This is a genomic window from Cupriavidus sp. 05T313, assembly GCF_056396665.1.
This window is the reverse complement of record NZ_JBFTLX010000003.1, coordinates 1-114,874: the sequence shown is the minus strand read 5'-3', so window position 1 is coordinate 114,874 and position 114,874 is coordinate 1. Positions and strand designations below refer to the sequence as shown.

The window sequence follows — 114,874 nt, the reverse complement described above, 5'->3', positions numbered from 1 at the left end:
AGCAGGATCTGGTCGTCGCCGGATTCGTAACCCACCAGCAGCAGGCGCAGCCCGTTTTCCTTCATGATCTTGAGCGTGCTGTACGGCACGTTGGCCTTGGCGTTGCACGACCACGTCACGTCGAGCTTGCCCAGGCCGCGCGCGATTTCTTCCACACGCGGCTTGAAGTCGGTGAAGGTGTCGTCGTCGAACATGATCTCCTTCACCTCAGGCATGTTCTCCTTGATCCACTTCACCTCGGCGATCACGCTCTCCGGCGAGCGGGTGCGGTAGCGGTGCCCGCCCACGGTCTGCGGCCACAGGCAGAAGGTGCACTTCGAGCGGCAGCCCCGGCCGGTGTAGATCGACACGTAGGGGTGCTTCAGGTAGCCGATGAAGTAGTTGTCGATCTTCAGGTCACGCTTGTACACGGGCGCCACAAAGGGCAGTGCGTCCATGTTTTCTATCATCGGGCGCGGGCCGTTGTGCTCCAGCGAGCCGTCCGGCAGGCGGTAGCTCAGGCCCGGCACGTCCTTGAGCGGCTTGCCCGCCGCCACATCCTGGCAGGTGTAGTCGAATTCCTCGCGGCACACGAAATCGATGGCGGTGCTGGCGCCCAGCGTGCCACCCGGGTCTACCGCCGGCTTGGCGCCCACCATGCCGATCAGCACGCCAGGCTTGCGCTTCTTCAGTTCCTCGGCGAACTTCGCGTCGGTCGGGAAGGACGGCGTGCTGGTGTGGATGATGACCAGGTCGAAGCCGGCGGCGATATCTAGCGTGGCCTGTGCGTCCAGGCCGTCGGCCGGCGCATCCAGCACGCGGCTGTCGGGCACCAGCGCGGCGGGCTGGGCCAGCCAGGTGGGATACCAGAACGATTTGATCTCGCGCTTGGCCTGGTAGCGCGAACCGGCGCCGCCGTCGAAACCATCGAAGGAAGGGGCCTGCAGGAAGAGCGTTCTCATAGCGGTCTCTGTGGAAACATGCCGTTTGCAGACGGGGCGGGAGAGCGGTCGCGCTCGTCATTGTCCGCGCCATCGGCCTGCAGGGAAAGGGGCAGCGCCATCATGCCGGCGGCAAAGCCAGTGACCGCTTGCGTGCCGGTGCCTTGTTGCGGAACAGGGCCGGAGTGCGGGCTCGCGAACTCCGGGCGGGGCGCGGCGGCAGCGGCGGGGTAATCGCGTACCGACATGACCTGGTCACGCCAGCGCACCTTCTCGCCGAACAGCGCGGCCGCCCATTCGACGAGCAGCAGCGCGTCGCGCAGCGGCGCGCGCAAGGCCGCGGCGGCGCTGCCCGCCAGCACGCTGCGCGCCAAGATACCGGCCAGCGCCACGGCCAGCACCAGAGGCTGCGGCGATAGCCAGGCGGCCAGCGCCAGCACGGGCCAGGTAAAGGTGATGAAGGTAAAGGCAAAGCCGGGAGGGTTGATGGAACGGATGGTGCGCAGCCAGCGCAGTTCGTGCGCCCACAGCGCGGGCAGATGCGTTTCCGTCACGTCCGTGCTCACCACGACGTCCGATAGCACGGTACGCAAGCCGCTGCGGCGGGTCAGCTCGCCAAGCCAGAAATCGTCGGCGAGCCGGTTGGCCAGGGGCGCGAATCCACCGATGGCGTCGAGTACCTCTCGCCGCAGGGCAATCGTCGCGCCGAAGGAGAAGCGGCGCGAGCCGCCGCCGTGGGCGATGCGCACGGAGGGCGCGAACCAGTCGTCGATAAACTGCGCGCCGACCCGTGACCATAGTCCGCCTGCGGCCCTGCCGCGGTACAGGCAGGTCACCACGCCAACCGCGGCGTCGGCCAGCGGCGCGGTGACGCGGGCCAGGTAATCCGGGGGCGCCGCAATGTCACTGTCGGCAATCAACAGCCAGGGATGGCGCGCTTGTGGCAGCAGGTTGATCAGGTTGCTGACCTTGAGGTTGCTGCCGTGCACCCGGGAGTCGGTCACCAGGGCAATGTCGCATGCCGGAAATTCCGCGCGCAGCCGCGCCACCACCGCGATGGCGGGATCGTCCGCCGCATGGACGCCGAACACCAGCTGGAACGCCGGATGCCGTTGCCGGCACAGGCCTGCAAGGTTCTCATAAAGCTGGGGGGCGGCACCGCACAGCGGCTTGAGCACGCTGACCGGGTGCAGGCCGGCGTCTTCCGGGGCGGCGCAAGGGATGGCGGCCTGCGCCGGCGCGCGCCGGCTGGCCAGTACCGCGGCGATGGCATAGCCTGCCGCCACGCACGCCAGCGCGACGTCCGGCAGTGTGCCCCAGTTCATCTTGGGCAGCCGCTGGCACGAACGGCGTTGCTCCCCCTGGCATCACCGCCAGGCACTTCCATCCGAAGGGCCGCGGGAAGATCAATGCGAGGATCAACAGGCAGTTCGAGCCGGATGCAACCGCGCTGGAAAAAAGTCACCTGCATCGAAGGCTCCCGGTCCAATCACCGCATTCATTGTGCGTGGATTTTCTGCCGGTTAATCATAGGGCAATCGATATAAGAAATTCCATGAATTCCTTAAAAATAATATTTGTTTTGAAATGAGTTTGTAAGGTTATGCCGATTAATTTTCGCTTATGCTATTGGTAATCATTTTCAAATGAAATGTGCTGACAGAAAGTGATTATCGTTTCATGACAATGCGTGGCATGGCTGCCGCCCCCGGGTGCCTGCTAACCCTGTTTGGCGCAAATGACGTCATTGATCATATTGCTCGCCATCGCGGCCGGCCTCGCACAGCGCTTTGTTGTCTGGGAAGAAGCAGAACGGGCACGCGGCTGGATTCCACGAGCATGTACGCCGGATCGGCCGCTCCGCGCCGGACCCGTTCGGTAATCCATTCCCGATCCTGTACATGGCGCTGCCGTCCTGAAGCGCGCCAGGACGGCAGCCGTCCGACAGGCAGCGGGTTACGGAGCGCTGCCGACCGGCTCGGGCAGATCCTTTTCAGTGCCCGGCGCGGGCACTGAAAGCCGGCAAGCGCGGCATGCCGCGCCGCGGGTCATTACCCAGCCAGCCCCTTGTTCGGATTAATCAGATACTTCTCGCCGGTCGCGCGCTTGTTGTAGACCGCGATCACGTCCAGGTCCAGTACCTCGGCCAGCGAGATCTCCTTCGAGTAGTGGCTGGCAAAGGTCGTCTTCAGTTCCGCCACCACGCGCTGCTTGAGCGCGCCCGCCGCATGCGGTCCGATCTTCTGCAGGAAGGGAAACAGCAGCCAGCCTCCCATTCCCCAGGCCATGCCGAAGTTGCGGGTGAACTCGGTCGGCGAGGTGTCCAGGCCGCCGTAGAGGTAGACCTGCTTGTGCGTCGTCGAGCCATAGCGGCTGTACTCGCCGGCTTTCCTGCTCAAGGCCGCCTCCATGCAGCTCAGGATCTGTCCCGCAAGCTTGCCGCCGCCGGTGGCGTCGAAGGCGAGCGTCGCGCCCGTGGCCGCGATCGCTTCGGTGAGGTCTTGCAGGAAGGTGGGCGAGGCCGCGTTGCAGACGTGAACCGCACCCTGCGCCTTGAGCAGATCCGCCTGCTCTTGCTTGCGCACGATGTTCACCAGGCCGACGCCATCCTTGAGGCAGATCTGGTTAAGCATCTGCCCCAGATTGGAGGCGGCAGCGGTGTGCACCAGCGCGGTATGTCCCTCGCGCCGCATGGTTTCGACCATGCCGAGCGCCGTGAGCGGGTTGACGAACGACGAGGCGCCTTCGGCCGGTGTCGCCCCTTCCGGCAGGACCAGGCACTGGTCCGCCGGGATACAGCGGTACTGCGAGYACATCGCGCCGCCAATGGCCGCCACCGTCTTGCCCAGCAGCGCCTGCGCCGCGGCCGATGAGCCCGCCTCGACGACCACCCCCGCGCCWTCATTGCCGACCGGCATGGACACATCCACCCGGCCCGCCATGCTCCTCATCGCCGCCTCAGGGACGCGGGCGGTGACGACGGGCTGGCCGGCCGTGCCGCTGGCCTTTGCCGTGCTCATGTCGGCGGCGCCGAACAGCAGGCCGAGGTCGGACGGGTTCAGGGGCGAGGCTTCGACACGGATCAGCACTTCGTCCGGGCCGGGCTGGGGGATGTCGACGCTGGCAAGCGACAACTCCAGTTCGCCGCCGCGCTTGATCAGCGAGCGGAGTTGAAGGGCGGTGCGGGTGCTCTCGATGGGCATTCGGTATCTCCTTGGATCGGTCGTCTGAAGCTGGCCGRGGCTGCGTTGGCCGCAGGGAGCAATGTAGCAAGTTCTGGCAAAACCGGCTGGCGGCGCCTCGCGCCGCCGGTCCGGGGCAGGCCAGGCAGCGCCCGATTACTCCCTTGACACTCGGAAACTTTCAACCTAAAGTGCGCCTGCAGATCTAGATAAGAGACCATCTGTAAGATGGTCTCTCCCTGCGTGCAGATTGCTGCGGCCTCTTACAGAAATAAAACAAGGAGACCGCTGTGCAATCCACGATCAAGATCCGTGGCATCGATGATGTCATCTCGTTTATTGATTCCTGCCCAGGCATAAAAGGCAGAGCCGGCCTCATCTGGTGGCTCGCGCTGGGGGGATTATTCCTTGACGCATTCTCCAATTCCGCATTGAGCGCGGGCCTTGGGCCCATGACGCGGGATTTGCATCTTGCCGCGTCGCAGGTCGCGCTGCTGACCTCGTTCGCTTCGTGGGTGGCCATTGCCTTCAACCCGATCGGCGGCTGGATGGCCGACCGCTGGGGCCGGGTTCGTCCGCTGGTGCTGGCGAAATTCCTGGCGGTGACCGGTGCGCTGCTGGTGGTCTTCGCGCCGGGCTTTGAAGTCATCCTGGTCGGGCGCTTCTTCGTGGGCGCCGCCTACGGCATCGATTTCGCCATTGCCATGGCGGTGCTGGCGGAGTTCACGCCAGTCAAGTTGAAGAGCCGGCTCAATACCTGGCAGGGCATGTGGTACACCGCCGTCTGCAGCAACCTGCTGCTGGCCTTGCTGTTCCACTCGTGGCAGGTGGGCGATTCCATCTGGCGCTATTCGGTGGCCGCTACGGCCATCTTCGGGGTCGGCATTCTCATCCTGCAGCTTGCCTTCCTGGTCGAAAGCCCGATCTGGCTGGCGCGCAAGGAGCGGCTGGACGACGCTGCCGGGGCGATGACCCGGATCTATGGCCGGCCCTTCGTGGCCGCGCCGGTGGACGAGCGCCTGCCTGTCCTCAACCAGGCAAAACGCGGCCTGGCCAATGTGTTGCTTATCTTCCGCGGCGTGTACCTGCCGCGCACCATCCTTGCGGCGACCGTGCAGATCGGCCAGTCCATCCAGTATTTCGCGGTCGGCTGGTATTTGCCGCTGATCAGCGCGGCCTTGTTCGGCAAGGACTTCATCTACGCCACCGTGGGCGCGCTGGTCTTCAATGTCTTCGGCATCTTCGGGGGCTTCATGTCGCCGCTGATCGGCAGAAAGCTTGGCTTGCGGCGCGCTTCCGCCTTCGGATTCGCCGCCGTCTTCGTCATGCTGCTGATCCTCGGCCTGTTCAACGGCAAGATGCCGGTCTGGGTGGCGGTGATCGTGCCGTCGCTGTTTATCCTTTTCCACTCGGGCGGCCCCGGCGCCAATGGCAAGAGCCTTTCGTCGCTGTCGTTCCGCAGTGAACTGCGCGCGGGGGCGAACGGCATCATCGGTGCCCTGGGCTCGACCGGCGCGGCGCTGGGCCTGCTGATTTTCCCGATCTTCCGGGAGAACTATGGCCTGGAAAAAACCTTCCTTATCCTGTCGATCGTGCCGCTGACGGCCAGCATCATCTGCTTTGTGATCCGCTGGGACCCGACGCGCACCACGATCAATCCAGACAACGAAGCCGATGCCCCGCAATTCAGCGGCGATGAACAGCCGGCCCCGGCGTTCCTCAACCCGGCGATAGAGAAAACCCAGCGATGAAGCACAACAGGCACGTCATACTCGCCATCGACGAAGGCACCTCCGGAACGCGCGCGGCTGTCGTCGCCGCCGACGGCCATGTCTCCTGCCTGGAGTACATGGCGCTCCAGGTGGACGCGCCGCGGCCCGGCGTGGTGGAACAGGATGCGAACGCGATCCTGGAGAAGACCATCGCCGTGTGCCGCGCGACGATTGCGCGCGCGCAGCAGGAGCAGTTGCAAATCGTGGCGCTGGGCCTGGCCACGCAGCGGGCCACGGCGGTGCTTTGGGATACCCGCACCGGCCGCGCGCTCGTGCCCGCCATGGTCTGGCAGGACACGCGCTACGTCAGCGAACTCAACGCGCTGGCGCCGGCCTGGGACAAGACGTTGATCGAGCAGGTCGGCCGCCCGGCGGGCGTGCGGTCCCCCTACCTCTGGGCGGCCCGCCATCTCCACGACACCCCGGCCGTGGCCGAGGCGTTCCGGGAGAACCGTCTTGCGTTCGGCACGATCGATACCTGGCTGCTGTGGCACCTGTCCAGCGAACGCACCTGCGTAACCACGCCCACCAACGTGACATCCGCCAGTGCCTACGTGCTGGCGGAGCACCGCTACCACCTCGGCTGGCTGGACGCGCTGGGCTTTCCTGCTGCGCTCTTGCCGGCGCTGCGCCAGGACGCGGACGACTTCGGCCGCACCCGGCCGGAGCAACTGGGCATCGACGTGCCGATCCTCGCCTGCGCCGGCGACCAGCTCGCGGGCGCGGCGGGGCTCGGGTGCCTGGACCGGGGGCAATCGATGTGCGTGCACGGCACCGGCAGCTTCGTCGACCTGATGACCGGGCCGGAGCTGCCGGCCAGGGCGGGGCTGTACGACGGCACCCTGACCATGACCGCGCGCCGGCAGCATCATGTCTCGCACCTCTCGGTCGAAACCTTCGTGGCCACTACCGGTTCGGCGCTCAACTGGGTCTGCGAGAAGTTGCGCTGGTTCGAGAGCGCGAAGCAGATCAGCGCGCTGGCGGCCACGGTCGATTCGGCGCGCGGCGTGACGTTCCTGCCCGCGCTGACGGGGCTGCGGGTACCGCAGATGCAGCCCGAGGCGCGGGCCTCGCTGACGGGCGTTTCCATCGCCAGCTCCCAGGCCGAGGTGGCCTACGCCATCCTCGAAGGCATTGCCCACGCGGTTGCTTCGTGCATCGAGGCCAACGAGGAAGTCGCTGGCGTGAAGGTGTCCGAACTCATCGTGGGCGGCGGCTTGTCCGGCAGCGACGCCTTGCTGCAGATCCAGGCGGACCTGACCGGCATGCCGATCCGGCGCATGCGCGAAACCGACCGGGCCAGCTTGCGCGGCATTGCCTTCTTCGCGGGATCGTCGGGATTGCTGTGGGAGTCGCTGCAGCAAGCCCGCGCCACCAATGAAACCGATGCCGTCTTCGAGCCCCGGCTCGGCGCCAGCGAGCGCGGCGAACGCCGCGCGCTGTGGCATGCGCGGGTGGCGTCCGAGCTGCGTCACGCGCAGACCTTCCACAATCAATAAGCAGTCAGGAGATCTCTACGACATGATGGTTTTTCCATCCAGAAATCCGGGCAAGGACCGCGCCGCGATGACCTCCACCGAGCCGCTGCGCCTGGTCCGCCAGGAGCAGCTGGACCGCCTTGCCAGCGAACAGTTTGACATCCTCATCGTCGGCGGTGGCGTGACCGGCGCCTACGCGGCGCTGGACGCGAGCTTGCGCGGCTACCGCGTGGCCCTGGTGGAGAAGAACGACTTCGCCTCCGGCACCTCGTCCAAATCCTCCAAGATGGTGCACGGTGGCCTGCGCTATATCGAACAGGGCAACCTCGGGCTGGTGCGCCATTCCCTGCTGGAGCGCCAGCGCCTGCGCAGGAATGCCAGGCACCTGGTGCAGCGCCTGCCGTTCCTGTTCCCCGTGCTCGAAAAGGATGGCGTGTTCGACAAGCGCCTGTCCAAAGCGTTTGAAAGCCTGCTCTGGACCTACGACATCGCCGGCGGCTGGCGCGAAGGCATCCTCCACCAGAAACTCACCAAGGCCGAGGTGCTGTCGCATTGCCCGACCTTCAACGAAGAGAACCTGCTCGGCGGCTTCCTGTATTTCGATGCGCGGGTGGACGATGCCAGGCTGACCCTGAACATCGCCCGTACCGCGGCCTTCCATGGCGCGGCGGTGGTCAACCATGCGAAGGCGGTCGAGATCACCCGCAACGATCACGGCAAGGTCGATGGCGTGATCGTCCATGCCGGCGAGCGCGAGATCCGGGCCAGAGCCGGCGTCGTCATCATGGCGACCGGCGTCTGGCTGCGCGACTGGACCGGCCGCAAGAAGGGCGAGGAAAAGACGATGCACATCCGGCCGGCCAAGGGCGTGCATATCGCCATTCCCTGGCTGAAGGTCCGCAACGACTGCACCGTGACCATCCCAGTGCCGGGGCGCAACCGCCGCGCCACCATCACCCGCTGGGGCAACGTCTCCTACCTCGGCACCACCGATGAAGACTACGAGGGCGACCTCGACGATGTCTGCTGCACCCGGCAGGAGCTGGACTTCCTGCTCGACGGCGCGCGCTGGGCCTTGAAGACGGACCTGCAGGCCGAGGACGTGCTCGGCAGCATCGCGGGCTGCCGGCCGCTGGTCGCGCCGCCGGGCGGCAAGACGCTGGAGATCAAGCGCAACCATGAAATCCATACGGCGGCGGATGGCCTGGTCACCATCGTCGGCGGCAAGCTGACCACCTCTCGGCATATGGCCGAGCAGACCATCGACGCCGCGCAGAAAGTCATCGGCCAGCGCAGCAAATGCCGGACCAAATCGGCATACCTGCTGGGCGCGGCGGGTTACGACGCGCAGGCCATCGTGGCATCCGGCGGCCTGTCGGCCCACCTGGGCGAGCGTTACGGCACTGAAGCGCGCTTTGTCAGCGACATCCTGCAGGCCGATGCGCGGCTGCAGAAGCCGATCGTCGAAGGCCTGCCCTACACCGAAGCCGAGATCGTCTACGCCGCGCGCCATGAACTGGCGGGCAGCGTGGACGACATCCTTTCGCGCCGCATCCGTGCCCGCCTGATGGCGCGCGATGCGTCAGCGCGCGCCGCGGCGCGCGTGGGCGAACTGCTGCAGGCCGAACTCGGCCTGTCCGAATCCGTCGTGGCGCAACAGGTCAACACCTACCTGAGCGCCGTCGCACATGAAAAATCCGTTCTTATGGGAGAGAAGGCATGATCAGCAAGGAAGCAATCAAGCGAGGCTACAACCGTGGCAACTACGTCGTCGGCGCGCACACGCCGCCTGCTTACGCGGCCACCGTCAAGGAAACGTCCGACACGCCCGGGCTGCAACGCGACGCCGTGGCCGTCGATGCCGCGCAGATCGACGCGCTGCGCAGCGTGGCGGATGAAGTGCTCACCGATGCCGGCAGCGTAGTGACGTGGACGCGTGACTGGTGGGCCGGGTCGATGATGACCGAGACTGCCRGTAAGCCCGCGACCCCGCGGGCCGTCATCGTGCGGGTTTCAACCATCGGGCAGATCCAGGCAGTCATGCGCATCGCGCACGCGGCGGCGATCCCCGTGACCGTATCGGCCGGGCGCAGCAATGTGACCGGGGCCGCCCTGCCGGTGCGCGGCGGCATCGTGCTGGATGTGTGCGAACTGAACAAGATGCTGGACTTCGACAAGGAAAGCCAGATTGTCGAAGTGGAGGCAGGCGTGTTCGGCGACATCTTCGAGCAGACCATCCAGAGGGAGTACGGCATGACGATGGGCCACTGGCCGTCGTCTTTCGCCATCAGCACCGTGGGCGGCTGGGTGGCGTGCCGCGGCGCCGGCCAGCTCTCCACGCGCTACGGCAAGATCGAGGACATGGTGTTCGGCATGGACGTGGTGCTGGCCGACGGCAGCCTCGTCACGGTGGGCGGATACTCGCGCGCGGCGCTCGGCTCCGACCTGCAGCAACTGTTCATCGGCTCGGAGGGCACCCTTGGTGTCATCGTGCGCGTGCGCCTGAAACTGCATCGGCTGCCCGACTACGGCCGCGCCATCGCCTATGGCTTCAAGACCTTCGCCATCGGTCTGGACGCATGCCGCGAGATCGTGCAGCGCGGCGCGAATCCCGCGGCGCTGCGGCTCTATGACGAACTCGAGAGCGGCGTGCAGTTCAACCTGCCGGACACCAACGTGCTGCTGATCGCCGACGAGGGCGCCCGCGAGATGGTCGATGCGGTGATGGCCATCAGCGAAGGCGTGTGCAAGGAACTTGGCCATGCCCTGGATTCCGGGACCATCTTCGAGCGCTGGCTGGACACCCGCTACCTCACCGGCAAGAGCGCGGAAGGCTTCAAGCGCAGCCCTGGCTTTGTCGCCGACACCCTGGAAATGTCCGGCCCCTGGAGCGACCTGTCCGCCATCTATACCGATGTGGTCAACGCGATCAACGCCGTGCCCGGCACGCTGGCGGGCTCGGCGCACCAGTCGCACGCGTATGTGGACGGCGCCTGCCTGTACTTTTCGCTGCGCGGCGAGGTGGAGGTGGAGAACCGGGCGAAGTGGTACCGCCAGGCCTGGGATGCCGCCAATGCGGTGCTGATCAAATACAATGCCGCGTTGAGCCACCATCACGGCATCGGGCTGTTGCGCGCGCCGTATATGCGTGAATCGCTGGGCAGCGCGTTTCCGGTGCTGGTGGCGGTCAAGCAAGCGCTGGATCCCAAGAACATTCTCAATCCCGGAAAGCTCGGCCTGAGCGACGAGCTGCCCCACCACGCGGATCGGTAAGCATCATGGACAAGTCACTCGGGGCACGCCTGACGCGGCACCCGGTCATCGGGACGCTCTACGGCGTCGAGCAGGTCGACATCTTTATCGAGAGCAATGCCGAAGTCTCCATCGTCGCCAACGTCGAGCTGCGCAAGCTGCAGCCGGTGGTGGCCACGCTGACCAAGGCGGGCAAGTACGTCATCGTCAACATCGACAGCTGCGAAGGGCTGTCGCAAGACAAGGGCGGTGTCGAGTATCTTGCCGATATCGGTGTGACCAGCCTCGTCTCCACCCGGGTGGCAACCATCCAGCGCGCCAACCGGGCGGGGCTGATCACGATGCAGAAGGTATTCGTGACAGACCGCTCGACCTGGCCGCGCAGCGTCAAGGCGCTGGAGCAGAGCGATCCCAATCTCGTGCAGCTGATGCCCGCGCCCATGCTCTCGCATCTTTCCACCAAGGACCGCAAGGCGCTGCCGCCCATCGTGACATCGGGCTTCGTCTGCAACAAGGACGATATCCGCAGCGCGATCAGGGAAGGCGCCGTGGCGGTTTCCACCAGCGACAGCAAGCTGTGGAACCTGGAGCCTTCCGTGTTGAAATCCTGAAACCGACCGAGGCAATCGATGGCTGCTTCCCACCTGCAGGTGATCGCGCACTACTTTGCGTTGCCGGGGAATGGCGACAAGGTATGCGCGCTGCTGGCCGAACTCGCCGCGGCAACGCCAGGTGAGACGATGGCCAGCAGAGCGGCGGTCATGAATCGAGGTATCCATATTTTCGTCCATTCCGTTTTGTGCGCCGCATCGCCGCGACGTTTGCATTGTGGGATGCGCAACGCATGATCACATCACTCAAATTGGTGATCGGCGTCGCGCTGTCGGCGCCAGCCGGGCCGCGCGCGCTGTCCCCGATGTCCAGCCGGTGAGGTGTCAATTTCCCAAGTCGCTGGCGGCATCAGTGGCCTTCACAAGAGCAAGGATTCGGGCACGTTCCGACTCGGCTGGCTATGGCGTTTTTGGTCCGGGCTTGCAGCAAGAGCGTGAGTCCTGCAGCGGGTATTCAAAGCGGCACATGTCAAGTGCGGTCCGTGCGCAAGCGCGCACTAATTCCCGGAAAAAAGAGGCCGCGCCGACTCATCCCAATGGCTAGTTGAAAGGGAATTTTCGCTACTTATACTAAATAAAGAAATCCAATCGCGGGTAATGCTCATGAAGACGTTGGCTACCGCAGATCAACATGCCCCCTTGCCGTCGCCGGCAAGGGTCGCTGTTATCGTGGCCACGAAAGGCCGGCCGCAGGCATCGACGCACGTGCTGCGACTGCTCGAGAAGCAATCCGTGCGACCGGCCATCACGCTGTTTTCCGCCTGCACGGATGCGGATATCGAGCCTGGCCTGGAAACGCCACTGGCGGTTGAGTATATCTTTGGCCCGGCAGGCTTGCCCGCGCAGCGCAACCGCGCGCTGGCCACGGTCCTGTCGCGCGTGGATTTTGTCGTTTTCTTCGACGATGACTTCGTGCCGTCACCCTATTGGATAGAGCGCTGCCTGCAGGCCTTTCTAGCGGAGCCCGATGTCGCGGGGATCTCCGGCGCCTTGCTTCACGATGGCGCGGTCGGTGCCGCCCTGTCATGGGACGACGCATGCAGCCTTGTCCGGCAAGCGGAGGCGGTTGCCAGTACACCGCGCCCGCTCACCACGCTGAGCGGGCTCTATGGATGCAACATGGCCTATCGCGTTTCCGCGATCGGCAATCTGCGCTTTGACGAGCGGCTGGTGCTTTACGGCTGGCTGGAAGACAAGGATTTTTCGCGCGCGATCGGCAGGAAGGGCAGGCTGGTCGAGTCCGACGCGATGTTAGGGGTCCACCTGGGGTTGAGATCGGGCCGAGTCTCCGGAAAACGTTTTGGTTTCTCGCAGATCGTCAATGCCTGGTATTTGCACAAGAAGGGCGTGCTTTCCACGAAGGAAGTCTGGAGTTTCATCGCTAAAGCGCTCACTGCCAATGGTGTCAGGTCGATCCGGCCTGAATCGCACATCGACCGCCGCGGACGTTTCGCCGGCAACCTGGTCGGCGTGACGGATCTTCTGCTTGGCCGGTGCCGGCCGGAGAGGGCCAGTGATTTGTGAGGCGCGTATTGCGATGCCGCTGACTTTCGTCAGCGTTTGATGGATGGACCCCGGGGGCGGGGAAGGTTGTTATCGAAATGACGGCGGGGCCAACGCGGGCCCGTCGCGAAAGCACTCGCCATCAAGGACGCTGCCTGTGCGCAGCGGCACCTCGGCAATTTCCCCCGATAGGCTGGAATGACATTCGGCGGCGCGCTCCCTGAGGGCGCCATTGGGGGAGTCCCTCGTGGAGCGCCAATTGCGATCATGCCGCTACGCGCCATGCCGGCCGGAGTGGCGCGACATATGACTCGGAGACGTACCGGAATGACCACCTGGACCCGGCGCGCATGGCTGCGCGGCATTTCAGCAAGCATCCTGGCTGTCGCATCGCGCGACATGTATGCGCATGTGAGCGCGGGACCTGTCGATGCACCGCTGCCCACGCTAGACGGCTGGGTGGTCGACCAGTTCGGCCGGCGGGTGCGTCTGCAGGACATGTTGCTGGGCGGCGTCACGGCATTGCAAACGATATTCACGGGCTGCAGCTCGGTTTGCCCGTTGCAGGGCGCGCTGTTCAGCGCGGTGCAGGACGGCATGCCGCGCGTGAACGCCCGGTATCCGCTTCGCCTGGTCTCGCTCAGCATCGATCCGCTGTCCGACTCTCCGGAGGCGCTGCGGGCATGGCTGCAACGCATGGGCGCCGGCCCCAACTGGCGCGCGGTGGCGCCAACGGGCGCCGTCGAGCAGATCAGGACGGTACTTGCCGGCAGGGCGCCGGGTCCGAACCTCGATGCGCATTCCACACAAGTCTATTTTTTCAACAAGGCTGCGCAATTGTGCTGGCGCAGCCCTGCATTGCCGCAAGCGAAAGAAGTCCTGTACGTCATGGAGCGCTTGGCCCAGGCTTGACGGATCCGGCACGGGCCAATCAACAACAGCAGAGCAACAGCAGAGCAACAGCAGAGCAACAGCAGAGCAACAGCACCAAACCACCAACCCACCAGCAAACTTCGCCATGACTCCCATCTCACTGCAATCCAACGGATTCACGAGGGCACTGCTTAAGTGGATCGGTACCTGTCTTGTTCTCTTTGCATGGACGTTCTCCGCGCCGGCGGCGGCGCAGACCGGCGCGATGAGCCTGAGCGGTAAGAACTTGTGCGCCGATGTCTCGGGTGCCTCGACCGCGAACGGCGCACCGGTCATCGTCTGGGCGTGCAGCGGCGACCCCAACCAGCGATGGACATTCGCCCAAGACGGTACCGGGTACAAGATCACGGTGGGCCACACCGGCTATTGCCTGGACATTAATGGTGTCAGCCTGGCCAACGGGGCCGCGGCAATTCAATGGCCATGTCAGGTACCAGCCGCCAACAACCAGCGGTTCACGCTGAAGCAGCAAAACGGCGGCTATGCGGTGGTGGCCGTGCACAGTGGCAAGTGCCTTTCCGCGACGGGGAAAGCCAGCGCGCAGCAAGGGCAGGCTGTGGCTCAATACACCTGCGACGGCAGCGTCGGCCAGACCTGGCTGCTCCCCAATCTGAACATTGTCACCCTGCCGTCGAAATGGACGGCGCCCAAGGCACTGTCGCTCGTACCGGTAGCGGCGGCGAGCCTGCCTTCCGGCAAGGTGTTGGTGTGGTCCGCCTACGATCGCTTCACGTTCGGCGGCGACAACGGGCAGACTTACACCGCCCTGTTCGACCCGGTCGCCATGACGTCCACCGAGAAGCTGGTCACCAATACCGCGCATGACATGTTCTGCCCGGGGATCGCGAATCTCCCCGATGGACGCATCTTTGTCAACGGCGGATCCAGCAGTACCAAGACCAGCATCTACGATCCGGCCACGGCCAAGTGGTCCGTGGCACCGGAGATGAACCGCGGCCGCGGGTATGAGGGCAGCGTCACGTTGAGCAATGGCGGCGTCTTCACCGTGGGCGGTTCCTGGAGCGGCGCCATCGGCGACAAGGACGGCGAAACCTGGATGCCGAACAACCCGTGGCGCCTGAACAGCGCCGTGTGGGACGACTACATCCTGACTGGCGACTCTGCGGGCCTGTACCGTTCGGATAACCACGCGTGGCTGTTCGCCTCGGCCAATGGCCGGGTGTTCCATGCGGGGCCGAGCAAGCAGATGAACTGGATCGACACCACCGGTGACGGCAGCGTGACCCCGGTCGGTACGCGGGCGGCGGATGGCGATGCCATGAACGGCAACGCCGTGATGTACGACATCGGCAAGATCCTTACGGTGGGCGGAGCGCCGGACTATGAAAACACGACGTCAACCGCGAACGCACACGTGATCGATATCACGAGCGGCACGCCGGTGGTGCGCAAGCTCGCTTCCATGGCCTATGCCCGCGCCTTCGGCAACAGCGTGGTCTTGCCGAATGGCCAGGTCGTCGTGATCGGTGGCCAGACCGTGCCGGTGCCGTTCTCCGATGACGGGGCGGTGCTCACCCCGGAACTCTGGGATCCGGCTACCGAGAAGTTCCAGAAGCTGGCTGCGATGGCAACCCCGCGGACCTACCACAGCGTGGCCCTGTTGCTGCCCGACGGGCGGGTGCTGAGCGGTGGTGGCGGCCTTTGCGGTGATTGCACGACCAATCATCCCAATGTGGAGATCCTGTCACCGCCCTATCTGCTCAATGCGGATGGAACGGCGGCGACCCGCCCGACGATTTCGTCGGCGCCGGGGGACGCCCTGCTTGGCACCACGATCTCCGTGACCACGAATACCCCGGTGGCCAAGTTCGCGCTGGTCCGCATGTCGTCGGTCACGCATTCCGTGAACAACGAGCAGCGCCGGGTGCCGGTCACCTTCACGGTCGGTACGGCGGGAGAGAATCTGATCAAGATCCCGTCCGACCCGGGCGTCGCCGTGCCCGGCTACTACTATCTGTTCGCCATGAATTCGGCGGGCGTGCCGAGCGTGGCCAAGGTCATTCGCGTCCACTGATGCGCCGCGCGAACAGTAGGGCATGGCGGGCGGTCGTGGGTGTGGCGCTGGCCGCCGCCAGCATGCTGGCGGCGGCCGCGGATGGCAGCGGGGACGTGGAGCGGGGGCGGGCGCTGTTCCACGGCGAGACGGATCTCTCTGCGCACTTGCGGGGGGATCCCGCGCCGCTGCCCGCTTCAGCCGTGCGCTGCATCAATTGTCATACCAAGACCAGCCGGGGGGAGGCATTTGCCCCGCCGCTGACGTCGGATTCCCTTCGTACCTTAAGCCCGCGCCGGGGCGGCCCGCCCACGGCTTACGACCGCGACGCTTTCTGCAGTGCGCTAGCCAACAGTATCGACGTGGCCAACGTGGTATTGGTAAAGGCGATGCCGCAGTACGTCCTGTCGGATAGCGACTGTTCCGCCTTGTGGGCGTACCTGATGACGCAGTAAGCAGGGTGATGGCGTTGCCATGCCTGCGCCGGTCGAAAGCTACACGAGTAACCACACGGAAACGGCATGACTCCATTCAGGCGACAATTCTTTGCACGGCTCGCAGGCACGGTCGCGGGGGCCGGTGCCGCGCTGGCGTCGACCGTTGGCATCGGCAGGGGCGCCATCGCGCGCACCGCGCAAGAGGGCAGGGCGGAAGAGCGCGTGGTATCCGTCAAGGATTTCGCGGGCCTGGACGCGACCGGCTCGAGCCCGTCCGACCAGGCGTTCAGCAGGGCACTGAAAGAAGTCGCCTCGCTCAAACGCAAAGCCCTCGGCGACGAAAACTCCAACAGGATCGGCAACAAGCGCATCGTGCTGCCGCCCGGCACTTACCTGATCACGCAGCCGGGCGCGCTGGTGGACTCCGGCGCATTCGGGGAGCGCACGCAAGGCCTGACGATCGAGGGTGACGGGGCGCCGGGAACGGTGGTCATCATCTACCAGCCGGCCATGCCGGGGCCGCTCATCAAGAACAACGACAAGCTGCTGGTGCTCCGCTTCAGGAACATCCAGTTCCACGGCAAGGCGCCGAACAGCGACCTGATCGACAGCACCAGTACGGGCGGCGCGCAGGACTACGCCTTCGACGACTGCATCTTCACCGGCAACTGGAGATATGGCGCCAACCTCACCGGCGGGAACAACAACAGCGAGTGGCATTTCGGCCGCTGTTCCTGGGCCGGCAAATGGCAGTCGTTTCTCTACGTGGGCACCGCCAATACCTCGGACCAGTTCCTGAACTACTGGTTTGACCACTGCAAATACTGGAGCTCCAGCACCTGGATCGACATGGCCAAGGGCGGCAATATCAAGCTGACCGATTGCGATGTCAGTGGCTATGAACCCGCCGCGCAAACCTACCTGTTCAACCTGCGCGGGCGCTCCCATGCGCGCGGCGTCTGTTCGTTCAAGGCGTCGGGCTTGCGCGTCGAGCAGAAGACCCGGTTCGCGGGCCTGATGTATTGCGAGTGGGAGCAAGGCAACATCGGGTTCAAGGATTGCGATTTCAGTTCGCAGGCTTACCAGCCATTCGCCGCGGGGGTGATGTCGGCCTTGTTCTCGCCGGGTGACAGTTCCGGGGCGCAAGTGGTGTTCGACAATTGCCAGATCATGGGCCGGCACCACTACACGACCGGACAGGCGCCGGCCGGCCAGGGGCGCTCCAGCTACCGGAACTGCGATTTCCTCAACTGCACCTACCCGGACGAGGCGTTTGTCTTCTCCGAGGCAGGAGGTCAGGCCGGGCGCCGCCGCGCAGTGCTGCTCGAAAGCTGCCGGGGCAACGGCACGGGCAGTGTCTACGCCGATGCCGAAGTGGGCTGGGACGTGGCGGCGATTGCGACGGTCAAGCAGAAGATCGTCTCGTTCAAGTCCGCCTTCGGCAACCTGCCGAGCGGCGCCGACGGCCCGCTATCCATCGTGTTGCCGCTGCACGCGATCATCCTGCGCGTCATCGTGGATGTCCCGGCCGGCGCGCTCGGATCCGGCGGCAAGGCAGGCTACACCGTGCAAACGGGCGAGGCCTCCACCACTGCGCTGGCTACCCTGAGCCTGAGTCCGGCGAGCTCGGCAGGCCGGGTGGATAACCACCCGTACTTCCGCTGCAGCACGCGGCAGAAGTGCACGATCAGCCTGGTGCCGGCGGTGAAGGACCAGCCTCCGGGGTTCGGCGCGGTGGTCCTGGTGGAATACATTGGATGAAGGTGGCGGCCGGATAGCGCGCCGGCGCGGAGCCTAAGGGCAGCGCTCAATGCCACCGGAAGCCCAATGCGCAACGCGCGCCGGTTCGTTGGCCGGGTAACGCGTGCCGCACCGCCGCCTGGATTCAGCCGCCGGCCGCGCCGCGCGCCACTCCGGACTCAGGCTTGCGCGCGCGCATCTGCGCGGTGGTATTGCCCTCGCCATCCGGCGTCCAGCCCGGCGGCATGAACAGGTATCCGAAGAAGGCGCGGGCGCTGCGCGCCCCGGCCAGGTCGCGCAACAGGCGGACCCACTGCGTGAACTCGATCCGCAGCGGGTTGGCGCTGTGGATCGGATGCACCAGCCCATACCGGCAGGGCACGTCGTCGCGCTCCTTCACGTAGGTGCCGAACAAGCGGTCGAAGACCAGCAGCACGCCGCCATAGTTCGCATCCAGGTACTCCAGGTTCGACGCATGGTGCACCCGGTGCGCCGACGGCGTATTGAGGATTCCCTCCAGCCAGCCCAGCCGCGGAATCCATACCGCATGAATCCAGAACTGGTAGAGCAGATTGAGCGACAGCACCGCGAACACCACGCCCGGCTCGAAGCCGATCCACGCCAGCGGCACGAAAAACAGCGCCGTGCCGGTCAGCTTACCAAGCACCCCGATGCGAAACGCAGCCGACAGATTGAGATCGTTAGGCGAGTGATGCACCGCGTGGTTGCTCCAGAACCAGCGCACCCGGTGCGCGGCGCGGTGATACCAGTAGTAGCAGAACTCCTGCCCGATAAAGAGCAGCGGCAACGCTACCCAGCCCACGGGGTGGATCGTCAGCAGCCGATGTTCGAACGCCAGCCGCACCAGCGGCGCGGCAATCGACAGCGGCAAGGCGATCCCGATCGCGATGCGCACGACCAGATCCAGTGCCGACACACCAAAAGCCCGCCAGTCATAGCGCTGGCGGCGCGACAGGATGATCGCCTCGATCAGCGCGAATGCCAGGACGCAAGGGACGGCGATGAACAGCTGAAATTTTTCTATTGCGTTCATGACTGCTGGCTGGTGAGTTGTTCGGGCTGGCGCATGTGATTAGCCCGGCATGCCGCAGCGCGGCGCCTGTCGCGTAAGCCGACACGTCACAAGGCCGCGTGCGAGGAAGATACCGCTAACGGTGCCATAGATAAAGCCGGCTGCCAGCGATGTGCTGCTCCGATGCAATAGATCAGGGTTTATCGCTAGTGCGACGCTGACGAAACCTGGCCATGGAAATGTCGGCGAGATAAGACCCATCGGGCAGGCGTATCCGCTTCTCGAAGCGTCCTTCCTTCCTGCGCTCGCCTGCGCAGCATTGGCGCCGTAAGTGGAATTTGCCGGAGTGGGTACGAAAACCCCGAGCCGCCATTACCAGCGTATGGCGGCCACCTGTCGAACTGGCGAAATCCTGGCGACGCTCATGTCCGGCTCGTATGCGCGCCGGCGTGGCCCCCCTCAGAGGGGAGGACAAGCGCCCGCCCTCTCCCCCGACCCCTCCCGCAAGCAGGAGAGGGGAACGCCGAGTGCCCGATCTCTTGATCTCTTGATCGTTCCGCGGGAGACATGAAGGCGAACACCGGGTGGAGTCATACCGCCCGGTGCCTCAAATCAAACCGCCACTGCTTCCAACAAAGAAGGCTGGCTGTCGATCCAGGGCTGCAACGCCGCCTCACTCATCGGCCTGGCGCACCCCCTTCCCACGCAAAACCGGCCCGCCGCGGCCGTCCGGCTAAGCGTCCACGATCATCTCGAAGCCGCCAAAGATCATCCGCTTGCCATCGAACGGCATCGGCTCGTCCATCTTCAGCCGCGGATCGGCCATGGAGGCCTTCATGCCCTCGTCGCGGACCTTGCGCGATGGCCACAGGATCCAGGAGAAGACCACGGTCTCGTCCTTCTCCAGCTTCACGGCCATCGGGAACGAGGTGAGCTTGCCCTCGGGCACATCATCACCCCAGCACTCGACCAGGCCCAGCGCGCCATGGTCCTTGAACACCACCGCGGCGGCCTCGGCGTGCTTGCGATAGGTCTCCCGCTTGGCGGTGGGCACGGCGAGAACAAATCCATCGATGTAATTCATGTCCGATCTCCTTTGGGATTGTCTGCAAACTGGCGCGCAACAAGTGCCGCCATGCAGACGACGAATCAGGGGTGCCAGTCTCGACACGCTGCGGGAAGAATTCTCAATATAGGCGGGGTGGCTGGCCGCGGGCGCCCGCGCTTGCCGTCCGCCGGCGTTCGGTGTGATGAATATGACACCGCGGTGCTGCCGCGCAACCTCTGCCCGCACGGCGCGCCGGTGCGCAAAAACAACCCCGGCGCGAAAGCGGGCCAGCCGCCACGGGCCCGTATCCGCGCCGTCGGTGACGGACCTGGCCACGTGTTGCCCCGGATTTTCCGAAGGCGGTGTCGATTTCCGGTATCCCGGTTCGTCGTAGTGTCAGAGCCGTCCGTCTATCCTGAATCGAGTTCGGGGCGGTGCGGCTCCGGCAATCCGATCAAGGAGAAACGGCGATGCGTGTCATGGTGATGGTGAAGGCCACGAGCCAGTCAGAGGCCGGCAAGATGCCCGGCACGGAGTTGCTTACGGCCATGGGCAACTTCAATGAAGAACTCGTCAAGGCCGGCGTGCTGCTTGCGGGCGAAGGCTTGCACCCGAGCGCGAGGGGAAAACGGGTGCGCTTTTCTGGCAGCCAGCGGACCGTGATCGACGGACCGTTCACGGAAACCAAGGAACTCGTTGCCGGGTTCTGGCTGTGGCAAGTGAAGTCCATGGACGAGGCCGTCGAATGGGTCAGGCGCTGCCCCAACCCCATGGAAGGGGAGTCCGAGATCGAAATTCGCCCGGTCTTCGAGGCCGACGATTTCGGCGCGGAGTTTACCCCCGAGCTGAGGGCCCAGGAGGAACGCCTGCGCGCGCAGGCCGAAGACGCGGCGAACAGGCCGCGGTAAGGCGAGCAGGCGCAAAGGCGCGCAAGCGGCGCCTTGTCGGCCAGGACAGGTGCCGGTCCTGGCTTGCGACTCAGTTTGCGATTCCTGTCGCTCTGGAGGGAAAAGCAATTGCCGCCCTTCCCTGGGCCGGAGTTCCGCACGCATCATCAACTATCGTGCGCCAGCGCACACTACGCCCCGCAGGCAAAAAAGATTTGCTATACGCTTTCACCTTGGAGCTATCGACATTGCATCCATTTATGAAACCCTGGTAAAAAGTGCGAGGTCATACCGTGGCGAAGCGGCTTCGATTTGACAGGGGCGTTGGCCTCAAGGATTTTCGTAGTGTAGTTCCGATGCAGGCGATTGCCGAGATCAACGCGGCCATTGATTCTCTGCCTGGCAATGTGTCGGAACGCCCCCATCCAGACGCCATAGCGGAAATGCTGCGTCGTAGCGACGCATTCCGGCAACTCGAGGAGGCCGTCTGTGCGGATACGCGCGCGATGGCGGCGAAGGCTGTACCGGGAATATTGCGTCCGGAACCCGTGCACGTGATTCGTTGCGCGGACCCGGTAAAGCGGAGGGACAGTCATTGCCGCCATTACGATTCCCATCTGCTGACGATGCTGATTCCGCTACAACTGGCGCCGGATTGTGCCTGCAACGGTGACCTGCTCATGTATCGGCGCCCCCGTCTGGCGGTCTCCACGCTGGGCAATGTGATGTGCAAGGTTACCCATGGCATCCATCGCAAGCTACCGTTCGAGTGGCGGAAATGGCTGACGCTGCACGATCTGCGTCGAGGCCACTGCGCGCGCGTGCCGGTGCAGCTTGGCAGTGTCTACGTATTCAACGGTTTTGCGCTGAAGCACGCCAACCTCGATGTGGAGATGGGGCAGCGGCGCTCGCTGCTGATCCATTACTACGATCCCGGCCACTCGCTCGGCCTGAGCGAGTTGGTGCGGCGTGTGCGCGGGGTCTGAGTTTGTCTCGGGGGCCGCGCACAGGCGCTTCAGTTCGGCCTCTGTGCGCTCGCCACATACGATGCAGGTGAGAGCGGCGCTTCCCGGGGAAGGGTGGCCACCCGCGATCCCGGTGGAAGCAGGTGCCCGTGAGACGGCGACGCTCAAAGTGAGGCTGTCTATTCGACCCGGATCCCGCGTGCCTTGACAAGGGTGTGCCAGCGCAGTGATTCGCCTTGCAGGAAGCTCTTGAACGCCTGTGGAGAGTTACCGACCGGGTCGAGTCCGGCTTGCTGCAGCCTGGAACGCACACCCGGATCCGCGATAGCCTTCTGCACGGCACCTGCGATGGCTTGCACGCGATCCTGCGCGGTGCCCTTCGGCAGGAACACGCCATTCCATTCGAGCACTTCATAGTCCGGCATGCCGCTTTCCGCAAGGGTGGGCGTATTGGGCAATCCCTGTATCCGCTTCCTGGATGTCACCGCAAGCGCCCTGAGCTTGCCGCTGGTGACGTATTGCAGCGTGGACGCCGTGTTCCCGAAATAGATCGCAACCTGTCCTCCCATCACATCGGTGAGCGCTGGCGCACCGCCTTTGTATGGGACATGGAGCAACTCGATCTTCGCCTGCTCGTTGAACATCTCCGCGGCAAGATGCGATCCGGTCCCCGCGCCGGCGGACGCGTAGGCCAGCTTGCCGGGCGTCTTCTTCGCCGAGGCGATCAGGTCAGCGACGGTCTTGTAGGGCGCATTCGCGGCAACCACGAGGATCTGCGGCGCAGTCGCCACCAACGAGACCGGAATGAAATCGCTGGCAGGATCGAATGGCAGCTTGCGCAGTGCACCGTTCACCGCGAATGCCGAGGCGTCATAGAGGACGGTGTAGCCATCGGGCGCGGCTTTAGCCACCGCGTCGGCGCCGATGACACCGCCGGCGCCCGGCTTGTTGTCGATCACGATCGTCTGCCCGAGGATCTCCCCCATCTTCTGCGCGACGACACGCGCCGTATTGTCGGCGCCGCCGCCCGCCGAATAGGGCACCACCATGCGAATCGGCTTGTCGGGGAATGCCATGGCGCAAAGCGGCACCGAAGCAGCCATGATCGCCAGGCCTTTGCAAAGCGCCTGCAGGGTTCTTCTCATCTTGTCTCCTTCAAGTCCGGCCGGCTTACGCGGCCTCGAATCCATACAGCAAGGCAGGGTTGTCCACCAGTATCTTGCGGCGGATTTCCTGGCTACCTGCCCATTGGGCAAGCAAGTCGTACAGCAAGGCATCGTCGGGCTTGTGCCACGCCTCGGTGGGGTGAGGCCAGTCGCTGCCCCAGACGAGCCGTTCCGGGGCCGCTCCCACCCATGCCTTCGCCACCGGATCCATGTCGTCGTAATGGCGGGCTGCGCCGACGAGGGAGTCGAGGTATGCGCCAGACAACTTCAGCCAGGCTTTGCCTCGATCCAGCAGATCAGACACGACCGCGAACGCGGCATGCGCCGTTCCCCCGGGGAGCGGCATGCGGGCCAGGTGGTCGAAGACCAGGGGCGCGCGCAGCCGCGCCAGCAGGTCGCGGTGTCCAACGATCTGGTCGGCGGTCCAGTGCAGTTGCAAATGCCATCCGAACTCGGCGATGCGGTTTGCCAGCGGCTCCACCATGTCGAACCCCACAATGGCATGCATTTCCGTATAAAGGGAGAAGCGTATCCCGCGGATACCTCCCGCGTGGAGGGCATGCAAGGCCTCGTCCGTGACGTCCGGGCGTACCACGGCGATTCCGCGGGTACTGGCCGGGCCCAACCGCTGGATGGCATCGAGCGTACAACTGTTGTCTGTCCAATAGGAGCGTGGCTGTACCACGACGGCGCGGCTGGTCCCGATCAGCGCCTGAACGCAGCGGTAGTCCTCCACCGTCGCATCCGCCACGATCGGCGCAATGGCTGTGAAGCGTGGATCGTAGATATGCAGATGGGAGTCGCAGGCATTTGCGAGTGCCGCGCTGACCGGGACCGTGGTGGCCGAACTGTTCGGCACCTGCACGGCAGCGCCGCCATGCGTGGAATCAGGCATTCCGCCCCAGCCTGTCCGCTGCGTCGCGGACCATTTCTCCGTGTTGATCGAGCACAGGTGCGGCGAATGGCTCCGGGCCGGGCGTGCGGCCGAATTTGACGCCACGCGTGAAGCCGCGATAGCGGCCAACCACCGGATGGTCGAACGTCGTGATCATTTCCTCCGCGGCCACCTGGGGGAAGTCGAACATGTCCTCCACCGACCGCGCCGCCGCGCATGGTACTTCTTCGCCGAACACGGCTTCCCAATCCAGGGCCGTGCGTTGCTGTAACGCGGCATGCAGTTTGGGGACGATCTCATCATGGTGCTCGGCACGCTTGCGCACGCTATCGTAGCGATCGGTCGACAGCAACGCAGTCAGACCGGTCTTCTCGCACAGCGCCTTCCAGAAGTGCGGGGTGTTGGCGGAGATATAGAGATAGCCGTCCCTGGTGGGATGGATGCCGGTGATCCCGCCGGAACGCATGTCGCGTCCCACATCCCTGGGTTCCGAATCGGCCCATACCATCCGGGCGGACTGCATGGTCAGCGCCGCGCGAAGCAGGGACACGCCGACATATTGCCCCTCGCCGCTCTTTTCACGCTCGTAGAGCGCAGAGGCAACGGCGCCGGCCACGAGGGCCGCCGCATAGTAGTCGACCACGGAGCCGTAGAGAATTTCAGGCGGGCCGCCACGCTTGCCTTGCAGCGTGCACATGCCGGTCATCGTCTGCAGCACCTGGTCATAGCCAGCCTTGTCTTTCAGCGGGCCCGTTTCGCCATATCCCGTGACGGCGCAGTAGATGAGGCGCGGATTGACGGCGCGGAGCTGCTCGTAGCCAATGCCGAGCCGGTCCGGGACGCTGGGGCGGAAGTTGTGCACAAGTACATCCGCGTTGTGCACCAGCGCAAGCAGCCGATCCAGGTCGGCGGGATCCTTCAGGTCGAGTACGACGCCGAGCTTGCTTCGGTTGACGCCGAGGAACGCCCGGCTCTCGGCCTCCAGCGTCGAAGGATACTTGCGCAGGTTGTCGCCCACGGGCGGCTCGATCTTGATGACGTCCGCGCCCTGATCCGCGAGCAGCGAGCAGCCGTACGGCCCTGCGATATAAGCGCTCAGGTCAAGCACGCGCACGCCGGTCAGCGGGCCGGACGGCCCCGTTCGGGTTGCGCCGAATGCGCCGAATGCGCAGTCTCCGACAGTCATGTTGGTTTGCATACAGCCTCCGGATTCAATTGGACACTCAGTCCGCGACAATGTTCTGCTGCCTGGCAAGCTGCTTCCACCTGGCAACATCGGCAGCGATCGTCTCTGCGAACTGTTTGGACGTGCCGGGCTTTGCCTCGGCGCCTTCGTTGAGGATCGCTGCCTTGACGGATGGCTTTGCCAGAGCCTTGTTCACGGCCCCATTGAGCCGCGCAATGACTGCCTCCGGCGTTCCTGCGGGCGCGAGAAAGCCCCACCAGAGTTCAAACTCGTAGCCGGGAACGGCGCTCGCCATGGGTACCAGGTCGGGTGCGATGGGGCTTGGTTTCAGGCTGGTAATGCCTACGGCCCGGACCTTGCCGGCCCTGACCATGGGCAGCAGCGACGGTCCGCTTGAGATCAGCACCTGCGTCTGGTTGCCGATCAGGTCAGTGATGGCGGGTCCCATGCCCCGGTAGGGGACATGCGTGATGGCGAGCTTTCCGGCCTTGGCCTTGAGCAACTCGGTGCCGAACTGATTGACGCTCCCTGGCCCGGAAGACGCATAGTTGAATTTGCCCGGATTCGCACGGATCGCGTCCACCAGGTCCTGCGGGCTCCTGGCAGGGAACGCATTGCTGACAGCCACGATGAATGGGCCCTGGGCCAGCATTGCTACCGGGGAGAAGCTCTTGATCGCGTCATAGGGCAGTTTGCCCTGCACCGCCGCGTTGGTCGTCATGCTCGAGGACACCGCGACCAGGGTATAGCCGTCCGGGGCCGCCTTCGCCACGATGCCGGTCCCCGTGTTGCCGCTCGCGCCGGGCCGGTTGTCGATGATCACGGGCTGCTTCAGGTCCTCGCCGATCTCCTTCGCCACGATCCGCGCGAAGGTATCGTTCGAGCCGCCGGGCGGATAGGGAACGACGATGGTGACGGGCCTGGACGGATACGCGCTCTCCGCGCCCGCGTGAGGCGAAGCAGCCAGCGAGCCGACCGTGGCAAGTGCGGCTATCAGCGCGAAGCGTCCTGCGCCCCCGCTTGAAGATGACGTGTTCATGGTTTGTCTCCTGTCAGTCTGATTTTTGTACAGTCCGGTCAGGCAGCGATCAGCCCCAGCCGCTTGCCGATATCGACAATGGCCTGCGCACGCCTGACAAAGGGTGGGTCGATCATCTTTCCATCAACGACGTAGGCCCCGATCCCTTTTGCATGCGCCTCGGCGGCGGCCGCCACGACCCGCATCGAATGCGCGATCTCTTCGTCGGACGGGCGATACACTTCGTTGGCCAGCGCGATCTGGCTCGGGTGGATGCAGCTTTTGCCAAGAAAGCCCATCCGCATGGACATCTCCGCCTCGGCACGGAAGCCTTCGGTATCCCGAATGTTGGCGAACACCGTGTCGTAGGCAAAGACGTTGGCCTCTCCCGCGGCCATGCGCACGGCGAACATGGCCGTTGCGATGGCCGCGGGATTGCGCCGGTGAATGCCGATGGGTTCGAAGAGATCTCCAAGCCCGAGTTGAAGGCCGGCGACGCGTGGATGCGCGCTTGCCAGTTCGGCAGCGCGGCGCAACGCCGCCGGCGATTCGATATTGAGCAGCAACCGGACTTTGGCGTCGGCTTCGGTAAAGCCGTTGGCCCGTTCCGCTTGTTCGACTGCCTCAGCCGCGTGCCGGACGTCGTCGTCGGTCTCCGGCTTGGGCACGTTGACCAGATGCAATCCTGGCACTACGACTGCGGCAAGATCCGCTTCGAAATGCCCCGTGGCAATGCCGTTGACGCGAACGATGAGCGTCTTGCCGGCGCTCCGTGCCTCGTCGGAGCGCAGGAGCCGTGACAGGAGGGATCTGGCTTCGGCTTTCCTGTCTTCGGCAACGGCATCCTCCAGGTCGAAGGACAGCGCGTCCGCATCGCTTGCCAGCGCTTTTGGGAAAAACTCGGGGCGCGAACCGGGGACAAACAGCTTGCTTCTCATGGCCAACACCTAGCTCTGTGGGACGAGATGCAGTGTCGTGCTATCCACAACAAAGATAAACTATGCTTTTCTACGTTCGCTCAATAGAAATTCTATGGAAACCGCCTATCTGAGAGCCTTCGCCCTGGTTGTCGAGACCGGCTCGCTGGCCGAGGCTGCGAGGCGGCTTGACGTCACCCCGGCGGCAATTTCCCAGCAGATTCAGGTGCTTGAACGGGAACTCGGGACCCGGCTCCTGGGACGGGCCGGCAGGACGGTGGCGCCCACGGAGTCCGGGAGCCGGCTCGCAGAACGATGCGGCCCCCTGCTCAGGGAAGTGGACAGCCTGAAAGGCTGGATCAGCCAGGCCGATGAAATTCGCGAGCTTCGTATCGGGACGATCAATACCGCGCTCCACAGCCTCCTGCCAGACGCGTTGGCGCGCTTCACAGCCGAACACCCGCGCGTGTCCGTCTACATACAGTCGGCGATGTCGAGCGAGTTGTATGACGCGGTCAAGCGTTCGGATCTCGATGCCGCCGTTTGCCTGCATCCGCCCTTTTCGATGCCGAAGGCGATTGCATGGGAACTGCTTCGCCAGGAACCGTTGGTCGTGCTCGCTGCGGAGCGTGACAAGAAGGCAGACCCCCACGAGCTTCTGCGAACCAGGCCGCTCATCCGATATGACAGAACCCTCGGCGGCGGGAAGCAGGCAGACGAATACCTGCGCAAGGCCGGCATTGCCCCGTCGCAAGAGCGCTTCGAACTCAGTTCCCTGCTCGCGATCGCGATGATGGTGGATCGCGGCCTGGGCGTGTCGCTGGTCCCGGACGTCGCGTCTCCGCTGACGTCGGCGCTGCACATTGCCAAGATCTCGCTGCCCTCGGAACCGGAACCACGCCGGTTCGGTATGCTATGGCAAAGGACGTCGCCGCGTACCCGTTTGATCGGATCGTTCCTTGAGCAGGCTCGCCTCGCGGCCCGACTATGAACAGGCCTTGCGCCGGATGATGTGTAGGCCGATCAGGGTCATCGGGATACGCTCGCAGCAAGGGGGACAGCTTCGGCCACAAGATGGTCTTGATCGCGTAGTCGGTCGCCGAAATGCGCACTGTTCCGGACGGCTTGTCCCGGAGCTCGCCAACAGCCGCGAGTTCGGTTTCGATCTCTTCAAAACGAGGCGCAACCGACTGCAGCAGACGTTCCCCCGCTTCGGTCGGAGAAACGCTGCGCGTGGTGCGCGTCAGAAGGCGAACGCCCAGTCTCGTTTCAAGCGAGCGAATGGTGTGGCTCAAGGCAGATTGAGATACTCCGATCTGTGCGGCGGCCCGGGCAAAGCTCCGCTCGCGGGCGACGGCGATGAAGGCAAGCAGGTCGTTGAAATTCTCGCGTGGCATTGGCGAGTTCAGCACACAGGTCTTTGCAGATCCTGGCACCTGGCCAGAGTGCGGATAAGGTCTCTGGCAAGGTATTCCGGGGACGCCGGTGGCGCGATGAACCCATTGCGCACAGGTGTCGGAGGCTAAGGGCGCGGCTTGCGCGACCTGCTGAACAGCACCATCGCAATGCCGCCGAGGATCGCCGCGGAGGCGGCAGCCAGGCGTGGTGTGATCGCTTCCGACAGGAACAGCACGCCGCCAAATGCAGCGATCAGCGGCACCGACAACTGTACGGTGGCCGCGCGCATGGCAGAAAGGTTGCTCAGCGCCGCATACCAGATGACATAGCCGATGCCGGACGTCAGTGCGCCGGAGGCCATGGCCAGGGCAACTCCGGCCTTGTCCGTGTACGCGTTGGCGACGAACAGCAAGCTCAGCACGAGGGCGAGCGGCGCCGCCCGCGCGAAGTTGCCAGCCGTGGCGGCAAGCGGGTCGGCCACACCGCGGCCGCGCAGCGAGTACACGCCCCACGCTACGCCAGCGATCGCCATCAACGCGGCGCCGAGTGGTGGCGGGGCAGCAACACCCGGCGAGACCAGGTAGACGAGCCCCGCGACCGCCAGCACGAGTCCAAGCGAGGCGATGGGTCCGAACCTCTCGCCCGAGCGAAAGCCCACGCTGAACATGGTCAGTTGCACCGCACCGAACAGAATCAATGCGCCCGTGCCCGCGGGCAAGGTGAGATACGCGAAGGAGAAGAATGTGACGTAGGCAAGCAGCATCGCCGCGGCGCGCCAGTCGGCATGGCCGCGCGCGAACCGCTCCGGCCTGATCCGTACGATGACCGCGAGCGTGATCGCTCCGGAAACCAGCCTGATGCTGCCAAAGCTGGCCGGATCGATGTGCCCTTGCTGCAACGCAAGCCGGCACAGCAGTGAATTGGCCGCGAAGGCAAGCATCGCCGCCACGGTAAGGATGATCGTCTGCGAGGCCGGCACGCCACGGGGCTCTTCAAGCATGGGTTGTCACCAGGACGACTGCCCAAGACAACAGCGCGACACCGAGCGGCGTGCTGAGACGGCGGCCCCAGCCCACGTTCTTTTCAATCGCCATCACGGCCGCAAGCAGGAGCATCCAGCCGAGGCTGCCGGTGCCGAGCGCGAACATCAGCAGCATCAGCGCCCAGCAGCAGCCGACGCAGTACAGGCCATGCTGCGCGCCAAGCGCGAACGCGTGCCACGCGTGCGCCTGTCCACGCCAGCGCTCGATGACGAAGCTCAAGGGCGTGCGGCACTTCTCCAGGCACCGGTACTTGAGCCTGCTGAACTGAAAGGCGCCGGCCAGGGCAATGATCGCGGCGCCGATCAGCCAGCCGTGCCAGGCCAGGCCGGGTACGCTGGCGAGCAGGGATAGCAGCGCACTGTGTAGTGCATGCGCCAGAAGCCCGAAGGCTCCCCACACCGTCATGTAGCCGAGCGCGAGCAGCATGAGCAGTCGCACGTGGTCCGGGCGCCCGGCCGTCAACCGATCGAAGGCGTTGAACAACGGCAAGGTAGTCGGCAGCATCATGGCCGCCGTCATGAGGATCCACGCAGCGGCGTAGAGCACCACCGGCACGACCACATCGCCGGCGGGAACGACACGGCACAAGAATGCCGCCGGTCCTGATGCGGTCCAGTCATCGTGCTCAAGATAGCGTCCGTATGGCGTGCGAGTCCAAGCCCACAACGCCACCCACGCGAGCGCAATCAGCGCGGCCAGGATCGGCAGGAACACGCGCTGATGGCGCGAGGCGCCGGACTGCGGTGAGCCTGCCATCGGGCTCATGCGTCGAAGACGAAGGTGCTTTGCAGGGCGTTGTGGTTCTTGATGTCGAGGTCAATGCCGAGGGCGGCGTTCTTGGAGCGATAGGTCGGGGCTTTGCCGACGAATACCGGAGCTCCCGGCACTGTCGAGAACACGGTGTCGGAGAGGGTGGTCTGGCCACCCGTCGCGCCGAGATAGGGCTCAAGCTCGGCGAAGTAGTCCTGGCCGATCTCGAGCGTGCCCTTGCCCGAGACTACTGTGAAGCGGATCGGTGCCCGCTCCACGGATACGACCGTGCCGATGAGCTTGGCGAGTTCGGCGACCGGCCCACCGGCCTGACCGGTGTAGACCTTCAGGAGTGCATCTTCCTGCGCTTTGGAGGCATTGTCGTCGACGTAGATCGCTGCCGTCCAGTTGCCTTGCAGGATATTGCCGGGCACATGTGCGACAGCCGCGATGGTATTGCCGCTGACATCGACGCCGTCGACCGTTCCCTTGTCGATGCGCCACGCGACGATGGTGTCGCAGGTGCCGTTGTCAGGGTCTTCGCCGATCCAGCAGGGGCAGAGGACGTTGCAGTTGCAAACCTCGAGCAGACGACCTTCCAGGTGATAGCTCATATGGACCTCCGTTGAAGGTACACAGGTACACGAACACCGGCCTGTTGCCGCAGTCACGGCGACAAGTAGCAAATCAATCCTCTGCTACGGGGGGGGACAAGTCAAGGTCAACGAAGGTCGGGCAGGCGGTCGGGCGAGTGCAGCCGGCCATTCTCGCCCGGGGCTGTCGAACTGGCTCATTGGATACCCGCTTTGGGCGCGCCAACGCGAGACGGATTGCGGCCCGGTGTGATTTTCCAGTAATTTTAAGATTCGCTTGCCGGCGGATGACTGTCGCCGGAGGGTTCTTTGTCCCGGGTCGCGGCGCCGATCGTGATCGTATTCCTGCGCCATGTCGCGGGTGGCTTGCCGAACTCCCGCTTGAACGCGCGATTGAATGAGGCTTCCGATTCGTACCCGGCAGCCTCGGCGATCGACGCCAGCGACGAATCAGTGAGGCGAAGCTGCCGCGCGGCGAGCTGCAGGCGCCACAGCGCCAGATATTGCATCGGTGGCAGCCCGACCAGTTCGGTAAAGCGCTGTGCCAGCCCCGAACGCGAGATGCCAACTTCGCGGGCGAGCGCTTCCACGGTCCAGGCATACACCGGCCGCGCATGCATCAGCGCGAGTGCTCGCGCGACGAAGCGATCACGTAATCCCGCCAGCCACCCCTTGCGATCATCGGCCATCGTGCCGACGTAACGGCGAACCGCTTCGACGAACACCAGCTCCGCAAGCTTGGCCAGCACCGTGGCGCTGCCCGCCTGCGCCGAAGCCGCCTCCTCGGTGGCGAAGCGCAGTGACGATTCGAGCCACGACGCGCCGGATCCGCGCATGCTCACCTTGAACAGCCTGGGCAGCGCGGACAGCAGGGGGTTGCGCGAATTGTCCTGCATGGAGAGAAAGCCGCACACCATGCGAGTGATCTCGCCACCGCCGCCGTGGACGAGTGTCATGACTTCACCCGGTTTCGCCTGGACATGATTGGCCAGTATCGGCGCCAGGAATTCCGGCAACAGATCGGTGGAACTGCCTAACACGTGGGTCTCGCCCTGCGGTACCACGATGACATCGCCTGCTTCCACCTGCAGCGTGCTCGCCGGGTCGCCTGGCAGCATCGCCCAGCACCTTCCTTCTGTCACGAGATGGAACGAGACGACGTTCTCGGAGGGCGGCAGGTATGCCGAGCAAAGCGCCGAATCAGCCTGCCCGATGACGCACCAGGGCGCCGAAAAGCTGCCGTCGAGGTGAACCGCCCCCGTCAACTGGATGACGCGCAACACATCGGAGAGAGCATCCATGGCAGCGGTTGCCCAATGTTGGGGCCACGCACAAGAAATCCGGACGACCGGCTATTCAATCGCGTGCTTACCGTCAGGATACTAGCCCCGTGCCTGAAGGCCAACACACGCAAGAAGATTCGATTGAAGCAGGGCAGCAATAAGGGTTGTGGCGTTCTCCGCGAATCAGGCGGGTGATGCACGCGTTGTATGCGTCTACTCCAGACGAACCTGGCGATTTGCGAATGCACCGGCGCGCACGCTGCGACGTCGTCGGACCTCAATTGTCCCTCGACCGCATTTTTTGCAGCAGCACCAGCTGCAACCCCAACCCCGTCTCCCAAGGAGAACCGTCATGTCCGCAATCCATTCACCTTCTCTGCCCGATACCGATCCCGCCGCCCTCAGGATCCGGCATGCCGTTGCCGGTATTCAACCACCTCTCTCGCAACCTTACGTCGATTCCGCGCGCTACGCCAAATGCGTGGAAGTGTCCAGGCGCGTCCGGTGGGACATTGATGGCGACGTGCTTCGCCATCGGGATTTCGACTTCACGAAGAAATTCCTGCCTGATGGCCTGTCGTTCGTCGATCGCCTGCCGTTCCTGAACGGCAACGAGCGCCGCCTGCTGTCGCAGATCCAGGGTCGCTCGTATGCCAATATCTTCGGCCTGGTCGAGCGGTTCATCGGCGCCAAGATGCTTGAGGTGAGCCGCGACCACTGGCTTGGCGACCAGATCGCGCTTGAGGCGCTGGTTCGCTTCACCGACGAAGAGCTAAAGCACCAGGCGCTGTTTCGCCGTATCGAGACCATGATCGGCGCCCGGATGCCCGCGGGATACAAGTTCGAACCGCAGCCCGATGACGTCGCGTCGTTCGTATTGGGCAAGTCGACCTGGTCGGTGCTCGCGCTGACCTGCCTCATTGAACTGTTCACGCAAGCCCACTACCGGGCCAGCATTGCGCCGGACAGCGAGCTCTCACCCCTGTTCAAGGATGTGTTCCTGTTCCACTGGAAAGAGGAGTCGCAGCACGCGATTCTGGATGAACTGGAATGGGTCCGTGAGAACGCGAAACTTTCGCCGCAAGCACGCGATGCGGCCGTGGACGACCTGATTGCGCTGGTCCGCGCCATCGATGTCATTCTGCAAGCCCAGGCGGCAGCGGACGCGCGCTACTTCATCGAACTTTGCAACCGGCCCACGACAACGGCCGAGAAGGATAGCGTGATGAACACCGTCCTTGCCGCCTATCGCTTCCAATACATCGTGTCGGGCGTGCAGATCCCGCGCTTCGGCGAAACGCTCAACGCCATGATCTCGCCGGCGCAAGYGCACCGGATCGGGGCCGCGCTCGCGCCGATCATGGGCTGACRGGCAATCGAAAACACGGGCCACCGGCAAAACCGCGACTTGATTGGAGACCGTGATGGATATGCAGATCCGTAACCCAACGACGGTGAACCCGGCGCCCGTGATCGCATTGCATTGCTCGGGTGCGGGTGCGGGGCAATGGCGGCAGCTTGGCAGCGCGCTCGACCCGCGCCACGCGCTCTTCGCACCCGAGCATTACGGCTGCGACAGCTCTGGCCCATGGAGCGGCGTGCGCGCCTTTACCCTGGCAGACGAGGCGGCTAGAACGATCGACATCATCGATCGTGCCGGTTGCAAGGTGCACCTTGTCGGCCACTCCTATGGCGGAGGCGTCGCGCTCCATGCTGCTGTCGAGCGACCGCATCGAATTGCCAGCCTTGCCCTCTATGAGCCGTCCGCCTTTCACCTGCTGAAAGCGATCGGCGCGCACGGGACGGCCGCGTTCGCCGAGATCCGGGCGATTGCCACGAAAACCGCGGAGGCGGTGTGCACCGGCGACTACATCGGCGCGGCCATGTCGTTTGTCGACTACTGGAGCGGCCCGGGCGCGTGGGCCGCGCTACGGCCGTCCGTGCAAGCCGCGCTGGCACGCTGGACGCCAAAAGCACCGCTGGATTTTCGCGCGCTGATCGAGGAGCCGACGCCTATGGCCGCATACGGCGACCTCGATTTTCCCGTGTTGATCATGCGCGGCGAACACGCGCCCACGCCGACGCGACTCATCGCGGAAGCGTTGCCGGCACTCATGCCCGCCGCCAGTCTTGTTGTCATCGAAGGCGCCGGTCATATGGGCCCGCTTACGCATACGCTCGAAGTCAACGCTGCGATCGTGCGGCATATCGGCAGTGCGGGAGCGCGGCTGGCGCTCGCCTGACTCAGGAACAGGCGTGCTGGCTGGTACTCGTGTGCTAGATTAGCGCCTGACTTCGAACGGGGAGCGTGACAAGTGTGGCGGGATTCAGGTAGATGGATTCGCTGATCACCGCCGCGGYGCGTGCGCTCGCTGCGGGCGACCCCCTCGGCGCGCTGAACCGGGTCGCCTTGCGCGACGACGCGCCCGCGCTCGCGCTTCGCGGCATCGCGATGGCACAGCTCGGGGATCTCCCCCGGGCCAAGGCGCTCGTGCGGAGCGCGGCGCGCGCCTTCGGCCCCAAGGAAGCCGTGGCCCGCGCCAGGTGTGTCATTGCCGAAGCCGAGATCGCACTCGCCTCGCGCGACCTGGGCTGGCCCGCCAGGGTGCTCGACGCAGCCCGATCAACGCTCGAAGCGCACGGCGACCACGTCAACGCCGCGCATGCGCGGTATCTCGAAGTCAGGCGCCTCCTCCTGATCGGGCGCCTCGACGACGCCGAACATACGCTCGCCGGAGTCGTCTCCTCGCCCTTTCCACCTGCCGACTATCCACCTGCATTGAAGACCGCGCACGAACTGGTCGTCGCCGGGATCGCAATGCGACGCCTGCAATCGAAAACGGCGCGTGCCGCGCTCGATCGGGCCCAGCGCGCCGCACGCCTCGCGGGAATCCCAGCGCTGACGGCGGAGGTTGAAAACGCATCCCTCATCCTGAACACGCCCGCGGCGCGCCTGGTTGCGCGTGGCGAGGAGCGGCTCCTGCTGCTGGATGAGGTGGAAGCGCTGCTGGCGTCGAAAGCGCTCGTCGTGGACGCATGCCGCAATGTCGTGCATGACGCCGGCAAGGCGGTCTTGCTCGCCAGGCGTCCCGTGTTGTTCGCGCTAGCACGCACACTGGCCGAAGCGTGGCCCGAAGACGTAGCCCGGGAAACGCTCATCGCACAGGCATTCCGGACGAAGCACGCCGATGAATCGCATCGCGTGCGGTTGCGCGTTGAAGTCGGGCGGCTTCGCACCGTGCTTCGGGAAGTGGCCGGCGTGAGCGCCACGAAGCGAGGATTCGCACTGGTGCCGGGCCACGCGCGCGAGATCGTCGTGCTGGCGCGTCCCGTCGAAGACAAGCACGCGGCAGTGCTGGCCTTCCTTGCCGACGGTGAGTCATGGTCGAGCTCGGCCCTGGCGCTTGGCGCCAGCCAGCGGACCGTGCAGCGCGCGATCGATGCGCTGGCGGCAGCAGGCAAGGTGCAGTCGTTTGGTCACGGGCGGGCGCGTCGCTGGGTGACCCCGCCCGTGCCGGGATTCGCGACGACCTTGTTACTCCCCGCGCCCCTGCCAAGTGACTAGGATGTACACATGCAACCAGTGACGAGGACAGAGAAATGAAACACTCGGCAGCCGAAATCATCCGTGAATACGGTCCCTTTTCCAGGTATCGACAACGTGCATGGCGTCACCTATGACGGTCAGCAAGTCTGGTTCGCCACCGGAGACAAGCTGAACGCCCTCGATCCGGCGAGCGGCAAGACGCTACGCTCAATCGATGTCGCCGCGCACGCAGGAACGGCCTTTGACGGCCGGTACCTCTATCAGATCGCCGAGAATCGCATCCAGAAGATCGACCCGGCAACCGGCCGCGTACYTGGCACGATTCCGGCGCCCGGCAGCGGCGGCGACTCGGGGCTCGCGTGGGCCGAAGGAACGCTCTGGGTGGGGCAGTACCGGGACCGGAAGATCCATCAGGTCGATCCCCAGACCGGGGCGATTCTCCGCACCATCGAGTCCAACCGTTTTGTCACCGGGGTCACGTGGATCGACGGAGAACTCTGGCACGGCACCTGGGAAGGCGACCAGAGCGAACTGAGGCGAATCGATCCCCGAACGGGCGTGGTCGAGGAGAAGGTCGAGATGCCTCCAGGCGCCGGCATCTCGGGACTCGAGTCCGATGGCGGCGACCAGTTCTTCTGCGGTGGCGGGAGTAGCGGGAAGGTCAGAGCTGTCCGCCGACCCAGGCGAGGCGCCGCGGCTGGCGGGGACGACGGGGTCGCCGCCGATACCAGGAGCAAGTAATCGAAGCGGCCGTCGCGGGCGAGGTTGCGCAAGCGGGGACGACAAGGCGCGCCACCATCGGCGGCAGCAATGCCGCTGCGCGGCAAGACTCAAGCGGCGCGCGACAAGTTGCGGGCGCAGATGGGTTTTGATTAATTGACCGCTCGGTCGGCTTATTTTAGGATGTTCCGGCGCCATAAGGAAAAGAGACCCCGGAGACATCATGCCCCTGCGCCCCCGCCTTGCCTGCGTTGCATCGACTGCCGCCATCCTCGCCCTCGGCGGCATCGTGGATATTCCCATTGGTGTTGCGACGGCCCATGCTGCCTCGGCCCCTGCCGCGCAGCAGGTCGTGATCAAGCGGGACGAGTATGGCGTGCCGCATATCTACGCGGACACCGCCTACAAGCTTTTCTATGGCTATGCCTATGCCGTCGCGCAAGACCGGCTGTTCCAGATGGAGATGGCAAAGCGCAGCACGCAAGGCACCGTGGCCGAGGTGTTCGGCGAGCAGTTCGCCAAGTTCGACCTGGCAACGCGCGGCAACTACTGGCCCGCGGCGATCGAGCAACAAATTGCAGCTTTGCCGAAAAGGGAGCGTGACATCCTCGATGGCTATGCCGCCGGGATGAATGCGTGGATCGCGCAGGTCCGTGCGCGGCCCGACACCCTGATGCCCAAGCAGTTCAACGACGCCGGCTTCAAGCCTTCGGACTGGAGCGCATTCGACGTGGCGATGGTGTTCGTCGGCACCATGGCGAACCGCTTCTCCGACAGCACCAGCGAGGTGGACAACCTCGCGCTGCTCACCGCCCTGAAGGACCGGTATGGCGAAGCGCGCGGCATGGATCTGTTCACTCAGTTGAAGTGGCTCGTCAACCCGAAGGCGGTCACCACCATCGCAGCCGGCGAGCGTACTTACCCGATACGGCTCGGCGCCGCGTCAGTCACCGGTGGCCTTGCCTACACGTTGCCGCGCTACGACGGACCGCCTCCGATGGCCGAGCGGCCCGCGCGCGGCGACGACGGCATGCTGCTCGCGCTCGACGCGCAGGCCAACCGCGACACCGTGTTCGCCCAGTATGCGCAGAGCGGCGCCAACGGCCTTGCCGGCTTCCCGACCACCAGCAATATGTGGGTGATCGGCAAGCAGCGCGCGCGCGATGCCAAGGCGATCATGCTCAACGGGCCGCAGTTTGGCTGGTTCAACCCTGGCTACACCTACGGTATTGGCCTGCATGGCGCGGGCTTCGATATCGTCGGCAATACGCCGTTTGCTTACCCCTGCATCCTGTTTGGCCACAACGGCAAGATCTCTTGGGGATCGACCGCCGGCTTTGGCGACGACATCGACATGTTTGCCGAGCGCATCGACCCCACCCGGCCTGACTTCTACTGGCACAACGGCAAGTGGGTGCAGATGCAAAAGCGCTCCGAGCTCATCCACGTCAAGGATGGCGCGCCCGTGACACTCGACATCTACCGCACCGTGCACGGCATCGTCCAATTGGTATTACGCGGATCGCCAGGGCAATATCGGATACGTACACACCGGCGCCTATCCGCATCGTCGGACCGGGCACGACCCGCGCCTGCCCGTGCCCGGTACCGGGGAATGGGACTGGCGCGGCGTGCTGCCGTTCGCCACCAACCCGCAGGTCTACAACCCGCGCTCGGGCTATATCGCCAACTGGAACAACTCGCCTGAGCAGGGCTACCCGGCCTCCGATCTGTTTGCCTTTCTTTGGGGCGCGGCGGACCGCAACGTCGAAATCCAGCATCGCATCGAGGCGCACGCGACGCTCGACAGCGACGATGCCTGGCAGATACTGAAGGACACCAGCCGCTCGGACCTGAACGTGCGGCACTTCCTGCCGTTCATCCGCAATGCGGCGGCGGCGCTGCCTGCCGATGACCCGCGCCGCCGCCTTGCCGATACGCTGGCGGGCTGGAACGGCATCAACGACGACCCGCGCGACACCGGAAAGTACGCCCGGCCCGGCTCGGCAATCATGAATGCCTGGCTCACGTCGATGCTGGCAAGGACCGTCGTCAAGGCGGTTCCGGCGCCGTTCGACAAGTGGTACATGGCCAGCGGCTACGAGACGACGCAGGATGGCCCCACCGGCTCGCTGAACCTCAGCACGGGCAGCAAGGTTCTCTATGAGGCGTTGCTGGGGCCACGCTCGGCCATTCCCCAGCGCGTGGACCTGTTTGGCGGCGCCGCGCCGGACGACGTGATTCGCGCCGCACTGGGCGACGCCTGGACATCGCTGTCGGCCAAGTACGGGGACGATATCGCCCGGTGGCAACCGCCAGCCGTGATGCTCACCTTCCGCGCGAACAACTTTTTCGGCATTCCGCAGGCGGACGCGGCCGAAGCCATCCGCGTGCCGGAGTACCAGAACCGTGGGACGGAGAATGACCTGATCGTGCTCGGCAGTGCCGCCGCTGCCGGCAAGACGCAGGCATGGGATGTGGTGGCACCGGGGCAAAGCGGGTTCGTCGCGCCGGATGGCACCCGCTCACCGCACTACAGTGACCAGCTCGCCCTCTATACGGGCTTCGGCCGCAAGCCGCTGCGCCTGGAGGCGGGCGAGGTCGCGCGACATACGCGCAGCGAGGAAAAGGTCTTGGTCGCACCTCGGTAGATCGTCGCTGGCAGGGTCTGGCCGACGGTCTCGGCTTGATCGTTGGCGTCGGACCCGGTGGCGGTGTGAGCGCCATCATGGCAGCCAGCGCGCCAAGACGGGAGGCCTCGCTGGCGGGGTGATCGAATGACCACAGCGGACACGAAGACAGCCACACGTCTCCGCGCCGACTCATGACGCTGTTCGTTCGACAGACGTCTGCAAAATCCCCCCAACGATCGTTGCTCAAGCCATCTGTGCTTGCCTTCACTGCTAACAACTGAAAGCGCTTTTCACATTGCGGAATTCACTCCGAATTTCCGCAGCGGTTTGTTTTCGTTTCTCGAAAACGCGTTCCACATCATGAAATTCAAAGCCTATCTCATTGAAAAATAAGGATAAAGCAACTCTTATGTCTTATATAAGACTTCGCCGTGATGCGCCAGAATCGCCATACAATGATTCCACGCTGCTTGCTTCGACATCCGTAGCGGCACACGCAACCCTTTCTTCAATCGCGCTTAGGAATTTCACATGGCCCAGTATCAAGACGACATCAAGGCAGTTGCTGGTTTGAAAGAGAACCACGGCAGCGCATGGAATGCCATCAACCCCGAGTATGCCGCCCGCATGCGTGCCCAGAACAAGTTCAAAACGGGCCTGGACATCGCCAAATACACCGCGAAGATCATGCGCGCCGACATGGCCGCCTACGATGCCGACTCGTCCAAGTACACCCAGTCGCTGGGTTGCTGGCACGGTTTCATCGGCCAGCAGAAAATGATCTCCATCAAGAAGCACTTCAACAGCACCGACCGCCGCTACCTTTACCTGTCCGGCTGGATGGTGGCCGCGCTGCGCTCCGAGTTCGGCCCGCTGCCGGACCAGTCGATGCACGAAAAAACCTCCGTCAGCGCGCTGATCCGCGAGCTGTACACCTTCCTGCGGCAGGCCGACGCCCGTGAACTGGGCGGCCTGTTCCGCGAACTGGATGCTGCCCAAGGACCTGCCAAGGCCGCCATCCAGGAGAAAATCGATAACCACGTCACCCACGTTGTGCCCATCATCGCGGACATCGACGCGGGTTTCGGCAACGCCGAAGCAACGTACCTGCTGGCCAAGCAGTTCATCGAAGCGGGCGCATGCTGCATTCAGATCGAAAACCAGGTGTCCGACGAGAAGCAGTGCGGCCACCAGGATGGCAAGGTCACCGTGCCGCACGAGGACTTCCTGGCCAAGATCCGCGCCATCCGCTACGCCTTCCTGGAACTGGGCGTGGACGACGGCGTCATCGTGGCCCGTACCGACTCGCTGGGCGCTGGCCTGACCAAGCAGATCGCCGTGACCAACACGACGGGTGACCTGGGCGATCAATACAATTCCTTCCTCGATTGCGAAGAATTGTCGGCCGACGAACTGGGCAATGGTGACGTCATCATCAAGCGCGACGGCAAACTGCTGCGCCCCAAGCGCCTGCCTAGCAACCTGTTCCAGTTCCGCGCCGGCACGGGCGAAGCGCGCTGCGTACTGGATTGCGTCACCGCACTGCAAAACGGCGCTGACCTGCTGTGGATCGAGACCGAAAAGCCGCATATCGCCCAGATCGGCGGCATGGTCAGCGAGATTCGCAAAGTCATCCCGAACGCCAAGCTGGTGTACAACAACAGCCCATCCTTCAACTGGACCCTGAATTTCCGCCAGCAGGTGTATGACGCGATGAAGGCCGCGGGCAAGGATGTGTCGGCATRCGAGCGCACCCAGTTGATGAGCGTGGAATACGATCAGACCGAACTGGCGAAGCTCGCTGACGAAAAGATCCGGACCTTCCAGGCCGACTCGTCGCGCGAAGCAGGTATCTTCCACCACCTGATTACGCTGCCGACCTACCACACCGCCGCACTGTCGACCGACAACCTGGCCAAGGAATACTTCGGCGACCAGGGCATGCTGGGTTATGTGGCTGGCGTGCAGCGCAAGGAAATCCGTCAGGGCATCGCCTGCGTCAAGCACCAGAACATGTCCGGCTCGGACATCGGCGACGACCACAAAGAGTATTTCAGCGGCGAAGCAGCCCTGAAGGCGGCAGGTAAAGACAACACCATGAACCAGTTCTGATACCAGTAGTACGCCCCAAACATAGCGCCAACCCAAAACGGGTTGGCGTTTTTTTATCCGGCGACATAGCTCGCGGGGGGCCTCATCGAACGTTTTCCAGTGCGCGTGAAACTGGAGTGCACGGTTCGCCACCTAGGAATTGAGGTGGACGGCGCTCTGGAGATGGCAGATCAAACAGAAGTCTGAATGGGAGCCAACCGACTCGGCCGGGGCTTCATGGTGTGGCTTCGAATGGCTCCGCGAGGAATAGGCGATGTAGTCGACGAATAGGTCGGCTAGTCTGCGGCCCACCCTGCGCCTGCCGTGCGGGCCATTGTATGGCGCCTTCCCTTGGCAGTTCGGATCTTTGGGAAAACCAAGGGTCCAAATCAGGCTTTTGAATGCCTTAGGGCCTCGAAGCTACGGCGCACACAGTCTGTCAGCCGATTAGCCAGGAATCCCACCGGAAAATGGTCCGATGTCACGGCGTAGCTATTGAACGGAACCTCTTCGGAAAAAGGTATCTCGGAAACATTTTGTATCCGAAGCGCTCGGGAATCTATCGGACTTATTATAGATGTTCCGAGGCCCTTGCTAACCATCGTGCAAATTGTCGAGGCGTATGGTGTCTCGATGGAAAGATGCCTGAGGTCATTGRGGAAATGACGATCTATCTGGTTTCGGTTGGGGCTACCCATGGGCAGCGATATGAAGTGTTCATTTTCAAAATCGCTTGGATACACGACATCATGCGTGGCCAGTCTATGCGAACTATTGACGATTGCCACACCGCGAGCGGTATTGATCAGTTCAAAATCCAGGCTCGGCAAATCAGTGATAATAGAGCAGAATCCAACGTCACAAAAACCAGTCGCCGTCCATTTTGCGACGACATCGGAGCGCCCCAGACTAACCACAATCGGTATGTCCGGAAACATACCCCTGAAAATCTGAAGGGCATCCGGCAACACGCAGTGTGCAATCGAGCCTACCGCGCCCACGCGGAGCAGGCCGGTCCCTCGGCGGCGAATCGAATCCGCACTTTCTCCCAGAGACTCCAGGCCGAGAAATGCGCGCTCCACATCGGCATAAAATGCCTCCGCTTCCGCCGTCGGGATCAGCCGCGTCCCGATTCGTTGGAATAGCGTGAACCCGACCGTCTGCTCCAGGAGCGAGATCCATCTGCTGACATTCGGCTGAGAGGTGTGGAGGAGTCCGGCTGCCGTGGTCATCGAACGCGTCTTCATCACAGCCCTGAACGCCTCGACTTGCTTGAAGTTCATATGAGGTCCTCAAAAGCGCACATTTTGGCCGACCCGCTCCGGCCCTGCACGCCGGATCCTATCATATCAATTTTGTATTAATAGCAGCGAAACACTGATTTGACGCATGGTCTGCTTCATTCCAAACTGGTTGTATCCTTCTAACAGAGTGCTGCCATCATGGAATCGAAAGTTAGCCGTCGACTCAAACAACCTCCGGCGAAAGAGGTTATTGATTACATTTTTCAGCCCCGCACGACCAGAGAATTCTTCGCGAAAAATTTCGCGATTCTGACTCAAATCAATTTCGCTCATCTGTTGATGCTTAACGACCAGGGCATTCTCGACCGGGCGACGTCGATTCGCCTGGCCAATGCTCTGATAAAGATGCAGGAGGACGGCCCCGAAGCGGTCGAGCTCGACGCAGCACGAGAAGATGCTTATTTCAACTACGAAGCTCATCTGATCAAGCTGGTAGGTCAGGACATCGGTGGCCGCTTGCATACGGCACGCAGTCGCAACGATATGGGCGCCACCAACGATCGTATTCGCGCTCGTGCTTTCATTCTACGCATCAGCAGGGCATTGACCGATGTCGCTGCCGTCGCGGCGGCGCAAGCGGAGAGATTCGCCACCTATGTGATGCCTGGATATACGCACATGCAGGCTGCGCAGCCCATCACCTATGGGTACTATCTGTCGGGACTGGTCGATGCCTGGTCCCGGGATATCGATCGCCTCATGCATGTCCTGGAAACGACAGACAATTGCCCACTTGGCGCCTGTGCCTTGGCCGGCACCTCGTTTCCCATCGATCGGACGTCGACCAGTTTGCTGCTGGGCTTCTCCCGGCCCATGCCGAACTCGCTGGACGGGGTTGCATCACGCGACTTCGCATTGGAGTTGAGCGCGGTGCTCTCGATCATGATGATCACTTGCAGCCGGATGGTGCAGGATTTTTACATCTGGTCGACGCCGGAGTTCGGATTCCTGTCGTTCCCCGACAGCATTGCCGGCACGTCCAGCATCATGCCGCAAAAGAAGAATCCGGTCGTTCTGGAGTATTTGCGGGGGAAGACGTCCCATCTGATCGGACTGACGTCGGCCGCACTGACGGCCGTCAAATCTACCCATTTTTCGCACTCGGGCGACAGCAGCCGGGAAAGCACGAGGACGTGCTGGGAAAGCTGCGAGGAAGCCGTAAAGGCTCTCGAACTGATGAAACTGCTTGTGGAACGCGTTGAGCCAAATCGGCCGCGCATGGCAGACCGTGCTGCGCAGGACTTCTCGGCTGTCACCGATCTGGCCGACCTGCTGGTCCGGAAAGCCGACCTCTCGTTCCGCGACGCGCATCACATCATTGGCGCTGTCGTTCGACAAGCGCTTGATCAAGGAATCCCTGCTACAGGGATTACGGCCCAAATGATCGATGCCGCAGCGCTCGAACAGGTGGGGCGAAGGGCCTCGCTATCGGAAGACGATATCGGCGAATGCCTGGATCCGGTTCGCAACGTTGCCGCGCGCCGGTCGTATGGCGCGCCGGCTCCGGATGGCGTCCTCCAGCACATTGGCGAGCAAAGACGCTCGCTCAAAGCGAAGACAGATGCCATCGATGCGGTTGGTCACCGGCTCGTCGAGGCGCAGACGTTGTTGGAACGGCGTACCCGCACGCTTGTTTCCCCTGAGTCCGACCAAGGCGCGTAAATCCTGCGCCTATTCACCGAGGAATCGAGCGATGTCCAAGTTCGTCGTGGTTTTCGCCTTTGCCATGGGTATCGTTTCGGCAGCAAACGCTGAAACCTACCCGGACAAACCAATCAATCTCGTAGTGCCGTTCGCACCCGGCGGCACCGTCAATCTCACAGCGCGCCTTCTTGCCACACGGATGTCGGAAGTGTTGGGGCAGCCGGTTGTTGTCGACAATAGGGCCGGGGCCGGAGGGAACATCGGAGCCGCCTATGTTGCGCGAGCGAAATCCGACGGCTATACGCTCTTGTACGCAACGCCGGCAAATCAAGTGATTCAGCCACTGCTATCCAAGAACCTGCCATTCTCGCCGTCAAGAGATTTCAAGCCGGTCGCGCTATTTGCTACGGTCCCGAATGTGTTGGTGGTGTCAGAAAACACCCCCGCCAGGAATATGGCCGAACTGCTGCGGTATGCCAAGGCAAATCCCGGAAAGCTGAACATGGGATCGGCCGGGATGGGATCGGCGAACCACATGGTCGGTGAACTGTTCATGCTCAGGACCGGCACGGCGTTCACCCATGTTCCCTACAAAGGTGCTGGCCCTGCTACTGCGGATCTCCTGGCTGGTCAGGTACAGGTGCTCTTTGTCAATCTTCCAACGGTGCAACCCTACATAAAGCCGGGCAAGGTTCGCGTGCTAGGCATTGCGAGCAAGGAGCGAAGCCCGGCGATTCCTGACATTCCGACTTTCGAGGAGTTGGGTATCAAGGATGCGAACACAGAATCGTGGTCTGCCTTGATGGCTCCGGCTAATACAAGTCCGCAGGTGATCAAGAAGCTCCAGGATACCGTGATCTCGATTGCGAACGACAAGTCCACGATCCAGCAATTGACTGCCCAAGGCGCACGCCCTTTGCCAGGCACGGCTGCCGACCTCCAGAAGCTGATCAACGAAGACAGCAAGCGTTGGACTGAAGTCATTCAGCATGCGAAGGTCCAGATTGACTAGCCGGCGCGGATGAATCTCATCGTCATCGCGCCGAAGGGTTAAGCACGCGGCATCACCAGGTCCAGGGACCACGCCTGCGGCGTTGCAGGCGTGGTCGGCCGCATTTTCTGACGAAGCCCGTCATCAGGGAAATATCGTCACCCGCGGTTCCGATGCCCCGCTTCGCCTCGCATACCTTTATCGACGAGATTCAGGCAGAGTCGTCCGTGCTTCCCCGAGCAGCCGCTGATTTTTCCGGCGTGCCAGAAATCCCGGCTCGACAGCCTGCTTCGCAGTGCTACGCATTGCCTGCGCAGCTGAACCTACTTGTGTAGGGCTCGCGCGAAAGCTGGCGCGTATGGCGCCCGTAAAGCGGGCTTGGCTGGAAAGGTCCCGCCACTATGCGATCCCCCTGTATGGCGAGGTTTCGCAGCTTAGAATTTTTCATGTCGGCGCGAGCACGAATCGCGCGTTGGCCCGGTATAGGTACGTCCCTCCGAGGCAAAGAGCCTGTACAGTGTCGCTTCGAAGACGCTACCGCAATCCAAAAAAGCCGAGTACAAACAGGACGATAACCACAGCTCCCACAAGCCAGATGATGTTGTTCATAACACTCTCCTTGAGTTCTACACTCACTTGGATACCATGCGCCGCGCGGGTCGCGAGCGACTTGGGAAACGTGCAGCGATACCGAGCGTTCCGCCTCAACAAAGACCTGGTGCATTGCGCCAGTTGCCGCCTGCCAGATATGCGTGCCTAGCGACAGCGACCCGATAGTCGCTGGCGCGCGCAGATTGCAAAATTACATTCTCACACTCGACGGGGTACGTCTGTACGGTAGCGGTCCAACAGCCGAGGGCGCCATTGAATTGAATGAGGCGTTCGCCGCGTGGGCCTGCGTTTTTCCGCCTGGTTTGCGTAGGACGGGCGGAGCCTGTGCGGCGGGAGGTACGCGGGCGAATCTGCTCTACACGCCAGACGCGCTTCTGCTCTGCTGGACGGCCTCCCAGCATCGTCCGCACCCAAGCATCGTGCGATCACGCTGACAAGCAAAGCCCCTCAGGAATACAGGTCACCGATCCGCGACCGCCAAGTGCGCGTATGAACCTCGGCGTGTCCGCCATCGTACCGACCTGAAGGCGAAATGGTGCCAGTCTTAGCCTGTCGGGGGCTGCGTGACGAAGGACAGGATCTTTCGTGATGCCAAGCCGGGCGGCTGCCTTCTTCAGGGCAGTTTGCGTACCGGAGCACTCCGCGTCCGCAATCACTGATTCGATCCGAATCGAGGTAGTTCAAATGAAATCCATCCCTCTTACCAAATTCGCCACCAGTGTCGCATGCATTGCGCTCGTGACGGGCTTCCATGCTTCGCTTAGCCAAGGCGCAACGAGTGCCCCGGCGGCATCGCTCACGAACCCCAATCCCACGCACGAGACGGCTGGCCAGGGCATCAACGATACGGAGATCACGACCAAGGTCAAGGCTAGCCTGCTCGATCGAAAGAATCTGAGTTCCACGAACATCCACGTGCGCACCCGCGAAGGCGTGGTACGGCTGACCGGCAGCGTTCCGTCAGCGGCACAGAAGCAGACGGCAGCCGATGTCGTCCACGGCGTCACCGGCGTGAAGTCAGTAGAGAATCAACTGCTCATCCACAAGTCGTGACGGGTCGGACAGCACGCGGCGAGCCTCATGGCCGGCAACGCCATACAGCCTTGCCGGCCTTCGCCGCTGACAGTGACAGGCTGAATCGCGCCGACACAGGAGCGATCATGCACAAACTGGTCTGGCCGGGATTGGCATTGGAATGACCACAATGTCCGGCGTCGTACCGACAGCCCGATCTGATTCCATCGGACAGGTCATGGCGCATGGCGCGGATATCTTCGCATCGGATTCGCAGATTCCGGTCCCCTTGGCGAGCTAGCCAAGGGTTCTAGCGAGGGCGATGGGGACCAATGACTGATGTCCCGGGGAACATCACCTTTTCATGCCCACCGGAAATCCGGCAGGACGTCACGGTGTTCCGCAACGCTGACGCCTCCCAATTCGCTAATCATCAGCTTCACGGATTCTTTTGTTCCCTTGCTGCAAGTTGCAACAAGCATCATTTCTCCTTGCGCAAGCTGCGCTTGCCGCCGGGCGATCCCGCCCCGCCGAATGCGTGCGCCAAGCCATCCGCCAAGCCGCCACCCGGACAGCGCACCGATAGCGCCGCCCCCCACGCAGGCGGAGCACAAACGCCAGCCCTCATGGTTCCCAAGATGTGGCGCCCCAACAAAGCCAAAATGGCATGGTTTCGTAGCGAAGTCGGTACGATGGCGGACACTGTGCGGGTCGGCAAGACCGCGCCCGCCATGGCCTGGGCACCGGGAGTTTCAAGCCGCCGTCACGGCAGGCAACAGGCGGTCGAACTCCCGCTTCACAACGGCATAGCATTCGCACGCGTGTTTTTCGAGCGCCGGCCGGTCGAGTACCGAAATATGTCCATGACTGTAGCGAATCACACCTGCGTTCTGCAGCTTCAATGCCGCTTCGGTGACGTCGGAGCGCCGCACGCCAAGCATGTTCGAGATCAGTTCCTGCGTCATCGTCAGCTCATTGGATGGGAGCCGGTCGATGCTCAGAAGCAGCCAGCGGCATAGTTGCTGTTCAATAGTGTGATGCCTGTTGCAGACTGCGGTATAGGCCATCTGGGTGATCAGCGCCTGGGTGTACCGCAACAGCAAATGCTGTATGGGACCGCCGAGGGTAAACTCCTGCTTCAGTACCTTGGCGCTTAGCCGGTAGCCATGGCCAGCGCTTTGCACGATGGCCCGGCTCGGTGTCGTCTCGCCGCCCATGAACAGGGCAATCCCGACTATCCCCTCATTGCCGACGTCGTCTGGTTCGACTGCACGCGTGCTCGATGTGCAGATGAGCATGCCCCATCGCTTGATGGCGGCCAGCGCGGAATAAGCCGGGACCGAACTCGACCTGAGCGCGCCCAAGTTGCCCGCCATGCTGTGCGGCAGCGAGCTTATCCCGCCGGCGCGTCAGCCTGCTGGCCTAATTGCCGCAGCAGGGCACCCACGTAAATTGCGGACGCAGCCGCGTTTCGCCGCGTGCATAGCTTTAGTGGCCGCACTGCCCATTTCTCACGCAGCGTCAACACGCGCACGCCGTCACAGTTGATCGACTGCAGCACCGAGCGCGGCACCATCCCGACCCCCGCGCCCGAGCGCACCATTGCCACCACCGCCGCGAACCCGGACACCTGGATGCGTACGTCCATGTGATGTCCCAGTGCTGCGGCCTTGCCCACCATGAAGGTATGGATGGCCGCCCCGCTTTGCAGGCTGACGAAGGGGCGGCTCAGGCAGTCCAGGAACGCTACCGACTGGCGCGCGGCCAGCGGGTCACCCTCGGGCACAACCATGACGACCTCATCCTGACGGTACGGCAGGAACACAAGTTCGGGATGCTCGTCATCCCATGTGACCACGCCGACGTCGGCGCGCCCTTCGGCCACGGCGGCCACGATGTTGTGGCTGAGACGCTCGTCCAGGGAGATACGTACTTCGGGGTAGTCGCGCAGGAACGTCTGCAGATCCCCCGGCAAGAACGAAGCGATCGCACTGCTGTTAGCAAAGATCGTGACCTGCGCCCGGACACCTTCGGCATAGGGAGCCAGGTTGGCGTGCATCTGCTCCAGCTCGGCAAGGCAGCGGCGGCAGTGCTCCAGCATGACCTGGCCAGCGCGTGTCAGCGAAACGCCGCGTGCCTCCCGCACGAACAGCCGGGTGCCCAGCGCTTGCTCCAACTGCTTGATGCGCAGGCTGGCCGACGAGGGTGCCAGGAAGCATGTGGCGCCGCCTCGCGACACGTTGCCTGCGTCGGCCACTGCCACGAATAGTTTCAGGTCTATCAGGCTGTAGTGCATAAGGTTTCGTATTTTACAAAAACTGTTTTCCAAACATCTCGTTTGTCCTGCATTTCACCCAGTGAAAGACTAAGCGCCAGCAATGCCTTGTGTCATCGATTTTGTGAAAAACGAACTGTTACTGGGAAAAACCCCTATGTGCTTGACTCTGGAAACCGACAATCTGGCCGCGCTGACCCGCGCGATCGACGCCGCAATGGCATTGCCGCCGGATCGCTTGCCCGGCGCGGTGCAACACGCCTTGCAGGCATCTTTCGCCGACGGTAACTGGCTAACGCCGGCACAGCGCCAGCCGGACCCGCAGCGCTATGCGCGCCACGTGCTGCAGGCCGACCCGCAGGKGCGCTATACGGTCGTGGCGCTGGTGTGGCAGGCCGGGCAGTTCAGCCCGGTGCACGCGCACCACACCTGGTGTGCGCTGACGGTGGTTCAGGGAGAACTGCAAGAGCACTACTACACCTGCGACCGCCAGAGCCTGCGCGCCACGCCGCTTCACTGGCAGCCGCGCGCCGTGGGCGCGGGCAGCAGCGGAACGGACGGCCTGGACCAGGTCCATCGGCTGGGCAACGCTGGCGCGGGTGTGGCGATCTCCGTCCACGTGTACGGCGTGGAGGCCGCGCGCGTAGCCACCGGCGTAAACCGAGTCCTCGCGCTGGCCCCTTGAATCCGCTGGATTGCGCAAACATCGAAGCGAGCAAACACATGCAGACCATGAATCATTGGCAGCGCATTGAAGCCGCCCTGCTGGGCGAAGCCACCGACCGCACTCCCGTCGCGTTGTGGCGCCACTTTCCGGAAGACGACCTGGACGTGGACAAACTTGTGCGGCACACATTGGAGTGGCAGCGGAAATGGGATTTTGACCTGGTCAAATTCATGCCACCGGGCACATACGGCGTTGAAGACTGGGGCGCCGCCACGGCATACCAGGGCAGTGCCAACGGCGCGCGCGCGGTGGTGGCGCCACCGGTGCGAACCACGGAGGATTGGCTTCGGATCCGGCCGCTGGATGTGAGACAGGGCTCCTATGGCCGCCAGAACGAGGCGCTGCGCGCCGCCGCGCGGTCCCTGCGTGGCGCGGTGCCCATCCTGCAAACCGTGTTCAGCCCGCTAACCACGGCGCGCAAGTTGAGTACGGACAAGCTATTTGCCGACCTGCGCTGCGAGCCGGATGCGCTCGAGGCGGCGCTGCGGGTAATCACGGACACCACGATCCGGTTCGCTTTGGACTCGCTGGAGGCCGGCGCGCACGGCGTGTTCTTCGCGACGCAACTGGCGTCGAGCCGCATGCTGACGACCCAGGAATATGAGCGTTTCGGGCGCCGCTACGATCTGGAGGTGTTCGCGGCGTTGCGTGGCCAGGCGCAATTCAACATGCTGCACGCGCACGGCGATGACATCATGTTCGATCTCCTGGCGACGTATCCGGTCGAGATGTTCAATTGGCACGACCGCCTGACTAAGCCTGGCCTGGAGGCGGCGGCGGCGCGCTTCCCGCGCCTGCTGGTGGGTGGGTTGAACGAGCACGACACCTTGCTTCATGGAAGCGAACAGGAAATTGCGGATGAGGTGCGCAACGCCATATCGCAAACGGACGGCCGCCGCCTGATGGTCGGCCCGGGCTGCGTTCTGCCAGTTGCGACATCGGACTCGGCGATACGCGCCGTGGTCCGCGCCGCGCGCGCCCCCCAGGAGCAAGCGCTGTATGCTTGACGCCGCCGCGAGCCGGTACCAACCAAGAATAGGGCAGCGCCTAATTGCCGCCTACAAAGATCAAGGAGATAACATGCGTCACGTCCTGGCCTGCCTGGCCGCTGCGGCGGCCCTGGTTCCATGTCTGCAGTCCTCCGCGCTGGCGGCGGACTGGCCCGACCCGTCCAAGCCCGTGCAGATCATCGTGCCCGCGCCAGGCGGTGGCGGCACGGCCGACACCCTGGCCCGTGTGCTAGCCGAGCAATTGCACAAGCAACTGCACGCCACAGTCATCATCGAGAGCCGGGGCGGTGCCAACGGCAATATYGGGGTGGGGATGGCCGCCGGGGCCGTGCCGGATGGGTACAAGTTCCTGTTTTCGTGGGCGGGCACGCTGGCGGTAAATCCCAGCTTGTATGCCAAGCTGCCGTTCGATTCGCAAAAGAGCTTCACGCCGGTGGCGCTGGTGGCCGATGTGCCCAATATCCTGGTGGTCAACAAGAGCCTGCCGGTCAAGAACCTGGCCGAGTTCATTGCGTATGCCAAGGCCAACCCGGACAAGCTGAATTACGGTTCCACGGGAAATGGCAGTTCCATGCACGTGGCCGGCGAACTCTTCATGCGCGAGACCGGCACCCGCCTGATCCACGTGCCATACAGTTCCCCCGGCCAGGCCACCACGAACCTCCTCGCTGACGATATCCAGGCCATGTTCCAACTAGTGCCTGGCATCCTCGGGCAGGTCAAGAGCGGCAAGGTGCGCGCGCTGGCCGTCATGTCGAACCAGCGTTCGCTCGCCCTGCCCGACGTACCGACCGTTGCCGAGCTGGGCCAACCCAAGCTGATGTCCTCGACCTGGTTCGCGATGCTCGCGCCCCGCAACACGCCAGAACCCATCGTGATGCGCATGAACGCGGCACTGAACGAAGTGCTGCGCGACCCGGAGGTGATCCGCAAATTCACCGAGATGGGGGCAACGCCGCTGGGCGGCACGCCGCAGCAACTGTCAGCGCACCTGGCGGGAGAACTTGTGAAGTGGCGAGCGGTGGTGAGCCAGGCGAGTATCAAGATTCAGTAGGGGCGCGCTCCGGTGTTGTACATCGGCAGGGACAGGACGTGATCGCGCTGGCTCAGCCAGGAATCGTCTGGCGTACCTGTCACCGCCTGGAAGTTGAACCGTTGCTGCGGGCGACGGGGTACGCCCCAGAATGCGCTAGACGTTGAAGGAGTCGTCATCCGTGAAGTCGTCATTGCCCAGCCCGTCATCCAGGAGGCCATTGTCCAGCGCCGCCCCGGGTTCCCCCAGCGGCGAGCGGTCTTCATTGCCGTAATAGTTGTTGACGACCGTCGTTTCGCTTGGCAGCGCACCTGCGGCTGGCTGTCCAAGGAATCCGCTTGCGCCCCCGCCACCGCTATTGCGATGGAACAGATTCTCGATACCCTGGAACAGGAGCGCACCCCCGGCTACGCCGGCAGCCGTGGTGGCAATGCCGCCCAGCGTGCCACCCAGGCCGCCGCCCAGAAAGCCGGGCCGAGGCGGCTGCGCGGGCGCGGCCTGGGGGGCCGCCGGCGGTACGGCGACAGGCGCGGCCGTCGCCTGCGGCGCGGCGGGGCTTGCGGCAACGCGGCCGGCGCTATTGCCCCAGGCATTGTCCGCGTCGAGAAAGCGATTGGCGCCGCCGGCCTGCGCCATCTGCAACTGGCTCTGCAGCGTGGCGATCTGCGCTTTCGCTGACGCCAGCGCCTGGTCAAGCATCATGGCGCGCTGGACCAGCAGGTAGGCGGCATCCGGTTGCCGGGCGGCCGCTTCGGCGATGAGGGCGTCCGCCTGGGGGTCCTTCATGCCGGCCCTGGCTTGGGTCAGCTGAGTCAGGAAGGCTTCCAGTGCTTGCATTTCTTGGGGGGTCATGGCACCTCCTACGCGGGTTGTCTTCGCGGGTTGTCTTGTGTGATGGCAGTTTAAGGGCAGAGACTTAAGCAAGCCTTAAAGGCCTTGGTGCCGATGTGCCTGCCGGTCCGCGTTCACCAGCCAGCCCGCCAGCGTGGCCAACGCGTTCAAACAAGGCTACGTCACCTACGGCAGCGATAGCGGGCACGACGCATCGGGCGGCGGCGCCTTCGCGCTCGACAACGAAGCGCTCGCCAATTTCGGCAGGCTGCAGTTCAAGGCGAAGCACAACGCGGTCAAGGCCATCATCAAGGCACGCTACGGACCGCTGCCTACGCACAGCGACTTCATCGGCGGATAGCAAGGAGTCTCCAGTGTGTTGCATCCACCGTTCGAATCCCCGTCAGGGGCGGTCATTCGGCTATCATGCTGAGTCCGGCCATGCCGGCAACTACCCGTCATGGCATGGAAATTCGGGTTTGCCCCGGTAAAGTATTTGCGCTCGTTGTCGATACGCAGTGCAGGCACCGCTCCGATCAATTCGCCTAACCCGCCGTCATGGCCAAACATACGCAGCCCAGCCGTAGCAAGCGTTTCCCGATGCGGGTTGGCTGCGCATTCCTGCTGTGTTTGCAAGCCCTGTCTTGTAGGGAATCGGTTGCCTCGCCGGGGGCTGCGGCGTTCTCGACTTCGTTGCAGGTTATCGCGGCAGAGACGCCGCCATGCCTTGCCATCGGTTCGCTTCCCGGTACATCGAAAGTGCCTGTGGAGGCACAGATAGCCCATCCCGAAGCCGAAAAGTGACCCCCCAAGCGCGACGCATCGAGTTTTCCTCCCTGCTAGCTGGGCTGGTCAGCCTCGTTTTATTGTTCCTATGCGGTTGTCAACAGCGAGACAACGCTTCGTCGGGCGCAGCCGTGCCGGCCAGGACCTCCATTACAGCGTTGATATGGGCGCCAGACTGGCCGGAGGAGATGCTCCGGATTGCTGCTGAATTCAGCAAACTCAATCCAGACGTCCGCGTGAATGTGCAGTTCATGGTCGGCAATTCGGTCGAAGAGAATATCAAGCCCCGGATTGCTTCCGGCAACTTGCCGGATCTGGTGAGTGTCAACCCGAACGCCTATGCGGCTGAATTGGCCGATCAAGGCATCCTGGCAGACGTGAGCGCGACATCGGCATGGAGCAACATGCTCGGCCCTCTCAAGGGTGACTGGACCAGTCGCCAATCCAGGCGTTTTGGCATTGCCGGCGGAGTGGCTACAACGCTGATCTATTACAACAAGGCACTGTTCGCGAAGGCTGGGGTCAAGGAACTGCCAACCAATTTCCAAGAGTTCCTGATGGTTTGCGAGCAGCTCAAGCTTGCGGGCTTAACACCCATCATGTGGAGCGGCGGCTTCCCGAACATGCTCGGCAACGGCCCCTTCAGCTTCGGCTTTGGCAACAATGTGGTGGCGCGCGAGCCAGACTGGAAGCAGAGAATCGGTGATGGCACGCTGGACCTGAACACGCCTCAGGTAGCAGCTATCTTTGCCCGGATTGCGCTGATGCCGCAACGTGGTTACGTACAAGATGCCTTCATGGCGACGGATTACGACGAAGGCATACGGCTGTTCAAGGAAGGCAAGGTCGCGATGGCTTTTCACGGCAGTTGGGCAGCCGGCCCTTTGCTGCACGGCAACCCTTTCGAGGTTGGCGTGTTTATTCCGCCCTGGAACGCGCCGGGCAAGCGGGTGGTGCCTGTGATCGGCAGCGAAACCGGGTTTGCGGTGTGCGAGACGCCCAACAAGGCCGCAGCCATGCGTTTTCTCGAATTCATTGCCGGGAAGGGGTTCTCCATTCTCCAGAGAAAACGCCAGAACATCCCCCCATTCAAGCAAGTCGCGGGAACGCTCGCAAGCGATCAGAAGATTGTCGACTACACAAACATGGTCAGCCGCTATCCGGTGACCGTCAGCCCATACTATTCGGTTCTACCCTCCAACTCGATCGAGCAGCTCCATCGATTGATGCAGGAAGTGCTGGTCAGGAAGATCACGCCCGGACAGGCCGCCAAGCTCCTCGACGAGTCTGTCAAGAATGAAGCAAAGATGCACTACCGATGAGCTCAATCATAGGTTCGCTGCGAAGCGCTTTCGCATATCTCTCGCTGGACCTGCTGCGCCGTGTCGAAATTCGCTACCGGCTGATGACTGCGTTCATCCTGCTGTCGCTGATACCGATACTTATATCGGGCTACATATCGTATGTGGAGTCGACCGCCGCGATCAAGGAGAAGGCGGAGGTATTCTCGAAAGAGATGGTCAAGCAGGTATCCAAGAACATCTCGTTGCGGATGGAGCAGATCGAGACGGAAAGCAGCCTTCTTGTACTCTCCGATCGCGTTCAAGGCGCGCTGACAAGCGTTGTGGATGGCAGTGCAAAGGAGCGGAGCGAGGCGCGCCAGGACATGACACGCCTGCTCCTGCAGCACTACGGATCGGTTGACTTCATCAACCAGAAGTATCTGCTCGACAAGAACAACCGGATCATGGACACCCAGGTCTTCGCGCAGCTGAGCCGGGGTGTGCTGCATCTGGTCAAGCAGGCTCCCGATCGCAATGGCCGGCCTTACTGGGGCAGTTACGACAACGGCGTCGGGCAACAAAATCTCGGGATGGTGCGCGCCATCATCGGCAAGAGCAACAACCGGCAGATTGGCAATCTGGTTCTGGTCATCAGCCCCGAGCATTTTTCGACAATTTTTGATGACGTCGCCCTAGGGAGTGGAACGGAAATCTACGTTCTCGATGCCGGCAACAACAAAGTGGTTGTCCGCGCCGACGGCATTTCCACGAACACCGAAGGGATGGCCGAGCCTGACCTGATCAAGAAAATCGCAAGCAACGAGCTACACGGGGAGCCGAGTGGTTTCGTCGACTTCGAGGGCAAGCGCGAGGGGCGCTACCTTGCCGCGTACGCAGCAATTCCCGGCACGACATGGTTTGTCGTCAGCACAATCCCAGAAAAGAAGTTGACGGCAGAGGCACAGTCCGTGCGCAATCAGATCGTACTGGTTGGCATCTCGGGGTTCCTGCTTTCGATCTTCCTGGCCTACTTCATTTCCCACAGCATTTCGGCACCGCTCAAAGAGCTGGTGCGAAAGATGCACGATACCGGCAACGATGCGGGAGCCGAGGCGGAGGCGCATGCGCGCACTGATGCCGGCGGCAAGGATGAACTTGGCCGGCTCGCGCAGCGTTTCGAAAGAATGAGTGGGGCGATCAGCCAGAAAATCCAGAAGATCAACGAGATCAACGCCTCCCTTGAGCAGACCGTCGTCGAGCGAACAGCGGAACTCGTCTCCAGGGAGCAGGAGTCGCGAACGTTGATTGAGAACTCCCCGGACACGATTACCCGCTACGACCGGGACCTCCGCCGCACTTACGCCAATCCCGCGTTCTGTGCCTCGGCAGGGCGCACCCTAGGCGAATCGCTCGGCAAGCGGCCCTCGGAGGTTCCCGGCGGCGCCAACGCGCTGATCTACGAGGAGAAAATCGCCGACACCATTTCAAGCGGGAGAAGTGGGCAATTCGAGCTGAGATGGCTCAGCAAGGATGGACGGGAACACTGCACCCATATCCGCCTGACGCCAGAGATTGACCGGTCGGGCAAGGTGAACTCGGTGCTGGCTGTGGGTCGTGATTTATCGGACCGGATGGCATTCGAGGCGACAATCTGGAAACAGGCCAATTTCGATGCGCTGACCCATCTTCCGAATCGCCAGATGTTTCACAGCCGTCTCGAGGAGGAAGCCGGCATGGCGCATCGCTCCCGGCAGCATATGGCCTTGATGCTGATCGACCTGGATCGCTTCAAAGAGGTCAATGACTCCCTGGGACACGACACAGGAGACATCCTGCTGATCGAGGCCGCCAGGCGCATCATCTCGTGCGTGCGCGAATCGGATATCGTCGCGCGCCTTGGCGGTGACGAATTCACCGTCATTCTGCCCAACATGGACGATACCGAACGCATTGAACGGATCGCAAAGGCCATCATCCACAAGCTGGCCGAGCCCTTCAAGCTCGGCGCGGATGAGACCTTCATTTCCGCCAGCGTCGGCGTCACACTTTATCCCGACGACACCGGCGAACTGGATGTCCTTTTCAAGAACGCAGACCAGGCCATGTATGCGGCCAAGAACGCCGGGCGCAACCGTTTCAGCTACTTCACGCCCGACTTGCGTGTAGCGGCGGAAAAGCGCCTGCGTCTCACGAGCGATCTACGTGCCGCCCTGCCTGGCGGACAGTTCCAGGTCTACTATCAGCCCATCGTCGACCTGGAGACCGGGGAAATCTACAAAGCCGAGGCACTGATCCGCTGGCTGCACCCCGAACGCGGCACGATCAATCCGCAGGATTTCATTCCATTGGCCGAAGACACGGGGCTCATCGTTCCGATCGGGGATTGGGTGTTCAAGCAGGCCGTGCACCAGGCCCGTCAATGGCGCGGCCGATTCCATCCGTCTTTCCAGATCAGCGTCAACATGTCACCGATGCAGATACGGCAAGACGGCCTGGTTTGCAATCAATGGTCCGACTATCTCGTGCGGGAAGGGATGCCGGGGCAGAGCGTTGTGGTTGAAATCACCGAGGGCCTGTTACTGGACGCCGAACTGAATGAGAAGCTGCTGACCTTCCGTGATGTGGGAATCGGGATTTCGATCGACGACTTCGGTACTGGTTACTCGTCCCTGGCTTATCTCAAGCGCTTCGACATCGATTACCTCAAGATCGACCGCTCGTTCGTACATAACCTCGGCTTTGATGGCGACAATCAGGCGCTTTGCGAGGCAATGGTCATGCTGGCGCACAAACTGGGATTGAAGGTCATTGCCGAGGGCGTGGAGACGACGGAGCAACGCGATTTTCTCATCGCCGTGGGTTGTGATTTTGCCCAGGGCTTTTTGTATTCCCAGCCGGTTCCGCCTGATCAGTTTGAGGTGTTGGTGTGGCCGAATATCGAGGAAGGGGCTGGCAGTCCGGCCTGCGCCACGCTTTAGTGACTGAAGGCGCCAGCCCGTGCCGACCACGCAATATTTGGGTGTCATCCGGTAGGGGGACGGACTCAATCCGACCCCCCGAGCAGGAAGCGAAGGGCATCGCGCCACCAGGCATCGTCTACCCGCTCGAACCAATCGTTGTGCTCGGCACCAGGCACTACACGCAATTGCCGAGGCGCTACCAGCCCGTCATGCAGTGCGACGCCAAAGCGCGCCGGGACAATGCTGTCGCGCTCCGCAACCACCACCAAAACGGGCCGGGTGAACGACGCCAGGTTGGCCGCGCTGTCGTAGCGATCCCGCAGCAGCCACGACACCGGCAGCCAGGGATAGTGGTAGCCGGCAACATGTTGCAGCGTGTCCCATGGCGTGATCAGCATCAGGCCTGCTGTCTTGTCCCGCTGGCGCACGCTGGCCGCCGCCGCAACGCCGGCCCCCAGCGATTCGCCGATCACCAGCAGCGGTGCGCCATATTGGCGATAGGCCTGCGCGATGATCTGCTCGGCGTCATTCACTAGGCTGACTTCGCCCAACGGTCCCGGGCGCGGTCCGTAGCCCGGATACTCGGCGAGAATCACGCGTGCGCCATGGGGCGCCAGAGCCGCGGCGTACGCTCTGCGGTGGCCGGCATGTCCGGCATTGCCATGGAAAACAATCGCCGTGGCACGCACTGGCCCGGTGGGTTCTGCAACCAGGCCCTTGACGTCTTGCGAAGACGGCCATGCCCTTAGGCCGCCAGCAACCAGTTCTGACAACTCAGCCTTAGCGGGGAAATACAGGAACTGATTCTGCAGGGCTGCAAGGGCAGGGGACGGCAAGAGACTCCCAAGCCATAGTGCAAGCCCGGCGGTTTTCGTCGCCATGCGCATTGCTGTGGTTTGGATCTGCCGTCCGGGACTGTCCCATTCCCTGCCGATGACGTGGCTGGGCTGGCGAACTGACGGCCGAATTGGGGCATTCATCGGCATCCCGGCATCCTTTACCATCAGGCAGCGCCGTCCCTGTGCGACTTGTGCTGCGACGCCATCGGTTTCTGCGGGGCGGGTGGCACGGATTCATAGTGACCGAGCTGGATCGTGTGGTTGTCGTGACCGCCCGTGATGTCGTTCAGGCGCGACTGGTCGTCGGGCGTGTCGAGCGGATCGAATTCGCACATCGTGGTGCGGCGCTCGACCGGCGAGGTTTTGCCGCAACCCGCGTTCCCCGGCAGGGCGGCTGTATGAATTGCTTCGGGACTATAAAGCATGGTCGCCCTCGTCCGGCAACGGCAGTTAGACCATTATTAGCGATATAGGGCGGGAACGCCATGTGGGGTAATGGCCGACCTGGGGCGAGCCGGCGACGCATGTAAGCCATGCGAGCACGTGAAAGGGGGGCAAGCAGGAGCCTCCTTCCTAGTGCACCGCACAACGATAGTTTCGATCCCTGCAGATGACCCGGCGATGCCTTCGTGACGGCGTCGCCGTGATTTCTGCTGCGAGCAGATTCGCATCGCGCGTGAGCCGCCAATGCCCATCGGGGTCTTTGCGCAGGATGGTGAGTGTATAGCCGGAGCGGTGGATGGCAGCGCTGCCGCCAGGCGGCGTGACGGTCATGCGGACGTGGTTTCGGAGACCAGATTGGCAACAATCGTTGGCATATGGGTGCGGCCGAACGTTAGCTCGAGCCATCGGCCACTATTGCTGCGTGAGCATCAGGTTCAGGTTCTGAACCGCAGCGCCGGATGCGCCTTTGCCAAGATTATCGAAAACCGCGGACAGCAGGACGTGCCCGTGTTCCATGTTAGGAAATACGCTTAAGCGCATGTCGTTCGTACCGTTCAGCACTTGCGGATCCAGGTGCTTTAAGGTGCACGATTCGTGCAGCGGCAAGACATGTACGTGGGCCGCCTCGGCATAGTGGCGTGCGAGGCATGCGTGTAACGTGGCGCCATCCACGTCGGGTGCCAACAGCCGCAACTCCAAGGGCACCGTCAGCACGATGCCCTGGCGGAACGCACCCAACGCAGGGACGAAGATGGGACGCTGCGCGAGCCCGGCGTGCTGCTGGATCTCCGGGGTGTGCTTGTGCGCGAGTTCCAGACCATATACCTGGTATGAAGGCGCGTTGACGGCACGCTGCCCCTCATGTTCCTCCACGCCGGCACGCCCGCGTCCGGAGTAGCCCGACACCGCATGAATGCTGATAGGGTAGTTGCCTGGTATGAGCCCAGCCTGCAACAGGGGACGCAGCAAGCCAATTGCACCGGTCGGATAGCAACCGGGATTGGTGACCCGACGTGCGTTCGCAATGCGCTCAGCCTGTCCCAGCGTCATTTCCGGAAAGCCGTATGTCCAGTCCGGCTGTGTGCGGTGGGCGGAACTTGCGTCGATGACTCTGACGGCAGGATTAACAATGGCGTCCACGGCCTCGCGCGCGGCGGCATCAGGCAAACAGAGGATGGCGATGTCGCAGGCGTTGATGGCTTCTGCGCGACGCCGCGGATCTTTGCGTTCCGCAGCGGCAAGCGTGAACAGTCTAAGGTCGGTCCGGTTGCGCAGCCGTTCGTGGATTTGCAACCCGGTGGTGCCTTGGTCGCCGTCGATGAAAACAACGGGAGAGCTCATACGTGGAATACTCCGGTGACTGTGTGTTGTAACAAGTAGAACGAGCCCCTATGTTCCATGGACCGCTAGAATAGGGAAAGTTGTATTTCATAACGTGAATATTCAGTTTTTCTGAATCTGGACGCCGACATGCGAGAGATCAGCCTGGACCGTTTGCGCACTCTGGTCGCCATTACCGACCGTGGCTCATTTGCCGATGCGGCGCGTGCGTTGCACCTGGCGCCGCCAACGGTCAGCCTCCACATCGCTGAACTAGAAGACCGCATTGGGGCGCCACTCCTGTCACGGAAGCGCGGACATGTCAGGCCGTCGGCGATAGGAGAGGTGCTGGTGGAGCGCGCGCGTCGACTGCTGGCCGATGCGGAGCAGGCGTTAGACGATATTCAGCGCCAGGTGCAGGGGCTCGAAGGGCGCGCGCGGCTCGGTGCGTCGACTGGCGTGATCGCGCACCTGTTGCCGCAAGCGCTTGAGGTGTTGCGCCAGCAACATCCCGCTATCGACATTCAGGTTGCAGTACTCACTTCGCATGAAACGCTGTCCCGACTGGCGGATGGAACGCTGGATGTTGGGCTGATCGCACTGCCTCAGCCCCCGGTGGCCGGACTCGTGATAAAGCCTTGGCGCCGCGACCCCGTGATGGCCTTTGTGCCGGCGCATTGGCGGTGTCCGGCCCGCGTCACGCCTGAATGGCTCGCCGCCCAACCTCTGATTCTCAATGACGCGACCACGCGTCTCTCGCGTCTGACTGCGGAGTGGTTCGCGACCGGGGGGCACCATCCTGCTCCGCGCATTCAGCTCAACTACAACGACGCGATCAAGAGTCTGGTAGCGGCAGGTTACGGCGCGGCGCTGTTGCCCCATGAGGCCACTACGCCATTGCCCGACAGCCGCATTGTCATGCGTCCGCTGCGCCCGGCGTTGTGGCGTCGGCTCGGCATCGCACATCGTGCGGGGTACGTTGAGCGTTCCACGCAACACGTACTTGATGTGTTGTGGGATCTGCGATTGGCGTAGGCGTTGCTATTTTCCGCTTCGGTTCGTTCTCGCTGGGACAGTAGCCTTATTGCACGCCACGACGAACGAATGGCCGGCTTGTAGAAATTGGACTGACCGGATTGGGGTCGATAACGGAAAAACGCAACTTCCGGCCGCAAGCCGCCATGCCGCGGGAGTGTGACGCGCCCGCCCAACGGACATCATGCCGTCGGCATGTCAGCCGCGCCCTCCGGAGCGAAGCGAGAGGGCCTGTCCCGCAGAACGCCTTACTTCCCGGCCAGTGCCGGGAATTGCGGGCTCGTCACAACCTGCTTCAGCAGTTCCTGCACGGCGGGGCCAAAGGCGTCAGCCACGTTTTTGCACGCGCCGGCGGCAGTCCAGCTCGTGTCGAACGGATATTTGACCGAGACCTTATAGCCCTTGTCAGCGGTCGACTTCACGACCATCGTGATCTGCCAGTACGCAGGCGACACGGAGCTGAAACTTAGTTCTTCGATGCGTCCCTCGATCGGGGCACCTTTCACGTCATAGGATTGAGCCATCAGGAGCTCTTCCTGGAAGGCGTCCTTGATGTACTGCGATGGCGTCTTGCCCGGCGCTACCCTTACCGGACCGTTCAGACGACACAGCGGGCTCTCATCGACGCCCGGCGCCAGACCGACGTCGGCAACGCTGACCTTCTTCGGTTGCAGGCTCTGCTGGATGGCGATGACATTGGCGGGGGAGGCCTTGTAAGGGATCGAATTCGTCGTCTCGCAACCGGTCAATAGAGCGCCAGCGGCGCAGAGGGTAGCAACAAGGGCGATCTTGCTTTGCTTCATGTCTTTCTTCCAGATGGGTTAAAGGGGCCTTGACGGTATGCGGGCCCGCAACGATAAACGGACGAATACCGGGGCAAATGAACCCCACCTTAGGAGGGGCCGCTGCTTGTCTGCCATGCGGCAAGCGCAAATGGCAGCTTCCGGCAGCCACAACCGGCCATTGAGCAAGCCGCACGACGTGCGGTGGAGCGACTGCTTTGCTCTCCAAACTGTCTCGCATTACCCCGAGCGCACGCTCACCCTCTCCCGGCAATCCGACCTACTCGCCGACCTGATCCGCATCACATTTCCAGCGGACACCCCCACAAAGCTAAGCGTGCAGGAGCTAGCGTACCAACTAGACGCTCTGCGCAGCGACGCCCAGATCATCGCCCAGGAAGGCTGCGCCGACCTGCTACGCGTAAGCGCAGGCCTCGGCTCCGTTCTAAAACTGCTGGATTACGACAGTGACGATGTAGAAGACAGTCACGGTTTGCATTGCTTGCTGATGCCGTTGAAGCGGCAATTGGATGCGGCTTTGAATCGGGTGCAAGGATTGCTTTGAGGTAGGGGAGGAGGGGGCTTGTGGCAGGGTGAGACGCGTCGCTCTTGCTAGCTCCCGCCCTCTCCCCCGCCCCTCTCCCGCAGACGGGAGAGGGGAGACAACAGAGCGGAGGTTGAGAGGCTCTGGTGTCTTTGAGCCGAGGCGGCGAGCGCCGCCCGGCTTGTCAGCGTGCTACAGCTTACTTAATACCCAGGCGCCACAACGAAGTCACTTCAGCCGCCCGCGCAGCATGCAGCGGGTCAGTCATATCAGTAGCCTTCGGATGGCTAGGCTTCACCTCCAACCGCCCCAGCACCTTCAACCCAGCCTCATCAATCCACGCCAGCAACTGGTCCCGCGAACGCAGCCCCAGGTGTTCAGCCAGATCAGACAGCAGCAGCCAGCCTTCACCCTTCGGCTCCAGATGATCAGCCAGCCCGGCAATAAATCCCTTCAGCATCTGGCAATCCGGGTCATACACCGCGCGCTCAATCGGCGAGTTCGGACGTGCCGGCACCCACGGCGGGTTACACACCACCAGCGGCGCACGGCCTTCCGGGAAGAGGTCGGCCTCTACCACTTCCACCTGGCCTGCCGCCTTGAGGCGGTGGATGTTGTCGCTGGCGCAGGCAAGCGCGCGCGGGTCCATGTCCGTGGCGATCACGCGCTTGACGCCGCGCTGGGCCAGCAGGGCGGCCAGCACGCCGGTGCCGGTGCCGATGTCGAAGGCGAGGTTGAGGGCGCCGGCGGGTAGCTGGGCCTTGGCGACCAGATCGATGTATTCGCCGCGCACCGGCGAGAAGACGCCGTAGTACGGATGGATGCGTTCAGCGAGCGCGGGAATCTCCACACCCTTCTTGCGCCACTCGTGCGCGCCGATCAGTCCGAGCAGTTCGCGCATCGATGCCACATACGGCGCATCGACTTCCCCATAGGCTTCCAGGCACGCCTCGCGCACATCGGGCGAGCGGCGCAGCGGCACCAGGTGGTCGGCGTCAAAGGGCAGCAGCAGCATGGAGAGCGTGCGGGCGCGCTGGGACTGGGCCTGGCGGTGCAGGTGGAAGGCTTCGGTCGGGGTGGGCTTTGCCTTGGGCACCTTGGAGGCCTTGGCGGCCTTCTTGGGCTTGTCGGCGCGGCGGGCCAGCGCTTGCAGCAGCTGGCGGGCGTTCTGGAAGTCGCCGCGCCAGAGCATGGCGGTGCCTTCGCAGGCGAGGCGGTAGGCGGTGTCGCCGGTGGTGGTGTCGTCGGCGATGACGACGCGCTTGGGCGGCGGCGCGCCGGCTTCGGAGCGCCAGTTCGCGCTGCGTTCTTCGCCGTTTTCGGTCCAGTGGATGGTGGCTTGCTCGGTCATTAGTTTCTTTCTGGCCACTTATGGCGGCCAATGGGGTTGTGCGGATAAGTCTGGCCAACATGGGCTGGCCATTCAAGGCGATCCGGCCCCGCCGCGCGCCGGCTGGCAAGCCGGGGCGCCCTGGCAGGGCTGGCATGGCGCGGCTGGTGGCGTTCCGGTCAGCCGCGCTGGATTGGGTGCTTCAGAGTTCGTACGCCTCGTGGTCGCCCGACATGGCTTGTTCTACCAGCTTGCGGTTCAGCGTCGGGGAGAACAACTCAATAAAGGTATACACAAAGCTGCGCAGGTAGGCGCCTTGCTTGACTGCCAGATGCGTCACATTGGTGCCGAACAGGTGTCCGGCGGGAATGCCGCGCAGGTTGCGGTCGCGCTCGGCGTCAAAGGCTACGCCGGCGACGATGCCTACGCCAAGGCCGATTTCCACATAGGTCTTGATCACGTCGGCGTCGATGGCTTCCAGGATGATGTCGGGCTTGAGGTGGCGCAGCTCGAAGGCTTTGTCGATCTTGGGGCGGCCGGCGAAGTTCGGATCATAAGTGATGATGGGGTAGCCCATCAGGTCTTCCAGCGCCAGGTGCTTCTTTTCCAGCAGGGGATGGTCGGGCGGCGTGACGACCACGTGCTGCCATTGGTAGCCGGGCAGGGAGATCAGGTTCTTGTCGGCGGAGATCCCTTCCGTGGCGATCCCGATGTCGGCATGGTCGTGCAGCACCATGTCGGCGATTTGCGTCGGATTGCCCTGTTGTATTGAAAGGCGCACTTTTGGGTAGCGTTTGGTAAACTCCGCGATCACCCGGGGCAGGGCGTAGCGCGCCTGGGTGTGGGTGGTGGCGATGGTGAAGTTGCCCTGGTCCTGGGCGGCGTAGTCCTTGCCCACCCGTTTCAGGCTTTCCACTTCCTGCAGGATCTTCTCCACCGACTCCAGAATGCGGCGGCCGGGCTCCGTCAGGCTGCGGATGCGCTTGCCGTGGCGGGTAAAGATATCCACGCCCAGCTCTTCCTCAAGCTCGATGATGGCCTTGGAGACGCCGGGCTGTGATGTATAGAGCGCTTTTGCGGCTTCGGTCAGGTTGTAGTTCTGGCGTACGGCTTCGCGCACAAAACGGAACTGGTGCAGGTTCATATATCCGTGTTCGTATAAACAAACAACTTCTTATTAGTTTGAGATATGAGGCCAGTTTATTACGATTCTCGAACTTTGTTAATGAACGGTCGGAACCTCCGCGCACGTGCCTCGTTTCCAGGCAGTCCCGGACGCTCACCGGCCTGGTGAACCCCAATGTCTCTTGCCTATACCGTTTCCGGTCTGCTAGTAGGCGTCCTCGTCGGTCTGACCGGGGTTGGCGGGGGTTCGCTCATGACGCCGCTGCTGACCCTGCTGTTCGGCTTCTCGCCGGCCACGGCGGTTGGCACCGACCTCGCCTTCGCCGCCATCACCAAGGGTTTCGGCACGGTGGCGCACCGCGCCCACGGCCATGTGCAGTGGCAGGTGGTGCGCCGCCTGTGCATCGGCAGCCTGCCGGCCGCGGTGGTGGCCATCCTGGTGCTCAAGAGCGCCGGTGAACTCAACGCGCAGTGGCTGCACGCGATCCGCCTGACCATCGGCGTGTCGGTGATCCTGACGGTATTGTCGCTCCTGTTCCGCAAGCAGATGCTGGCGTGGCTGGCACGCAACCCGCGCTTCCAGCTCGAAGGCCGTGCCCAGGCGGTTGCCACCGTGGTGGTGGGCGCCGTGATCGGGGTGCTGGTAACGGTGTCCTCGATCGGCGCGGGTGCCGTGGGCGCCACGCTCATTCTCCTGCTGTATCCCCGCATGAAGCCGGCCGAGGTGGCTGGCACCGATATCGCCTACGCCGTCCCGCTGACGGCGCTTGCCGGCTTGGGCCACGTTTGGCTCGGCACGGTGAACTGGACGCTGTTGCTGGCCTTGCTGGTGGGTTCGATCCCCGGCATCTGGCTGGGCGCGCAACTGTCGCGGGCGCTGCCCGAGCGGCTGGTGCGCGCCGCGCTGGCTACCACGCTGACGCTGGTCGCCATCAAGCTCGTCTCCTGAATTCAACGAATACTGAACGGACCCACACCATGTATCAGTACGACCAATACGACCAGCGCATCGTCAACGAGCGCGTAGCCCAGTTCCGTGACCAGGTGCGCCGCCGCCTGTCGGACGAACTGACCGAGGAAGAATTCCTGCCGCTGCGCTTGCAGAACGGCCTGTACATGCAGCGCCACGCCTACATGCTGCGCGTGGCGATTCCGTACGGCCTGCTGTCGAGCAAGCAGATGCGCATGCTGGGCCATATCGCGCGCGAGTATGACCGCGGCTATGGCCACTTCTCCACCCGCCAGAACATCCAGTACAACTGGATGGAACTGGAGCGCGTGCCCGACGTGCTGGCCGAACTCGCCAGCGTCGAGATGCACGGCATCCAGACTTCCGGCAATTGCGTGCGCAATATCACCACCGACCACTTCGCCGGCGTCGCGCCCGATGAGTCCGTGGACCCGCGCGTGCTGRCCGAACTGCTGCGCCAGTGGAGCACCTTCCAGCCGGAATTCGCGTTCCTGCCGCGCAAGTTCAAGATCGCCATCTCCGCTTCGGTCGACGACCGCGCCGTGGTGCAGATGCACGATATCGGCATCTACGCCTACCGCAATGCCCAGGGCGAAACGCGCCTGCGCATCCTGGCCGGCGGTGGCCTGGGCCGCACGCCGATCCTGGGTTCGGTGATCAAGGACGACCTGCCGTGGCAGCACCTGCTGTCGTACGTGGAATCGGCCATTCGCGTGTACAACCGCTATGGCCGCCGCGACAACAAGTACAAGGCTCGCATCAAGATCCTGGTGAAGGCCATCGGCGCGGAGAAGTTCGCGCAGGAAGTCGAGGAAGAGTGGCAGCACAGCAAGGATGGTCCCGCCACCATCACGCAGGCTGAGTTCGACCGCGTGGCGCAGTATTTCGCGCCCCCGGCCTACGACAAGCTGGCCGATACCGATGCTTCGTATGAAAAGCACCTGCTGGAAGAAAAGGCCTTCGCCCGCTGGGTGAGCCGCAGCGTGCATGCGCACAAGGTGCCCGGCTACGCCGCGGTCACGCTGTCGACCAAGCCCGGCCCGGCATCGCCCCCGGGAGATGCCACCGATGCGCAGATCGACCTGGTGGCCGACCTGGCCGACCGCTACGGCTACGGCGAACTGCGCGTGGCGCACGAGCAGAACCTGGTGCTGCCGGACGTGCGCAAGCGCGACCTGTACGCGCTGTGGCAGGAGGCTAGGAAGGCTGGCCTGGCTACTGCCAACATCGGCCTGCTGACCGACATCATCGCCTGCCCGGGCGGCGATTTCTGCTCGCTGGCCAATGCCAAGTCGATCCCCATCGCGCTGGCCATCCAGGAGCGTTTCGACAACCTGGACTACGTGCACGACCTGGGCGAGATCTCGCTGAACATCTCGGGTTGCATCAACGCCTGCGGCCACCACCATGTGGGCAATATCGGCGTGCTGGGCGTGGATAAGGACGGCGAGGAGTGGTACCAGGTCACGCTGGGCGGCGCGCAAGGCAACAAGAGCGCCATCGGCAAGGTGATCGGCCCGTCGTTCAAGGCCGACGAAATGCCCGACGTGGTGTCGCGCATCATCGACACCTTCGTGGCCAACCGCCATGACGACGAACGCTTCATCGACGTGCTGGGCCGTATCGGCATCGCCCCGTTCAAGGAACGCGTCTATGCCGACAAGCAGCGCGAACGCGCCGAAGCCTGAGCACCGGAGATAAACGACATGGCAAAGATTATTCAACTGCAACGCGGCGAAGGCGCCAACCCGGTCCCGGTCATCATCGATGACGCATGGACCGTGCTGCGCGGTGCCGAGGGCGCGGCCCTGACCGACGAACAGATCGTCGCCGCCGCGCAAGGCACGGACGCCGTGCTGTTCCCGCTGACCGCATGGCTGGCGCACAAGGACGGCGCACTGGCTGGCCGCGCGGCCGACGTCACCGGCATCTGGCTGGCGCCGGAAGACGAGCCGGCCGACGCGCAGGCCGCGTTTGCCAGCGTGGCCGTGGTGGCGGTGGATTTCCCCGTGTTCCGCGATGGCCGTGGTTTTTCCACCGCCTATCTGCTGCGCACCCGTTACAACTGGAAGGGCGAGCTGCGCGCCATCGGCGACGTGCTGCGCGACCAGCTCAATTTCATGAAGCGCTGCGGCTTCGACACCTTCGCCGTGCGCGCCGACAAGAACATCGACGACGCCATCAAGGGCTTCACGGAATTCACCGTGGCCTACCAGGCATCGGTGGACGAGCCGCTGCCGCTGTTCCGCCGCAACCGCGCCGAAGCGCTGGGCAAGGAAACGGCATGAGCGAGATTGCTATCGTCGAGGCTCCCGTCTCTTCGCTGCGTCCCCCGGCGCTGTGGACCGCGCCGGAGTACACCGGCAGCGTGGCGGATCTCGAAGCCAAGGAGCGTGAGCTTGGCCTGCGCCTGGCGCAAATCGCCGGCAGCTTCTTTCGCGCCCGCTTTGCCTCCAGCCTGGCGGCCGAAGACATGGTGGTGACGGATGCGATCCTGCGCGGCTCCGAGCAGGTGCGCGCGGGCATCCGCGTGTTCACGCTGCAAACCGGCCGCCTGCACGCCGAGACGTTGGCGGTGCTGGACGAAGTCAAGGCGCACTACGGCTACGACATCGAGCGCTTCACGCCGGACCCCGAGGCCATCGAGAACTACCTGAAGAACCACGGGCTGAACGCGTTCTACGACAGCGTGGACCTGCGCAAGAGCTGCTGCGGCATCCGCAAGGTGGAGCCGTTGAACCGCGCGCTGTCGCATGCGGACGCATGGCTGACCGGCCAGCGCCGCGAGCAGGCGGTGACGCGCTCGGAGCTGCCGTTCGAGGAAATGGATGAGGCGCGCGGCATTCCGAAGTTCAACCCGCTCGCCGACTGGAGCGAGGCCGAGGTGTGGGCTTACCTGAAGCGGCATGACGTGCCGGTCAACGCGCTGCATGCCAAGGGCTACCCCAGCATCGGCTGCGAGCCCTGTACGCGCGCCGTGCGCGCCGGCGAGGATGTGCGCGCCGGACGGTGGTGGTGGGAGAGCAAGGACTCGAAAGAGTGCGGGCTTCACGAACAGAACATCAAGCATTGAGGCCAGACGAAATGGGCATCATGAACGAACTGACTGGCGCGCCGGAAGTGGCGCACCTGCTGCAAGTGCAAAACGATCACCTCGACAAGCTCGAGGCGGAATCCATCTACATCATCCGCGAGGTGGTGGCGGAGTGCCGCAACCCGGCGCTGCTGTTCTCGGGCGGCAAGGATTCGATCGTCATGCTGCATCTGGCGCTCAAGGCATTCCGCCTGGGCGACCGCAAGACCGAACTGCCGTTCCCGCTGGTGCATATCGATACCGGCCACAACTACCCGGAAGTGATCACTTTCCGCGACCAGCGCGTGGCCGAGCTCGGTGCGCGCCTGGTGGTGGGCCATGTGGAAGATTCCATCAAGCGCGGCACCGTGCGCCTGCGCAAGGAAACCGACTCGCGCAATGCCGCGCAAGCCGTGACCCTGCTGGAAACCATCGAGGCCAACAAGTACGACGCGCTGATGGGCGGTGCCCGCCGCGATGAAGAAAAGGCGCGTGCCAAGGAACGCATCTTCTCCTTCCGCGACGAGTTCGGCCAGTGGGACCCGAAGGCCCAGCGCCCGGAACTGTGGAGTCTGTATAACGCCCGCATGGCCGCCGGCGAACAGATGCGCGTGTTCCCCATCTCCAACTGGACCGAGCTGGACGTGTGGCAGTACATCGCCCGTGAAGAGCTTGAGCTGCCTCCGATCTACTACGCGCACCAGCGCGAAGTGGTGAAGAAGAACGGCCTGCTGGTGCCGGTCACGCCGATCACGCCGAAGCAAGACGGCGACGTCAGCGAAGTGATCTCGGTGCGTTTTCGCACCGTGGGCGACATCAGCTGCACCTGCCCTGTGGCCAGCGTTGCGGCCTCGCCGATCGAGATCATCGCCGAGACGGCCGTGACCGAAATCACCGAGCGCGGCGCGACGCGGATGGACGACCAGACGAGCGAAGCGTCCATGGAACGCCGCAAGAAAGAAGGCTACTTCTAACCCGGACGCATAGGCGGGCACATCGCGTCGTTGCGAGAGTGCTCGTGTACCAATGTACACGTCGCCCTCACGCGCCTAGCGCTGCCTCCCGCCTATGCGCCGGAGCGAGCGCTGCGAGAGGGAAGAAGAAAGGATTTGACATGAGCACCCAAGCAACACACCAAGGCCTGCTGCGTTTTATCACCGCGGGTTCGGTCGACGATGGCAAGAGCACGCTGATTGGCCGCCTGCTGTATGACAGCAAGGCTGTGCTGTCCGATCAGCTGACCGCGCTGACCAAGGCCAAGAACAAGCGTACCGCCGGCGAGCAGATCGATTTCTCGCTGCTGACCGATGGCCTGGAAGCCGAGCGCGAGCAGGGCATCACCATCGACGTGGCTTACCGCTACTTCTCCACCGCGCGCCGCAAGTTCATCATCGCGGACACGCCGGGGCATGAGCAGTACACCCGCAACATGGTGACGGGCGCGTCCACCGCGCATGCCGCCATCGTGCTGGTCGACGCCACCCGCGTGACCGTGACCGACGGCCGCGCCGAACTGCTGGCCCAGACCAAGCGCCATTCGGCCATTCTCAAGCTGCTGGAGCTGCAGCATGTGATCGTGGCGGTCAACAAGATGGACCTGGTCGAGTTCAGCGAAGAGCGCTTCAACCAGATCCGCGACGCCTACACCGAACTGGCTGCCCAGTTGGGCCTGAAGGACGTGCGCTACGTGCCGGTATCGGCGCTGCGTGGCGACAATATCGTCAACGCCAGCCAGGCCATGCCGTGGTACCAGGGCGAGCCGCTGCTGCCGCTGCTCGAAGCGCTGCCGGTGGAAGAAGCCGCGTCCGAAGGCGACGATGCGTTGCGTTTCCCGGTGCAGCTGGTGATTCGCCAGGACGGCGCCCAGGCGGACGATTTCCGCGGCTATGCCGGCCGGGTCGAGGCAGGCACCGTGCGCGTGGGCCAGAAGCTGCGCGTGCTGCCGACCAATCGCGATGCCGTGGTGGCCGAGGTGCTGACGCCCAATGGCGTGGCCGAATCGGCCAGCGTAGGCGAGACCGTCACGGTGCGCCTGTCGGAAGATGTGGATGTGTCACGCGGTGATATGTTCGTTGCCGCCGGCGCGGACAGCGTTTCGGCCAAGAAGCTGACCGCCGACCTGTGCTGGTTCGACGACGAATCGCTCAACCCGGCCCGCAAGTACGTGCTCAAGCACACCACGGCCAGCGTGTTTGCGCGCGTCTCGTCTGTGGACCGCGTGCTGGATGTGCACACGCTGTTGCACGAAACCGGCCGCCACGACATCGGCCTGAACGATATCGGCTCGGTGCAGATCTCGCTGCAAAAGCCCATCGTCTGCGATGCATACGGCGACAACCCGGCGACCGGCGCTTTCGTGCTGATCGACGAGGCGACCAACCACACGGTGGCCGCAGGCATGATCCGTGCGTTCGCTTAAGGCGAATGAACTGATCAAGCGAACGCGAAGGAGCATGGCATGGGCAAGGTCTACCTGATCGGGGCAGGTCCCGGTGCCGCGGACCTCATTACGGTGCGCGGTGCACGGCTTTTGGGCGAAGCCCAGGTGGTGCTGCACGATGCGCTGGTGTCGCCCGAGATGCTGGCATGGTGTCCGCAGGCGCAGCTGATCGAGGTGGGCAAGCGGTGCGGGCAACGCTCCACCGCGCAGTTGTTCATCAACCGCCAGATCGTCGACCAGGCCCGCAAGCATGATCGCGTGGTGCGCCTCAAGGGCGGCGACCCGATGCTGTTCGGCCGCGCCGACGAGGAATTGCAGGCGCTGGAAGAAGCTGGCATCGAGTATGAGGTCGTGCCGGGCATTACCGCCGCGCTGGCGGCCGCGTCCGCCATCCGCAAGCCCCTCACCAAGCGCGGCGTATCGCGCAGCGTGGCCTTTGCGACGCAGTCCAAGGCAGCCGACACGGTCGACGTGGAGGCCGATGTGAAGGCCGATACGCTGGTGTATTACATGGGCCGCGATCAGGCCGCGTCCATTGCGGCGCAGTTGATCTCGCATGGCAAGCCGGCTTCCACGCCCGCCTGGGTGGTCGAGGCCGCGACGTCGGCGCACCAGCGCAGCAGGCAGTTCACGCTGCGCCAGATGGCGGCGGGCGAGGCGGCGGCATGGATCGATCCGACCCATCCCAGCCTGTTGATGATTGGCGAGGCGCTGGCTTCGCGGGCCAGCGAGGCGGTGCCGCAGGATGCCGATGGCGGCGTGTCGTACGGGGAAACTCGCGCAGCCTGAATCGTGGGCGCGATGTGAAAAAGCCGGACAACGTAGGTGGCGTTGTCCGGCTTTTTCTTTGGGCTTTCGTGGCGCGCCTGCGTCAGACTTTGCTGCTGGCAAGCGTCCCCACGCAGTAGGCCGCAATCGCATCCAGCACGCTCTCATCCTCTCCCACCGCCGTGGCGCAACGGATCGTCACCCCCGGAAGCCGCTGGCGGCAGTCGTCGAGCAGTGCCGGCAGGTCACGCCGCAGATGCCCGCCCTGGCCAAAAAAGACCGGCACCACATTGATATCGGCAACGCCGGCCGCAGCCAGTTCGGCCAGCGTGTCCGGCAGCGAAGGCGTCATCAGTTCCAGGAACGCCAGCCGCACGGCGCTGTCCGGCAAGGCAGCGGCCAGCTTGGCGTGCAGCCGGTCAAACGGCTCCCGCCAGCGCACGTCGCGCGCACCGTGGCCGAACAGCACCAGGGCCTGGCGCGCAAGGGGGGCGGGGGTCGCGGTCATCTTCGGGCCTCGATGCGGGTCTTAATGCCGGTCCACCCAGCGCAACGCGCCAAGCGCCACCAGCAGGTACAGCGTGCCGGGTATCAGCGCCGAGACGATCGGCGGCCAGGTATGCAACAGCCCCACGTGCGAAAACAGCGTGTTGGACAGGTGGAACGACAGCCCCAGCATGATGCCGCCGAACACCTTGACGCCCACGGCGCCGGCCCGCGCGTGCAGGTAGGCGAAGGGCAGGGCCAGCGCCACCATCACGAACAGGGTCAGCGGGTAGATCACTTTCTTCCAGAAGGCGATTTCATAGCGCTGGGTGTCCTGCTTGTTGTCGCGCAGGTGGCGGATATAGCGGAACAGGTCCAGCGTGGACATGCGCTCGGGCTCCACCAGCAGCACGGACAGGATCTGCGGCGTCAGTTCGGAACGCATGGCCAGGCTGGGTACGCTTCGCTGCTCGCCGCGGAAGACCGGCGCCAGGGTGTCGGCCTTGCCCGGCTCGCCCCTGGGCAAATCCAGGAAATGGGTTTCGGTGACGCCGGTGAGCTGCCAGGACTGGTTGCCCTGGTAGCGGCCTTCCTTGGCCACGCGGATCACGCTGAGCCGGTATTGCTGGTCGAATTCGTAGATGGTGACGCCGGTGATGCTCTGGTCGGGCCGCAGGCCGGCCACGTTGACGAAGCGGGTGACCTCATGGCCCAAGGTGGCGTCGCGGTCGCGGTCCTTGACCCACACGCCGGAGCGGAAACCCGCGGAGACGGTGGCGCCCAGTGCTTCCAGCTTGATCTTCTGCGCGTATTGCTCGGCCTTGGGGCCGATGAACTCGCCGAAGATAAACGTGGCGATGGCCAGCGGCACCGCCAGCTTGAACAGCGAGAACAGCGCCTGGCGCGTATTCAGGCCGGCCACCCGGAAGATCGTGTATTCCGACTGGCTGGCCAGTTGCGAGAAGACATAGATCGCACTGATCAGCACGGCGATCGGCAGCACCTCATAGATGCGCGTGGGCGCTTGCAGGATGACGTGGAAGAACGCCACCAGCGAGGTGTAGCGTCCGGCCACGCTCTCCAGTTCGCTGAGCATGTCGAAAAACACGAACAGCGCCAGCACCGCAAACAGGATAAAGGCGAAAACGCCGTAGATCAGCTGCCCGAAATAGCGCTCGTAGACCCGCAATACCCTCATGCCTGGCTCCCCGTGTTGCCGCCCTTGCGGGGCAGGCCGAAGACGGCACGCCAGCCTCCCAGGCTGCGGTTCTGGCGGTAGCGGAACAGCATCACCGCGCCCAGCAGGGCAAGCAGGTGGAATGGCCACCAGGCCAGGGAGAACGGGATCGAGCCGGAGCGCACCCAGGCCTGCGAGAGATTGATCAAGTTACTGTAGGTCAGGTAGATCAGCACCGCGAAGACCAGCGGCGTGTAACGGCCCAGGCGCGGGTTGACATAGGCAAGCGGGATGGCGATCAGTACGAAGTTGAAGGCCAGCAGCGGCAGCGACAGGCGCCACAGCAACTCCCCCAGGTTCTCGTTGGTGGGGTTGCGCAGCAGGTCGATGGTGTCGCGGCTCTTGGTCGGGATGTCGCCTTCCGCCTCGGGTGGTTTGCTGTCCACCTTGACCGCGTACTGGTCGAACTCGACGATGCGGTAGTCGAGCTTGCCGGGCGTGCCGGCATAGCGGCGGCCGTTTTCCATCACCACCATGCGGTCGCCGTTCGGCAGGGTCTGGAACTGGCCCTGGTGGGCCAGCGCCACGCCGATCTTGTCGGCTTCGGCGTTGGCGACAAAGACATTGCGCGCGTACTTCATGTCGGCGTCGATGCCTTCGATAAACAGCACATAGTTGCCCTTGGCCGGCTCGATGAAGCGGCCGGCGGCGATCATCGACAGCACGCCGCGCTGCTCGAAGCGGTCGCGGAACAAGGAGGTCTGCTGGTTGGCCCACGGCCAGGCGAAGATACCCAGCAGCAGCGACAGGATGATGAAGGGCGCGGCAAACTGCAGCACCGGCTTGACCAGGTCGCGCAGCGAGATGCCTGCCGAGAACCACACCACCATCTCCGAATCCTTGTACCAGCGCGTGAGCACGATCAGGGTGGAGATGAACAGCGTGGCCGACAGCAAAATGGACAGGTAGCCGATGGTGGCCAGGCCGATCAGCATCAGCACGTCGTTGGGGCTGGCCTTGCCGTTGGCGGCCATGCCCAGGATACGGATGACGAGCGAGGTCAGCATGAAAGTCAGCATGACCAGGAACACCGCGCCGGCGGTGTAGGCGAGCTCGCGACGCAAGGCTTGTTGAAAGATCATGCGGAGTCGGTTCCGGGCTGCCGGCCGGCGCGGGCGATGTCGGTGCCGGAGGTGCTTGCTAGCAAGCATAGCGGACCGCCGGCAGCAAATCGCGGATAATAGGAGCTTTCGTGGTGGACGAGCCCCTGGAAGGAAGCGCGATGGAATTTAGCACAAAAGCCCTGGATTGGAGCAAAGCGGGCCAAAATGGTTTCCTGGCGACCAAGACCGATTGCCTGGTAGTGGGCCTGTTTGAAGGTCAGAGCCTGGCCGGCGTGGCCAAGGCACTTGACGTGGCGACAAAGGGCTTGGTGTCCCGCATCGTCAAGCTCGGCGATTTCGAGGGCAAGCGCGGTACGCAGCTGATGCTGCACGAAGTGGCCGGCGTGGGCGCCGCCCGCGTGCTGCTGGTGGGATTCGGCAAGGAAGCCGAGTTCGGCGACAAGGCATTCGCCGAAGCCGTGCGCACTTCCCTGCGTGCCTTGTCCGGCACGCGTGCCGCCAATGTGCTGTGGTGCCTCGCCCAGCAGCAGGCGCCCCAGCAGGCCGGCAATGCCCGCGACCTGGCCTGGCGCCTGGTTACCACCGTCACGCTGATCCGCGAAGCCGGCTACCGCCTGCTGGAGCGCCATCCCGGGCTCAAGCGCGCCAACGCCAAGGGCAACGGCGCCGGCAACGGCAATGACAAGCTGCCTGGCCTGCGCAAGGTGGTGCTGACGGTCGACGCGGCCGACGCCAAAGCGGCGGCCCAGGCCGTGGTGCGCGGCGCGGCCATCGCCAACGGCATGGAGCTGACCAAGGACCTGGGCAACCTGCCGTCCAATATCTGCACCCCGACCTACCTGGCCAACACCGCGCGCGGCATCGCCAAGCGCCACAAGCTCAAGGTGGAAGTGCTGGGCCGCAAGCAGCTGGAAGCCCTCAAGATGGGTGCCTTCCTGGCCGTCACCAAGGGCGCCGTCGAGCCGCCCCAGTTCATCGTGCTGCGCTACGACGGCGCCTCGGCCAAACAGGCGCCGGTGGTGCTGGTGGGCAAGGGCATCACCTTCGATACCGGCGGTATCTCGCTCAAGCCCGGCGAGGGCATGGACGAGATGAAATACGACATGTGCGGCGCCGCCTCGGTGCTGGGCACGCTGCAGGCGGTGGCCGAGATGGGCCTCAAGCTGAACGTGATCGCGGTGGTCCCCACCTGCGAGAACATGCCGTCCGGCAACGCCACCAAGCCCGGCGACGTGGTCACCAGCATGTCCGGCCAGACCATCGAGATACTCAACACCGACGCCGAAGGCCGCCTGGTCCTGTGCGACGCGCTGACCTATGTGGAGCGCTTCAAGCCGGCCGCCGTGGTGGATGTGGCAACCCTGACGGGCGCCTGCATCATCGCGCTGGGCCACGTCAACAGCGGCCTCTACGCCCGCAACGACGGCCTGGCGGATCAACTGCTGCAAGCCGGCCGCAAGGCCATGGACACCGCCTGGCGCATGCCGCTGGACGATGACTACCAGGACCAGCTCAAGTCCAACTTCGCCGACATGGCCAATATCGGCGGCCGCCCGGCCGGCAGCGTGACCGCGGCCTGTTTCCTGGCGCGCTATACCGAAAAGTACGACTGGGCCCACCTGGACATCGCCGGCACGGCCTGGAAGAGCGGCGCCGCCAAGGGCGCCACCGGCCGTCCGGTGCCGTTGCTGACGCAGTTCCTGATGGATCGCGCCGGCTGACGGCGGGGCGGGCCGGCGCCGCCTTCCGGCGCCGGCCCGCCCGGTTTCATCTTCACAGGATTGGTTTTCACCCATGACGCGTATCGATTTCCACAGCAACGTGCCCGACAAGCTCGGCTACGCTTGCCGGCTGATCCGCAAGGCCTACGGCGCCGGCCAGAAGCTGGTGGTGCACGGCGCGCCGGAGCAGCTGGCGCAGCTCGATGCGCGCTTGTGGACATTCTCCGCGCTGGATTTCCTGCCCCATTGCGGCGTCGACAGCCCGCATGCCGGCGTGACGCCGATCGTGCTGGCAGCCAGGCTGGACCAGGCCCCGCATCACCAGTTGCTGATCAACCTCAGTGTTGAGACGCCCGCGCAATTCGCCAGTTTCGAGCGCATGATCGAGGTGGTCGGCAGCGACGCCGGCGACCGGGCCGCGGGGCGCGAGCGTTTCCGCCTTTACCGCGAACGTGGCTATGCGCTGGCCCACCACGATATCGCACAGGCCAGCCAGGGCAAGGGGGACGCCGCATGACCGAACGCACCACCTCGCGCGTGATCCCGCGCATCGGGCCCAACGACAGCATTCCATTGCTGACCGAGGTGATCGACCTGCCTGCCGACGGCGCCAGGCCGCCGGTGCAGGACGGGCCGGGCGCGGGCACGGTCGCCCGGTCGGAAGCCGAGGCTGGCGGCCGAAGCCATGCCCAGCCCGCTCCCGATATCAGCTGGCCCGGTGCGCTGACCCATGTCGTCGTGCCGCGCGAGGCGGGGGCGGGCATTCCCGCCGTCGAGGTGCCCGCGCTGCACCAGCCCACCCCATCCGCCCGGGACGGTGCCTATTCGGTTTCCCATGCCGCAGCCCACGCCAGCCCGCCGCCCAGCGCGGACGAACTGCGCGCGGTGCGCAGCGAGTTGCTGACGCGCGTGATGATGCGTTTTCGCACCGAGTGGCCGCAGGTGGTGGAGGCCCATACGGAGGCCACGCTGCAATCGCGGCTAGCCCCGCTGACCGCGCAGCTGGCGTCGGAACTGACGCAGTCGCTGGAGGCCCGGCTGGTGGAGTGGCTGGATGCCACGCTGGAAGAAATTGAGCGGGATCCGGGCGGCATGTGAAAGCCCCAGGCACGGAACGAAGCCGACGAACAGGCCAGGCGGGTGTTCGAGTCTCCGCCGCACAAAAAAAAGCCCGCGATCGCTCGCGGGCTTTTCCTTTCCGGCGCCAAAGCACTCAGCCTCAGTCCGTCACTGCGCCCTTGCTTGCCGTCGAAGCCAGCTTGGAGAACTTCGCCAGCACGCCACGCGTATAACGCGGTGCCGGCTGCTTCCATGCCGCACGGCGCTTGGCCAGTTCTTCGTCGCTCACGTTCAGTTGCAGCAGCAGCTTGTGCGCGTCGATGGTGACCGAGTCGCCTTCCTGCACCAGCGCGATGTTGCCGCCCACGTACGCTTCCGGCGCCACGTGGCCGACCACCATGCCCCAGGTGCCGCCCGAGAAGCGGCCGTCGGTGATGAAGCCGACCGACTCGCCCAGGCCCTTGCCGATGATGGCCGAGGTGGGGGCCAGCATTTCAGGCATGCCGGGGCCGCCCTTGGGACCCAGGTAACGCAGCACCAGGATGTCGCCGGCATTGATCTTGTCGGCCAGGATGGCGTCCATGGCGCTTTGCTCGTCCTCGAACACGCGGGCCGGGCCGGTGATGACCGGGTTCTTCAGGCCGGTGATCTTGGCGACCGCGCCTTCCGGAGCCAGGTTGCCCTTCAGGATGGCCAGGTGGCCTTCCTTGTACAGCGCGCGCTCGATCGGCAGGATCACGTCCTGGTCGGCGCGCGGGGTGTCCGGCACGTTTTCCAGTTCCTCGGCCAGGGTGCGGCCGGTGATGGTCAGGCAGTCGCCATGCAGCAGGCCGGCCTTGAGCAGGATCTTCATGACCTGCGGGATGCCGCCGGCGCGGTGCAGGTCGGTCGCCACGTACTGGCCCGAGGGCTTCAGGTTGCAGATCACCGGCACCTTGCGGCGGATGCGCTCGAAGTCGTCGATGGTCCATTCCACTTCGGCCGAGTGGGCGATCGCCAGGTAGTGCAGCACGGCGTTGGTGGAGCCGCCGGTGGCCATGATCAGCGCGACCGCGTTCTCGATGGACTTGCGCGTGATGATGTCGCGCGGCTTGATGTCCTTCTTGATGGCTTCGACCAGCACGCGCGCCGATTCGGCGGCGCTGTCGACCTTTTCCTGGTCCGGGTTGGCCATGGTCGACGAGTACAGCAGCGACATGCCCAGCGCCTCGAACGAGGAGCTCATGGTGTTGGCGGTGTACATKCCGCCGCACGAACCCGACGATGGGCAGGCATTTTTCTCGACACCCTCGAAGTCTTCCTGGCTCATGCGGCCGGCGGTGAATTCGCCCACGGCTTCGAACGACGACACGATGGTCAGGTCCTTGCCCTTCCAGTTGCCCGGCTTGATGGTGCCGCCGTACACGTAGATGCCCGGCACATTGGTGCGCGCCAGCGCGATCATGCCGCCCGGCATGTTCTTGTCGCAGCCGCCGATCACGACCACGCCGTCCATCCACTGGCCCTGGGTCGCGGTCTCGATGCAGTCGGCGATGACTTCGCGCGAGATCAGCGAGTACTTCATGCCCTCGGTGCCCATCGACATGCCGTCCGAGATGGTCGGGGTGCCGAAGATCTGCGGGTTGGCGTCGGCGGCCTTGATGGCGTCCACGGCGGCGTCGGCCAGCCGTTGCAGGCCGGAGTTGCACGGSGTGATGGTSGAGTGGCCRTTGGCGATGCCYACCATCGGCTTGTCGAAGTCTTCCTTCTKGTAGCCSAGCGCGTAGTACATCGARCGRTTGGGGGAGCGCGCCACGCCTTGCGTGATGTTCTGCGAACGTTTGTTGTATGCCATGGGAATCTCCGGGGGAATGTGCCGGCCTGCGAGGGGCGCCCCGAGGTAGCCGGGGACCGGGCAGGCTCTTGCCATGTTGTGGACGAGAGCATGCCGCTTGCCTTTTATGCTGTCAAATATATTATTCAACCTTTATTGAGTCGATAAACATATCAGGAGCCGATGTGGACCTGCGCCAGCTGCGCTACTTCGTGACGGTGGCGGAGGAGTTACATTTCGGCCGTGCCGCGCGGCGCCTGGCCATGACCCAGCCGCCGCTYTCCCAGCAGATCCAGGCACTGGAAGAGGAGATCGGGGTGCAACTGTTCGCCCGCACGCGGCGCTCGGTGGCGCTCACGCCGGCCGGCCAGCAATGGCTGCCCGAGGTGCGGCGCGTGCTGGCGGACGCCGCCGCGCTGCCGGGGCTGGCCCAGCGGCTGGCGCGCGGGGAGGCCGGCACGCTCTCGCTGGCCTTTGTCAGCACGGCCGACTACGGCATCCTGCCCGACCTGCTGCGGCGCTTTCGCGCGCGCCATCCCAATGTGCAACTGCAGCTGCGCGAGGCCACCAGCGATATCCAGCTGGAGGCCCTGATGGAGGGCACCATCGACGCCGGGCTGGTGATCCGCCCGCAGTTGCCGGCGATGCCGCATGGCGTTTCCTATCTGCCGCTGGTGCGCGAGCCGCTGGTGCTGGCGGTGCCGGAAGGCTGGCGCGCGGGGACGGGGGAGGGCACCGGGGCAGCCGGCGTTTCCCTCAGGGATGCGGCGCACGAGCCCCTCATCATCTTCCCCCGGCGAAGCGCGCCGGCGTTTTATGACATCATTACGGGCTGTTATGCGCGCGAAGGCCTTACGCCGGTCATTGCCCAGGAGGCTATCCAGATGCAGACCATCGTCAGCCTGGTATCGGCCGGCATGGGGGTGGCGCTGGTGCCGGCGTCGCTTTGCAACCTTCGCCGTACCGGTGTGTCCTACCTGCCGTTGCGCGACGCCGGGCCCGATATCGAGACCGGCCTGGTGTGGCGCGAGGCCGGAGCGGGCAGCGTGAGCCCGGTGCTGAGGTCGTTCATCGAGATTGCCGGTGCGCTGGCGTCTGCCATGACGCTGACGCAATTGGCTGGCATAAAGCCGGGCACGGAGCCCGGCACGAATGTAGCCATCCGGCGCGCGGCACGGCCGCAGGCTGAACACTGACATCCGATACCGTCCGGGCGTATTTCATATTTTGTTGTTCGAATTTGTCTGCGGCGGTCTTCCTTCAACCCAATTCCACGGCACACATGCTGATTCATCCCCAATTCGATCCGGTCGCCATTCATCTCGGCCCGCTTGCCATCCGCTGGTACGGGCTGATGTACCTGGCCGGTTTCATCATGTTCCTGTGGTTTGGCCGCCTGCGCATCCGCCAGCCGCATATCGCGGCCCAGGGCTGGACCGTCAAGGACCTGGACGACATGCTGTTCTTCGGCGTGCTGGGCGTGATCCTGGGCGGACGGCTGGGCTACGTGCTGTTCTACAAGGCCGACTACTACCTGAGCCATCCGCTCGAGATCTTCAAGGTGTGGGAGGGCGGCATGGCCTTCCACGGCGGCTTCCTGGGCGTGGTCGTGGCGATGTGGCTGTTCGGCAAGCTGCGCGGGCGGCACTGGATGGAGGTCACGGACTTCATCGCGCCGATGATTCCCTGCGGGCTGGCGGCCGGGCGCATCGGCAACTTCATCAACGGCGAGCTGTGGGGCCGCGCCACCGACCTGCCCTGGGGCATGATCTTCCCGCAGGCCGGCGACAACATCCCACGCCATCCTTCCCAGCTCTACCAGTTCGCCGGCGAAGGCGTGGCGCTGTTCATCATCCTGTGGTTGTTCGCCAGGAAGCCGCGGCCCATGGGCGCCGTGTCGGGCGTGTTCCTGATCGGCTACGGGGGCTTCCGTTTCCTCGCCGAGTTCGCGCGCGAGCCGGACAACTTCCTTGGCTTGCTGGCGCTTAACTTCTCCATGGGCCAGTGGCTAAGCCTGCCGATGATCCTGGCTGGCGTGGCGATGCTGGTCTGGGCCAACCGCCGCGGGCACGCGGCGCAGGCTTCAGTGCGCTGACCTCTGCCACTTCTGCCGGCGGATTGAAGAAAGCGGGCCGAGGCCCGCTTTTCTTATGGGTCCGCCCCATTGGTTTGGCCGCGCCTGTGCGTCGACGACGCTAATGTGATGGCCGCGTGGTCTCGGCACGGTGGCCCCGGCAGGCGCGTCAACGGCGCTTGGGCAGGACTGCTGGCGGTGTATATGCTTGCTTTCAGGCGGGCTGTTTGCCGCAGAGGCTGCCACGCCGATGTGCGCCACTGCCGTCGCAAGCCGGACAGTGGCGGTTTCAGCGGCGCATGCCGTCTGGCTTGAAGTCCGGCCAGGGGAGAAATCGATGGAAATGGCGCGTGAGGCTGCGGGACCCGAGGCTTCCTCGACGCGGGTGCGCCTCGCGGCCGCTTCGGAGCTGCGCGACGATGTTGCGTTGCCTGCCAGGGTCGACGGCGTGGATCTCGTCGTGATCGGGCACGGCGGCGGCGCGTTGGTCTACCAGGGGCATTGCCCGCACCGGGGCACGCTGCTGGCCGAAGGCGCCATCGAGCATGGCGTGCTCACTTGCCGCGGCCACGGCTGGCGCTTCGACTGCGGCACCGGCACCGTTGTCGAGCGGCCCGAAATCTGCCTGAAGCGGTTTGCCGCCGTCATCGAGGACGGCGCGGTCATGGCGGACCGCGACGAGATCCTTGCGTGGCAGCGCCTGCAGGCGCTGCCGGATCCGGCAGCGCCATCCCCAGGCCCGGGCCCCGGCCTGCGCTCGCTCTCGGAGCTTCCCGGTCCGAAAGGCCTGCCCTGGTTGGGCAGCGCGCTGCAGTTGCAATGGCAGCAGCAGCGGATGCATCTCGTCTTCGAGCAATGGTGCGAGGAATTCGGCCCCCTGTTCTGCGTCCGCATGGCGAACCGGCCAGCCCTGGTGATCGCCGAAGGGGTATTGATCGACAAGATCCTCCGCGACCGGCCCGCGACCTATCGCCGTATCGGCGCGCTGGAGGCGGTGGCGCTGGAGATGGGCGCGCTAGGCGTGTTCTCCGCCGAGGGCGAGGTATGGCGCAGGCAGCGCCGGCCGGTGGCGCAGGCGCTGGACGCGCACCGGCTGCGTGCCTTCTTGCCGATGCTGGCCAGCGTCACGCGCAGGCTGGAGCGGCGCTGGCATAAGGCGGCCGCGCAGCGGCGGCGGGTGGATGTGCAGCACGACCTGATGCGCTACACGGTAGATGTGACAACCGCCCTGGCCTTCGGCTACGACATCAACACGCTGGAGCGCGAGGGCGAGGTCATCCAGCAGCATCTCGAACAGATCCTGCCGATGGTGAACCGGCGCGTCAATGCGCCATTCCCGTACTGGCACTATGTCAGGCTCCCGGCGGATCGCTCGTTCGACCGCGCCCTCGCGGCAATCCACCAGATCATCGGCGAGTTCATCGCCGCGGCCCGCGAGCGGCTGGCGCGGGCGCCGGAGCTTGCCGCGCAGCCGGCCAATTTCCTGGAGGCGATGCTGGTGGCCCAGCAGACGGGGCAGGCGCCGCTGGACGACGAGGAACTGTTCGCGAATATCTTCACGATACTCGTAGCGGGCGAGGATACGACCGCCAATACCGTTGCCTGGATGATGTACTTCATGTGCTGCCACCCGGAGGTGCAGCGCAGGATGCAGGAGGAGGTGGGGATAGTGCTGAGGCAGGCGGACGTCCTGCAGGACATGCGGGATGCCGCCAGGCTGGTGTACGTGGAGGCGGTCGCGCACGAGTCGTTGAGGCTCAAGCCGGTCGCGCCGCTCTTCTTCCTGGAACCGAATGAAGACGTGGAAGTGGGCGGCGTCCGGGTGCCGCGCGGGACGCTGCTGGTGTTGGTGAACCGGCCCAATGCACTGCAGGAGCACAACTTTCCCGCAGCCCGCGAGTTCCGGCCGGAGCGCTGGCTGCTGGGCGCCACTCCGGCGGCCCAGCATCGCAGCGGCTTCGTGCCGTTCGGCTCGGGACCGCGCTTGTGCCCCGGACGCAGTCTCGCGCTGCTGGAGGCCAAGGCGGCGATTTCGATGGTCTGCCAGAACTTTGACATCCGCCACGCGCCCGAGTCGGGCCCGGTCGGGGAGGCTTTCGGCTTTACGATGATGCCGACGGACCTTTGGGTGATGTTCTCGGCGCGATAGTTGAATGGCCAGCCTGGCTGATCAGCCAGGCGGCAGCGTCGTCAATCCACCTGCGCCCCGGACTTCTTCACGATCACCGCCCATTTGTCGAGATCGGCCTTGAGCATGGCGCCGAACTGCTGCGGCGTGCCGGCGAGGACTTCGGCGCCTTGCGCCGCCAGTTTGTCGCGCAGCGTCTTGTCGGCGAGCGCGGCCTGCATGGTCTGCGCGAGCTTTTGCGTGACTTCCTTCGGCGTGCCCCTGACCGCGAACAGGCCGACCCACAGGTCGCCGCTGTAGCCGGGCACGGTCTCGCCGATGGCCGGGATGTCTGGCGCGAACGGCGAGCGCCTGGCGGAGCTGACGCCGAGCGCGCGCACCTTGCCGGCCTTGATATGCGCCAGCACCGAGGGCAGGCTGGCGAAGGCCAGCGGCACCTGATTGCCAAGCACATCGTTGAGCGCCGGCGCCACGCCCTTGTAGGGCACGTGCTCCAGCTTGATGCCGGCCATGCTGTTGAGCATTTCGCCCAGCAGGTGGTTGAGCGTGCCGTTGCCGGCGGAGGCATAGCGGTAGAAATCCGGCTTGGCCTTGGCCATGCTGATCAGTTCGGGCAGCGTCCTGGCGGGAAAGGCGGGRTTGGCCACCAGCACATTGGGCACGCTCGCCACCGGCGAGATCGGCTCGAAATCGCGCACCGGATCGAACGGCACCTGGCGGTACAGCGACGGGTTGATGGCCTGGGTGCTGCTGATGGTCATCAGCAGGGTGTAGCCGTCGGGCGCCGAGCGCGCGGCCGTCTGCGTGCCGATATTGCCGCCGGCGCCGGGGCGGTTYTCCACCACCACCTGCTGGCCGAGGCGTTGCGACAGGTCGGCCGCCACCAGGCGCGCGACGATGTCGTTGGTGCCGCCCGGCGCCTGCGGCACGATCATCTGGATAGGCTTGGCGGGATAAGTCTCGGCCTGCGCGGCGGCGCCGGCGAACAGCGAAATCGCCGCGGCGATGCCGGCCAGGACATGGCGGGTGCGTTGCATGGTGTCTCCTCGATGTTGGGATGGCGGCATAGCAGTCTTTTCCTGCCGATGGCTACGCCTTGCCTGTCGCTGGCAGCGACTCTACACGAGGGTTTTGCGCCGGAGAAATTCAATCGCCGACTACCGCCATAAGATTTATTTATTCCRCTGAGCCTGGCTGGGCGGCGCCCGGCGCTGGCTTGAGCGAGCCGCCCTGGGCGATGCGCGCGTCGACGATCTCGCGCAGGATCTCGGCCACCGCTTCCGCCGCGCGCGTGCGCGGCAGCGCGCGGGGCCAGCACAGCGAAAGCGTGCGGCGCAACTCGGGCAGGATCAGGCGCGTGGGCATGGCGGCATCGCTCGGGTCTACCGCCGAGGCCGGCAGGATGGTGCAGGCCAACCCTTCGCGCGCTGCGCCCAGCAGGAAGGGCAGGGAGTCCAGGTCGGCTACCACATTGAGTGCCGCGCCAGCCTGCGCGAAGCCGCGCTCCAGCACTTCGCGCAGGCCCTGCGAGCCGCTCGGCAGGACCAGCGGCACGCCCGCCAGTTGCCTGAGCGCGATGGTGTCGCGGCGGGCACGGCGGCGGCCGGCGGCGTCTGGCGCCTCGGGCGGGTTGCCGATCAGGTACAGCGACTCGCTGGCCAGCATTTCGGGTTCCACCGCGCGCGAAGCCGTGTCGCGGAACAGGATGGCGAAATCGAGCCGGTTGTTGTTGAGCAGCTCCGAGATGTAGCCGCTCATGCTCTCAAACAGTTGCAGGCGTACCTGCGGGTAGCGCGCCCGCACCGCCCGGATCAGCGGCATGCCAAAGGCCGCGGCGGCGGTGGTGGGCAAGCCGATGGCCACCGCGCCGGAGACCTCGGCGCCCGCCGCACGCACGTCGGCGCCGGCACTTTCCACCTGCTTGAGGATGGTGCGCGCATGCCGGTACAGGGTCTTGCCGGCCTCGGTCGGCTTCACGCCCTTGGGGCCGCGGTGCACCAGCGGCACGCCGTATTCGGCCTCCAGCGCGGCAAGTTGCTGGCTCAGCGCCGGCTGCGCCACGCACACCGCTTCCGCGGCGCGGGTCAGGCTGCCGTGGTCGACGATGGCCACGAAGTAGCGCATGGAGCGGATATCCATTGGGTGTCCTTGGTTTGGCGTTTCCCGTGTGAGGTATTTATTCTACTTATGGGCGACTAGGCATTCCCTATTTCCCAGCGGATGCCGCCAGGCGCTAGATTGTGGGCTGGCCGGCCGGTTTCGCGCTTTCGCGCCGCCGGCCTCCACCCCCACGTACCCAAGCATCAACGAGTCCAGCCATGTCCCAACCGCTGCAAGGTATCACCGTCGTATCCCTGGAGCAGGCGATTGCCGCGCCGTTCTGCACCCGCCAGCTGGCCGACCTCGGCGCGCGCGTGATCAAGATCGAGCGCCCCGGCGTGGGCGACTTCGCGCGCGCCTACGATAACCGGGTGCGCGGCTTGTCCTCGCACTTCGTGTGGACCAACCGCTCGAAGGAGAGCGTGACGATGGACGTCAAGCACGCGCAGGCGGCACCAGTGCTGGACGCGCTGCTGGCGCGCGCCGATGTGCTGGTGCAGAACCTGGCGCCGGGTGCGGCGGCGCGTCTGGGGCTTGATTACGAGGCGCTGAGCGCGCGCTTTCCGCGCCTGATCGTTTGCGATATCTCCGGCTATGGCGCCGACGGTCCCTACCGCGACAAGAAGGCCTATGACCTGCTGGTGCAGAGCGAATCGGGCTTTGTCTCGGTCACGGGCACGCCCGGAGAGGGCGTAAAGGCCGGCGCCTCGGTGGCCGACATCGCCGCCGGCATGTATGCCTACAGCAATATCCTGGCGGCGCTGATCGAGCGCGGCCAGACCGGGCGCGGCAAGCGCATCGATATCTCGATGCTGGAATCCACCGTGGAGTGGATGGGTTTCCCGCTCTACTACGCCTTCGACGGTGCCGAGCCGCCCCCGCGCGCCGGCGCCGCCCATGCCACCATCTATCCCTATGGCCCTTTCCCCACCGGCGACGGCAAGACCGTGATGCTGGGCCTGCAGAACGAACGCGAGTGGAACACCTTCTGCCAGCGCGTGCTGGAAGACCCGGCGCTCGCCACGCATCCCGACTACGCCGACAACACCCTGCGCAGCGCCAACCGCGCCGCGCTGCGCGCGCGCATCGTGGAGGCATTTGCCGCGCTCAGCGCCGAGCAGGTCACCGCGCGGCTCGAAGCAGCCGGCATCGCCAACGCGCGCGTGAACACCATGGCCGATGTCTGGGCGCATCCGCAACTGGCCGCGCGAGCGCGCTGGCGCCAGGTCGATACGCCCGCCGGCCCCGTGCCCGCGCTGCTGCCGCCCGGCGTGCAAGAGGCGCGCATGGACCCGGTGCCGGCGGTGGGCGAACATACCGACGCGGTGCTGGCCGAACTTGGCCTGACGCCCGTGCAGGTGGCGGCGCTGCACGGCGCGGGCGTGGTATGAGCGACGCTGCTGCCATCAGGGCGCCCGCCCGCAGCTACCTGTTCGTGCCCGCCACGCACCCCKAGCGCATCGGGCGCGCGATCGGTTCGGGGGCGGATGCGGTCATTGTCGATTTCGAGGACGCGGTGGCGCCCGACGCCAAAGCGTCGGCGCGCGAGGGCCTGGCCGGTTCCTGGCTACAGTGGCAGGCCCGGGCGGCCGCCGCCGGCGTGTCTCTGCTGGTGCGCGTGAATGCCGCCGACAGCGAATATCACGCGGGGGACCTGGACTGGTGCCGCGCCCGGCGGGCGCGTGACCTGGTATTGCCCAAGGYCGATGCCGCCGCCCTCGACGCGCTGGCGCTTGCCTTGCCGCACGCCAATTATTATCCGCTGATGGAAACCGCTGCGGGCTTTGCCGACCTGCGCGCGGTGAGCCGCGCGGCCGGCGTGGTGCGGTTGCTGTTGGGCAGCATCGACCTGATGTTCGACCTGGACGTGGCGGACGAGGACGAGCCGCTGGACTATTTCCGCGCCAGGTTGGTGATGCATTCGCGCGCGGCGGGATTGCCGGCGCCGGTGGACGGGGTTTGCACGGCCATCGGCGATGCCGTGGAGCTGGCCCGGCAGACCACGCGCGCGCGGCGCTTCGGSTTYGGCGCCAAGCTGCTGATCCATCCGCAGCAGGTGGCGCAGGTGCATGCCGGGCTGGCGCCGTCGGAACGGGAGCGGGCCTGGGCGCGGCGCATCGTGGCCGCCGCCGCCGGTGCGCAGGGCGCCGCGCTCGCGGTCGACGGCAAGATGGTGGACCGGCCGGTACTGGAGCGCGCGCGCAAGATCCTGCGGCAGGCCGGCTAGGTTGGGGCGGTGGGCGATCCGCGCGCGTGCTGCGCCGCGTCAGCGAGCGCCAGGGCGAGCGCTGGCTGGTGCGGCGCCTGAACGGCCTGCGCTGGAGGCGCCGTGCGACCGGTGCGGAGCGTGGCCTGGAAGGTGGCTAGGGCGCTGGCGAAGTGCTTCCGCAGCCTGCTTCAGCAACCAAAACGCGCCTTGTCACATGAGCGGCGCACGCTGCGCATGCCGCTGCGCAGCATCGAATTGTCTTGTCATTGCGCCACCGTTATTCATAATTATGAATTATTGGGCCTGGCAAGACACATCCGAGGCCATCCCGATGCCATTGCATTCTTCCATCCGGAGGCACCATGCGCATCATCCAGCAGGCCCTGTACCTCGAGGTGGCGGAGCGCCTGCGCACCATGATCGACGAGCACGCGCTGATGCCGGGTGCCTGGATCGACGAAGCCAGCGTGGCCGAATCGATGGGTATCTCGCGCACGCCGATGCGCGAGGCGCTCAAGGTCCTCGCCGCCGAAGGCCTGGTGCGGCTGGAGCCACGCCGCGGCTGCTTCGTCAATGCGCTGTCCGAGCAGGACCTCGACGAGATCTTCCCGCTGATGGCGCTGCTGGAAGGGCGCTGCGCCTATGAGGCCGCGCGTAACGCCACCGCTGCCGACCTGGAGGCCCTGGAGAGCCTGCATGCCGATCTGGCGCGATACGCCCAGGGCGGCAATATCGACGCCTACTACGAAACCAATTACCAGATCCACGAAGCGATCCAGCAGCTCGCCGGCAATCGCTGGCTGTCTGGGCTGATCAGCGATTTGCGCAAGGTGCTGCGGTTGTCGCGCCACAAGAGCCTGAAGCTGCCGGGCCGCATCCGCGAATCCTGCGCCGAACATCTGTCGGTGTTCTCCGCGCTCAAGGCGCACGATCCCGAGGGCGCCGAAACCCTGATGAAGACACACTTGCTGCGCCAGCGCGCCGCGCTCAGGGCGCTGGACGCGGCAGAGTTGCAGGCGCCCGCGGATACCGCCGCGGGCGCCGGTTCATCCATCCATCGATAGCAGGTACCCCATGGATACCCTCAGCAACAGCGAACAGAAAGCCAGTGCTCCCGTCAGTGCTCCCCTCAGCGGGCCCGAGCCCTCGGGCGAGACCCTGTTGTCGCGCTTCGGCCGCTGGTGGGGCCGCAAGGGCGAGCGCGATGGCAACGCGAGGCCCGATGCCGGCATCGCTGCCAAGGCGGACGCCGGGCCMGTGACCTTGCCGGCCCGTGTGCTGCGCAGGCAGCGCGAGCAACTGCGCCTGTGCTTTGACGCGCGCCTGACCGACGGCGCCGCCAACACCGCCGCGCAGACCTGGCGCGCCGAGTACGAGGCGGCGGGCGACGATGCGCGCCAGGCCATGCTCGCCGTGCTGGCGGAAGTCGCGGCCAATGGCAGCACGGAGGCGGGCGAGGACGGCAAGGCCGCCAAAGCGGCCGCCGGCCTGCCGCAAGCCATGTCGACCGCGCGCATCCGTTTCTTCAAGCGCCTGGCCGCCTTGCAYGGCCAGCAGGGCGCCAGCGTGTGCGGCCTGCATTTCCTGATCGGCTTGCGCGCCGACATGCTGCGCTGGCATAAGCGCGTGCCGGGCCCGCACCCGCTCGACGACGATCTCGAAGCGCTGTTCTCCAACTGGTTCGACGTCGGCCTGCTCGAATTGCAGCCGATCACCTGGGACTCGCCGGCCTCGCTGCTGGAGAAGCTGATCCGCTACGAAGCCGTGCACGAGATCGCCTCCTGGGCGGATTTGCGCAACCGGCTCGATTCGGACCGGCGCTGCTATGCCTTCTTCCATCCGCGCATGCCGCGCGAGCCACTGATCTTTGTCGAGGTGGCCTTCGTGCCCGAGATGGCGGCAAACGTCCATGCGCTGCTGGACGAGGCCGCGCCGCTGGAAGACCTGCGCCGCGTGAAGTGGGCCATCTTCTATTCCATCTCCAATACGCAGGCGGGCTTGCGCGGCGTGAGCTTTGGCAATTTCCTGCTCAAGCGCGTGATCGAGGAGTTGCAGCGCGAGTTTCCCAAGCTCAAGCAGTTCGCCACGCTGTCCCCAATTCCCGGCTTTGCCGACTGGCTGCGCAAGCGCGACGGCGAGTCGGTGGGCAAGGTGCTGGGCGACAAGCGCCTGGCGCGCTGGAGCGAGCGGCACGGCGCCCCGCCCGCCGACGGCGCAGGCTGGCTGGCGGCGCTGCCGGCGGATTCCGAGGACGTACTGGTGCGCGACACAGCGCTGGCGCTGGCCGCGCACTACCTGGTGCGCGAGCGCCAGCAGGCGCTGCCGGCCGACCCTGTGGCACGCTTCCACCTGGGCAATGGCGCCTGCGTGGAGCGCCTGAACTGGGCCGCCGACCTGTCGCGCAAGGGGCGCGCGCAGTCGTGCGGCATGATGGTGAACTACCTTTACGCGACCGAGGCGCTGGATGACAATCTGGTTCGCCTCGGCAACGGCAACCCGCGGATCAGTCGCGCGGTGAGCAAGCTGTTGTGACCCTCGTCAGGTCGTAAACAGGGCCATTTTCACGGGCCATTCAGCAGTCCTTCATTTGACTTTCCGCAGCATAAGAGAGAGGAGATAGGTTCATGAATCGTCGTCAGTTTCAACTGGCAGGGCTGGCTTGCGCGCTTGGCGCGGGTCTCGGCGCGGTTGCTCCCGTGGCGCAGGCCGACACCTGGCCGTCCAAGCCGATCACCGTGATCGTGCCGTTCCCCGCCGGCGGCGGCACCGATGCCTTCGCCCGTCCCCTTACCGCCCAGCTCTCCAAGCAGCTCGGCAAGCAGTTCGTGATCGACAATCGCGGTGGCGCTGGCGGGACGGTGGGCGCCAGCATTGCATCCAAGGCCGCGCCGGATGGCTATACCGTGTTTATCGGCGGCGCCCATCATGCCATTGCGCCGTCGTTCTACAAGAAGCTCGACTATGACATCGAGAAGGATTTCATCCCCGTCACGGTGATCGCGCAGCCACCGCAGGTGATCGTGGTGAACCCGGCCAAGGTGAGCGCCAACACGCTGGGCGAACTGATTGACTATGCCAAGAAGAACCCTGGCAAACTGAACTACGCCTCGGCCGGCAATGGCTCCTCCCACCACCTCGCGGGCGAGCTGTTCAAGCTGCAGACCAAGACCTTCATCACGCATATTCCCTACAAGGGCGCGGGTCCTGCGCTGTCCGACCTGATTGCGGGCCAGGTCGACATGGACTTCGACGGGCTCGGCTCCTCGGCCCAGCATATCCGCGCCGGCCGCATCAAGCCGCTGGCGGTGGCTTCCTCCAAGCGTTCGGCCGCTTTCCCGAATGTGCCAACCGCCGCCGAGGCGGGTGTGCCCAACTATGAAGTTTCCACCTGGTATGCGATGTGGGTGCCCAAGGGCACGCCCAAGGACATCGTAGACAAGCTCTACACCGAAGTGGAAAAGGCACTGAACACGCCGGAGATGAAACAGATCTGGCTTGCCAACGGCTCCGATACGCCGGCCTACACGCAAGAGCAGTTTGCCCAGTTCCAGCGCGCCGAGATCAAGCGCTGGGGGCAGGTGGTGCAGCTGTCCGGCGCCAAGATCGACTGATGAGGACTCGACCAATGCATCCTGGTGCGCGTGGAGCGCAGGCATGAGCGGCGCGGTGGAGTTCGCGCGCGACGGTGACGTGGCCACCGTCACGCTGTCGCATGCGGGCAAGCTCAATGCGATCTCGGTGGCGATGTGGCGCGCGCTGGCGGAGGGTTTTGCGCAGCTGTCGGCCGATCCGTCGCTGCGCTGCGTGGTGATACGCGGCGCCGATGGCAACTTCGCCGCCGGCGCCGACATCGCCGAGTTTCCCGGGGAGCGGGGCGACGCCGCCGCGCTGCGCCGCTATCACGTGGCGGTGATCGCGCCGGCACTGGCCGCCATCGCCGGCTGCCTCCATCCCACGGTGGCGATGATCGAGGGGGTTTGCGTGGGCGGCGGGCTGGAGATCGCCTGCCATTGCGACCTGCGCATCGCCGCCGGCGACAGTCGCTTCGGCGTGCCGATCAACCGTCTCGGCTTTCCCATGGCCCCCGGCGAACTGACGGGGCTGCTGGCCCTGGCTGGCCGCGCGGTGACGCTGGAGATCCTGCTGGAGGGGCGCGTGTTCGACGCCGCCGAGGCGCGCGACAAGGGGCTGCTGACGCGCGTGGTGCCGGCCACGGCGCTCGGCGAGGAAGTGGCCGCCACGGTGAAGCGTATCGTCGCGGGCGCGCCGTTGGCTGCACGTATCAACAAGGAGAGCATCCGGCGTCTCGCGCCGGCCCCCGAGCCGCTGAGCGCGGCGGAGCTGGAGGCGCACTTCCGCTATGGCGGCAGCAGCGACCATGCCGAAGGCGTGGCCGCATTCCTGGCGCGCCGGCCGCCGCGCTTTACCGGGCAGTAGCAACGGGCCTATCATTGCCGGCTATTGATCGGGATGCCCATGCTATTGCCGATTCCGTTTTTTATCTTCCGCAACATGAACGCCAACCTGTTCGCCCTATTTGAATCCCGCTTTCCGGCGGATCGCAGTGCCTGCTGCATCGAGACCCACGACGGCCTCTACTACAGCTGGGACGACCTCGACCGCGCCACCGCCCGGATGGCCAACCTGCTGACCGCGCTCAAGCTGCCCGAGGGCGCGCGCGTGGCGGTGCAGGTGGAGAAGTCGCCCGAGGCGCTGTTCCTGTACCTGGCCACGCTGCGCGCCGGCTACGTCTACCTGCCGCTCAATACCGCCTACCAGGAGGCCGAGATCGATTATTTCGTCGGCAATGCGGAGCCGGCGGTGGTGGTGTGCAGTAGCGCTAACTTCGGCTGGGTTTCCAAAGTGGCGTTCCGCCACGGCACGCAGCATGTGTTCACGCTGGACGACGACCGCTCGGGCTCGCTGCTGTCCCGCGCCGCCGCGCAGCCGGACAGCTTCGCCACCGTGGCGCGCGGCGCCGGCGATCTTGCCGCCATCCTGTACACCTCGGGCACCACCGGGCGCAGCAAGGGCGCCATGCTGAGCCACGGCAACCTCGCTTCCAACGCGAAGACGCTGCACGAATACTGGGGCTGGCGCAGCGACGACGTGCTGCTGCACATGCTGCCGATCTTCCACGTGCACGGCCTCTTCGTGGCTTCGCATGGCGCGCTGCTGGCCGGCGCCAAGATGATCTGGGCGCCCAGGCTCGACATGGCCCAGGTGCTGAAATTCCTGCCGCGTTCCACCGTGATGATGGGCGTGCCCACCTACTACGTGCGCATGCTGCAGGAGGCGCGCTTCGACGACGATACCTGCCGCCGCATGCGGCTGTTCGTGTCCGGCTCGGCGCCGCTGCTGATGGAGACCTTCGACGCCTTCCGCGAGCGTACCGGGCACACCATCCTGGAGCGTTACGGCATGAGCGAGACCGTGATGCTGGTCTCCAACCCTTACGAGGCGGATGCCGGCGAGCGCATCGGCGGCACCGTCGGCAAGGCGCTGCCGGGCGTTTCCGTGCGCGTGGTGGATGGCGACGGCAAGGTTTGCGCGGCCGGCGAGATCGGCAACGTGGAGGTGCGCGGACCCAACGTGTTCCATGGCTACTGGCGCATGCCGGAAAAGACGCAGGAAGAGTTCACCGAGGACGGCTGGTTCAAGACCGGCGACGTGGGCCGCTTTGGTGGCGCCATCGTCAGCCAGGCCGGCGAGCGCAAGGTGCCGGACGACTACCTGACCATCGTCGGCCGCAGCAAGGACCTGATCATCTCCGGCGGCTACAACGTCTATCCGAAGGAGATCGAGAGCTTTATCGACGAGATGCCGGGCGTGGCGGAAAGCGCCGTGATCGGCGTGCCGCATGCCGACTTCGGCGAAGCGGTGGTAGCGGTGGTGGTCGGCAAGCCGGGCGCGGAGCTCGACGAGTCCATCCTGATCGGCTCGCTCAAGGGCCGCATCGCCAACTTCAAGGTGCCCAAGCGCGTGCACCTGGTCGATGAACTGCCGCGCAACACCATGGGCAAGGTGCAGAAGAACGTGCTGCGCCAGCAGTTCGCGGCGCTGTAAGCCTGCGAGGCGGCGGTCAGGGCCGCCGCCTCGCTGTCATGCCGGCCTGGCTCACCAGGTCACGCCGAGCCACTCCTTCAGTTGCGTGGCCTTCGACCGGCTCACCGGCACCAGCGTGTGTTCCGCATCGTCCATCACCAGCTGGATATGCTCTTCCGACCGGATCACTTCGATCGCGTGCGGAAGGCTGACGATATGGCTGCGGTGGACGCGCAGGTAGACGCTGTCATCCAGGCGATGCTCAAGATCCGTCAGCGAGAGATTGGACAGGTAGCGCTCGTCCCTGGTCACGATCGTCGTGTAGTGGCCATCGCCCTGGAACCGCACGATGTCCTTCAGGTCCACCAGGATCACGCGGTTCTTGCGGTACACGGGAATCTTGAATAGCCGCCGCGGCGACGGCACGTTGCCGCCCGCGCGCTGTTCATCCGGTTCCGTCGTGAGATCCGTCACGTCGTAGAAAATCATGCAGGTGCCGCAGATACCGCCCGAGGCCGTCATCTTGGACACCTTGATCAGCAGGATCCGGTCGGGGATGTTGATCATCATGGCGAGCGGCGGAGGCGACTTCACCGGGCATCCGCTGGCGTCCTCCGCCTGAAGCAGGAAGCGCAGCTTCTCCCGGCTCTTCTCCGGGTGCAACTGCAACACATCGATCCCGATCAGCTTGTCCTGGCTGACGCCCAGCGACTGCTCGCTGGCGGGGCCCAGGATTTGCATCGCCACATCGTTGAACGCGGTGACATGCCCCTGCGCATCGAGCCAGACGATGCCCGGATTGAACTGCTCCAGTTTGTGCTGGAACGTCTCCTGGCGACGCGCATCGGGCGTCGTCACGGTGAAGGGCGCATGGCGGTCCATTCACATCTCCTGGTCATTCATGGGGCCCCTCGTGCGCCTGGCCCGGCATTTCCCTTGTGCATTTCTGTTGTATGTGCAACCTGCATTTCGTGCAAGTTTCCGACGCCTGGCGCAGGCAAAACGGCCGTTCGGGAATTCAAATTGCTTTGCTGCGGTGCATTCTGAAATGCTGCAAGAAACACTGCGCGCCCGGGGCATCGCTGGCCTGGACGGGAACTGGCGCATGACAAGGAGACCGATGTGATACCTCGTCCGTTCGAATATCACTTGCCGAAGACGTTGCCGGAGGCGTTCGCCTTGCTCGGAGAGTACGGCGACGACGCCAAGCTTCTTGCCGGCGGCCACAGCCTGCTGCCCATGATGAAGCTGCGCTTCGCCGAGCCCGGCCACCTGATCGACCTGGGCAAGCTGGCGGAACTCAAGGGCATTCGCGAGGACGGTGGCGAGATCCGCATCGGTGCCATGACGACCGAGAACGAGCTGATCTGGTCGGCCTTGTTGCAGGAGAAATGCCCTCTGCTGGTCGAAGGCGCGCGCCAGATCTCGGACCCGCAGGTGCGCTACCGGGGCACGCTCGGCGGCGACATCTCGCACGGCGATCCGGGCAACGATCATCCGGCGCTGATGATCGCGCTGGACGCCTCGTTCGTGCTCGCGGGCAAGCTTGCCGAGCGCGTGGTGCCGGCCGACGGCTTCTTTCTCGGCACCTACATGACGCTGCTCGAAGCGGACGAGATCCTGACCGAAATCCGCATTCCGGTGCGGGCCACGGGCAGCGGCCATTGCTACGCCAAGCTCAAGCGCAAATCCGGCGACTTCGCCACCGCCGCCACGGCGGTGATGCTGCGTATGCGCGGCGAGACCGTGGAGGATGTGCGCATCGCGCTGACCAATGCCGCGCCGACCGCCCTCAGGGCCAGCGACGCAGAGCAATACCTGCGCGGCAAACCGCTCGACGATGCCGCCATTGCCGAGGCCGCGCGGCTGGCGATGGCCATCTGCGACCCGGCCGAGGACCTGCGCGGCGACGTCGAATACAAGACGGCGATGGCGGGTGAGATGACGCAGCGCGCGCTGCGCGTTGCTTATTCGCGCGCCGCGCACTGAACTGGCGATACGGTAAGCCGATAAGCAGGTTCCGGAGGCACGACATGAGCAAAAAGACGATGGTGTCGTTCAGGCTGAACGGCAAGGACACGGACGTGGTGGTCGAGCCGCGCGAACTGCTGATCCACACATTGCGGGAGCGGTGCCTGCACACCGGCCCGCACATCGGCTGCGAGACTTCGCATTGCGGCGCCTGCACGGTCGACATGAACGGCATGTCGGTCAAGGCCTGCACGGTGCTGACGGTGCAGGCGGAGGGCGCGGACCTGCTGACCGTGGAAGGCATGGCGCAAGGCGGCGAGCTGCACGCGCTGCAGGAAGCCTTCATGCAGGAGCACGCGCTGCAATGCGGCTTCTGCACGCCCGGCATGCTGATCCGCGCGCACCGGCTGCTGCAGGAGATCCCCGACCCGAGCGAGGAGGAGATCCGCTACTGGATGGCCGGCAACCTCTGCCGCTGCACGGGCTACCAGAACATCGTGAAAGCCGTGCAGTACGCCGCGCGCAAGCTGCGCGGCGAGGCGGTCCAGACCTCGCATCCGCTGATGGGCGAGACGCAGTGATCCCGCCGTCATCCAACATCGACGCAACGGAGAAGCATGATGGGAAATATGAATGCCGAATCCGAGCGCGTGGCCGCGCTGGAAGGCATGGGCTGTTCGCGCAAGCGCCGCGAGGATCCGCGCTTCCTGCAGGGCAAGGGCACCTATGTCGATGACATCAAGATGCCGGGCATGCTGTTCGGCGTGATGGTGCGCAGCCCGTACGCGCATGCGCGCGTGAAGAAGATCGACAAGTCGCGCGCGCTCGCGCATCCCGGCGTGCACGCGGTGCTGACCGCCGATGACCTGAAGCCGCTCAAGCTGCACTGGATGCCGACGCTGGCCGGCGACGTGCAGGCGGTGCTGGCCGACGAGAAGGTCTGCTTCCAGAACCAGGAGGTGGCGTTCGTCGTGGCCGACGACCGCTATGTCGCGGCCGATGCCGCGGAACTGGTGGAAGTGGAATACGAGGAACTGCCCGCGCTGGTCGATCCGCTGCAAGCCCTGGCGCCGGACGCGCCGGTGATCCGCGAGGACATCCGCGACAAGCAGGCGGGCGCGCATGGCGCGCGCAGGCATCCCAATCACATCTTTACGTGGAATATCGGCGACAAGGACAAGACCGACCGCGTGTTCGACAACGCTGAAGTCACCGTGACGCAGGACATGCTGTATCCCCGCGTGCATCCGTGCCCGCTGGAGACGTGCGGCTGCGTGGCGTCCTACGACAAGGCGCGCGGGGACCTCACGGTCTACATCACCTCGCAGGCGCCGCATGTGGTGCGTACGGTGGTTGGCCTGCTGTCCGCCATCCCGGAGTCGAAGATCCGCATCATCTCGCCGGATATCGGCGGTGGCTTCGGCAACAAGGTTGGCGTGTATCCCGGCTATGTCGTTTCCATCGTGGCATCGATCGTGCTCGGGCGGCCGGTCAAGTGGATCGAATCGCGCGCGGAGAATCTCAGCACCACCGCGTTTGCCCGCGACTATCACATGCAGGGCGAACTCGCCGCGGACAGCGACGGGCGCATCAAGGCACTGCGCGTGCATGTCGTCGCGGATCATGGCGCCTTCGACGCGTGCGCCGACCCCACCAAGTGGCCGGCGGGCATGTTCCATGTGTGCACCGGTTCCTACGCGATCCCCAACGCCTTCGTCTCGGTCGATGGCGTCTACACCAACAAGTTTCCTGGCGGCGTGGCCTACCGCTGCTCGTTCCGCGTCACCGAGGCGGTCTACCTGATCGAGCGCATGCTCGACGTGCTGGCCCTGAAGCTTGGCATCGACAAGACCGAACTGCGGCTGCGCAACTTCATACGCAAGGACCAGTTCCCGTATCTCACGCCGCTGGGGCTCGAGTACGATTCCGGCGATTACGAAACCGCGCTGCGCAAGGTACTGGACGCCGTTGACTATCCCGCGCTGCGCGCCGAGCAGGCGGCGCGGCGGGCTGACAAGCATGCCGAGTGGCTGATGGGCATCGGTGTCAGCACCTTTACCGAGATTGTCGGCGCGGGGCCGTCGAAGTCGTGCGACATCCTCGGCATCGGCATGTTCGATTCGTGCGAGATCCGCGTGCATCCGGACGGCTCGGCCATCGCCCGGATGGGCACGATCACGCAGGGGCAGGGCCACCAGACGACTTACGCGCAGATCATTGCTTCGGAGGCCGGCATTCCGGCATCGGTGATCCAGGTGGAGGAGGGCGATACGTCCACCGCGCCGTACGGCCTTGGCACCTACGGCTCGCGCTCCACGCCGGTTGCCGGCGCGGCGGTGGCGCGGGCGGCGCGCAAGATCCGCGAGAAGGCCCGGCTGATCGCCGCGCACCTGTTCGAGGTCGGCCCGGACGATGTCGAGTTCGACCTGGACCGCTTTGCCCTGAAGGGTTCGCCCGGACAGTTCAAGACCTTGAAGGAGGTCGCATGGGCCGCCTACAACAACGTGCCGGAAGGCATGGAAATGGGGCTGGAAGCGGTGGACTACTACGATCCGCCCAACTTCACCTTCCCGTTCGGCGCCTACGTTTGCGTGCTCGATATCAACCGCTACTCGGGCGAGACGCGGGTGCGCCGCTTCTACGCGCTGGATGACTGCGGCACGCGCATCAACCCGATGATCATCGAAGGGCAGATCCACGGCGGGCTGACGGAGGGCTTCGCCGTGGCGATGGGGCAGGAGATGCCCTACGACGAAGCCGGCAACCTGCTGGGCGCCACGCTGATGGACTACTTCATCCCGACCGCGATCGAAACGCCGCACTGGGATACCGATTTCACTGTCACGCCGTCGCCGCATCACCCTATTGGCGCGAAAGGCGTGGCCGAATCGCCGCACGTCGGCTCGATCCCGTGCTTCACCTCGGCGGTGGTCGATGCCTTCGCGCACCTGGGTGTCACGCATATGAACATGCCCCACAGCGCCTATCGCGTCTGGCAGCAAAGCCGCGCGCTCGGGCTGGCGGAGCGCTGACGCCAGGAGCCCGCCATCGCGCCGCGTGCGGTGGCCGGCGGCGGCTCACGAACTCGAGGACAGCCCGATGAAAGTCGTACTCGAAAAGGTATTTCCGCTGGCATCCACGGTCGATGCCGCGTGGCATTCCCTGCGGGACGTCGAGGCCGTGGCCGCGTGCATGCCGGGCGCGACGATCACCGAGCGCGTGGATGCCACGCACTACAAGGGGACGATTGTCGTTCGACTCGGCCCCGCCACGATGTCGTTCAAGGGCGATATCGAAGTGCTTGGCCTCGATCCGGCCGCGCGAAGCCTGCATCTGGCCGGCAAGGGCGCGGATTCGACGGGCTCTTCCGCCGCGTCGATGGACCTGCTCGCGACCGTGCGGGCGGCRGGCGCGGCTTGCGAGCTGGCCGGCAGGAGTGAGGTGACAATGAGCGGGAAGGCGGCCGCGTTTGGCGGACGGATGATGAACGCGGTGGGGGACCAGATCCTCAAGCAATTCGCTGCCAATTTCGCGGCGCTTGTGCAGGCGCCGCGGGCACGGCCCGCTGCGGATGCCGCCGATACCCCCGTGCCGGAGGCGGCCGCGCCGCAAGCCGGGTTGAACGGCCTGGCGCTTGCCTGGGCCATGCTGCGCGACTGGGTGCGCGGGATCTTTTCCCGCAAGGCCACCTGACCGGATGCCCGAGCCCGCCATGACCACCGGCCGCATGAACGACGTGATATCGCTGCAGCAGCGCCTGGAGCGGCATGGCTATATTGCCGAGCGCAGCTTCGCGGCGACCCTGCTGCTGACCATGGAGATGCGCCGTCCCCTGTTGCTGGAGGGCGAGGCGGGCGTCGGCAAGACCGAGGTCGCGAAAGCGCTAGCGCGCTTRCTGGACACGCGCCTGATCCGCCTGCAGTGCTATGAAGGGCTGGACGCGCATTCGGCGCTCTACGAGTGGAACTACCAGCACCAGTTGCTGGCGATCAAGCTGCTGGAGCAGGACGAACGCCCGGTCCCGGACAAGGAGCAGGACATTTTCTCCGAGCGCTACTTGTTGAAGCGGCCATTGCTGGAGGCGATCACCACGACGCCGGCGCCGGTGCTGCTGATCGACGAGATAGACCGTACGGACGAAGCGTTTGAAGCGTACTTGCTGGAGTTGCTGTCGGACTTCCAGATGTCGATTCCGGAGCTCGGCGTGATCCGCGCGGCGGAGCGTCCCTTCGTGATCCTGACCTCGAACGGCACGCGCGAGATCTCCGATGCGCTGCGCCGCCGCTGCCTGTACCAGTATGTGGACTATCCGAGCTTCGACAAGGAACTGCTGATCGTGCGCATGCAGGTGCCGGAGGTGCCGGAGAAGCTCGCGCGCCAGGTCGTCGAGTTCGTGCAGGCCTTGCGGCAGATGGATATGCAGAAGCGGCCCGGCCTTGCCGAGACGCTCGACTGGGTGTCGGCCCTGCTTCGGCTGGGCATCAGCGCGCTCGACGCCGGCGGCGTCGAGCGGATCATGGATTCCCTCTCCGCCCTCGTCAAGACGCGCGCGGACCAGGCCGGGCTGACCCGTCCGGTCGTGGAAAAGCTGGCCGCAGCATGCTGACCGCCATCCCTTGCGCCGACGAACGGGCGCCTGCGCAAAGTCTCGGTGCCATGCTCGAATCCCGCTATGCCGGGTTCGCGGGATGGCTGCGCGCCAACGGCTTTGGCATCACCAGCAGCGAGATGGCCGCCGCGATGGAGGTGGCGCAGCGCATGGGGCAGATGGATAGCCAGCTGCTGCGCTGGAGCCTGCGCGCGCTGTTGTGCTCGCGCGCCGAGGAATGGCGCCGCTTCGATGCGCTGTTCGACGCCTACTTCCTCAGGCCGAACCGCCGCGCGCTGGTGCGGGCCCATGCGGGCGGCGCTGGCCGCATGGCGCGGCAGCGCGACGGCGGCCGGCCCGACGACAGCGAAGGCACGCCGCTGGCACCCGGTGGATATGGCGACGACACGACCGGTATGGGCAGCGCGGCCGCGCGCGGCGTCTCGGACGAGGCCTCGCTCGCCCACGCGGATTTTCGCCATCTCAACCAGCCCGATGCACTGTTCGCCATCGACGAGGCGATGCGGCGCTTCGCGCAGCGGCTGCGCGGCATACAGACACGCCGCGAACGCCGCGCCGTGTCCGGCCGCGTGATCGACATGCCGTCGACGATCCGACGCAGCGTGTCGCGCGGCGGCCTGCCGCTGGACCTGGCCTGGCGGCGCCCGCAGCGGCGGCGTCCCCGCATCATGCTGCTGCTGGATGTGAGCCGCTCGATGAGCCTGTACAGCTTCTTCTTTCTCCGGCTTGCACGGGTGTTGAGCGCGCGCGTTTCCGACGTGCATTGCTTCATCTTCCATACGCGGCTGGTGGGTATCGCGCAGGCGCTGCGCGATCCGGATCCCTGGCGCTCGCAGGAGCGGCTGGCGCTTCTGTCGGCGGGGTGGGCGGGCGGCACGCGCATCGGCGAAAGCCTGGATGAATTCAACCGGCAGCATGCCGCGGCGCTGCTGCACTCGCGCACCGCCGTCGTCATCGTCAGCGACGGCTACGATGCCGGCGCGCCGGCGTTGCTGCGGCAGTCGCTGCACAGGATCCGGCGGCGTTGCCGCACCCTGGTCTGGCTCAATCCGCTCGCGGGCCAGCCCGGCTTTACGCTGACCAGCGCCGGCATGTTGGCAGCGCTGCCGTATATCGACCTGCTGGCCGGCGCGCGCGATCTCGCAAGTCTTCAGCAAGTGCTGCCACAAGTGCTGTCCATTCTGCAATGAAGCAATGAACGACGATACTCTCCTGCAACTAGAGCAACGGCTGATCGAAGCCTCGCTGCCGTTCGCCGTCACCACCGTGATACGGGCGCAGCCGCCTACCTCGGCCTGGGTAGGCGCGCAGGCGCTGGTGGAAGCCGATGGCGCGTTGCACGGCTGGATTGGCGGCGGCTGTTCCCGCGCCATCGTGATCCAGGCCGCGCTGGAGGCAATCCGTTCGGGGCAGCCCAAGCTGCTTCGCATCAGCAACGCGCCCGCGGCGCCGGAGGCGGATGTGGAAAACCACGCCATGCCGTGCGCGAGCAACGGCACCATCGAACTGTTCATCCAGCCGACGCTGCCGCCGCCCGTGGTGCTGGTGCTTGGCGCGACGCCCACCGCGCTGGAGGCCTGCGTGCTCGCGCAGCGCATGGGGCTGAGCGTTGCCGCCGCGGCGAAGGTAACCGTGCCGCTATGCGGCCTTTGCATTGCTGGATCCGCAACTAGTCCTGGTGGCCACTCAGGGCGACGGGGACGAGGATGCCCTGGAAGCCGCCATGCGCAGCCCTGCAGCGGCGGTCCTGCTGGTAGCCAGCCAGCGCAAGGCGGACAAGCTGCGCGAGGCCATGCGCGCGCGCGGCATCGCCCCGGAACGGCTGGCCGCGCTGCATGCGCCGGCCGGACCCTGTATCCATGCGCGGACCCCGCAGGAGATCGCGCTGGGCGCGGTCGCGGGACTGGTGATGCTGCGCCGCCTGCTGGAGCAGGAGCGGGCGGCCGAGGTGTCGGGCGCGGGGCCGGCCGACAAGCTGCCCGTGGTGCGTCCGTGCGAGTCGATGGCATCGGTCGAGCCGATGCCGGTGCGCTACGTGAACCCGGTCTGCGGGATGGAGATCGATATCGCTTCTGCGAAGTATGTTGTCGACTACGGCGGGCAGCGCCTGTATTTCTGCTGCGACGGCTGCAAGGTGGAATTCGAGCGCGAGCCGGGCAAGTACCTGGCGATCGCGCGGCAGCGGGAAACGACATGAACGACATGAGCGAGACTGCGACCGCGCTGCCTGCCTTCTCGGCGGTCGTGCTGGCCGCCGGCATGTCATCGAGGATGGGGGACAGGCACAAGCTGCTGCTGCCGGTGGCAGGGCAACCCGCGGTCAGGCGTACCGTACGCGCCGTGCTTGCGGCGGGACCGCAACAGCTTGTCGTGGTGACCGGCTTCCAGGGCCGCGCGGTGATCGAATCGCTTGAGGACCTGCCAGTCGGCTTCCAGCCCAATCCGCGCTACGAGGAGGGCCAGATGACCTCGGTGGCCGCCGGCGTCGCCGCGCTGCGGCTGCCGTGCAGCGTGGTGCTGGTCTGCCTGGCCGACCAGGTCTTGCTGGAGGCCGGCGATTACCGGGAGCTGGTGGACGCCTTCGGCGCCATGCCGCGCGGCTCGATCCTGGTCCCGGTATTCGCGGGGCAGCGGGGCAACCCGGTCGCCTTTTCCGCCAGCTATGCCGCCGAGGTGGTGGCGGGGCACGTCAATCCCGGCTGCCGCAAACTGATCGCCGACCATCCGGACGAAGTCTTCGTCCATGAAGCCAGCCACGACCGCTTCACCACCGACATGGATACACCGGAGGACTACGCCCGCATCGTGGAGCGGCTGCGCGTTGGCAGCACGGCTCGCGCATAGGAAAACGGGCCTCTCCCGCTGCGCGGAAGAGGCCCGTTTGACCCGTGTGTGGTTCGTCCTGGTCCGGACGCGCGGGATTTACTTCAGCATCTGCACCGAACCGTTTACCGTCACCGTGACCTGGGCCTTGCCGCCCTCTACCGGCACCGGCGCGGAATCGGCCATCATGGCCTTGGCCGCGTACATGCGCGGCATCGGCTGCACGGCGCCGGCTTCGCTCACCTGGACTTCACGGATGGTGTAGCTGCCGTAGCCGAACAGTTTGGTGGTGGCCTGCGCTTTTTCGCGGAAGGAGGCCACGGCCTGCTCGGTCAGCTTGGCCTCGGCGGCGTGGCGGGCTTCGCGCGACAGCGAGAAGCTGATGTTCTGCACCTGCATCTGGCCGGCGAGCTGACCCGCGAGCTTGGACACCGCGGAGAAATCACGCGACTCCAGAATCACCTCGGCGCGGCCGCGCCAGGTGCTGATGCGCCCGTTCTTGTCGTTGGACGGATAAATGGTGAAGCCGCCTGATTGCGCCTGCACGCCGCTGGTCCGCTTTGCCTGGGCAATCACTTCCTGCGTCTTCGCCGWCAGCGACGAGGAAATCGCGCCGGGCTCCGCGCCTTCCTGTTCGGCTGCCAGTGTCATGTGCACCACGTCGGTGGGTACCTCGGTGGCGGCCTGGGCGGACAGCGACAGCACGCCGGCGGGCGCCGGGTCGTGGGTCGGGCCACCACCCTGGGCGGAGGCAACCATGGCGGTGGTACCGAGCAGCGTGGCGGCAAGCAGTTGTTTCATCAGGATTCTCCCTTTCTTGGCGATGCAAATCAGACGCGCGGCCGAGGTGATCGTTCCGTTACCTTGCGATCGACGTTGTATCTACATGTATCCGCTGCGCTGCACCGCCCAAGCCGCCGCTCAGAACGCGTGCCAGGCCTTCCACAGCATATAGGCCGCAAGACTGAACAGCAGGCAGGCGAAGACCTTCTTGAGTTGCCCGACATCCATGCGGTGCGCGGTGCGCGCCCCCAGCGGCGCGGTCAGCACGCTGGCCACGGCGATCACCGCCAGCGCTGGCAGATAGATGTAGCCGAGCGAACCCGCCGGGAGCCCGCCCTGGCCCAGCCCGCTCCATACATAGCCGATCACGCTCGCCACGGCGATGGGAAAGCCGAGCGCGGCCGAGGTGGCCACGGCGTTGTGGATGGGCACGTTGCACCAGGTCATGAACGGCACCGAGACAAAACCGCCCCCCGCGCCGACCAGGCTGGACAGGAAGCCGATCACCCCGCCGGCGCCCAGCATGCCCGGCGTGCCGGGGAGCTGCCGGTGCGGGGCGGGCTTGCGGTTGCGCAGCATTTGCCACGCGGAGAAACCGACAAACACCGCGAACAGCAGCGACAGCCAGCTCGTCTTGAGCGCCGCGAAGACCTTGCCGCCCCCGATCATGCCGCCGATCAGGATGCCCGGGGCCAGCGCGAGCACCAGTTTCCATCGCACCATGCCGCGCTTGTGATGGGCACGTACCGAGGACAGCGAAGTGAACAGGATGGTCGCCATGGAAGTGGCGATCGCCATATGGACGATGGCCTCATGCGGGAAGGCCATGGCGGTGAACAGCAGCGTGAGGAAGGGCACCATCAGCATGCCGCCGCCGACGCCGAGCAAGCCGGCGCAAAAACCGGTGAAGGCGCCGAGCAGCAATAGCCCGGGAATCAGGGAAAAACTCATGATGCGGAATCGGCCTTATTGGTGTTGTAGTTATGTAGTCGGCAGCCATTGTGTCATGCCGCCTGTGTGACCGTCAGTGCTGCCCGCCATGGTGGGCGGCCGCAGCCGCGCCGCATCTTTGAAGCGTTTCAGCGCATCAGCGCATCAGATTCGTGGTAATGAAACGCCATTCGGCCGGCGTCACCGGCGTGATCGACAAGCGGTTGCCGCGGCGTAGCACGGCCATGTCCGCCAGTTCCTCGTGCGCGCGCAGGTCGGCGAGCGAGATCAGCGGGCCCTTGCCGACAAAGCGCACGTCGACCAGCATCCAGCGCGGTGCATCGGGCTTGGCGGCGGCATCGTAGTAGTCGCTCTTCGGGTCGAACTGGGTGGGATCGGGATAGGGCTGCGAGCTGACTTCGGCCAGGCCGGCAATGCCGGGCTGCGGGCAGGAGGAGTGATAGAACAGCACGCCGTCGCCGATGCGCATGGCGTCGCGCATGAAGTTGCGTGCCTGATAATTGCGCACGCCGGTCCATGGCAAGGTGCCACGCTCGGCCAGGGTATCGATGCTGGCCTCGTCGGGTTCCGATTTCATCAGCCAGTACTGGCGGGCGCGCGTGGTGGCATTGGCTTGCGTGGATCGGCTCATGGGCAGGCAGGGCAGGCGTGACGTTGGCGACAGCGCTATGGTGCAGCAAGCCCGGCCAAAAGAAAACCGTTTGCCCGACGCGGGCCGGCGTGGGCGCGCATCAGCAAGGAAGCGGGGGCAGGGCGCAGGAGGGAAACATGGCGGCGCAAGAAAGCGCGGCACAAAAGGAAAAGGCGGTGGTTAAAAAACCACCGCCTTTAGAGGGGTCCCCGCCTCGGCCGCTGGATCGGCATCCTGAACCCAAGTGAGGTTCAGAGTGGCTGCGGAAGCCGCATTTCGGGTACATCACTGTTTCAGGGAGTCCAGACTGCGACTATGAACCAAGCGACGCGCTCGCCCACACGGCATAATCCCGCACCAACAAATGCTTATCGGTTCAAGGAATATGATCCTGACGAACCAGGCAGGGAAACTGTCAAACGTCTGACCTTTATTGCACTACCGAACACAACGGCTCCGGGAGGGCTGTCAGACGTTTGCCGTTTCGAACTTGGATGGGATGAAAACGGCGGTCAGGCGCGATAACCCGACCTAAGGTGCCGCAACTATGTGGCTTGGTGCGGCTTGGCTCCACTATACACCGCACCGCTTTCCATACCAAGCCCGTCGTTGCGTGTCGTTACATTTTGCTGACGCGCGCGGCATGTCGGGCACATCGCGGCTCCCCTGTGCCGTGCGGTACACCGCCTGCGGTGCGTTCAGTTGCGCGGCGCGGGCGCATTGGTACCCACGTGCGCGTACTGCCGCAGGGCTTCGTCCGCGCGTTCGTTGAGTTCGCGAATGCGCGCGCGCACGGCATCGACGGGAATCGCGCCRTCCTCCTGCTGCTTGCGCTTGAGCGAGAGCAGGTCGGAGGCGATGCTGATGGCGGCCATCACGGCAACGCGTTCCACGCCTTTGGCGGACACGCCGCCCTTGAGGCGGGTCATCTGGTCGTCTACCAGTGCCACGGCTTCCAGCAGCGCGGCTTCATTGTCGGGCGAAATGGCGAAACGGTAGGACTGGCCGGCAATGTTCACTTCGACTTGCTTGTTGCTCATGCGTTTTCTCCGGGAGCCTTGTGATCGGCGCGGCTGGCCGCCTCGCCTTCGCCCAGCAGGTCGAGCTGGCGGGCGTCGCTGGCGGTGGGCAGCTTGTCGAGGATCGACTGGATGCGCAACTGCGCTTCCTCGATCTTGATATTGAGCAGCTCGCGGTCTGCCGCCATGGCTTCGCGGTCGCCGCGCAGCTGGCTGGCCTCGGCCTGCAGGCGTTCGATCTCCTCGCGCAGCCGCTGGTTCTCCGCCGCAAGGGTATCGGCATGGTGCAGCACACGCCCGATCTTGGCGGCGAGTTGTTCGAGTTCGGTGAGCATAGAGCCTGTCATATCTAGGGTCTCGGRTTTTGGGATTTTAGCCCAAGCGCTATCGTGAGGACGGCGAACGCAGGTGTGTGTGACCGGGCCTGCGCGCCGAAGTTGCATGCATCGTCGCTTAACGGCATTCCGGGCGACGGCTTTATGCCTGTTTTCAGGCGCCCGCCACTGGTTTTCCGCCGGAATCACGCGGCATTGACGCTTGCCCTGAAACTGCCTACACTCGCGCACGTTCCAGGTGCTCGTAATCCTATTCACTACAGGGTTGCAGTTCAACGGGAAACAGGGAGCCAGCCGCCGCCGCCAGGGCGGGGCCGTGCCAACCTGTGCTGCCCCCGCAACGGTAAGCGACCGCGATCGCAAGATCGCAAGGCCGACCCACAAGCCACTGAACCGCAAGGTTCGGGAAGGCGGTCGGACTGGTGTCGCCAGCCCGGATACCGGCCTGGATGAGAGTGCGCTGCCTTTTGCTGTCTTTTTGCGGGAACCGGCGGCGTGCTTCGTCGCCAGACGGTCCGCGGGGGAACGGACCAGGCAGATCTCTCCCACAATCGCATCATGCGCTCATCGTCCTACAGGTCGAGCCGTCCGGCATTGCCGGCGCGCCGTCACACCGCCCCCGTCTTCGTCTCCCGGCAACTGCCCGCAGCGCTTGCCGCCTTGCTTGCCGTGAGCGCGCCTGGCATCGCCATGGCCCAGTCCGCCGGACAATCCGCCTCGCAGCCCGCGGCCGATGCGCAACTAGACCCGGTGGTGGTCACTGCCACCCGCACTGTCCAGCCGTTGACCGAGGCGCTGCCGCATACCACCGTAGTGACCCAGCAGGACATCGTCAACTCGCAAGCCATCGACCTGCGCTCGTTGCTGCGCACGCAGGCCGGCGTGGAGTTTGCCGCCAACGGCGGCCTGGGTGCCAATACCAGCCTGTTCATGCGCGGGGCCAACTCCAACCAGACGCTGATCCTGATCGACGGCGTGCGGATCTCGGCTGCCAGCAGCGGCACGGCCCAGCTCTCGAATATCCTGCCCGACCAGATCGACCATATCGAGATCGTGCGCGGCAATGTCTCGGCGCTCTATGGCTCGGATGCGATCGGCGGCGTGGTGCAGATCTTCACCAAGAGCGGTGCGGGCCAGGCTCCCGCAGCCAACGCTCAGATCGAATACGGCAGCAACAATACGCGCCAGGGCACGGTGGGCTACGGCGGCCAGGTGGGCGATACCTCGTTCAATATCACCGGATCGGCCGTCAAGACAGACGGTTTTTCGGCGATCAATGCGGCCCAATGGAACGGTGACAATCCGGCCAAGGCAAAGAAGGGCACAGGCCCGAACCCGAACGACAACCCGTATGACAACAAGAGCGTATCGGGCCAGGTGAAGCATCGTTTCACCAGCGACTGGGACGCCGGCGTCACCGCCTACTACTCGAAGAGCAAGCTCTCCTACGACACCACGACAGGCAAACCGACCGATGTCTGGTGGATGAACAGCGAGTTGTACACCGTATCCGCCTTTGTCAACGGCAAGTTCACCCGGGACTGGACCACGCATTTCAAGATCGCGCAGAGCGGGGACAATAGCGAAAACACCCTGAACGGACTGTTCAACAGCAACTTCAACACGCGCAACCGCCAGTACACGTGGCAGAACGAATATGCGCTGGCGCCCACCCATAAGCTGCTGTTCGGCACGGAGTATGCGCAGCAGGAATTCAGCTCGAACACGTATGGCGCGCCGGGCCGCAATATCATGTCGGTGTTCGGCGGCTACGATGGCCGGCTGGGCAAGCACCAGCTGCAGCTCAATGCGCGCAACGACCATTACTCGGATTTCGGCAGCCAGGCGAGCTATTTCGCCGGCTACGGCTATAACGTGACCGAGGCGTTCAAGCTGATCGCCAACGCCAGCAATGCCTTCCGCGCGCCCACCTTCAACGAACTGTACTATCCCAACTATGGCCAGCCCGGCATCCAGCCCGAGCGCGCCAAGTCGGTCGAGCTGGGCGCGCAGTACAGCACGGACAGCGCCGGCCTGCTGCGCGTGACCGCGTTCGAGACCCGCTACGACAACCTGATCACCGCCGCGTTGCAGCCCAACGGCTTGTTCCTGGCGCAGAATATCAACAAGGCCAAGGTGCAGGGCATCGAAGCCTCGTGGCGCGCCAGGCTGATGGGCACCGATGTGGGCGCCAGCGTGACCTTCCAGAACCCGGTGGACGAGCAGAGCAATACGCAGTTGCTGCGCCGCGCGCGCCGCCATGCCGCCTTCGACGTGGGCCGCCAGTTCGGCGCCTTCCGCCTGGGCGGCGAGTGGATTGTTTCGTCGGCCCGCCTCGATAGCGGATCGCGTACCCTGGGCGGATACGGTATCGTCAACCTCACTGCCCGTTACAACATCGACAAGCAATGGTTCGTTGCCGCCCGCGTGGAAAACCTGTTCGACAAGAACTACCAGCTCGCCTATCCCTACAACACGCAGGGACGCGCCGGCTTTATCACGCTGGGCTGGCGCCAGTGATGGCGGCCGCCTGAGATGCGTCGCGCGCTAGCCGTCTGGCTGATGCTTGCCGCCGCCGGCGTGGCGGTGTTCCTGCTGTCCCTGGCGGTGGGCAGCGTGCCGCTGTCGGGCACGCAGGTCTGGCAGGCGCTGTCAGGCGCCACCGACGATACCGCCGGCGCGATCGTGCGTGAGCTGCGGCTGCCGCGCGCGGCGGCCGCCTTCGCCTGCGGCGGCCTGCTGGCGCTGACCGGCGCGCTGATGCAGGTGCTGCTGCGCAATCCGCTGGCCGAGCCCTATGTGCTGGGCGTCTCGGGCGGCGCGGCCACCGGCGCGCTCACCGCCATGCTGATGATGTGGCCGCTGTGGACGGTGCAGGCCGGTGCAGCGGGCGGCGCGCTGTTCTCGATGCTGCTGGTGGCCACGCTGGCCCGGCGCGACCTGCTGCACCCGCAGGTGCAGGGCGGCCACCATGAGGCCGGCTCGCGCCTGCTTCTCACCGGCGTGATCCTGGCCGCGGGCTGGGGCGCGCTGATTACCCTGATCCTGAGCGTGGCGCCCGAAGCGCGGCTGCGTGGCATGTTGTTCTGGCTGACCGGCGATCTTGGCGGTACCGCCAGCTACGGGCTCGCGCTGGGTGCCCTGGCGTTGGCCGTGCTGCTGGCGATGCCGCTGGCGCGCTCGCTCAATGCCATGCTGCTGGGCGAGACGGTAGCGCAGGCGCTGGGCGTGCGCGTCGGCGCCGTGCGGATGTCGGTGTTCGTGCTGGCCTCGCTGGCCATCGCGGTGGCCATCACGTCCGCCGGCTCGATCGGCTTTGTCGGCCTGGTGGTGCCGCATCTGGTGCGCCTGGCCTGGGGCAACGACCAGCGCCTGTTGTTGCCAGCCTCGGCCTTGCTCGGCGGCGCGCTGCTGATGGCCGCCGACCTGGTGGCGCGCACGGTGATCGCGCCCGCGCAGTTGCCGGTGGGCRTGATCACGGCGCTGCTGGGCGTGCCGACTTTTCTCTTCTTGCTGTTGCGCAGGCCGCGCTGATCCCCATGACGAGCTGGAACCAACCCGTCTCGCCTTGTCCGCCGCTGGTGCTGCAGTCCTTGCAGCTGCGCGCTGGCAAACGCGCCTTGCTCGATGGCCTGAGCCTGACCATCCAGGCCGGCGAACTCTGGTGCATCGTCGGCCCGAACGGCGTCGGCAAGTCCACGCTGATGTCGGTGCTGGCCGGACTGCGCAAGCCCGACGGCGGCGCGGTGCTGCTCGACGGCCGCGCGCCACTGGAGATCGCGCCGGCCGCGCTGGCGTTGCGCCGCGCCTATCTGCCGCAGGCGGTGCACGATACCTTTTCGATGTCGGTGCGCGACGCCGTGGCCGTGGGCCGCCATCCGCACCTATCGGGCTGGGGCTGGTCCGGCCGCGAGGACGATGCGGTGGTCGCCGCGGTCATCCGCGAACTGGATCTCGACGGGCTGGCCGGGCGCGATGTGCTGACCCTGTCCGGCGGCGAACGCCAGCGCGTCTCGCTGGCCGCCACGCTGGCGCAACAGGCGCCGCTGCTGCTGCTCGACGAACCGGCCGCCCACCTGGACCTGCGCCACCAGATCATGGTGCTGGAAACCCTGACCCGGCTGGCACGCGCCGGCCGCCACGCTGTCGTGGTGATCCTGCACGACCTCAACCTGGCGCGGCGCTACGCGACCCATGCCTTGCTGCTGGCCGAGGACGGCCTCTGCCTGCATGGCCCCGCGTCGGAAGTACTGACTCCCGCGTATTGCTCGCACGCGCTGCGCACGCCGATTGTCAGTGTCAGCGACGGCCACCATACCGCGCTGATTGCCGACGGCGCCACTCATCCGGAACAAGACGGAAATCAATATGACTGAACCCCAGGCCAACGCCCCCTCCACGAACGAAGACGCCGCCCGCGACGAACGCCACAAGGCGCGCATGGCGCGCAAGAAGGATGTCGTGGACGCCAAGATCGCCGCGGCCCAGGACGAGCGCGGCGTCATCGTGATCACCACCGGCAACGGCAAGGGCAAGTCCAGCTCCGGCTTTGGCATGGTGGTGCGCGCGCTCGGCCACGGCATGCAGGCCGGCGTGGTGCAATTCATCAAGGGTGCGATTCCCAGCGGCGAGGAACTGTTCCTGCGGCGTTTTCCGGACCAGTGCGCCTTCCACGTGATGGGCGAGGGCTACACCTGGGAAACCCAGGACCGCGCGCGCGATGTGGCCAAGGCCCAGGCGGCGTGGGAGGTGGCGCGCGGGCTGCTGCGCGACCCGTCGGTCGGGCTGGTGCTGCTGGACGAACTCAATATCGCGCTCAAGCTGCATTATCTCGATGTCGACACCGTGATCGCCGACCTGCGCGCGCGCCCGCCGATGCAGCATGTGGTGATCACCGGCCGCGGCGCGCCGCCTGCGCTGATCGAGGCGGCGGACACCGTGACCGACATGACGCCGGTCAAGCACGCCTTCCAGCAGGGCATCAAGGCGCAGCGCGGCGTAGAGATGTAAGGCTCCGGCCATTTGTGCATTTGTGCCATTTGTCATTCAGCCAATCACTGCGACGAACATCATGCAATTACCCTACATTGCCCCGCTCGACGCCTCCCTGCGCCCGGCGCTGCAAGCCGCCATCGATGCCAAGACCAAGCCGCTCGGCGCGCTCGGCCGGCTCGAAGACCTGGCCCTGCAGATCGGCCTGATCACCGGCGGCGGCACGCCTGAACTCAAGCGACCGGCCGTGATCGTGTTCGCCGGCGACCACGGCGTGGCCGACGCCGGCGTGAGCGCCTATCCGGCCGAAGTGACGGCGCAGATGGTGCTCAATTTCCTGGCCGGCGGCGCGGCCATCAATGTGTTCTCGCGTCTGCACGGGCTGGCGCTGGAGGTGGTGGACGCCGGCGTGCGCGCGCCGCTGCCGTCCGCGCCTGGTCTGGTCAACTGCCGCATCGCGGCGGGCACGCGCAATTTCGCGCAAGAGCGCGCGATGACCGCGGAGCAGGTGCAGGCGGCGCTCACCGCCGGCATGGCGCGCGTGCTGCGCCACGCGCAAGAGGGCAGCAACGTGATCGGCTTCGGGGAGATGGGCATTGCCAATACCTCGTCGGCCGCTTGCCTGGTGAGCCGGCTGACCGGCACGCCGATCGACGATTGCATTGGCCGTGGCACCGGCCTGGACGATGCCGGCCTGGCACGCAAGCGGGCTGTGCTGTCGCAGGCGCTGGCCCTTCATGCCGATGCCGTGGAGCCGCTCGACGTACTCGCGGCATTCGGCGGTTTCGAGATCGCCATGATGACCGGCGCTTTCCTGGCCGCGGCGGCCAGCCGGATGGTGATCCTGGTCGACGGCTTTATTGCTTCGGCCGCGCTGCTGGTGGCGCAGCGCCTTGCTCCCGAGGTGCTGCAGTACTGCGTGTTTTCGCATTGCTCGCATGAGCACGGCCATCGCCGGCTGCTCGAGCATTTCGGCGCGGAACCGCTGCTGGCCCTGGACCTGCGCCTGGGCGAGGGCACCGGCGCCGCGCTGGCCTATCCGCTGGTGGCCTCGGCCGCGGCCTTCCTGCGCGAGATGGCGACCTTCGGCGCCGCCGGCGTCAGCACGGCTTCCGCCTAGCGCGGCGGCAATCCTGCCACAATGGCCCATGCTCGATGAAATCCGCTATTTCCTGACCGCCGTTGGCTACTTCACGCGGGTGCCCGTGCCGCGCTGGGTTGGCTTTGCGCCGCACTACCTGAACGCGGCGGCGCGCTATTTCCCGCTGGTGGGGCTGCTGGTGGGCGCGCTCGGCGCGCTGGCGAGCTGGGGCGCACTGCAATGGTGGCCGCCCGGCGTGGCGCTGCTGCTGGGCATGGCAGTGACGCTGCTGGTGACAGGCGCCTTCCACGAAGACGGCCTGGCCGACTGCATCGATGCCTTCGGCGGCGGCTACCGGCGCGAGGATGTGCTACGCATCATGCACGACTCGCGCATTGGCGCGTTCGGCGCTATCGCGCTGGTGGTGGCGCTGCTGCTCAAGTGGCAGTTGCTGGTGGCGATTGCTGCGCGTAGCGGCATGGTGGAGCTGCTGCTGGTGCTGGTGGCCGCGCATGCGGCCAGCCGCGCGATGGCGGTGAGCTATCTGGCCACGCTGGACTACGTGCGCGCCGAGGGTAAGGCGAAGCCGGTGGCGCAGCGGCTGTCGGGCATCGGCCTGGTGTTCACGCTGCTGTGCGGTGCCTTGCCGCTGTTGCTGGTGTCGCTGCCGTTTGCCGCCGTGGTGATGGTGGCGTTGGTGGTGCTGCGTTTCCTGCTTGGGCGTTATTACGTGCGCCGTATCGGCGGCTAYACCGGKGATTGYCTCGGCATGGCSCARCAGCTKGCSGARTTGTYGATCTATCTSGTRGCMGCGGCATGGACCTGGTCCTGATCCGGCACGCGCGGCCTGAGGTTGCGCAGGGCGTTTGCTACGGGGCGCTCGATTTGCCGCTTGCGCAACCAGTGGAACCCGAACCCGCTCGCATGTTGTCGATGCTCGATGGCCTGGTGCCGCAGCGCATCGTCAGCAGCACGATGGCGCGCGCTCGCGCTACAGCGGCGTTGCTGGCGCGGGACCTCGGGCTGCCGCTCGAGACCGATGCGCGGTTGCGTGAGCTGGATTTCGGCAGGTGGGAGGGCTGTGCGTGGGATGYCGTGCCGCGCGCGGAGGTGGAGGCGTGGGCCGCGGATCTGCTGCATGCCAGGCCTCACGGCGGCGAGACGGTGGCCGAGGCGATGGCGCGTGTGGCGGCATGGGCTGATGCCTTGCCGGCGGGCGCGCCGGATCGTTTGTGGGTAGTGGCCCATGCGGGGCCGATGCGCATGCTGGCGGCGCACTGGCTTGGCGTACCGTTGGCCACTACGCTGGGATGGGATCTTGGCTTTGGAGCGAGTTGCCGTTTCACGATCGGCGGCGCCGTGCCGCGGCTGCGGTGGTGGAACCGGGTTTGACGGGGTGGGGGGAACCGGCTGACTTCAAAGGCTTAGAGTCAAAGGCTTAAAGTCAAAGGCAGTTTCACCTCCCCTGCGGGGAGGCGACCTACTTTCTTGTCTTGCCAAGAAAGTAGGCAAAGAAGGCGCGCCGGATGGGGCGACACCCCCTCGGGATCCGGCGAAAAGAGCGGCCGGGACCCAAACTCGCATCGCC

99 protein-coding genes, 1 other RNA gene, 5 pseudogenes and 1 riboswitch (1 of these 106 cut by a window edge) are annotated in these 114,874 nt (G+C 64.8%); of the genes and pseudogenes, 67 read left to right on the top strand and 38 right to left on the bottom strand.

Annotated features, from left to right (window positions below):
• The 3 genes from hpnJ to AC1DKD_RS01455 all read right to left on the bottom strand — a co-directional run.
• Window positions 1-941: the 5' portion of a hopanoid biosynthesis associated radical SAM protein HpnJ gene (gene hpnJ, locus AC1DKD_RS01465; protein WP_441625493.1), read on the bottom strand. Its footprint begins 481 nt before the window's first position; the window shows 941 of its 1,422 coding nt (coding positions 1-941); the start codon lies at window positions 939-941; its stop codon lies beyond the left edge, outside the window.
• A complete protein-coding gene (gene hpnI, locus AC1DKD_RS01460; protein WP_441625491.1) occupies window positions 938-2,245 on the bottom strand; it encodes a bacteriohopanetetrol glucosamine biosynthesis glycosyltransferase HpnI in 1,308 nt (435 codons plus the stop codon). The genes hpnJ and hpnI overlap by 4 nt, the downstream gene beginning before the upstream one ends.
• 726 nt (window positions 2,246-2,971) lie before the next feature.
• Window positions 2,972-4,123 carry a zinc-binding dehydrogenase gene (locus tag AC1DKD_RS01455; protein ID WP_477142850.1) on the bottom strand — a complete coding sequence of 384 codons (1,152 nt, stop codon included), beginning with the start codon at window positions 4,121-4,123 and terminating at the stop codon, window positions 2,972-2,974.
• Between the two features lie 269 nt (window positions 4,124-4,392).
• Here AC1DKD_RS01455 and AC1DKD_RS01450 point away from each other — a divergent pair, with 269 nt between their 5' ends.
• From AC1DKD_RS01450 to AC1DKD_RS01400, 11 genes are all read left to right on the top strand, one after another.
• Complete coding sequence (locus AC1DKD_RS01450; RefSeq protein ID WP_441625487.1) at window positions 4,393-5,853, top strand: MFS transporter; 1,461 nt, start codon at window positions 4,393-4,395, stop codon at window positions 5,851-5,853.
• A complete protein-coding gene (locus AC1DKD_RS01445) occupies window positions 5,850-7,373 on the top strand; it encodes an FGGY family carbohydrate kinase (RefSeq protein ID WP_441625485.1) in 1,524 nt (507 codons plus the stop codon). Before AC1DKD_RS01450 ends, AC1DKD_RS01445 begins: the two co-directional genes overlap by 4 nt.
• Before the next feature lie 22 nt (window positions 7,374-7,395).
• Complete coding sequence (locus tag AC1DKD_RS01440; protein ID WP_441625483.1) at window positions 7,396-9,075, top strand: glycerol-3-phosphate dehydrogenase/oxidase; 1,680 nt, start codon at window positions 7,396-7,398, stop codon at window positions 9,073-9,075.
• The gene (locus AC1DKD_RS01435) at window positions 9,072-10,625 is read left to right on the top strand and encodes an FAD-binding oxidoreductase (RefSeq protein WP_477142849.1); all 1,554 of its coding nucleotides are present in this window, start codon (window positions 9,072-9,074) and stop codon (window positions 10,623-10,625) included. The genes AC1DKD_RS01440 and AC1DKD_RS01435 overlap by 4 nt, the downstream gene beginning before the upstream one ends.
• 5 nt (window positions 10,626-10,630) lie before the next feature.
• On the top strand, window positions 10,631-11,215 hold the full coding sequence (locus tag AC1DKD_RS01430) for a glycerol-3-phosphate responsive antiterminator (RefSeq protein WP_035868188.1): 585 nt from the start codon (window positions 10,631-10,633) through the stop codon (window positions 11,213-11,215).
• 18 nt (window positions 11,216-11,233) lie between these two features.
• The gene (locus tag AC1DKD_RS01425; RefSeq protein WP_441625479.1) at window positions 11,234-11,452 is read left to right on the top strand and encodes a hypothetical protein; all 219 of its coding nucleotides are present in this window, start codon (window positions 11,234-11,236) and stop codon (window positions 11,450-11,452) included.
• Window positions 11,453-11,818: 366 nt separating this feature from the next.
• Window positions 11,819-12,739: a glycosyltransferase gene (locus AC1DKD_RS01420; RefSeq protein ID WP_441625477.1), complete on the top strand. Its 921-nt coding sequence runs from the start codon at window positions 11,819-11,821 to the stop codon at window positions 12,737-12,739.
• Between the two features lie 306 nt (window positions 12,740-13,045).
• The gene (locus AC1DKD_RS01415) at window positions 13,046-13,630 is read left to right on the top strand and encodes an SCO family protein (RefSeq protein ID WP_441625475.1); all 585 of its coding nucleotides are present in this window, start codon (window positions 13,046-13,048) and stop codon (window positions 13,628-13,630) included.
• Window positions 13,512-15,686: an RICIN domain-containing protein gene (locus AC1DKD_RS01410; protein WP_441625473.1), complete on the top strand. Its 2,175-nt coding sequence runs from the start codon at window positions 13,512-13,514 to the stop codon at window positions 15,684-15,686. The genes AC1DKD_RS01415 and AC1DKD_RS01410 overlap by 119 nt, the downstream gene beginning before the upstream one ends.
• Complete coding sequence (locus AC1DKD_RS01405) at window positions 15,686-16,120, top strand: hypothetical protein (RefSeq protein ID WP_441625471.1); 435 nt, start codon at window positions 15,686-15,688, stop codon at window positions 16,118-16,120. Before AC1DKD_RS01410 ends, AC1DKD_RS01405 begins: the two co-directional genes overlap by 1 nt.
• 66 nt (window positions 16,121-16,186) lie before the next feature.
• Window positions 16,187-17,863, top strand: coding sequence for a pectate lyase family protein (locus AC1DKD_RS01400; RefSeq protein ID WP_441625469.1), 1,677 nt, complete (start codon window positions 16,187-16,189; stop codon window positions 17,861-17,863).
• A 124-nt stretch (window positions 17,864-17,987) separates the two neighbouring features.
• Here AC1DKD_RS01400 and AC1DKD_RS01395 read toward each other — a convergent pair whose 3' ends face one another.
• Window positions 17,988-18,896 (bottom strand): sterol desaturase family protein, encoded by a 909-nt coding sequence (locus AC1DKD_RS01395; protein WP_441625467.1) that lies wholly within the window; start codon window positions 18,894-18,896, stop codon window positions 17,988-17,990.
• 712 nt (window positions 18,897-19,608) lie between these two features.
• Window positions 19,609-19,959, bottom strand: a complete 351-nt coding sequence (locus AC1DKD_RS01390; RefSeq protein WP_441625466.1) for a DUF1428 domain-containing protein — start codon at window positions 19,957-19,959, stop codon at window positions 19,609-19,611.
• A gap of 434 nt (window positions 19,960-20,393) precedes the next feature.
• On the opposite strand from AC1DKD_RS01390, the gene AC1DKD_RS01385 reads away from it, so the two are divergent.
• Both AC1DKD_RS01385 and AC1DKD_RS01380 read left to right on the top strand, forming a co-directional pair.
• Window positions 20,394-20,831: a YciI family protein gene (locus AC1DKD_RS01385; RefSeq protein ID WP_441625464.1), complete on the top strand. Its 438-nt coding sequence runs from the start codon at window positions 20,394-20,396 to the stop codon at window positions 20,829-20,831.
• 335 nt (window positions 20,832-21,166) lie between these two features.
• A complete protein-coding gene (locus AC1DKD_RS01380; protein WP_441625462.1) occupies window positions 21,167-21,796 on the top strand; it encodes a hypothetical protein in 630 nt (209 codons plus the stop codon).
• Window positions 21,797-21,954: 158 nt separating this feature from the next.
• Here AC1DKD_RS01380 and AC1DKD_RS01375 read toward each other — a convergent pair whose 3' ends face one another.
• Genes AC1DKD_RS01375 through AC1DKD_RS01355 form a run of 5 tightly spaced genes read right to left on the bottom strand, consistent with a single transcriptional unit; the run spans window position 21,955 to window position 26,978 of the window.
• Complete coding sequence (locus AC1DKD_RS01375; protein ID WP_441625460.1) at window positions 21,955-22,920, bottom strand: tripartite tricarboxylate transporter substrate binding protein; 966 nt, start codon at window positions 22,918-22,920, stop codon at window positions 21,955-21,957.
• 25 nt (window positions 22,921-22,945) lie between these two features.
• Window positions 22,946-23,806 (bottom strand): amidohydrolase family protein, encoded by an 861-nt coding sequence (locus AC1DKD_RS01370; RefSeq protein WP_441625458.1) that lies wholly within the window; start codon window positions 23,804-23,806, stop codon window positions 22,946-22,948.
• 22 nt (window positions 23,807-23,828) lie between these two features.
• The gene (locus AC1DKD_RS01365) at window positions 23,829-25,022 is read right to left on the bottom strand and encodes a CaiB/BaiF CoA transferase family protein (protein ID WP_441625519.1); all 1,194 of its coding nucleotides are present in this window, start codon (window positions 25,020-25,022) and stop codon (window positions 23,829-23,831) included.
• Between the two features lie 37 nt (window positions 25,023-25,059).
• Window positions 25,060-26,061 (bottom strand): tripartite tricarboxylate transporter substrate binding protein, encoded by a 1,002-nt coding sequence (locus tag AC1DKD_RS01360; protein ID WP_441625456.1) that lies wholly within the window; start codon window positions 26,059-26,061, stop codon window positions 25,060-25,062.
• Between the two features lie 38 nt (window positions 26,062-26,099).
• The gene (locus tag AC1DKD_RS01355; protein WP_441625454.1) at window positions 26,100-26,978 is read right to left on the bottom strand and encodes an HpcH/HpaI aldolase/citrate lyase family protein; all 879 of its coding nucleotides are present in this window, start codon (window positions 26,976-26,978) and stop codon (window positions 26,100-26,102) included.
• Window positions 26,979-27,072: 94 nt separating this feature from the next.
• Between AC1DKD_RS01355 and AC1DKD_RS01350 the strand changes: the two genes are divergently transcribed.
• Window positions 27,073-27,948, top strand: a complete 876-nt coding sequence (locus tag AC1DKD_RS01350; RefSeq protein ID WP_441625452.1) for a LysR family transcriptional regulator — start codon at window positions 27,073-27,075, stop codon at window positions 27,946-27,948.
• A gap of 40 nt (window positions 27,949-27,988) precedes the next feature.
• Here AC1DKD_RS01350 and AC1DKD_RS01345 read toward each other — a convergent pair.
• The 5 genes and pseudogenes from AC1DKD_RS01345 to AC1DKD_RS01325 form a co-directional block, all read right to left on the bottom strand.
• Window positions 27,989-28,354 (bottom strand): annotated as a pseudogene (locus AC1DKD_RS01345) (LysR family transcriptional regulator); the annotation flags it as partial.
• A gap of 125 nt (window positions 28,355-28,479) precedes the next feature.
• Window positions 28,480-29,355: a DMT family transporter gene (locus tag AC1DKD_RS01340; protein ID WP_441625450.1), complete on the bottom strand. Its 876-nt coding sequence runs from the start codon at window positions 29,353-29,355 to the stop codon at window positions 28,480-28,482.
• Entirely contained in the window at window positions 29,348-30,163 is an 816-nt protein-coding gene (locus tag AC1DKD_RS01335) for a DUF2182 domain-containing protein (RefSeq protein WP_441625448.1), read from the bottom strand. Before AC1DKD_RS01335 ends, AC1DKD_RS01340 begins: the two co-directional genes overlap by 8 nt.
• Window positions 30,160-30,762: a DUF1326 domain-containing protein gene (locus AC1DKD_RS01330; protein ID WP_441625446.1), complete on the bottom strand. Its 603-nt coding sequence runs from the start codon at window positions 30,760-30,762 to the stop codon at window positions 30,160-30,162. Before AC1DKD_RS01330 ends, AC1DKD_RS01335 begins: the two co-directional genes overlap by 4 nt.
• A 245-nt stretch (window positions 30,763-31,007) precedes the next feature.
• Entirely contained in the window at window positions 31,008-32,042 is a 1,035-nt protein-coding gene (locus AC1DKD_RS01325) for an AraC family transcriptional regulator (protein ID WP_441625444.1), read from the bottom strand.
• Between the two features lie 334 nt (window positions 32,043-32,376).
• Here AC1DKD_RS01325 and AC1DKD_RS01320 point away from each other — a divergent pair, with 334 nt between their 5' ends.
• From AC1DKD_RS01320 to AC1DKD_RS01295, 6 genes and pseudogenes are all read left to right on the top strand, one after another.
• Window positions 32,377-33,393, top strand: coding sequence for a hypothetical protein (locus AC1DKD_RS01320; protein WP_477142860.1), 1,017 nt, complete (start codon window positions 32,377-32,379; stop codon window positions 33,391-33,393).
• A 55-nt stretch (window positions 33,394-33,448) separates the two neighbouring features.
• Window positions 33,449-34,267, top strand: a complete 819-nt coding sequence (locus AC1DKD_RS01315) for an alpha/beta fold hydrolase (protein ID WP_477103002.1) — start codon at window positions 33,449-33,451, stop codon at window positions 34,265-34,267.
• A gap of 92 nt (window positions 34,268-34,359) precedes the next feature.
• The gene (locus tag AC1DKD_RS01310; RefSeq protein WP_477142848.1) at window positions 34,360-35,589 is read left to right on the top strand and encodes a helix-turn-helix domain-containing protein; all 1,230 of its coding nucleotides are present in this window, start codon (window positions 34,360-34,362) and stop codon (window positions 35,587-35,589) included.
• A 35-nt stretch (window positions 35,590-35,624) separates the two neighbouring features.
• Window positions 35,625-36,312, top strand: a pseudogene (locus AC1DKD_RS01305) (Vgb family protein).
• A 202-nt stretch (window positions 36,313-36,514) separates the two neighbouring features.
• Window positions 36,515-38,942: pseudogene (locus AC1DKD_RS01300) on the top strand (penicillin acylase family protein).
• A 513-nt stretch (window positions 38,943-39,455) separates the two neighbouring features.
• Window positions 39,456-41,036 (top strand): isocitrate lyase, encoded by a 1,581-nt coding sequence (locus AC1DKD_RS01295; RefSeq protein WP_477142847.1) that lies wholly within the window; start codon window positions 39,456-39,458, stop codon window positions 41,034-41,036.
• A 368-nt stretch (window positions 41,037-41,404) separates the two neighbouring features.
• On the opposite strand, the gene AC1DKD_RS01290 is transcribed toward AC1DKD_RS01295, so the two are convergent.
• A complete protein-coding gene (locus AC1DKD_RS01290) occupies window positions 41,405-42,298 on the bottom strand; it encodes a LysR substrate-binding domain-containing protein (RefSeq protein ID WP_477142846.1) in 894 nt (297 codons plus the stop codon).
• A 159-nt stretch (window positions 42,299-42,457) separates the two neighbouring features.
• Here AC1DKD_RS01290 and argH point away from each other — a divergent pair, with 159 nt between their 5' ends.
• The 3 genes from argH (at window position 42,458) to AC1DKD_RS01275 (ending at window position 46,619) form a co-directional block, all read left to right on the top strand.
• Entirely contained in the window at window positions 42,458-43,981 is a 1,524-nt protein-coding gene (gene argH, locus AC1DKD_RS01285; protein WP_441625430.1) for an argininosuccinate lyase, read from the top strand.
• A 31-nt stretch (window positions 43,982-44,012) separates the two neighbouring features.
• Window positions 44,013-44,975 (top strand): Bug family tripartite tricarboxylate transporter substrate binding protein, encoded by a 963-nt coding sequence (locus AC1DKD_RS01280; protein ID WP_477111105.1) that lies wholly within the window; start codon window positions 44,013-44,015, stop codon window positions 44,973-44,975.
• 1,275 nt (window positions 44,976-46,250) lie between these two features.
• On the top strand, window positions 46,251-46,619 hold the full coding sequence (locus tag AC1DKD_RS01275) for a BON domain-containing protein (RefSeq protein ID WP_441625426.1): 369 nt from the start codon (window positions 46,251-46,253) through the stop codon (window positions 46,617-46,619).
• Between the two features lie 713 nt (window positions 46,620-47,332).
• Here the strand turns inward: AC1DKD_RS01275 and AC1DKD_RS01270 are convergent.
• Window positions 47,333-47,956, bottom strand: coding sequence for a Crp/Fnr family transcriptional regulator (locus tag AC1DKD_RS01270; RefSeq protein ID WP_441625424.1), 624 nt, complete (start codon window positions 47,954-47,956; stop codon window positions 47,333-47,335).
• A 17-nt stretch (window positions 47,957-47,973) separates the two neighbouring features.
• Window positions 47,974-48,876, bottom strand: coding sequence for a LysR family transcriptional regulator (locus tag AC1DKD_RS01265; protein ID WP_441625422.1), 903 nt, complete (start codon window positions 48,874-48,876; stop codon window positions 47,974-47,976).
• A 136-nt stretch (window positions 48,877-49,012) separates the two neighbouring features.
• Here AC1DKD_RS01265 and AC1DKD_RS01260 point away from each other — a divergent pair, with 136 nt between their 5' ends.
• The 3 genes from AC1DKD_RS01260 to AC1DKD_RS01250 all read left to right on the top strand — a co-directional run bounded on the left by AC1DKD_RS01260 (window position 49,013) and on the right by AC1DKD_RS01250 (window position 51,646).
• Complete coding sequence (locus tag AC1DKD_RS01260; protein ID WP_477142845.1) at window positions 49,013-49,540, top strand: cysteine dioxygenase family protein; 528 nt, start codon at window positions 49,013-49,015, stop codon at window positions 49,538-49,540.
• Window positions 49,537-50,589: a uroporphyrinogen decarboxylase family protein gene (locus tag AC1DKD_RS01255; RefSeq protein WP_441625419.1), complete on the top strand. Its 1,053-nt coding sequence runs from the start codon at window positions 49,537-49,539 to the stop codon at window positions 50,587-50,589. Before AC1DKD_RS01260 ends, AC1DKD_RS01255 begins: the two co-directional genes overlap by 4 nt.
• 73 nt (window positions 50,590-50,662) lie before the next feature.
• Window positions 50,663-51,646, top strand: coding sequence for a Bug family tripartite tricarboxylate transporter substrate binding protein (locus tag AC1DKD_RS01250; protein ID WP_441625417.1), 984 nt, complete (start codon window positions 50,663-50,665; stop codon window positions 51,644-51,646).
• A gap of 135 nt (window positions 51,647-51,781) precedes the next feature.
• Here the strand turns inward: AC1DKD_RS01250 and AC1DKD_RS01245 are convergent, their stop codons facing one another.
• Window positions 51,782-52,477, bottom strand: coding sequence for a DUF2076 domain-containing protein (locus AC1DKD_RS01245; protein ID WP_477103000.1), 696 nt, complete (start codon window positions 52,475-52,477; stop codon window positions 51,782-51,784).
• Window positions 52,478-52,604: 127 nt separating this feature from the next.
• Here AC1DKD_RS01245 and AC1DKD_RS01240 point away from each other — a divergent pair.
• The 3 genes and pseudogenes from AC1DKD_RS01240 to AC1DKD_RS01230 all read left to right on the top strand — a co-directional run.
• A pseudogene (locus tag AC1DKD_RS01240) lies at window positions 52,605-52,817 on the top strand (tannase/feruloyl esterase family alpha/beta hydrolase); the annotation flags it as partial.
• 505 nt (window positions 52,818-53,322) lie between these two features.
• Window positions 53,323-54,564: an ABC transporter substrate-binding protein gene (locus AC1DKD_RS01235; protein ID WP_441625515.1), complete on the top strand. Its 1,242-nt coding sequence runs from the start codon at window positions 53,323-53,325 to the stop codon at window positions 54,562-54,564.
• A complete protein-coding gene (locus AC1DKD_RS01230) occupies window positions 54,561-57,503 on the top strand; it encodes a bifunctional diguanylate cyclase/phosphodiesterase (RefSeq protein ID WP_477142844.1) in 2,943 nt (980 codons plus the stop codon). Before AC1DKD_RS01235 ends, AC1DKD_RS01230 begins: the two co-directional genes overlap by 4 nt.
• Window positions 57,504-57,568: 65 nt before the next feature.
• On the opposite strand, the gene AC1DKD_RS01225 is transcribed toward AC1DKD_RS01230, so the two are convergent.
• From AC1DKD_RS01225 to argC, 3 genes are all read right to left on the bottom strand, one after another.
• Window positions 57,569-58,366, bottom strand: a complete 798-nt coding sequence (locus AC1DKD_RS01225; RefSeq protein WP_441625412.1) for an alpha/beta hydrolase — start codon at window positions 58,364-58,366, stop codon at window positions 57,569-57,571.
• A 122-nt stretch (window positions 58,367-58,488) separates the two neighbouring features.
• Entirely contained in the window at window positions 58,489-58,749 is a 261-nt protein-coding gene (locus AC1DKD_RS01220; RefSeq protein WP_441625410.1) for a hypothetical protein, read from the bottom strand.
• 430 nt (window positions 58,750-59,179) lie between these two features.
• Complete coding sequence (argC, locus tag AC1DKD_RS01215; RefSeq protein WP_441625408.1) at window positions 59,180-60,109, bottom strand: N-acetyl-gamma-glutamyl-phosphate reductase; 930 nt, start codon at window positions 60,107-60,109, stop codon at window positions 59,180-59,182.
• Window positions 60,110-60,238: 129 nt separating this feature from the next.
• On the opposite strand from argC, the gene AC1DKD_RS01210 reads away from it, so the two are divergent.
• Window positions 60,239-61,123 (top strand): LysR family transcriptional regulator, encoded by an 885-nt coding sequence (locus AC1DKD_RS01210; RefSeq protein WP_441625406.1) that lies wholly within the window; start codon window positions 60,239-60,241, stop codon window positions 61,121-61,123.
• 248 nt (window positions 61,124-61,371) lie between these two features.
• Here the strand turns inward: AC1DKD_RS01210 and AC1DKD_RS01205 are convergent, their stop codons facing one another.
• Entirely contained in the window at window positions 61,372-61,926 is a 555-nt protein-coding gene (locus AC1DKD_RS01205; RefSeq protein WP_441625404.1) for a hypothetical protein, read from the bottom strand.
• 130 nt (window positions 61,927-62,056) lie between these two features.
• Here AC1DKD_RS01205 and AC1DKD_RS01200 point away from each other — a divergent pair, with 130 nt between their 5' ends.
• On the top strand, window positions 62,057-62,470 hold the full coding sequence (locus AC1DKD_RS01200; protein ID WP_441625402.1) for a DUF1484 family protein: 414 nt from the start codon (window positions 62,057-62,059) through the stop codon (window positions 62,468-62,470).
• A 178-nt stretch (window positions 62,471-62,648) separates the two neighbouring features.
• Here AC1DKD_RS01200 and AC1DKD_RS01195 read toward each other — a convergent pair whose 3' ends face one another.
• The gene (locus AC1DKD_RS01195) at window positions 62,649-63,800 is read right to left on the bottom strand and encodes a 50S ribosomal protein L11 methyltransferase (RefSeq protein ID WP_441625400.1); all 1,152 of its coding nucleotides are present in this window, start codon (window positions 63,798-63,800) and stop codon (window positions 62,649-62,651) included.
• A gap of 181 nt (window positions 63,801-63,981) precedes the next feature.
• Entirely contained in the window at window positions 63,982-64,923 is a 942-nt protein-coding gene (locus AC1DKD_RS01190; protein ID WP_477102999.1) for a CysB family HTH-type transcriptional regulator, read from the bottom strand.
• 156 nt (window positions 64,924-65,079) lie between these two features.
• On the opposite strand from AC1DKD_RS01190, the gene AC1DKD_RS01185 reads away from it, so the two are divergent.
• The 7 genes from AC1DKD_RS01185 to cobA all read left to right on the top strand — a co-directional run bounded on the left by AC1DKD_RS01185 (window position 65,080) and on the right by cobA (window position 72,176).
• The gene (locus tag AC1DKD_RS01185; RefSeq protein WP_441625396.1) at window positions 65,080-65,853 is read left to right on the top strand and encodes a sulfite exporter TauE/SafE family protein; all 774 of its coding nucleotides are present in this window, start codon (window positions 65,080-65,082) and stop codon (window positions 65,851-65,853) included.
• A 29-nt stretch (window positions 65,854-65,882) separates the two neighbouring features.
• Window positions 65,883-67,562, top strand: a complete 1,680-nt coding sequence (locus AC1DKD_RS01180; RefSeq protein ID WP_477142843.1) for a nitrite/sulfite reductase — start codon at window positions 65,883-65,885, stop codon at window positions 67,560-67,562.
• A gap of 18 nt (window positions 67,563-67,580) precedes the next feature.
• Window positions 67,581-68,162 carry a DUF934 domain-containing protein gene (locus AC1DKD_RS01175; RefSeq protein ID WP_441625392.1) on the top strand — a complete coding sequence of 194 codons (582 nt, stop codon included), beginning with the start codon at window positions 67,581-67,583 and terminating at the stop codon, window positions 68,160-68,162.
• On the top strand, window positions 68,159-68,947 hold the full coding sequence (locus tag AC1DKD_RS01170) for a phosphoadenylyl-sulfate reductase (RefSeq protein WP_441625390.1): 789 nt from the start codon (window positions 68,159-68,161) through the stop codon (window positions 68,945-68,947). The genes AC1DKD_RS01175 and AC1DKD_RS01170 overlap by 4 nt, the downstream gene beginning before the upstream one ends.
• A gap of 11 nt (window positions 68,948-68,958) precedes the next feature.
• A complete protein-coding gene (gene cysD / locus AC1DKD_RS01165) occupies window positions 68,959-69,921 on the top strand; it encodes a sulfate adenylyltransferase subunit CysD (protein ID WP_441625388.1) in 963 nt (320 codons plus the stop codon).
• Window positions 69,922-70,061: 140 nt separating this feature from the next.
• On the top strand, window positions 70,062-71,366 hold the full coding sequence (locus AC1DKD_RS01160) for a sulfate adenylyltransferase subunit 1 (protein ID WP_441625386.1): 1,305 nt from the start codon (window positions 70,062-70,064) through the stop codon (window positions 71,364-71,366).
• A 39-nt stretch (window positions 71,367-71,405) separates the two neighbouring features.
• Window positions 71,406-72,176, top strand: coding sequence for a uroporphyrinogen-III C-methyltransferase (cobA, locus tag AC1DKD_RS01155; protein ID WP_441625384.1), 771 nt, complete (start codon window positions 71,406-71,408; stop codon window positions 72,174-72,176).
• 82 nt (window positions 72,177-72,258) lie between these two features.
• Here the strand turns inward: cobA and AC1DKD_RS01150 are convergent, their stop codons facing one another.
• From AC1DKD_RS01150 to lptF, 3 genes are read right to left on the bottom strand one after another with little or no spacing between them, the layout of a single operon-like run.
• Window positions 72,259-72,663 carry a sirohydrochlorin chelatase gene (locus AC1DKD_RS01150; RefSeq protein WP_441625382.1) on the bottom strand — a complete coding sequence of 135 codons (405 nt, stop codon included), beginning with the start codon at window positions 72,661-72,663 and terminating at the stop codon, window positions 72,259-72,261.
• Window positions 72,664-72,684: 21 nt separating this feature from the next.
• Window positions 72,685-73,839, bottom strand: a complete 1,155-nt coding sequence (gene lptG / locus AC1DKD_RS01145) for an LPS export ABC transporter permease LptG (RefSeq protein WP_276289849.1) — start codon at window positions 73,837-73,839, stop codon at window positions 72,685-72,687.
• Window positions 73,836-74,960 carry an LPS export ABC transporter permease LptF gene (gene lptF, locus AC1DKD_RS01140; RefSeq protein WP_276289850.1) on the bottom strand — a complete coding sequence of 375 codons (1,125 nt, stop codon included), beginning with the start codon at window positions 74,958-74,960 and terminating at the stop codon, window positions 73,836-73,838. The genes lptG and lptF overlap by 4 nt, the downstream gene beginning before the upstream one ends.
• Window positions 74,961-75,100: 140 nt before the next feature.
• On the opposite strand from lptF, the gene AC1DKD_RS01135 reads away from it, so the two are divergent.
• From AC1DKD_RS01135 to AC1DKD_RS01125, 3 genes are all read left to right on the top strand, one after another.
• Window positions 75,101-76,663 (top strand): leucyl aminopeptidase, encoded by a 1,563-nt coding sequence (locus AC1DKD_RS01135; RefSeq protein WP_441625379.1) that lies wholly within the window; start codon window positions 75,101-75,103, stop codon window positions 76,661-76,663.
• A 73-nt stretch (window positions 76,664-76,736) separates the two neighbouring features.
• A complete protein-coding gene (locus AC1DKD_RS01130; protein WP_276289852.1) occupies window positions 76,737-77,180 on the top strand; it encodes a DNA polymerase III subunit chi in 444 nt (147 codons plus the stop codon).
• On the top strand, window positions 77,177-77,761 hold the full coding sequence (locus AC1DKD_RS01125; protein ID WP_441625377.1) for a hypothetical protein: 585 nt from the start codon (window positions 77,177-77,179) through the stop codon (window positions 77,759-77,761). Before AC1DKD_RS01130 ends, AC1DKD_RS01125 begins: the two co-directional genes overlap by 4 nt.
• A 121-nt stretch (window positions 77,762-77,882) precedes the next feature.
• On the opposite strand, the gene ilvD is transcribed toward AC1DKD_RS01125, so the two are convergent.
• Window positions 77,883-79,556: a dihydroxy-acid dehydratase gene (gene ilvD, locus AC1DKD_RS01120; protein ID WP_477142842.1), complete on the bottom strand. Its 1,674-nt coding sequence runs from the start codon at window positions 79,554-79,556 to the stop codon at window positions 77,883-77,885.
• A gap of 164 nt (window positions 79,557-79,720) precedes the next feature.
• Between ilvD and AC1DKD_RS01115 the strand changes: the two genes are divergently transcribed.
• The 3 genes from AC1DKD_RS01115 (at window position 79,721) to AC1DKD_RS01105 (ending at window position 83,758) form a co-directional block, all read left to right on the top strand.
• A complete protein-coding gene (locus AC1DKD_RS01115) occupies window positions 79,721-80,731 on the top strand; it encodes a LysR family transcriptional regulator (RefSeq protein WP_441625373.1) in 1,011 nt (336 codons plus the stop codon).
• Window positions 80,732-80,817: 86 nt separating this feature from the next.
• On the top strand, window positions 80,818-81,630 hold the full coding sequence (gene lgt / locus AC1DKD_RS01110) for a prolipoprotein diacylglyceryl transferase (protein WP_035875993.1): 813 nt from the start codon (window positions 80,818-80,820) through the stop codon (window positions 81,628-81,630).
• Between the two features lie 316 nt (window positions 81,631-81,946).
• Window positions 81,947-83,758: a cytochrome P450 gene (locus tag AC1DKD_RS01105; RefSeq protein WP_477111107.1), complete on the top strand. Its 1,812-nt coding sequence runs from the start codon at window positions 81,947-81,949 to the stop codon at window positions 83,756-83,758.
• A 41-nt stretch (window positions 83,759-83,799) separates the two neighbouring features.
• On the opposite strand, the gene AC1DKD_RS01100 is transcribed toward AC1DKD_RS01105, so the two are convergent.
• Both AC1DKD_RS01100 and AC1DKD_RS01095 read right to left on the bottom strand, forming a co-directional pair.
• Window positions 83,800-84,774, bottom strand: a complete 975-nt coding sequence (locus AC1DKD_RS01100) for a Bug family tripartite tricarboxylate transporter substrate binding protein (RefSeq protein WP_441625369.1) — start codon at window positions 84,772-84,774, stop codon at window positions 83,800-83,802.
• A 139-nt stretch (window positions 84,775-84,913) separates the two neighbouring features.
• Window positions 84,914-85,876 (bottom strand): LysR substrate-binding domain-containing protein, encoded by a 963-nt coding sequence (locus AC1DKD_RS01095; RefSeq protein ID WP_477142841.1) that lies wholly within the window; start codon window positions 85,874-85,876, stop codon window positions 84,914-84,916.
• Between the two features lie 179 nt (window positions 85,877-86,055).
• Between AC1DKD_RS01095 and AC1DKD_RS01090 the strand changes: the two genes are divergently transcribed.
• From AC1DKD_RS01090 to AC1DKD_RS01060, 7 genes are all read left to right on the top strand, one after another.
• The gene (locus AC1DKD_RS01090; RefSeq protein ID WP_477111108.1) at window positions 86,056-87,228 is read left to right on the top strand and encodes a CaiB/BaiF CoA transferase family protein; all 1,173 of its coding nucleotides are present in this window, start codon (window positions 86,056-86,058) and stop codon (window positions 87,226-87,228) included.
• Window positions 87,225-88,064 carry an HpcH/HpaI aldolase/citrate lyase family protein gene (locus AC1DKD_RS01085; RefSeq protein ID WP_477142840.1) on the top strand — a complete coding sequence of 280 codons (840 nt, stop codon included), beginning with the start codon at window positions 87,225-87,227 and terminating at the stop codon, window positions 88,062-88,064. The genes AC1DKD_RS01090 and AC1DKD_RS01085 overlap by 4 nt, the downstream gene beginning before the upstream one ends.
• Window positions 88,065-88,408: 344 nt before the next feature.
• Entirely contained in the window at window positions 88,409-89,110 is a 702-nt protein-coding gene (locus tag AC1DKD_RS01080; protein ID WP_441625361.1) for a GntR family transcriptional regulator, read from the top strand.
• Between the two features lie 10 nt (window positions 89,111-89,120).
• Window positions 89,121-90,578 carry a malonyl-CoA decarboxylase domain-containing protein gene (locus tag AC1DKD_RS01075; RefSeq protein ID WP_477111109.1) on the top strand — a complete coding sequence of 486 codons (1,458 nt, stop codon included), beginning with the start codon at window positions 89,121-89,123 and terminating at the stop codon, window positions 90,576-90,578.
• Between the two features lie 92 nt (window positions 90,579-90,670).
• Window positions 90,671-91,657, top strand: coding sequence for a Bug family tripartite tricarboxylate transporter substrate binding protein (locus AC1DKD_RS01070; protein ID WP_441625357.1), 987 nt, complete (start codon window positions 90,671-90,673; stop codon window positions 91,655-91,657).
• Between the two features lie 43 nt (window positions 91,658-91,700).
• Window positions 91,701-92,483, top strand: a complete 783-nt coding sequence (locus AC1DKD_RS01065) for an enoyl-CoA hydratase/isomerase family protein (RefSeq protein WP_477111110.1) — start codon at window positions 91,701-91,703, stop codon at window positions 92,481-92,483.
• Between the two features lie 75 nt (window positions 92,484-92,558).
• Window positions 92,559-94,112, top strand: coding sequence for a malonate--CoA ligase (locus AC1DKD_RS01060; protein ID WP_441625513.1), 1,554 nt, complete (start codon window positions 92,559-92,561; stop codon window positions 94,110-94,112).
• Window positions 94,113-94,163: 51 nt separating this feature from the next.
• On the opposite strand, the gene AC1DKD_RS01055 is transcribed toward AC1DKD_RS01060, so the two are convergent.
• Entirely contained in the window at window positions 94,164-94,973 is an 810-nt protein-coding gene (locus tag AC1DKD_RS01055) for a LytR/AlgR family response regulator transcription factor (protein ID WP_477111111.1), read from the bottom strand.
• 240 nt (window positions 94,974-95,213) lie between these two features.
• Here AC1DKD_RS01055 and AC1DKD_RS01050 point away from each other — a divergent pair, with 240 nt between their 5' ends.
• The 9 genes and pseudogenes from AC1DKD_RS01050 (at window position 95,214) to AC1DKD_RS01010 (ending at window position 103,515) form a co-directional block, all read left to right on the top strand.
• Complete coding sequence (locus tag AC1DKD_RS01050; protein ID WP_477111112.1) at window positions 95,214-96,080, top strand: FAD binding domain-containing protein; 867 nt, start codon at window positions 95,214-95,216, stop codon at window positions 96,078-96,080.
• Between the two features lie 44 nt (window positions 96,081-96,124).
• Entirely contained in the window at window positions 96,125-96,643 is a 519-nt protein-coding gene (locus tag AC1DKD_RS01045; protein WP_441625349.1) for a (2Fe-2S)-binding protein, read from the top strand.
• Window positions 96,644-96,679: 36 nt separating this feature from the next.
• Complete coding sequence (locus AC1DKD_RS01040) at window positions 96,680-99,094, top strand: aerobic carbon-monoxide dehydrogenase large subunit (RefSeq protein ID WP_477111113.1); 2,415 nt, start codon at window positions 96,680-96,682, stop codon at window positions 99,092-99,094.
• Window positions 99,095-99,161: 67 nt separating this feature from the next.
• Window positions 99,162-99,755, top strand: a complete 594-nt coding sequence (locus tag AC1DKD_RS01035) for an SRPBCC family protein (protein ID WP_441625345.1) — start codon at window positions 99,162-99,164, stop codon at window positions 99,753-99,755.
• Between the two features lie 19 nt (window positions 99,756-99,774).
• Window positions 99,775-100,668 carry an AAA family ATPase gene (locus AC1DKD_RS01030; protein ID WP_441625343.1) on the top strand — a complete coding sequence of 298 codons (894 nt, stop codon included), beginning with the start codon at window positions 99,775-99,777 and terminating at the stop codon, window positions 100,666-100,668.
• Complete coding sequence (locus tag AC1DKD_RS01025; protein ID WP_477111114.1) at window positions 100,662-101,861, top strand: vWA domain-containing protein; 1,200 nt, start codon at window positions 100,662-100,664, stop codon at window positions 101,859-101,861. The genes AC1DKD_RS01030 and AC1DKD_RS01025 overlap by 7 nt, the downstream gene beginning before the upstream one ends.
• Window positions 101,862-101,865: 4 nt before the next feature.
• Window positions 101,866-102,042 (top strand): annotated as a pseudogene (locus AC1DKD_RS01020) (XdhC family protein); the annotation flags it as partial.
• A 352-nt stretch (window positions 102,043-102,394) separates the two neighbouring features.
• Window positions 102,395-102,868 carry a YHS domain-containing protein gene (locus AC1DKD_RS01015; protein ID WP_477142839.1) on the top strand — a complete coding sequence of 158 codons (474 nt, stop codon included), beginning with the start codon at window positions 102,395-102,397 and terminating at the stop codon, window positions 102,866-102,868.
• Window positions 102,865-103,515 carry a nucleotidyltransferase family protein gene (locus AC1DKD_RS01010; protein ID WP_441625337.1) on the top strand — a complete coding sequence of 217 codons (651 nt, stop codon included), beginning with the start codon at window positions 102,865-102,867 and terminating at the stop codon, window positions 103,513-103,515. The genes AC1DKD_RS01015 and AC1DKD_RS01010 overlap by 4 nt, the downstream gene beginning before the upstream one ends.
• 78 nt (window positions 103,516-103,593) lie before the next feature.
• Here the strand turns inward: AC1DKD_RS01010 and AC1DKD_RS01005 are convergent, their stop codons facing one another.
• The 6 genes from AC1DKD_RS01005 to AC1DKD_RS00980 form a co-directional block, all read right to left on the bottom strand.
• Window positions 103,594-104,295: an SIMPL domain-containing protein gene (locus AC1DKD_RS01005; protein ID WP_477142838.1), complete on the bottom strand. Its 702-nt coding sequence runs from the start codon at window positions 104,293-104,295 to the stop codon at window positions 103,594-103,596.
• 120 nt (window positions 104,296-104,415) lie between these two features.
• Window positions 104,416-105,228 carry a sulfite exporter TauE/SafE family protein gene (locus AC1DKD_RS01000; RefSeq protein ID WP_441625335.1) on the bottom strand — a complete coding sequence of 271 codons (813 nt, stop codon included), beginning with the start codon at window positions 105,226-105,228 and terminating at the stop codon, window positions 104,416-104,418.
• A gap of 136 nt (window positions 105,229-105,364) precedes the next feature.
• Entirely contained in the window at window positions 105,365-105,859 is a 495-nt protein-coding gene (locus AC1DKD_RS00995; protein ID WP_441625333.1) for an EVE domain-containing protein, read from the bottom strand.
• Window positions 105,860-106,061: 202 nt separating this feature from the next.
• A non-coding RNA gene (gene ssrS / locus AC1DKD_RS00990) (6S RNA) lies at window positions 106,062-106,272 on the bottom strand.
• Window positions 106,273-106,557: 285 nt separating this feature from the next.
• Window positions 106,558-106,899: a cell division protein ZapA gene (locus tag AC1DKD_RS00985; RefSeq protein WP_441625331.1), complete on the bottom strand. Its 342-nt coding sequence runs from the start codon at window positions 106,897-106,899 to the stop codon at window positions 106,558-106,560.
• A complete protein-coding gene (locus AC1DKD_RS00980; RefSeq protein ID WP_045235926.1) occupies window positions 106,896-107,213 on the bottom strand; it encodes a hypothetical protein in 318 nt (105 codons plus the stop codon). Before AC1DKD_RS00980 ends, AC1DKD_RS00985 begins: the two co-directional genes overlap by 4 nt.
• 219 nt (window positions 107,214-107,432) lie before the next feature.
• A riboswitch (cobalamin riboswitch) is annotated at window positions 107,433-107,676 on the top strand.
• A gap of 95 nt (window positions 107,677-107,771) precedes the next feature.
• Here AC1DKD_RS00980 and AC1DKD_RS00975 point away from each other — a divergent pair.
• The 7 genes from AC1DKD_RS00975 (at window position 107,772) to cobC (ending at window position 114,678) form a co-directional block, all read left to right on the top strand.
• Window positions 107,772-109,733 (top strand): TonB-dependent receptor plug domain-containing protein, encoded by a 1,962-nt coding sequence (locus AC1DKD_RS00975; RefSeq protein ID WP_441625329.1) that lies wholly within the window; start codon window positions 107,772-107,774, stop codon window positions 109,731-109,733.
• 15 nt (window positions 109,734-109,748) lie between these two features.
• Window positions 109,749-110,747 carry a FecCD family ABC transporter permease gene (locus tag AC1DKD_RS00970; RefSeq protein WP_477142837.1) on the top strand — a complete coding sequence of 333 codons (999 nt, stop codon included), beginning with the start codon at window positions 109,749-109,751 and terminating at the stop codon, window positions 110,745-110,747.
• A gap of 5 nt (window positions 110,748-110,752) precedes the next feature.
• Complete coding sequence (locus tag AC1DKD_RS00965; RefSeq protein ID WP_477111116.1) at window positions 110,753-111,589, top strand: ABC transporter ATP-binding protein; 837 nt, start codon at window positions 110,753-110,755, stop codon at window positions 111,587-111,589.
• On the top strand, window positions 111,582-112,223 hold the full coding sequence (cobO, locus tag AC1DKD_RS00960) for a cob(I)yrinic acid a,c-diamide adenosyltransferase (protein ID WP_477111117.1): 642 nt from the start codon (window positions 111,582-111,584) through the stop codon (window positions 112,221-112,223). The genes AC1DKD_RS00965 and cobO overlap by 8 nt, the downstream gene beginning before the upstream one ends.
• A 61-nt stretch (window positions 112,224-112,284) precedes the next feature.
• Window positions 112,285-113,325: a nicotinate-nucleotide--dimethylbenzimidazole phosphoribosyltransferase gene (gene cobT / locus AC1DKD_RS00955; protein WP_441625321.1), complete on the top strand. Its 1,041-nt coding sequence runs from the start codon at window positions 112,285-112,287 to the stop codon at window positions 113,323-113,325.
• A gap of 28 nt (window positions 113,326-113,353) precedes the next feature.
• Window positions 113,354-114,118: an adenosylcobinamide-GDP ribazoletransferase gene (locus tag AC1DKD_RS00950; RefSeq protein WP_477142836.1), complete on the top strand. Its 765-nt coding sequence runs from the start codon at window positions 113,354-113,356 to the stop codon at window positions 114,116-114,118.
• Window positions 114,103-114,678, top strand: a complete 576-nt coding sequence (gene cobC / locus AC1DKD_RS00945) for an alpha-ribazole phosphatase (RefSeq protein WP_477142835.1) — start codon at window positions 114,103-114,105, stop codon at window positions 114,676-114,678. The genes AC1DKD_RS00950 and cobC overlap by 16 nt, the downstream gene beginning before the upstream one ends.
• Window positions 114,679-114,874: the final 196 nt, after the last annotated feature.

What these genes read in the sequence shown, in the direction of transcription:
- cobT (WP_441625321.1), top strand. Translation starts at nt 112,285, where the DNA reads ATGCAATTACCCTACATTGCCCCGCTCGACGCCTCCCTGCGCCCGGCG.
- AC1DKD_RS01040 (WP_477111113.1), top strand. Translation starts at nt 96,680, where the DNA reads ATGATGGGAAATATGAATGCCGAATCCGAGCGCGTGGCCGCGCTGGAA.
- AC1DKD_RS01025 (WP_477111114.1), top strand. Translation starts at nt 100,662, where the DNA reads ATGCTGACCGCCATCCCTTGCGCCGACGAACGGGCGCCTGCGCAAAGT.
- AC1DKD_RS01230 (WP_477142844.1), top strand. Translation starts at nt 54,561, where the DNA reads ATGAGCTCAATCATAGGTTCGCTGCGAAGCGCTTTCGCATATCTCTCG.
- AC1DKD_RS01350 (WP_441625452.1), top strand. Translation starts at nt 27,073, where the DNA reads ATGGAAACCGCCTATCTGAGAGCCTTCGCCCTGGTTGTCGAGACCGGC.
- AC1DKD_RS01315 (WP_477103002.1), top strand. Translation starts at nt 33,449, where the DNA reads ATGGATATGCAGATCCGTAACCCAACGACGGTGAACCCGGCGCCCGTG.
- AC1DKD_RS01210 (WP_441625406.1), top strand. Translation starts at nt 60,239, where the DNA reads ATGCGAGAGATCAGCCTGGACCGTTTGCGCACTCTGGTCGCCATTACC.
- AC1DKD_RS01190 (WP_477102999.1), bottom strand. Translation starts at nt 64,923, where the DNA reads ATGAACCTGCACCAGTTCCGTTTTGTGCGCGAAGCCGTACGCCAGAAC.
- AC1DKD_RS01265 (WP_441625422.1), bottom strand. Translation starts at nt 48,876, where the DNA reads ATGCACTACAGCCTGATAGACCTGAAACTATTCGTGGCAGTGGCCGAC.
- AC1DKD_RS01045 (WP_441625349.1), top strand. Translation starts at nt 96,125, where the DNA reads ATGAGCAAAAAGACGATGGTGTCGTTCAGGCTGAACGGCAAGGACACG.
- lptG (WP_276289849.1), bottom strand. Translation starts at nt 73,839, where the DNA reads ATGAGGGTATTGCGGGTCTACGAGCGCTATTTCGGGCAGCTGATCTAC.
- AC1DKD_RS01055 (WP_477111111.1), bottom strand. Translation starts at nt 94,973, where the DNA reads ATGGACCGCCATGCGCCCTTCACCGTGACGACGCCCGATGCGCGTCGC.
- AC1DKD_RS01395 (WP_441625467.1), bottom strand. Translation starts at nt 18,896, where the DNA reads ATGAACGCAATAGAAAAATTTCAGCTGTTCATCGCCGTCCCTTGCGTC.
- AC1DKD_RS01415 (WP_441625475.1), top strand. Translation starts at nt 13,046, where the DNA reads ATGACCACCTGGACCCGGCGCGCATGGCTGCGCGGCATTTCAGCAAGC.
- AC1DKD_RS01410 (WP_441625473.1), top strand. Translation starts at nt 13,512, where the DNA reads ATGCGCATTCCACACAAGTCTATTTTTTCAACAAGGCTGCGCAATTGT.
- AC1DKD_RS01125 (WP_441625377.1), top strand. Translation starts at nt 77,177, where the DNA reads ATGACCGAACGCACCACCTCGCGCGTGATCCCGCGCATCGGGCCCAAC.
- lgt (WP_035875993.1), top strand. Translation starts at nt 80,818, where the DNA reads ATGCTGATTCATCCCCAATTCGATCCGGTCGCCATTCATCTCGGCCCG.
- cobA (WP_441625384.1), top strand. Translation starts at nt 71,406, where the DNA reads ATGGGCAAGGTCTACCTGATCGGGGCAGGTCCCGGTGCCGCGGACCTC.
- AC1DKD_RS01060 (WP_441625513.1), top strand. Translation starts at nt 92,559, where the DNA reads ATGAACGCCAACCTGTTCGCCCTATTTGAATCCCGCTTTCCGGCGGAT.
- AC1DKD_RS01425 (WP_441625479.1), top strand. Translation starts at nt 11,234, where the DNA reads ATGGCTGCTTCCCACCTGCAGGTGATCGCGCACTACTTTGCGTTGCCG.
- cysD (WP_441625388.1), top strand. Translation starts at nt 68,959, where the DNA reads ATGGGCATCATGAACGAACTGACTGGCGCGCCGGAAGTGGCGCACCTG.
- AC1DKD_RS00965 (WP_477111116.1), top strand. Translation starts at nt 110,753, where the DNA reads ATGACGAGCTGGAACCAACCCGTCTCGCCTTGTCCGCCGCTGGTGCTG.
- AC1DKD_RS01245 (WP_477103000.1), bottom strand. Translation starts at nt 52,477, where the DNA reads ATGACCCCCCAAGAAATGCAAGCACTGGAAGCCTTCCTGACTCAGCTG.
- AC1DKD_RS01130 (WP_276289852.1), top strand. Translation starts at nt 76,737, where the DNA reads ATGACGCGTATCGATTTCCACAGCAACGTGCCCGACAAGCTCGGCTAC.
- AC1DKD_RS01340 (WP_441625450.1), bottom strand. Translation starts at nt 29,355, where the DNA reads ATGCTTGAAGAGCCCCGTGGCGTGCCGGCCTCGCAGACGATCATCCTT.
- AC1DKD_RS01175 (WP_441625392.1), top strand. Translation starts at nt 67,581, where the DNA reads ATGGCAAAGATTATTCAACTGCAACGCGGCGAAGGCGCCAACCCGGTC.
- AC1DKD_RS01090 (WP_477111108.1), top strand. Translation starts at nt 86,056, where the DNA reads ATGTCCCAACCGCTGCAAGGTATCACCGTCGTATCCCTGGAGCAGGCG.
- AC1DKD_RS01325 (WP_441625444.1), bottom strand. Translation starts at nt 32,042, where the DNA reads ATGGATGCTCTCTCCGATGTGTTGCGCGTCATCCAGTTGACGGGGGCG.
- AC1DKD_RS01360 (WP_441625456.1), bottom strand. Translation starts at nt 26,061, where the DNA reads ATGAACACGTCATCTTCAAGCGGGGGCGCAGGACGCTTCGCGCTGATA.
- argC (WP_441625408.1), bottom strand. Translation starts at nt 60,109, where the DNA reads ATGAGCTCTCCCGTTGTTTTCATCGACGGCGACCAAGGCACCACCGGG.
- AC1DKD_RS01170 (WP_441625390.1), top strand. Translation starts at nt 68,159, where the DNA reads ATGAGCGAGATTGCTATCGTCGAGGCTCCCGTCTCTTCGCTGCGTCCC.
- AC1DKD_RS01000 (WP_441625335.1), bottom strand. Translation starts at nt 105,228, where the DNA reads ATGAGTTTTTCCCTGATTCCCGGGCTATTGCTGCTCGGCGCCTTCACC.
- AC1DKD_RS01430 (WP_035868188.1), top strand. Translation starts at nt 10,631, where the DNA reads ATGGACAAGTCACTCGGGGCACGCCTGACGCGGCACCCGGTCATCGGG.
- AC1DKD_RS01220 (WP_441625410.1), bottom strand. Translation starts at nt 58,749, where the DNA reads ATGCTTTATAGTCCCGAAGCAATTCATACAGCCGCCCTGCCGGGGAAC.
- AC1DKD_RS00975 (WP_441625329.1), top strand. Translation starts at nt 107,772, where the DNA reads ATGCGCTCATCGTCCTACAGGTCGAGCCGTCCGGCATTGCCGGCGCGC.
- AC1DKD_RS01080 (WP_441625361.1), top strand. Translation starts at nt 88,409, where the DNA reads ATGCGCATCATCCAGCAGGCCCTGTACCTCGAGGTGGCGGAGCGCCTG.
- AC1DKD_RS01405 (WP_441625471.1), top strand. Translation starts at nt 15,686, where the DNA reads ATGCGCCGCGCGAACAGTAGGGCATGGCGGGCGGTCGTGGGTGTGGCG.
- AC1DKD_RS01385 (WP_441625464.1), top strand. Translation starts at nt 20,394, where the DNA reads ATGCGTGTCATGGTGATGGTGAAGGCCACGAGCCAGTCAGAGGCCGGC.
- lptF (WP_276289850.1), bottom strand. Translation starts at nt 74,960, where the DNA reads ATGATCTTTCAACAAGCCTTGCGTCGCGAGCTCGCCTACACCGCCGGC.
- AC1DKD_RS01185 (WP_441625396.1), top strand. Translation starts at nt 65,080, where the DNA reads ATGTCTCTTGCCTATACCGTTTCCGGTCTGCTAGTAGGCGTCCTCGTC.
- AC1DKD_RS01440 (WP_441625483.1), top strand. Translation starts at nt 7,396, where the DNA reads ATGATGGTTTTTCCATCCAGAAATCCGGGCAAGGACCGCGCCGCGATG.
- AC1DKD_RS01065 (WP_477111110.1), top strand. Translation starts at nt 91,701, where the DNA reads ATGAGCGGCGCGGTGGAGTTCGCGCGCGACGGTGACGTGGCCACCGTC.
- AC1DKD_RS01195 (WP_441625400.1), bottom strand. Translation starts at nt 63,800, where the DNA reads ATGACCGAGCAAGCCACCATCCACTGGACCGAAAACGGCGAAGAACGC.
- AC1DKD_RS01420 (WP_441625477.1), top strand. Translation starts at nt 11,819, where the DNA reads ATGAAGACGTTGGCTACCGCAGATCAACATGCCCCCTTGCCGTCGCCG.
- AC1DKD_RS01355 (WP_441625454.1), bottom strand. Translation starts at nt 26,978, where the DNA reads ATGAGAAGCAAGCTGTTTGTCCCCGGTTCGCGCCCCGAGTTTTTCCCA.
- AC1DKD_RS00980 (WP_045235926.1), bottom strand. Translation starts at nt 107,213, where the DNA reads ATGCTCACCGAACTCGAACAACTCGCCGCCAAGATCGGGCGTGTGCTG.
- AC1DKD_RS01270 (WP_441625424.1), bottom strand. Translation starts at nt 47,956, where the DNA reads ATGGCGGGCAACTTGGGCGCGCTCAGGTCGAGTTCGGTCCCGGCTTAT.
- AC1DKD_RS01390 (WP_441625466.1), bottom strand. Translation starts at nt 19,959, where the DNA reads ATGAATTACATCGATGGATTTGTTCTCGCCGTGCCCACCGCCAAGCGG.
- AC1DKD_RS00995 (WP_441625333.1), bottom strand. Translation starts at nt 105,859, where the DNA reads ATGAGCCGATCCACGCAAGCCAATGCCACCACGCGCGCCCGCCAGTAC.
- AC1DKD_RS01280 (WP_477111105.1), top strand. Translation starts at nt 44,013, where the DNA reads ATGTCCAAGTTCGTCGTGGTTTTCGCCTTTGCCATGGGTATCGTTTCG.
- AC1DKD_RS01135 (WP_441625379.1), top strand. Translation starts at nt 75,101, where the DNA reads ATGGAATTTAGCACAAAAGCCCTGGATTGGAGCAAAGCGGGCCAAAAT.
- AC1DKD_RS01445 (WP_441625485.1), top strand. Translation starts at nt 5,850, where the DNA reads ATGAAGCACAACAGGCACGTCATACTCGCCATCGACGAAGGCACCTCC.
- AC1DKD_RS01380 (WP_441625462.1), top strand. Translation starts at nt 21,167, where the DNA reads ATGCAGGCGATTGCCGAGATCAACGCGGCCATTGATTCTCTGCCTGGC.
- AC1DKD_RS01400 (WP_441625469.1), top strand. Translation starts at nt 16,187, where the DNA reads ATGACTCCATTCAGGCGACAATTCTTTGCACGGCTCGCAGGCACGGTC.
- AC1DKD_RS01070 (WP_441625357.1), top strand. Translation starts at nt 90,671, where the DNA reads ATGAATCGTCGTCAGTTTCAACTGGCAGGGCTGGCTTGCGCGCTTGGC.
- AC1DKD_RS01200 (WP_441625402.1), top strand. Translation starts at nt 62,057, where the DNA reads ATGGCAGCTTCCGGCAGCCACAACCGGCCATTGAGCAAGCCGCACGAC.
- AC1DKD_RS01330 (WP_441625446.1), bottom strand. Translation starts at nt 30,762, where the DNA reads ATGAGCTATCACCTGGAAGGTCGTCTGCTCGAGGTTTGCAACTGCAAC.
- cobO (WP_477111117.1), top strand. Translation starts at nt 111,582, where the DNA reads ATGACTGAACCCCAGGCCAACGCCCCCTCCACGAACGAAGACGCCGCC.
- AC1DKD_RS01365 (WP_441625519.1), bottom strand. Translation starts at nt 25,022, where the DNA reads ATGACTGTCGGAGACTGCGCATTCGGCGCATTCGGCGCAACCCGAACG.
- argH (WP_441625430.1), top strand. Translation starts at nt 42,458, where the DNA reads ATGGAATCGAAAGTTAGCCGTCGACTCAAACAACCTCCGGCGAAAGAG.
- AC1DKD_RS01150 (WP_441625382.1), bottom strand. Translation starts at nt 72,663, where the DNA reads ATGACCGCGACCCCCGCCCCCCTTGCGCGCCAGGCCCTGGTGCTGTTC.
- AC1DKD_RS01105 (WP_477111107.1), top strand. Translation starts at nt 81,947, where the DNA reads ATGGAAATGGCGCGTGAGGCTGCGGGACCCGAGGCTTCCTCGACGCGG.
- AC1DKD_RS01015 (WP_477142839.1), top strand. Translation starts at nt 102,395, where the DNA reads ATGCGCAGCCCTGCAGCGGCGGTCCTGCTGGTAGCCAGCCAGCGCAAG.
- AC1DKD_RS01160 (WP_441625386.1), top strand. Translation starts at nt 70,062, where the DNA reads ATGAGCACCCAAGCAACACACCAAGGCCTGCTGCGTTTTATCACCGCG.
- AC1DKD_RS01010 (WP_441625337.1), top strand. Translation starts at nt 102,865, where the DNA reads ATGAACGACATGAGCGAGACTGCGACCGCGCTGCCTGCCTTCTCGGCG.
- AC1DKD_RS01205 (WP_441625404.1), bottom strand. Translation starts at nt 61,926, where the DNA reads ATGAAGCAAAGCAAGATCGCCCTTGTTGCTACCCTCTGCGCCGCTGGC.
- hpnI (WP_441625491.1), bottom strand. Translation starts at nt 2,245, where the DNA reads ATGAACTGGGGCACACTGCCGGACGTCGCGCTGGCGTGCGTGGCGGCA.
- AC1DKD_RS01225 (WP_441625412.1), bottom strand. Translation starts at nt 58,366, where the DNA reads ATGGCGACGAAAACCGCCGGGCTTGCACTATGGCTTGGGAGTCTCTTG.
- AC1DKD_RS01335 (WP_441625448.1), bottom strand. Translation starts at nt 30,163, where the DNA reads ATGAGCCCGATGGCAGGCTCACCGCAGTCCGGCGCCTCGCGCCATCAG.
- AC1DKD_RS01375 (WP_441625460.1), bottom strand. Translation starts at nt 22,920, where the DNA reads ATGAGAAGAACCCTGCAGGCGCTTTGCAAAGGCCTGGCGATCATGGCT.
- AC1DKD_RS01275 (WP_441625426.1), top strand. Translation starts at nt 46,251, where the DNA reads ATGAAATCCATCCCTCTTACCAAATTCGCCACCAGTGTCGCATGCATT.